This window comes from Priestia sp. FSL H7-0729 (assembly GCF_038005685.1).
Classification (GTDB): domain Bacteria; phylum Bacillota; class Bacilli; order Paenibacillales; family Paenibacillaceae; genus Paenibacillus.
This window is the reverse complement of sequence record NZ_JBBOTQ010000008.1, coordinates 173,015-288,357: the sequence shown is the minus strand read 5'-3', so window position 1 is coordinate 288,357 and position 115,343 is coordinate 173,015. Positions and strand designations below refer to the sequence as shown.

The 115,343-nt window shown below is 46.7% G+C and carries 97 protein-coding genes, 2 tRNA genes and 1 pseudogene (2 of these 100 running past the window's edge); 67 read left to right on the top strand and 33 right to left on the bottom strand.

Going from position 1 to position 115,343, the window contains the following annotated elements:
- From polA to MHH93_RS19280, 5 genes are all read left to right on the top strand, one after another.
- Positions 1–668, top strand: the final stretch of a protein-coding gene (gene polA / locus MHH93_RS19300) for a DNA polymerase I (RefSeq protein ID WP_500055326.1). The gene continues 1,987 nt to the left of window position 1, outside the view; 668 of the gene's 2,655 nt are visible here — the last part of the coding sequence; the start codon falls outside the window, past its left edge; it ends in the stop codon at positions 666–668.
- A 118-nt stretch (positions 669–786) separates the two neighbouring features.
- The gene (gene mutM, locus MHH93_RS19295) at positions 787–1,623 is read left to right on the top strand and encodes a DNA-formamidopyrimidine glycosylase (protein ID WP_192132532.1); all 837 of its coding nucleotides are present in this window, start codon (positions 787–789) and stop codon (positions 1,621–1,623) included.
- Positions 1,624–1,755: 132 nt separating this feature from the next.
- A complete protein-coding gene (locus MHH93_RS19290) occupies positions 1,756–2,529 on the top strand; it encodes a manganese efflux pump (RefSeq protein ID WP_500055325.1) in 774 nt (257 codons plus the stop codon).
- Between the two features lie 9 nt (positions 2,530–2,538).
- Positions 2,539–3,135: a dephospho-CoA kinase gene (gene coaE, locus MHH93_RS19285; protein WP_500055324.1), complete on the top strand. Its 597-nt coding sequence runs from the start codon at positions 2,539–2,541 to the stop codon at positions 3,133–3,135.
- Complete coding sequence (locus tag MHH93_RS19280) at positions 3,132–3,695, top strand: lytic transglycosylase domain-containing protein (RefSeq protein ID WP_500055323.1); 564 nt, start codon at positions 3,132–3,134, stop codon at positions 3,693–3,695. Before coaE ends, MHH93_RS19280 begins: the two co-directional genes overlap by 4 nt.
- Before the next feature lie 82 nt (positions 3,696–3,777).
- On the opposite strand, the gene MHH93_RS19275 is transcribed toward MHH93_RS19280, so the two are convergent.
- A complete protein-coding gene (locus tag MHH93_RS19275; RefSeq protein ID WP_017689472.1) occupies positions 3,778–3,999 on the bottom strand; it encodes an alpha/beta-type small acid-soluble spore protein in 222 nt (73 codons plus the stop codon).
- 116 nt (positions 4,000–4,115) lie between these two features.
- Between MHH93_RS19275 and nrdR the strand changes: the two genes are divergently transcribed.
- From nrdR to MHH93_RS19260, 3 genes are all read left to right on the top strand, one after another.
- Positions 4,116–4,583, top strand: coding sequence for a transcriptional regulator NrdR (gene nrdR / locus MHH93_RS19270; protein WP_026081166.1), 468 nt, complete (start codon positions 4,116–4,118; stop codon positions 4,581–4,583).
- 185 nt (positions 4,584–4,768) lie between these two features.
- A tRNA-Ala gene (locus MHH93_RS19265) sits at positions 4,769–4,841 on the top strand.
- A 268-nt stretch (positions 4,842–5,109) separates the two neighbouring features.
- Complete coding sequence (locus tag MHH93_RS19260) at positions 5,110–7,320, top strand: S-layer homology domain-containing protein (RefSeq protein ID WP_500055322.1); 2,211 nt, start codon at positions 5,110–5,112, stop codon at positions 7,318–7,320.
- Positions 7,321–7,441: 121 nt separating this feature from the next.
- On the opposite strand, the gene MHH93_RS19255 is transcribed toward MHH93_RS19260, so the two are convergent.
- Entirely contained in the window at positions 7,442–7,696 is a 255-nt protein-coding gene (locus MHH93_RS19255) for an S-layer homology domain-containing protein (protein ID WP_500055321.1), read from the bottom strand.
- Positions 7,693–11,088 (bottom strand): sugar-binding protein, encoded by a 3,396-nt coding sequence (locus MHH93_RS19250; protein WP_500055320.1) that lies wholly within the window; start codon positions 11,086–11,088, stop codon positions 7,693–7,695. Before MHH93_RS19250 ends, MHH93_RS19255 begins: the two co-directional genes overlap by 4 nt.
- Before the next feature lie 453 nt (positions 11,089–11,541).
- On the opposite strand from MHH93_RS19250, the gene MHH93_RS19245 reads away from it, so the two are divergent.
- Positions 11,542–19,584: an immunoglobulin-like domain-containing protein gene (locus tag MHH93_RS19245; RefSeq protein WP_500055319.1), complete on the top strand. Its 8,043-nt coding sequence runs from the start codon at positions 11,542–11,544 to the stop codon at positions 19,582–19,584.
- A 93-nt stretch (positions 19,585–19,677) separates the two neighbouring features.
- Here the strand turns inward: MHH93_RS19245 and MHH93_RS19240 are convergent, their stop codons facing one another.
- Complete coding sequence (locus MHH93_RS19240; protein WP_500055318.1) at positions 19,678–20,616, bottom strand: FAD:protein FMN transferase; 939 nt, start codon at positions 20,614–20,616, stop codon at positions 19,678–19,680.
- 9 nt (positions 20,617–20,625) lie between these two features.
- Positions 20,626–21,555 (bottom strand): LysR family transcriptional regulator substrate-binding protein, encoded by a 930-nt coding sequence (locus MHH93_RS19235; protein WP_500055317.1) that lies wholly within the window; start codon positions 21,553–21,555, stop codon positions 20,626–20,628.
- Positions 21,556–21,735: 180 nt separating this feature from the next.
- On the opposite strand from MHH93_RS19235, the gene MHH93_RS19230 reads away from it, so the two are divergent.
- The 5 genes from MHH93_RS19230 (at position 21,736) to MHH93_RS19210 (ending at position 28,024) form a co-directional block, all read left to right on the top strand.
- The gene (locus tag MHH93_RS19230; protein ID WP_500055316.1) at positions 21,736–22,350 is read left to right on the top strand and encodes an NADPH-dependent FMN reductase; all 615 of its coding nucleotides are present in this window, start codon (positions 21,736–21,738) and stop codon (positions 22,348–22,350) included.
- A gap of 13 nt (positions 22,351–22,363) precedes the next feature.
- Entirely contained in the window at positions 22,364–24,805 is a 2,442-nt protein-coding gene (locus tag MHH93_RS19225) for a flavocytochrome c (protein ID WP_500055315.1), read from the top strand.
- A gap of 293 nt (positions 24,806–25,098) precedes the next feature.
- The gene (locus tag MHH93_RS19220; RefSeq protein ID WP_500055314.1) at positions 25,099–25,908 is read left to right on the top strand and encodes an alpha/beta hydrolase; all 810 of its coding nucleotides are present in this window, start codon (positions 25,099–25,101) and stop codon (positions 25,906–25,908) included.
- Between the two features lie 47 nt (positions 25,909–25,955).
- Positions 25,956–26,483, top strand: coding sequence for a MarR family winged helix-turn-helix transcriptional regulator (locus MHH93_RS19215; RefSeq protein WP_500055313.1), 528 nt, complete (start codon positions 25,956–25,958; stop codon positions 26,481–26,483).
- Positions 26,484–26,674: 191 nt separating this feature from the next.
- Positions 26,675–28,024 (top strand): FAD-binding oxidoreductase, encoded by a 1,350-nt coding sequence (locus tag MHH93_RS19210; RefSeq protein WP_500055312.1) that lies wholly within the window; start codon positions 26,675–26,677, stop codon positions 28,022–28,024.
- 128 nt (positions 28,025–28,152) lie between these two features.
- Here MHH93_RS19210 and MHH93_RS19205 read toward each other — a convergent pair whose 3' ends face one another.
- From MHH93_RS19205 to MHH93_RS19195, 3 genes are all read right to left on the bottom strand, one after another.
- Complete coding sequence (locus MHH93_RS19205) at positions 28,153–28,449, bottom strand: putative quinol monooxygenase (RefSeq protein ID WP_500055311.1); 297 nt, start codon at positions 28,447–28,449, stop codon at positions 28,153–28,155.
- 98 nt (positions 28,450–28,547) lie between these two features.
- Positions 28,548–29,198 (bottom strand): nitroreductase family protein, encoded by a 651-nt coding sequence (locus MHH93_RS19200; RefSeq protein ID WP_076209073.1) that lies wholly within the window; start codon positions 29,196–29,198, stop codon positions 28,548–28,550.
- 26 nt (positions 29,199–29,224) lie between these two features.
- On the bottom strand, positions 29,225–29,644 hold the full coding sequence (locus tag MHH93_RS19195) for a MarR family winged helix-turn-helix transcriptional regulator (RefSeq protein ID WP_145319488.1): 420 nt from the start codon (positions 29,642–29,644) through the stop codon (positions 29,225–29,227).
- 391 nt (positions 29,645–30,035) lie between these two features.
- Between MHH93_RS19195 and MHH93_RS19190 the strand changes: the two genes are divergently transcribed.
- From MHH93_RS19190 to MHH93_RS19140, 11 genes are all read left to right on the top strand, one after another.
- Positions 30,036–32,090 (top strand): AraC family transcriptional regulator, encoded by a 2,055-nt coding sequence (locus tag MHH93_RS19190; RefSeq protein ID WP_500055310.1) that lies wholly within the window; start codon positions 30,036–30,038, stop codon positions 32,088–32,090.
- Between the two features lie 50 nt (positions 32,091–32,140).
- Positions 32,141–33,742 (top strand): AraC family transcriptional regulator, encoded by a 1,602-nt coding sequence (locus MHH93_RS19185; RefSeq protein WP_500055309.1) that lies wholly within the window; start codon positions 32,141–32,143, stop codon positions 33,740–33,742.
- Between the two features lie 108 nt (positions 33,743–33,850).
- Positions 33,851–34,834, top strand: a complete 984-nt coding sequence (locus MHH93_RS19180; RefSeq protein WP_500055308.1) for an ABC transporter substrate-binding protein — start codon at positions 33,851–33,853, stop codon at positions 34,832–34,834.
- On the top strand, positions 34,835–35,647 hold the full coding sequence (locus MHH93_RS19175; RefSeq protein ID WP_500055307.1) for a hypothetical protein: 813 nt from the start codon (positions 34,835–34,837) through the stop codon (positions 35,645–35,647).
- The gene (locus tag MHH93_RS19170; RefSeq protein WP_500055306.1) at positions 35,580–36,023 is read left to right on the top strand and encodes a hypothetical protein; all 444 of its coding nucleotides are present in this window, start codon (positions 35,580–35,582) and stop codon (positions 36,021–36,023) included. The genes MHH93_RS19175 and MHH93_RS19170 overlap by 68 nt, the downstream gene beginning before the upstream one ends.
- Positions 36,024–36,196: 173 nt before the next feature.
- Complete coding sequence (locus MHH93_RS19165; protein WP_062833578.1) at positions 36,197–36,718, top strand: TetR/AcrR family transcriptional regulator; 522 nt, start codon at positions 36,197–36,199, stop codon at positions 36,716–36,718.
- Positions 36,719–36,837: 119 nt separating this feature from the next.
- Positions 36,838–37,791, top strand: coding sequence for an SDR family NAD(P)-dependent oxidoreductase (locus tag MHH93_RS19160; RefSeq protein ID WP_500055305.1), 954 nt, complete (start codon positions 36,838–36,840; stop codon positions 37,789–37,791).
- Between the two features lie 351 nt (positions 37,792–38,142).
- Positions 38,143–46,863: a beta strand repeat-containing protein gene (locus MHH93_RS19155; RefSeq protein ID WP_500055304.1), complete on the top strand. Its 8,721-nt coding sequence runs from the start codon at positions 38,143–38,145 to the stop codon at positions 46,861–46,863.
- A gap of 113 nt (positions 46,864–46,976) precedes the next feature.
- Positions 46,977–47,216 carry a DUF896 domain-containing protein gene (locus MHH93_RS19150; RefSeq protein WP_047842338.1) on the top strand — a complete coding sequence of 80 codons (240 nt, stop codon included), beginning with the start codon at positions 46,977–46,979 and terminating at the stop codon, positions 47,214–47,216.
- A gap of 334 nt (positions 47,217–47,550) precedes the next feature.
- Positions 47,551–48,978: an NAD(P)-binding domain-containing protein gene (locus MHH93_RS19145; protein WP_500055303.1), complete on the top strand. Its 1,428-nt coding sequence runs from the start codon at positions 47,551–47,553 to the stop codon at positions 48,976–48,978.
- Between the two features lie 138 nt (positions 48,979–49,116).
- Positions 49,117–49,602, top strand: coding sequence for a hypothetical protein (locus MHH93_RS19140; protein WP_062833582.1), 486 nt, complete (start codon positions 49,117–49,119; stop codon positions 49,600–49,602).
- Positions 49,603–49,740: 138 nt separating this feature from the next.
- Here MHH93_RS19140 and MHH93_RS19135 read toward each other — a convergent pair whose 3' ends face one another.
- Entirely contained in the window at positions 49,741–50,448 is a 708-nt protein-coding gene (locus MHH93_RS19135; RefSeq protein ID WP_500055302.1) for a G1 family glutamic endopeptidase, read from the bottom strand.
- Between the two features lie 189 nt (positions 50,449–50,637).
- On the opposite strand from MHH93_RS19135, the gene MHH93_RS19130 reads away from it, so the two are divergent.
- From MHH93_RS19130 to MHH93_RS19115, 4 genes are all read left to right on the top strand, one after another.
- Entirely contained in the window at positions 50,638–51,384 is a 747-nt protein-coding gene (locus tag MHH93_RS19130) for a DeoR/GlpR family DNA-binding transcription regulator (RefSeq protein WP_315936522.1), read from the top strand.
- Between the two features lie 2 nt (positions 51,385–51,386).
- Positions 51,387–52,298: a 1-phosphofructokinase gene (gene pfkB / locus MHH93_RS19125; protein WP_500055301.1), complete on the top strand. Its 912-nt coding sequence runs from the start codon at positions 51,387–51,389 to the stop codon at positions 52,296–52,298.
- Between the two features lie 86 nt (positions 52,299–52,384).
- On the top strand, positions 52,385–54,352 hold the full coding sequence (locus tag MHH93_RS19120) for a PTS fructose transporter subunit IIABC (RefSeq protein WP_500055300.1): 1,968 nt from the start codon (positions 52,385–52,387) through the stop codon (positions 54,350–54,352).
- A 193-nt stretch (positions 54,353–54,545) separates the two neighbouring features.
- Positions 54,546–55,334 (top strand): class I SAM-dependent methyltransferase, encoded by a 789-nt coding sequence (locus tag MHH93_RS19115; RefSeq protein WP_500055299.1) that lies wholly within the window; start codon positions 54,546–54,548, stop codon positions 55,332–55,334.
- A gap of 105 nt (positions 55,335–55,439) precedes the next feature.
- Here MHH93_RS19115 and MHH93_RS19110 read toward each other — a convergent pair whose 3' ends face one another.
- The 3 genes from MHH93_RS19110 to MHH93_RS19100 all read right to left on the bottom strand — a co-directional run bounded on the left by MHH93_RS19110 (position 55,440) and on the right by MHH93_RS19100 (position 58,797).
- Entirely contained in the window at positions 55,440–56,579 is a 1,140-nt protein-coding gene (locus MHH93_RS19110) for a zinc-dependent alcohol dehydrogenase (RefSeq protein ID WP_500055298.1), read from the bottom strand.
- Positions 56,580–56,657: 78 nt separating this feature from the next.
- Positions 56,658–57,821 (bottom strand): oxalate decarboxylase family bicupin, encoded by a 1,164-nt coding sequence (locus MHH93_RS19105; protein WP_500055297.1) that lies wholly within the window; start codon positions 57,819–57,821, stop codon positions 56,658–56,660.
- Between the two features lie 97 nt (positions 57,822–57,918).
- Positions 57,919–58,797, bottom strand: coding sequence for an SDR family NAD(P)-dependent oxidoreductase (locus MHH93_RS19100; RefSeq protein ID WP_500055296.1), 879 nt, complete (start codon positions 58,795–58,797; stop codon positions 57,919–57,921).
- A gap of 169 nt (positions 58,798–58,966) precedes the next feature.
- On the opposite strand from MHH93_RS19100, the gene MHH93_RS19095 reads away from it, so the two are divergent.
- From MHH93_RS19095 to MHH93_RS19080, 4 genes are all read left to right on the top strand, one after another.
- Complete coding sequence (locus MHH93_RS19095) at positions 58,967–59,401, top strand: MerR family transcriptional regulator (protein ID WP_500055295.1); 435 nt, start codon at positions 58,967–58,969, stop codon at positions 59,399–59,401.
- A gap of 33 nt (positions 59,402–59,434) precedes the next feature.
- Positions 59,435–60,337: a LysR family transcriptional regulator gene (locus tag MHH93_RS19090; protein ID WP_500055294.1), complete on the top strand. Its 903-nt coding sequence runs from the start codon at positions 59,435–59,437 to the stop codon at positions 60,335–60,337.
- Between the two features lie 163 nt (positions 60,338–60,500).
- Positions 60,501–61,256: a spermidine synthase gene (locus tag MHH93_RS19085; protein WP_500055293.1), complete on the top strand. Its 756-nt coding sequence runs from the start codon at positions 60,501–60,503 to the stop codon at positions 61,254–61,256.
- Between the two features lie 146 nt (positions 61,257–61,402).
- Entirely contained in the window at positions 61,403–63,046 is a 1,644-nt protein-coding gene (locus tag MHH93_RS19080; protein WP_500055292.1) for a sensor domain-containing diguanylate cyclase, read from the top strand.
- 46 nt (positions 63,047–63,092) lie between these two features.
- On the opposite strand, the gene MHH93_RS19075 is transcribed toward MHH93_RS19080, so the two are convergent.
- Positions 63,093–63,455 (bottom strand): winged helix-turn-helix transcriptional regulator, encoded by a 363-nt coding sequence (locus MHH93_RS19075; protein WP_440388037.1) that lies wholly within the window; start codon positions 63,453–63,455, stop codon positions 63,093–63,095.
- A gap of 238 nt (positions 63,456–63,693) precedes the next feature.
- Positions 63,694–64,686, bottom strand: a complete 993-nt coding sequence (locus tag MHH93_RS19070) for a Gfo/Idh/MocA family protein (RefSeq protein ID WP_500055291.1) — start codon at positions 64,684–64,686, stop codon at positions 63,694–63,696.
- A 221-nt stretch (positions 64,687–64,907) separates the two neighbouring features.
- On the opposite strand from MHH93_RS19070, the gene MHH93_RS19065 reads away from it, so the two are divergent.
- A tRNA-Leu gene (locus tag MHH93_RS19065) sits at positions 64,908–64,992 on the top strand.
- Positions 64,993–65,092: 100 nt separating this feature from the next.
- Here the strand turns inward: MHH93_RS19065 and MHH93_RS19060 are convergent.
- The gene (locus tag MHH93_RS19060) at positions 65,093–65,278 is read right to left on the bottom strand and encodes a hypothetical protein (RefSeq protein ID WP_500055290.1); all 186 of its coding nucleotides are present in this window, start codon (positions 65,276–65,278) and stop codon (positions 65,093–65,095) included.
- 159 nt (positions 65,279–65,437) lie between these two features.
- On the opposite strand from MHH93_RS19060, the gene MHH93_RS19055 reads away from it, so the two are divergent.
- A complete protein-coding gene (locus MHH93_RS19055; RefSeq protein WP_500055289.1) occupies positions 65,438–66,586 on the top strand; it encodes a sn-glycerol-1-phosphate dehydrogenase in 1,149 nt (382 codons plus the stop codon).
- Between the two features lie 227 nt (positions 66,587–66,813).
- On the opposite strand, the gene MHH93_RS19050 is transcribed toward MHH93_RS19055, so the two are convergent.
- Positions 66,814–67,410: a helix-turn-helix domain-containing protein gene (locus MHH93_RS19050; RefSeq protein WP_017689431.1), complete on the bottom strand. Its 597-nt coding sequence runs from the start codon at positions 67,408–67,410 to the stop codon at positions 66,814–66,816.
- 437 nt (positions 67,411–67,847) lie between these two features.
- Here MHH93_RS19050 and MHH93_RS19045 point away from each other — a divergent pair.
- The 10 genes and pseudogenes from MHH93_RS19045 to MHH93_RS19000 form a co-directional block, all read left to right on the top strand.
- Positions 67,848–68,240 (top strand): annotated as a pseudogene (locus MHH93_RS19045) (phage holin family protein); the annotation flags it as partial.
- Positions 68,241–68,522: 282 nt separating this feature from the next.
- Entirely contained in the window at positions 68,523–68,810 is a 288-nt protein-coding gene (locus tag MHH93_RS19040; RefSeq protein WP_264929710.1) for a Dabb family protein, read from the top strand.
- 172 nt (positions 68,811–68,982) lie between these two features.
- Complete coding sequence (locus MHH93_RS19035; protein ID WP_500055287.1) at positions 68,983–69,444, top strand: DUF86 domain-containing protein; 462 nt, start codon at positions 68,983–68,985, stop codon at positions 69,442–69,444.
- A gap of 10 nt (positions 69,445–69,454) precedes the next feature.
- Positions 69,455–70,369: a DUF4261 domain-containing protein gene (locus tag MHH93_RS19030; protein ID WP_500055286.1), complete on the top strand. Its 915-nt coding sequence runs from the start codon at positions 69,455–69,457 to the stop codon at positions 70,367–70,369.
- Positions 70,370–70,555: 186 nt separating this feature from the next.
- Positions 70,556–70,933: a YtxH domain-containing protein gene (locus MHH93_RS19025; protein ID WP_500055285.1), complete on the top strand. Its 378-nt coding sequence runs from the start codon at positions 70,556–70,558 to the stop codon at positions 70,931–70,933.
- A 220-nt stretch (positions 70,934–71,153) separates the two neighbouring features.
- The gene (gene racE, locus MHH93_RS19020; protein WP_500055284.1) at positions 71,154–71,963 is read left to right on the top strand and encodes a glutamate racemase; all 810 of its coding nucleotides are present in this window, start codon (positions 71,154–71,156) and stop codon (positions 71,961–71,963) included.
- A 228-nt stretch (positions 71,964–72,191) separates the two neighbouring features.
- The gene (locus MHH93_RS19015; protein ID WP_500055283.1) at positions 72,192–73,400 is read left to right on the top strand and encodes a M14 family zinc carboxypeptidase; all 1,209 of its coding nucleotides are present in this window, start codon (positions 72,192–72,194) and stop codon (positions 73,398–73,400) included.
- Positions 73,401–73,604: 204 nt separating this feature from the next.
- A complete protein-coding gene (locus tag MHH93_RS19010; RefSeq protein ID WP_017689423.1) occupies positions 73,605–73,862 on the top strand; it encodes a hypothetical protein in 258 nt (85 codons plus the stop codon).
- A 141-nt stretch (positions 73,863–74,003) separates the two neighbouring features.
- Positions 74,004–74,306, top strand: a complete 303-nt coding sequence (locus tag MHH93_RS19005) for a heme biosynthesis protein HemY (RefSeq protein ID WP_036670085.1) — start codon at positions 74,004–74,006, stop codon at positions 74,304–74,306.
- Between the two features lie 21 nt (positions 74,307–74,327).
- The gene (locus MHH93_RS19000; protein WP_091032287.1) at positions 74,328–74,549 is read left to right on the top strand and encodes a YuzB family protein; all 222 of its coding nucleotides are present in this window, start codon (positions 74,328–74,330) and stop codon (positions 74,547–74,549) included.
- A gap of 109 nt (positions 74,550–74,658) precedes the next feature.
- On the opposite strand, the gene MHH93_RS18995 is transcribed toward MHH93_RS19000, so the two are convergent.
- Positions 74,659–75,057 (bottom strand): hypothetical protein, encoded by a 399-nt coding sequence (locus MHH93_RS18995; protein WP_500055282.1) that lies wholly within the window; start codon positions 75,055–75,057, stop codon positions 74,659–74,661.
- A 149-nt stretch (positions 75,058–75,206) separates the two neighbouring features.
- Between MHH93_RS18995 and MHH93_RS18990 the strand changes: the two genes are divergently transcribed.
- Together MHH93_RS18990 and MHH93_RS18985 are read left to right on the top strand one after the other, a co-directional pair.
- Positions 75,207–75,488: a hypothetical protein gene (locus MHH93_RS18990; RefSeq protein ID WP_076209046.1), complete on the top strand. Its 282-nt coding sequence runs from the start codon at positions 75,207–75,209 to the stop codon at positions 75,486–75,488.
- Between the two features lie 175 nt (positions 75,489–75,663).
- Entirely contained in the window at positions 75,664–76,494 is an 831-nt protein-coding gene (locus MHH93_RS18985) for an aldo/keto reductase (RefSeq protein WP_076249922.1), read from the top strand.
- Between the two features lie 332 nt (positions 76,495–76,826).
- On the opposite strand, the gene MHH93_RS18980 is transcribed toward MHH93_RS18985, so the two are convergent.
- The 4 genes from MHH93_RS18980 to MHH93_RS18965 form a co-directional block, all read right to left on the bottom strand.
- Positions 76,827–77,552 carry a DsbA family oxidoreductase gene (locus tag MHH93_RS18980; protein ID WP_500055281.1) on the bottom strand — a complete coding sequence of 242 codons (726 nt, stop codon included), beginning with the start codon at positions 77,550–77,552 and terminating at the stop codon, positions 76,827–76,829.
- A gap of 82 nt (positions 77,553–77,634) precedes the next feature.
- Positions 77,635–78,063, bottom strand: a complete 429-nt coding sequence (locus MHH93_RS18975; protein ID WP_500055280.1) for a cytidine deaminase — start codon at positions 78,061–78,063, stop codon at positions 77,635–77,637.
- 86 nt (positions 78,064–78,149) lie between these two features.
- Positions 78,150–80,150, bottom strand: a complete 2,001-nt coding sequence (locus MHH93_RS18970; protein WP_500055279.1) for an LTA synthase family protein — start codon at positions 80,148–80,150, stop codon at positions 78,150–78,152.
- Between the two features lie 179 nt (positions 80,151–80,329).
- On the bottom strand, positions 80,330–81,484 hold the full coding sequence (locus MHH93_RS18965; protein WP_091017560.1) for a THUMP domain-containing class I SAM-dependent RNA methyltransferase: 1,155 nt from the start codon (positions 81,482–81,484) through the stop codon (positions 80,330–80,332).
- Positions 81,485–81,722: 238 nt separating this feature from the next.
- On the opposite strand from MHH93_RS18965, the gene MHH93_RS18960 reads away from it, so the two are divergent.
- Positions 81,723–82,355 carry an O-methyltransferase gene (locus MHH93_RS18960; RefSeq protein WP_500055278.1) on the top strand — a complete coding sequence of 211 codons (633 nt, stop codon included), beginning with the start codon at positions 81,723–81,725 and terminating at the stop codon, positions 82,353–82,355.
- Between the two features lie 244 nt (positions 82,356–82,599).
- Here the strand turns inward: MHH93_RS18960 and MHH93_RS18955 are convergent, their stop codons facing one another.
- Positions 82,600–83,811: an asparaginase gene (locus MHH93_RS18955; RefSeq protein ID WP_500055277.1), complete on the bottom strand. Its 1,212-nt coding sequence runs from the start codon at positions 83,809–83,811 to the stop codon at positions 82,600–82,602.
- 486 nt (positions 83,812–84,297) lie between these two features.
- Here MHH93_RS18955 and MHH93_RS18950 point away from each other — a divergent pair, with 486 nt between their 5' ends.
- Positions 84,298–85,500, top strand: coding sequence for a cytochrome P450 (locus MHH93_RS18950; RefSeq protein ID WP_500055276.1), 1,203 nt, complete (start codon positions 84,298–84,300; stop codon positions 85,498–85,500).
- A gap of 116 nt (positions 85,501–85,616) precedes the next feature.
- Here the strand turns inward: MHH93_RS18950 and MHH93_RS18945 are convergent, their stop codons facing one another.
- A complete protein-coding gene (locus MHH93_RS18945; RefSeq protein ID WP_500055275.1) occupies positions 85,617–86,828 on the bottom strand; it encodes an MFS transporter in 1,212 nt (403 codons plus the stop codon).
- 204 nt (positions 86,829–87,032) lie between these two features.
- Between MHH93_RS18945 and hemE the strand changes: the two genes are divergently transcribed.
- The 6 genes from hemE to MHH93_RS18915 all read left to right on the top strand — a co-directional run bounded on the left by hemE (position 87,033) and on the right by MHH93_RS18915 (position 93,514).
- A complete protein-coding gene (gene hemE, locus MHH93_RS18940; RefSeq protein WP_500055274.1) occupies positions 87,033–88,097 on the top strand; it encodes a uroporphyrinogen decarboxylase in 1,065 nt (354 codons plus the stop codon).
- On the top strand, positions 88,090–89,040 hold the full coding sequence (gene hemH / locus MHH93_RS18935; protein ID WP_500055273.1) for a ferrochelatase: 951 nt from the start codon (positions 88,090–88,092) through the stop codon (positions 89,038–89,040). The genes hemE and hemH overlap by 8 nt, the downstream gene beginning before the upstream one ends.
- Positions 89,040–90,464, top strand: a complete 1,425-nt coding sequence (hemY, locus tag MHH93_RS18930; protein WP_500055272.1) for a protoporphyrinogen oxidase — start codon at positions 89,040–89,042, stop codon at positions 90,462–90,464. The genes hemH and hemY overlap by 1 nt, the downstream gene beginning before the upstream one ends.
- Before the next feature lie 181 nt (positions 90,465–90,645).
- On the top strand, positions 90,646–92,058 hold the full coding sequence (locus tag MHH93_RS18925) for a CapA family protein (RefSeq protein WP_500055271.1): 1,413 nt from the start codon (positions 90,646–90,648) through the stop codon (positions 92,056–92,058).
- Positions 92,059–92,082: 24 nt separating this feature from the next.
- Positions 92,083–92,835: a glycerophosphodiester phosphodiesterase gene (locus tag MHH93_RS18920; protein ID WP_500055270.1), complete on the top strand. Its 753-nt coding sequence runs from the start codon at positions 92,083–92,085 to the stop codon at positions 92,833–92,835.
- A gap of 46 nt (positions 92,836–92,881) precedes the next feature.
- Positions 92,882–93,514, top strand: coding sequence for a fumarylacetoacetate hydrolase family protein (locus tag MHH93_RS18915; RefSeq protein WP_500055269.1), 633 nt, complete (start codon positions 92,882–92,884; stop codon positions 93,512–93,514).
- 125 nt (positions 93,515–93,639) lie between these two features.
- Here the strand turns inward: MHH93_RS18915 and MHH93_RS18910 are convergent, their stop codons facing one another.
- On the bottom strand, positions 93,640–94,047 hold the full coding sequence (locus MHH93_RS18910) for a hypothetical protein (protein WP_500055268.1): 408 nt from the start codon (positions 94,045–94,047) through the stop codon (positions 93,640–93,642).
- 387 nt (positions 94,048–94,434) lie between these two features.
- Between MHH93_RS18910 and MHH93_RS18905 the strand changes: the two genes are divergently transcribed.
- The 9 genes from MHH93_RS18905 to MHH93_RS18865 all read left to right on the top strand — a co-directional run bounded on the left by MHH93_RS18905 (position 94,435) and on the right by MHH93_RS18865 (position 103,875).
- Positions 94,435–94,992 (top strand): MarR family winged helix-turn-helix transcriptional regulator, encoded by a 558-nt coding sequence (locus MHH93_RS18905; RefSeq protein ID WP_500055267.1) that lies wholly within the window; start codon positions 94,435–94,437, stop codon positions 94,990–94,992.
- 59 nt (positions 94,993–95,051) lie between these two features.
- Positions 95,052–96,500, top strand: coding sequence for an aryl-sulfate sulfotransferase (locus MHH93_RS18900; protein ID WP_500055266.1), 1,449 nt, complete (start codon positions 95,052–95,054; stop codon positions 96,498–96,500).
- Between the two features lie 11 nt (positions 96,501–96,511).
- Positions 96,512–97,561 carry an ABC transporter substrate-binding protein gene (locus tag MHH93_RS18895; RefSeq protein WP_500055265.1) on the top strand — a complete coding sequence of 350 codons (1,050 nt, stop codon included), beginning with the start codon at positions 96,512–96,514 and terminating at the stop codon, positions 97,559–97,561.
- Between the two features lie 25 nt (positions 97,562–97,586).
- On the top strand, positions 97,587–98,363 hold the full coding sequence (locus MHH93_RS18890; protein ID WP_500055264.1) for an ABC transporter ATP-binding protein: 777 nt from the start codon (positions 97,587–97,589) through the stop codon (positions 98,361–98,363).
- 17 nt (positions 98,364–98,380) lie between these two features.
- Complete coding sequence (locus MHH93_RS18885) at positions 98,381–99,154, top strand: ABC transporter permease (RefSeq protein WP_500055263.1); 774 nt, start codon at positions 98,381–98,383, stop codon at positions 99,152–99,154.
- A 227-nt stretch (positions 99,155–99,381) separates the two neighbouring features.
- Complete coding sequence (locus tag MHH93_RS18880; RefSeq protein WP_500055262.1) at positions 99,382–100,191, top strand: DUF92 domain-containing protein; 810 nt, start codon at positions 99,382–99,384, stop codon at positions 100,189–100,191.
- 12 nt (positions 100,192–100,203) lie between these two features.
- Complete coding sequence (locus tag MHH93_RS18875) at positions 100,204–100,782, top strand: TetR/AcrR family transcriptional regulator (RefSeq protein WP_440388072.1); 579 nt, start codon at positions 100,204–100,206, stop codon at positions 100,780–100,782.
- Between the two features lie 59 nt (positions 100,783–100,841).
- Positions 100,842–102,773, top strand: a complete 1,932-nt coding sequence (locus tag MHH93_RS18870) for an ABC-F family ATP-binding cassette domain-containing protein (RefSeq protein ID WP_500055261.1) — start codon at positions 100,842–100,844, stop codon at positions 102,771–102,773.
- Positions 102,774–102,936: 163 nt separating this feature from the next.
- Complete coding sequence (locus MHH93_RS18865; RefSeq protein ID WP_500055260.1) at positions 102,937–103,875, top strand: hypothetical protein; 939 nt, start codon at positions 102,937–102,939, stop codon at positions 103,873–103,875.
- Between the two features lie 117 nt (positions 103,876–103,992).
- On the opposite strand, the gene MHH93_RS18860 is transcribed toward MHH93_RS18865, so the two are convergent.
- The 5 genes from MHH93_RS18860 to MHH93_RS18840 all read right to left on the bottom strand — a co-directional run bounded on the left by MHH93_RS18860 (position 103,993) and on the right by MHH93_RS18840 (position 108,085).
- The gene (locus tag MHH93_RS18860; RefSeq protein ID WP_500055259.1) at positions 103,993–105,033 is read right to left on the bottom strand and encodes a M42 family metallopeptidase; all 1,041 of its coding nucleotides are present in this window, start codon (positions 105,031–105,033) and stop codon (positions 103,993–103,995) included.
- A gap of 112 nt (positions 105,034–105,145) precedes the next feature.
- A complete protein-coding gene (locus MHH93_RS18855; RefSeq protein WP_500055258.1) occupies positions 105,146–105,526 on the bottom strand; it encodes a LapA family protein in 381 nt (126 codons plus the stop codon).
- 131 nt (positions 105,527–105,657) lie between these two features.
- On the bottom strand, positions 105,658–107,448 hold the full coding sequence (gene pepF / locus MHH93_RS18850; RefSeq protein ID WP_500055257.1) for an oligoendopeptidase F: 1,791 nt from the start codon (positions 107,446–107,448) through the stop codon (positions 105,658–105,660).
- Between the two features lie 214 nt (positions 107,449–107,662).
- Positions 107,663–107,848: a hypothetical protein gene (locus MHH93_RS18845; RefSeq protein WP_036609669.1), complete on the bottom strand. Its 186-nt coding sequence runs from the start codon at positions 107,846–107,848 to the stop codon at positions 107,663–107,665.
- Positions 107,849–107,851: 3 nt separating this feature from the next.
- Positions 107,852–108,085, bottom strand: coding sequence for a hypothetical protein (locus tag MHH93_RS18840; RefSeq protein ID WP_017689395.1), 234 nt, complete (start codon positions 108,083–108,085; stop codon positions 107,852–107,854).
- A 162-nt stretch (positions 108,086–108,247) separates the two neighbouring features.
- Here MHH93_RS18840 and MHH93_RS18835 point away from each other — a divergent pair, with 162 nt between their 5' ends.
- The gene (locus MHH93_RS18835) at positions 108,248–108,445 is read left to right on the top strand and encodes a cold shock domain-containing protein (RefSeq protein WP_017689394.1); all 198 of its coding nucleotides are present in this window, start codon (positions 108,248–108,250) and stop codon (positions 108,443–108,445) included.
- Between the two features lie 154 nt (positions 108,446–108,599).
- Here MHH93_RS18835 and MHH93_RS18830 read toward each other — a convergent pair whose 3' ends face one another.
- Positions 108,600–109,772 carry an MFS transporter gene (locus MHH93_RS18830; protein ID WP_500055256.1) on the bottom strand — a complete coding sequence of 391 codons (1,173 nt, stop codon included), beginning with the start codon at positions 109,770–109,772 and terminating at the stop codon, positions 108,600–108,602.
- 40 nt (positions 109,773–109,812) lie between these two features.
- Positions 109,813–111,153, bottom strand: a complete 1,341-nt coding sequence (locus MHH93_RS18825; protein ID WP_500055255.1) for a polysaccharide biosynthesis protein — start codon at positions 111,151–111,153, stop codon at positions 109,813–109,815.
- Positions 111,154–111,332: 179 nt separating this feature from the next.
- Here MHH93_RS18825 and MHH93_RS18820 point away from each other — a divergent pair, with 179 nt between their 5' ends.
- Positions 111,333–112,412, top strand: coding sequence for a tetraprenyl-beta-curcumene synthase family protein (locus MHH93_RS18820; RefSeq protein WP_175623655.1), 1,080 nt, complete (start codon positions 111,333–111,335; stop codon positions 112,410–112,412).
- A gap of 53 nt (positions 112,413–112,465) precedes the next feature.
- Entirely contained in the window at positions 112,466–113,437 is a 972-nt protein-coding gene (pfkA, locus tag MHH93_RS18815) for a 6-phosphofructokinase (RefSeq protein WP_076292040.1), read from the top strand.
- Between the two features lie 86 nt (positions 113,438–113,523).
- On the opposite strand, the gene MHH93_RS18810 is transcribed toward pfkA, so the two are convergent.
- Positions 113,524–114,876, bottom strand: coding sequence for an MATE family efflux transporter (locus MHH93_RS18810; RefSeq protein ID WP_500055348.1), 1,353 nt, complete (start codon positions 114,874–114,876; stop codon positions 113,524–113,526).
- Positions 114,877–115,078: 202 nt separating this feature from the next.
- On the bottom strand, positions 115,079–115,343 hold the final stretch of the coding sequence (locus tag MHH93_RS18805) for a putative glycoside hydrolase (protein ID WP_500055254.1). It continues 917 nt past the right edge of the window; only the last 265 of its 1,182 coding nucleotides appear in the window; the start codon falls outside the window, past its right edge; its stop codon occupies positions 115,079–115,081.

Genomic DNA, 115,343 nt, shown 5'->3' with positions numbered 1-115,343 from the left:
CCCAGATTGAACTGCGTGTTCTGGCACATATTTCGGACGATGAGCGCTTGAAGGAAGCATTTGTCAACGATATGGATATTCATACAAAGACCGCTTCGGATGTATTTGGCGTGAAGCCTGAAGATGTGGATGGGGATATGCGTCGTTCCGCCAAGGCAGTTAACTTTGGTATCGTGTATGGAATAAGTGATTATGGCTTATCACAGAACTTGCATATTACTCGTAAAGAGGCTGCGCAGTTCATTGATCAGTATTTTGAAGTATTCCAGGGTGTGCGCCGATATATGGATGACATAGTGAAAGAAGCTCGCCAGGATGGATACGTTAAAACGTTGCTTGAGCGACGTCGTTACCTGCCAGAGATTAATGCCAGCAACTTCAATCTGCGCTCCTTCGCAGAGCGTACAGCGATGAATACCCCTATCCAGGGAACGGCGGCAGATATCATTAAGCTAGCCATGGTACAGATGGATGAAGCGCTGCGGGAACGCGAGTTGAAGAGTCGTATGTTGCTTCAGGTGCACGATGAACTTGTATTCGAAGTACCTGCCGATGAATTGGAACTGATGAAAGAACTCGTGCCTGCTGTCATGGAAAAAGCTTTGGAACTGTCGGTTCCGCTGAAAGCCGAAGTCAGCTTTGGTGATAACTGGTACGAAGCGAAATAAATCAAGCGCCGCGCGGTTTTTCCGGTATTTTACATTAGTCCCTTCCATGTTTTCAATATAAGAAAAGGGTCCCGCTAAGCGTCATCTTCCGTTATAATATAGGGGAGGTGAGAACATCATGCCGGAATTACCGGAAGTCGAAACAGTCAGAAGAACATTGAATCAACTTATTGTGGGCAAAACGATTGATCATGTTACCGTTAGCTTGCCGCGGATTATTCAGCGGCCGGACGATATAGATGCATTTGCACTGGAACTCGCGGGACATACCGTCATTGGGGTGGAGCGTCGAGGCAAGTTTTTGCGTATTTTGCTGGACGGGCTGGTGCTTGTCTCCCATCTGCGGATGGAAGGAAGGTACGGTGTGTACGAGCAGCATGAAGATGTGGAGAAACATACCCATGTGATCTTCCATTTTAATGATGGTACGGAATTACGCTATAAGGACGTGCGTCAGTTCGGTACGATGCATCTGTTTAATGCAGGTGAGGAACTGGTGTCCAAACCTTTGCTGAAGCTTGGACTGGAGCCGCTTGATCCAGCCTTTACGGTAACTGCATTCCGTGAGGCGGTTGGCAAGCGTACAACCAAAATCAAGGCTGTACTTTTAAATCAGGCATATGTGGTTGGTATCGGGAATATTTATGTGGACGAGGCTCTATTTCGCGCTGGCATCCATCCCGAGACCATCGCCAAGACATTGACCGAAGCTCAGTTAACGGTGCTCCATGAAGCGATTGTGGCTACGTTGCAAGATGCAGTGAATGCAGGAGGATCTTCCATCAAGTCCTATGTGAATGGACAGGGTGAGATGGGAATGTTCCAGCATCAATTGAAAATCTATGGACGCAAATCAGAGCCTTGTGCAACATGTGGTACCTTAATCGAAAAAACGGTGGTAGGTGGCCGTGGTACGCATTTTTGTCCGAACTGTCAGCGGCTGAACATGAACTGAATGAACGAAATGATGAAATCATAGCACCCTTGGATTCCTCCCTCCATATACTGATATGGCAGAAATAAGCGGGCGTATACCCATACTGGCATCTTCAGTTGGCACGAGTACCGCACAGAGGAGGAGTCCGGGGTGCTGCATCATTTTATTTCATTGCTGGCGCTTGCTTTGGCGCTTAGTTTAGATGGTTTTGGAGTCGGGATTACATATGGGTTACGGAGGACTAAGATTCCCCTGTTATCTATCGCTGTTATTTCGATCTGTTCGGGATTGGTTATTGCCTTGTCGATGCAAGTAGGTGTGTTGTTGTCCCATGTGGTGTCACCGGATATCGCTTCGATCGTGGGAGCCGTCATATTGATAGGTATTGGTGCATGGTCACTGTTGCAACTTATTCGAAAGCAAGGCAAAGAACAGCTGGAAACAGACACTAGATCGGGTGAGGGAACAGAAACAAAGGTAACTGGTGTTGGTGAAACACAAGAGACACTGACGGATGCAAGAGGCCGGAATCAGGTGCTTGCCCTGGATCTGGAGCAGTCGGCTTCAGGTGGGTCGCTGGAACGCATGGTATTTACACTGGAGCTGCGTAAGCTGGGTGTTGTCATTCAGATCCTTCGCAGTCCCTCCAAGGCAGATATGGATAACTCGGGAAGTATATCTGCTCAGGAAGCGATGTGGCTGGGTATTGCCCTGTCTCTGGATGCGTTTGGAGCAGGTTTGGGCGCGGCACTTCTGGGATTCCCTACACTATGGACAGCACTCATTATTGCACTGTTTAGTGGGGCATTTCTGTCACTCGGCATGAAGGTTGGTCTACGATTCTCAGCGCTGCGCTGGATGCGAAGACTGTCTGTATTGCCAGCACTATTGTTAATGATTATGGGAATAATGAAGCTGTTATGAGGTGAAACGATGAATATAGGCTTAACCGGCGGGATCGCGACAGGCAAAAGCAGTGTTTCCGCCTATCTCGCCAGTAAGGGAGCGTTGCTCATCGATGCAGACGTTATTGCCCGGGAAGTTATGATGCCCGGGCATCCCGTGTTGGCCGCCGCTGTTAAGCGGTTCGGACAAGCCATACTGAATGAAGATGGAACACTGGATCGGAAAAAGCTTGGAAGTATTGTTTTTGAACAACCAGAAGAACGAAAGGCATTGGAGGCTATTACACATCCGGCGATCCGTAGAGAGATGCGTGAACGGGCTGCTGCATACGCGTTGCAACATCCGGATAAACTTGTGGTATCTGATATTCCATTGCTCTACGAGTCGGGTCTGGAAGACGGTTTTGAGGAAGTCATGGTTGTCTATGTACCGAGAGCGGTTCAACGCGATCGCTTGATGAATCGGGATGGAATGACTGCAGAACAGGCTGAGGCCCGGATGGATGTACAGATGGATATTGAGCGCAAAAAGCAGCTGGCAGACATTGTAATCGACAACAGTGGTTTATGGACTGAGACGGAGCAGCAAATTGACTCATATCTACAGCGTAAGGGTTTGTTATGAGAATATTACGCAAGAAACGAGTACTGCTGTTGATGTTTGTGTCCTTTGTATTGGTGTTATTTCTGAATACAAACTGGATGGCATGGTTCTATCCCATACATTATAAGGACGAGATTCGTGTCCAATCTCAGAGCTATGAGGTTGATCCGTTTCTGATTGCTTCGATCATTAAGGTGGAGACCAATTTCAAGACAAGCAAGGAATCCAAACGCGGTGCAATCGGGCTCATGCAACTGATGCCAGACACGGCCAACTGGATACTTGAACAAGCCAAAATTCCCGACACTTCGCTGGAAGAATTGAAGCACGAGCCTGAACGCAATATTCAGTTAGGTACATGGTATCTGCGTAATCTGTCTGATCAATTCGAGGGCAATGAAGTGGTCATGATTGCTGCCTATAATGCAGGTCCAGGCAAGGTAAACAGCTGGCTCCGAGATGGTGTATGGGATGGTTCATTCGATACGGTGAAAGATATTCCGTTTGGTGAGACGCGTCACTATGTACAAAGGGTCATTTACTATTATAATCAGTATGTAAAGATCTATAATACGTTCTAAGTATATAAGTAGAAGCACAGAGCAGGCCGGTTGTTCACCGGCCGCTCCATGCTCCTCTGTGTAGCGTATTACGATGCAGATATTATTGGTATTGACCTGCCAATTGCTGTTCTGCAATTGTTACCAGACGCTTCGTGATGTATCCACCGATCGAACCGTTCTCGTAAGAAGTCATGTTACCTTGGTATCCGTCTTGTGGGATGCTGATTCCGAGTTCTTGAGCAACTTCATATTTCATTTGCTCGAGTGCTGCGGAAGCTTTAGTTACCACCAGGTTGTTGGAGTTACCGTTGCTTTGTGCCATTGCTGTTCACCTCCTCGTGAGTTGGTAAAAGTATTATGTCTCGGCAATGCATTTTTCATTACAAAATCAAGACAGGGAATATGTGGTAAAAAGTAAAACGTGGGAAGTGATCTGATTTGAAGTGTCCTTATTGCGGTTATATGGGTACCAAAGTACTTGATTCGCGTCCGGCCAACGAAGCGAAATCCATTCGTCGTCGCCGTGAGTGTGAGCAGTGTGCCCGAAGATTCACAACGTTTGAGATGATTGAAGAGACTCCATTGATTGTCATCAAGAAAGATGGCAGCCGGGAAGAGTTTAGCCGGGACAAGATTCTTCGCGGGCTTATTCGTGCCTGTGAGAAACGTCCAGTCTCTGTTGAGACGCTCGAGATGATGGTATCTGAAGTCGAGAAATCTCTGCGTAATACAGCTGATGCTGAAGTGGAGAGCCGCCAGATTGGTGAGCTATTGATGGAACAGTTGTTTCCAGTCGATGAAGTGGCTTATGTCCGTTTCGCGTCGGTATATCGCCAGTTCAAAGATATCAATATGTTCATGAAAGAACTGAAATCCCTGTTATCCAAAGACAATCTGGAGGATTAGTGAAGTGGGGAAAGGGAGAAGAGCAGTCTGGAGTTCCAGTCCGTGTGTACAAGAGAAATGAGTTGTTCTTCTCCAATCACTTAGGACCATGAAAAAGGGATTGACAGTGAAAGCTGGATTTTATATGATATAGAAGTCGCCTGCGGAACGTAGCAGTGCTGGACAAGTTATCTATTTCATATCCCGGGGCCTTAGCTCAGCTGGGAGAGCGCATCGCTGGCAGCGATGAGGTCAGGGGTTCGATCCCCCTAGGCTCCATACCTTAAGAACGCCGTCACGTTATGTAATGGCGTTCTTTGTTGTGTTAACGAACCACGATGACCTTTAAACACTTGAACCTATTCGAAGATGAGGTACGGAGATACTAATATTCTTTTTTAAATTCTTAAAGTTAAGCTAGAATTAAGACAGAGTTAAGTTGAGTAATAAGGTGGTATCCAATACACTTCTCGTGTGAGCATTTTCGACATATAATGCCAACAAAAAAAGGATACCAATCAATTTAACGATGAGGGGAAATTAACACATGAGATGGTTTTCTGTAGGAGTGCAGAAGTTATTCATCTGCCTAATTATTTTGGCTGTGAGTATGGGAGGAGGTTGGACTTTCTCGAACATTCAGAAAGCGAGTGCAGCGACCTCCGGAGAGTGGGGGTATTCCGTTAATGGGGATGGCACAGCGACAATTACGGGGTTTACAGGCAATGAATTGGTAGTTGATATTCCTCGTATGTTAGATACACACGAAGTGACCCACATCGGACGTGAAGTTTTTAAAAACAAACAATTAACCAGTGTTACCATCCCCGATAGCGTGACCCACATCGGATCCAATGCATTTTACAAAAATCAATTCACAAGTGTGACCATACCGGATAGTGTCATTAGTATCGGGTCAAATGCGTTTGCGGATAACCGATTAACCCATGTGACCATACCCGAAAGTGTTACCACTATTGACTATTTAGCTTTTAGCTACAACAAATTAACCAGCATCACCATTCCAAGTCAAGTTACTTATATTGGACAAATGGCCTTTATGAAAAACGAATTAGAGAACGTAATTTTTGAAGGGAGATCCTTGGTGATCGCCTCTGATTGGTTTTTGGATAACGATCATTTAGCTAAAATTACTGGCTATGAAAATGCGGAACAGTTTGTGAATTCGAACAACAGCGATCCGAATAACCCAATTCAATTGACTTATGAAAAAATGATTAACGTCCGCTTTAATCCAGATGGTGCAGTCTGGACGAATGCTCCAACCACAGAATTAACAGGTACCTCATACATTCCTGCGGTGAAAAGTTACAAATGGACAAAGACGACTGTCGAACAAGATGCCAACGATTGGACCCTGTTTGATGGAACCGTTCAGATTCCCACACCGTTAGATGAAGGTACGTGGTATTTACATGTTCAGACCATAGAAGATAACGGTAATCAAACGTTCTATCATTCGAATGCTTTCCATATAGAACGAAAACTGCCCGTTATTCAACTAAACGTCAGTTCAACTGCTCCTACGAATCAGCAAGTATTAATTACGATTGAGGTTTCTGATGAGGATAGCGGGATTGCGTTACAGAAATGGGCAGAGGGAAGTCATGATAACTCCTATTTCGTTGCTGGTGGTACAGCGTTTAGCGGCAACAGTTTCAGTGTTGCGGAGAACGGAACCTACACCGTCTATGTGAAAGATGCTGCCGGAAATGAAATGGTGAAACAAGTTGAAGTAACATGGATTGATCGTAATAAACCTGCAATAACTCTAGTTGGTAATTCCATTGTAGAGATAAATAGCGGAACCGGGTTTGTCGATCCTGGAGTGAGAGCCTTCGATGAGTATGATGGAGATATAAGCTCGAAAGTGACAAGATCAGGTGCTTCAATAGATACCAGTAAACCAGGAGTCTATACGATTCATTATGACGTAAACGATCGAGCTGGAAATGCGGCTGAGCGGGTAACCAGAACGGTGAAGATTATAGAATTGGCGCCTTCAAACGGAGGATCTACACCGTCGCCAGCTCCATCAACACCGGCACCTTCACCACCACCAACATCGCCGAGTCCACCTACTTCTGTTCCGCCAACAACATCAACGGCAGAGCCGACAGCCAAACCTTTTTATAATGAAAAGGTTAACATCGATGTTATCAAGGTTTTGGTAGAGGAAGCCAATTCAGTACCTGCTATAACATTCAAGGATGTTACCGTAGATGAACCTCATGTGAAAGCAATCGAATTAGCGACTAAACTGGGAATCATTAAGGGGTATAAGGATGGTTCATTCCATGCCAACGCTACAGTCAGCAGAGCAGAATTTGCAACGATGTTAGTAAAAGCACTGGGCTTAACATCAGGAGGGAATACCAGCTTTCGGGATACCAGTGGTCACTGGGCGGGACAGGCAATTGCTACATTAAAAGCAAGTGGTATTATCAACGGGTACTTGGATGGAACATTCAGACCAAATCAATCTATTTCCAGAGCAGAAATCGTAGCTATGCTCTCAAAGGTAATGAACATTACCTTAGAGAAAAATGCTACATATACGGATGTTTCTGGCAATTGGGCAGAGGCTGAGATTGATACGTTATCCGATATGGGTATCATACAAGGTGGAACGGATGGTTCATTCAAACCAAATGCGAATGCTACAAGATCTGAGTCGCTGCTCATGATTTTACGTATGCTCAATGCGAGTCTAGGTTTCTCATTAGATATAGAGTAGTTATTTCCTTGAGTTATACATTGATAGGCATTGTCAAAAAAAAGTGCAGATTGAAAACAAGAAGACCCTTCCGGCTGGATATTGTCCAGCCGGAAGGGTCTTCATTTATCTGTATACGCTTTCAGTTAGCCAGATATTCAACGAATCTTACAAAGATCGTGGCTACTTCGGCGCGGGTGGCGGTGGCTTTGGGAGCAAAAAAGTTGCCCGGTTTGCCTAATACAATGCCGTTGCCTTGCAGCGCCTGAACGGATTCCAACGCCCAGGAGCTGATCTCACTCTCGTCCGTGAAGGATTTAGAGTGGCTTTCAGGTATCTCATAGCCCTTGTACTTCATGTAGTTGTACAGTATCACCAGCATCTGCTCGCGTGTCATCGGTGAATTGGGTCAAACAGGTCTGCGTTTGTACCGTTGACTATGCCTTTCTCGGCCGCCCACTCGACTGCCGCTGTGTGCCATTGTCCGTCTGTCACGTCGCTAAAGCGGGAACTCGTGTAGCTGGAAAGGTTTACGTTCTCAAGATTGGCTAGTACTTGCACGAACATTGCACGCGTCATTGCGGTGCCTGGTGAGAACGTCGTTGACGTCGTGCCGTTGAAGAGATCGTATGTGTAGGCGAAATTTATATCGTTGTAGAACCAGTCGTCCATGTTGGCATCCGTGAAAGGATTGCCTGAGATCGCGAGGAAGGCCAGTGGGGTGGCGACATTGAATGCCAGTTCCGTACCCTCACGGATGTTCAGCGACATGCCGTTGTCTAAGCCGACCCTTGCGCCGCTTGGTCCTACCACAACCGCTCCGCTGCTCCGTATCTTTGATCCCCCGTGAATATGCACTTGATTACCGTTTGGCAGGTTCACATGCGCTTCTTTGCCGCCTATTGTGACCGTACCGTCGCTCGCGATCGTCGAGCCGCCCAAAATGGTCACTGTGCTGATGCTGCCGGGTAGTATCACTTCGGCGCTCTTGTCTACTGGAATAGTTACCTTCCCGTTTGAGTCTATCGATGTGCCTTCGGGTACCTTGATCTCCGTCCCGCCCTTAGTTGTAATCGTGCCGCCGCCGGGCAGGGTGGTGTTGCCATTTTTGTCTGTGATTGCGGGCTTATCCTTCGGTGTATTCACTGTGTAGGTCGACTTCGAGGGTCCGGTTCCAGGGTCTGTCCCGATGCCTGTATTGTCGGTGTTGTTGCTTGAATTATCGACGTTGCTTGAATTATCGACGTTGCTTGTATTACCGGTGTTGCCCGTATTGCCGCCAGAATCAGGTACAGTGGGAGTCGTCGTCTTCATCGGTGTCGCCGTAGCACTGATCTCCGCGCCGTCTCCCTTCGCGTTCACCGCAACGATCCTGAAGCTGTAGCTTTGGCCGTTTGTCAGGTTGTTGAAGGTATACTTAGTCTCCGCCGCATCCAATGCAATCGGTGTTACATTGCCATACCATACCTTGTAGCCCAATATCGCGCTGCCACCATCGTCAGCAGGAGCAGTCCAGCTCAATGTGACCTGTCCGTCACCCGCTGTCGCTTTGAAGCCACTCGGTGCACCAGGCACGGCCGGTTTTCTCTGCGCGAACATCCAATCAAAGACGTCAGTGTAATCATTGTTCCAAGCCGGCAAGTTAGAGGACTGTGCCGTAGGTGCTATGCTCCAAGTTCCCATAGTGATCTGGTTATAAAGAACAGCTGCTTCAACTTCATGCGCTATATAATCAGCCAGAACAGGTGTGTTGGCCGGATTCGGCCTCAGATTCGGCTGATCAAACTGATTGTAGGGCCACGTAAGTGCCTCATTACTCTCAAAGCGCGAAGCCCTCGCGTTGACCATTTTTGGCATATTGTTATTGATGAAGTTATTGAGGTTAGTCTGGTAACCACCAACATTATGAGCATTTAAAAACATCCAATAGGCCAGGTTGTTGTGAGCGTCATTGTCCTTAGCGTTCGGTGAACCGCTTACCGGGGCCATAGGTGCGGCGGCAGCGAAGAAGCCAGGGTAGCTGTTAACTAAGTTGTTCGTATACTGGCCGCCCCAGGAGAAGCCTGCTGCGTAAACACGGTTAGGATCTACTTCACCGCTAGCAATCAGGGCGTCTATGACCGTCTTCACATTTTCTGTGGAGGGAACAGATACGCCATTATAGGAAAGATTCAGTACATGGCTGGCGTACTTATCGGGATTTTGTTCCATCTTTTTCATTAAAGCGACGGAGCCGTTGGCGGATTTCATGGCCGCTTTTTGGTCTGTCACAGCGTTTGTGCCGCCGCGTGACATGCCGTGGGTATAGACATACAGCGGCAATCCGTTCATCACGTTACCGTCTTCATCCTTGTGAAGGTAGAGCGAACGATTGACCGAATTGTCCGTGAATGTTGTAAATTTATCAAGGATTGGATTCACAACTTTTTCCTGTTCAAAAACTACATTGTGAAGCGAATTCCCTTCTGTCAGTACGATTTCGCCCTTTTGAACAAGGGTGTAGACCTGCCTAGTCGAGTTACTGCTGCCATCCAGCGTTGTACTGCCGCCGCTCTCTGAATAAAACTCAGACTCAACAACGATGTAACGACCGCTCGCCAGTCCGTCCTGATAATCTGGTGAATGGCTAATCGGCCCGACATAGCCGCGTACCTTTGGCTCGTCATTAGCGTAAACCCTTGTGATTTTGCGTGGTCCTTCAAAGGTCACTGCTTCGCCGTTCAGGGTCGTGTTCCTGGCCGATAAGGCAAATAAGTCCGGATTAAGCGCGGAGCCTAACGCCGACTTCCCCTCGCCTAAATCAATGATAACAGCCGTTGTGTACTCGCCACTGGCAAAGTTGTCATTCCATACAATAAAGGGAAGTATCCCCGCGTCTGGATCGTTTTTGAATGTCACATGAATGGTATGATCAGCCTCAATATTTGTAAAGGTATAAGTGCTAGCAGGTAGAGTCACAGTCTCGCCGTCTACCATTACGGTATCCACAATTTTGCCGTAATCGGGGGTAAACATAATTTCTTTGTTAGAGCCCCGATCTACTCTCAGAACATCCCCGGGTGGGTTCGACATGATTGAGCCGCCCGGTCCGGCAGTGGCGGTAATTGATAATCTGGTGTCTAATTCATTGGCTGGGATGAGCTGAAGGCTGTCTGTAAATGAATCAGAGCTAGTATAAGCTGCGTCTGGAACTCCAAAAGAGGAAACGACTTCATAGCGGTCACCGCCGTTTTCTGTCGAGTTATTGATATAGACCTCAAAGGTAAGGTTCCCCTCCTGTAAGGTCAGGGTTCTTTTGGGTATTCTCATTTCCACAATGTATCCGGTTTCCGTAATCTGGGTCCACGCAGTCCTGCCTGGAGCGGCCTGCCCTGAAAACACACCCGTCGAGCTGACACGCCATTGGTTTGAGCCGCCGGTTCCGGAACCCACATAAAACTCCAGGCTGTCGTATCGGTGATCTGCGCCAGCTCCCTGATATAGATTACTGTCATTCACAACTACGTGGGCATACAGGTAGTCATGATCCCAAAGGATTCTTGCTGTGCCCGTGGCATGGGGTCTGGGGTCGGTAGGCACCGTGCTTTTGTTGATGTGATGCTCCATGGTTTGGTCCCAGAGGGGATCATTTGACCCGAGTTCTGGCGTTCCAAACATGGCGGTGGGTGTTTCATTCGCTTCTGCGTTCTCGATGTTGTCAGTGGCGGCAGCATAGCTGGTAGGCATTAGTGACGCCACCATGACGCAGCAACATAGGAACGCGAGCATTCTGCTAAATCGTTTTGGCATAAATGAAATCCTCCTTATTTTTTCGATCCGGTTTGCCCACGGCTTATCGGCATCGTATTTGGACACGTTGTCAAGTTGACAACGTGTCCAAATATATATATTAAGTTTATCAGGGGTTAAATCCTTTAATTTACAAATAAACCATACGTATACATACAGAACGGCAGAGATACCATTTTATTATTTTGATAATCTTGTACGCATCTGCGCATGTAGATTTCTTCATATGAATGGTGTTGCAGTCTGCATTCATTTCAAATTGCAATAAAAAAGTCCACGTTATTAACATGATAGTACATTGAATTGAAATCGTTGAAGACGTAATATGAGAAGAAATGTAAGCGCATTCATTTTTTTGGGGGGGAATCTCTATCTCTTTGAGCGAGGTGGTCTTGGTTTAAAGGTGAGCGATGGGTTGTATGCATCTGAATATTAAACGAAGGGGAGAATGCTATGCGAAAGCGGATTTCAATCATAATGTTAGCTTTACTTTTGACCTTCAGTAGCTGTTTGGATCTTGTTCTGCCATTTAACAATCAAGCTTCAGCGGACCCCATAACAGTAACGATGTTGGCACATTATCCATTGCTTGAGGATGTGCAGGATACATCCGGTCATGGCAAACATGGAACGGCTATAGGCAACATTACGTATGCTGATGGTCTTACTTTACCTGGCGGAACAGATAGTACTACGAACTACGTGCAGCTTCCTACTGGATTGTTTGATCATCAAGAAAATACAACGATTTCTGTATGGATCAAGAGTAACACGGGGAGCGGGAACTACTCCGCATTATTCTACGGTACGCCAGCAGCTGAAAATAAATTGCCAACGAATTACTGGATGTTTAATCCATCGAATCCAAGTGGTGATTATAAGTCCGTATTTACGGATCGCAATAATATTGACCAGCCTTGGACGACAGAGGTAGGAGTATCAGGCACTTCTACGTCACAGTACGAAGGTCAATGGGTTCATTATACGACGGTCATTACAGAACGCTCTATTACAGGTTACATTAACGGTGTAAGTATCGGCACGGCCGCGAAAGAGAAAACAACAGCAAGTTTTGGTACGGATTTGCAAGCTTACATCGGTCGCTCCAATTATCTAGGGGATGCTACTTTTGCAGGTAGTTTTCAAGATTTAAGAATTTACGGAGAGGCATTAAGTAGTGAATATATCGCTGAAGTATATGAACAATCATTTAATGAAAAGCAAGTGCAACAAGGCAAATTAGAGCTAACGTTAGGTGATGTATCTGCCGTGACAGAATCTCTTGAACTTCCTTCTGCCAATAAGTATGGCGCATGGATATCATGGACTTCCAGTGATGAAAGTGCGATTAGTGCAACTGGGGAAGTGACTTTACGAGAAATGGAGCAACAAGTGACGTTAACTGCAACCATTTCTTTAGGTGGAAGCCAGACAACGAAGGAGTTCGTGGTTACCTTACTACCTAAAGGTGATACTGTGGAGCAGATTGCCGTTAAGGAGGTTTCGCTTAATGAGTCTACACTTCGTTTATCCGTGGGGAACAGCGAGACATTAGTGGCTACGATCTCACCTTCAAATGCAACCAATAAAAGAGTCATCTGGACATCTAGTGATTCCAGTGTAGTGGTTGTCAATTCAACGGGTAAAGTTACAGCGGTTAGTGAGGGTAATGCCACAATTATGGTACAGACTGAAGATGGAGAGTTTACAGCTACATCAGCCGTTACCGTTAAGGGAAAATCACTCAAAGATGATCTTATTCTTCATTACAACATGAAAATGACCGAAGAAGTAGACGGCCAACTTGTAATAAAGGATGTTGCCAACAAGGCAGTTACATTTGATGGAATATTTAAAAATCCAAACCATGGACAATTCATTTCAAATAGTGAAGTTGGTTTTATTTCCTTCAATGGTGGAAGTTCTACATCGAATAGCGGATATGTTGAGATCCCTAAGGGCTCCAATGGACTAGATTTATTACAAGGTCTGAATGAAATAACCGTATCTTCCATCGTGAACTGGACGAATGATGGTACGAATCGCTGGATTTTCGGTCTGGGTACGGTGTTAACACCGGAAACGAATAAATATTTTTTTGTAACCCCACGTCACGGTAGTGGATCAGGTAATATGATCGCTACAGGTATCTCCAAAAATGGCTGGCCGAACGAAGCATTAGTTACAGGTAGCGCAAACTCCAACCTGATCGGTGGACAGTGGAAGCATGTAACGGTGTCTTTCTCCGAAGCCAGCAACAAGATGATATTATTCGTGGATGGAGTTAAGGTTGCTTCAGGTAATACGAAGGGACTAAAGCTGTCAGATATTATTAATCCAGATGCTACGTTCACTGGTTTTATCGGCAAGTCCATCTTCGCGAACGATCCATACCTTCAAGGTAGCGTGGCTGATTTCCAAGTATATGATCGTGCGTTGACGGAGCAGGAAATGGGCGAGTTATATCAACAAGAAGCAGCAACTCACATCTCCAAAATACGTCAGCTTACTGTTGATGATGCAGCGAATCAACTTCGCATAGATCGTTACTTAGACGAAGCAGATCAGAGTGCTGACAAGATAACGAAAAACCTTACCTTACCGACAATCGGTAAAAACGGCGTAAACATCACTTGGAGTTCCAGTCATCCTACGGTCATTTCTAACAGTGGTACTGTACAACGTCCTGCTGTTCAAGCAGGTAATGTTCAGGCAGAGCTTACGGCTACTTTAACGTATCAAGGCGTATCTAGAGCGGCTGTATTCCCGGTTACGATCTTGAAGCAATTCGATGATCAGCAGAAGGTTGATCTGGACGCTGAACAATTAGAGATCTACAATGCGGACAATGTTAAAGGGAACTTACGTCTTGTCACTACAGGTGAACAAGGCTCCACCATTACATGGACATCCAGCAGGCCGGCGGTTGTTAAAGGAACGGCTGAAGCGGCTGGTAACGCTACACAATTAGGCTGGGTGAGCCGTCAAACTACGGATATACCCGTTACGTTAATCGCTACTGTTACGAATGGTACAGCTTCGAAAGAGCTAACGTTTAACGTTTCAATTAAAAAAGCAGCTGCGCCAGTAAAGCCTAATGCGTACTTCTTTGCGTACTTTACAGGTGAATATGAGGGTGGTGAAGAGATCTCCTTCGCTACAGCGGAAGATCCATTGTTCTGGAAAGCGCTGAATAATGGGAAGTCGATCCTGCAATCGAATATGGGGGAAAAGGGACTTCGTGATCCATTCGTTATTCGGTCAGCAGAAGGTGATAAATTCTATATGCTGGCAACCGATTTGAAAATGGGCGAAAGTACAAATTTTGACCAGGCTCAAATTACGGGTAGTCATTACATGATGGTTTGGGAGTCAGAGGATCTCGTGAACTGGAGCGAGCAGCGAATGATCAAGGTTGCTCCCAAGACGGGAGGAAATACGTGGGCGCCAGAAGCGATCTATGATCCGGTAACTGGAGAGTATATTGTATTCTGGGCATCATCGATGAAAAACACAGAGACATATGGTGATTATAACGGAAGGCCTGAAGGTCAGTACAATGTGATGTACTACTCAACAACAAGAGACTTTTACACTTTTTCAGAGCCAAAGGTCATGATTGATGAGTCACTTCCAACCATTGATACAACGTTTATTGAGCATAATCAGATGTTGTACCGATTCACCAAATCAGAAGTGAATACCAAAGTGTATGTGGAGAAAGCACCAAATTTCTACTATGACAAGGATGGTATTGCTGCAAATGGCCTTCAATACGACGCAGTTGCGGGTACACGTGATCATAAACTTGGCTTGATCGGAAAAAATGGAAACAATGAAGGACAAACGATATTTAAGGATATTCATGAGGACAAATGGTATCTGTTCCTTGATTCATGGCCATATCATGTACGATATACAACAGATTTGGACAGTAGCACGCAATATATAAACAATGTGTTAAGTAGTGATCAATATGCACTTCCGCCGGGACCACGACACGGGACGGTAATTCCAATTTCACGTGCGGAGTATGATGCTTTGCAAGAGAAGTATGCATGGAAAGGTCCAGCACCATCAGCAGACCCGGTTGTACATTACTCATTTGATGCAAATACAGTGAATGGTACAACGTTGAATGACATTTCTGGTAATGGCCATCACGCAACACTCGTAGGTGGAGCAACGGTTAATGAAGAGGATCGTATCGGTAAAACGGGTGGTGCACTAGAGCTTAATGGATCAACAGGATATGTGAAGCTGCCAGATCACTTGATTCAATCCTTGAATCTGGAAAAGGCTACGTTCTCAACATGGATTCAAATGGATAAAAATCAAGCCAATCAAAGGATATTTGATTTTGCTTCCGAAACAGGCAGACAGGTTAATCGCAACACCATGTATTTGAGTACACAAGGGGATACAGGTAGTCTGGAGTTTGCTGTCGTAACCCCTTTTACAGAGAAATTTAGCAATGACAGCACAAAACTCGGATCAGATTATAAATATGCAGTGAGAAATGCTGGACTATTACCAACGAAGACATGGCAGCATGTTGCCATTACAATGGATGGATTTGATGCCGTATTGTATGTGAATGGTCAAGAGGTTAAGCGTAGCTCGACATTTAACGTGGAGCCGAGAATGTTACTGGAAACAACGATGAATTATATTGGTAAATCGAGAAACAGCTCTCATAGTCTATTTGATGGTAAATTGGATGATTTCCGTATTTATAATCGTGCATTATCCGTTGAAGAGATTGCAACTTTAGCTAATGAAGACGTTACTCCTCCAGTAGAGCAGCCATCTGGGGCAGAACTCATTCTCCACTACGATATGAATGATATCGAGGGTGCGAAGGTTATTGATCAGACAGGAAACTTTAACGGAAAATGGATGAATCTGTCTAAAGCAGAGTGGATTCGTACACAAGATGCGGGTGTACTAAGCTTCACTGGGGGCACAACTAACTCCTATGTAGAGCTGCCACAAGGAGTTCTCGATGGATTAACGGATATCACCGTTTCATCCATTGTGAACTGGAGCGGTAAAAACGCTGCGGAGTGGTTATATGCATTAGGAAGACCGAACAATAATACGCACTATACGTATTTCACACCACGTTATAATGCTAATGGTCTAGCCCGGTTGGGTATCGCGACGAATGCCTGGAATAATGAGTCTTCAGCTTCGACCACGGGCTTAAATAATAATGAATGGAAAGTCGTTACGACGGTTGTTTCAGGCACGGATGGTACACTAACACTTTATATTGATGGTGTTGCTGTTGCATCAGGATCAACGAATGGTATGACGTTAGAACAAATAAAAAATATCTCAGGCAGTAGTGGAACCATTGGGAAGTCATTCTATACAGCTGATCCATACTTCGGCGGGTTGATTGCAGACTTCCAAATCTATGATGGTGCGATGACTGCTGCGGATATTACATCACTTAAGGCTCAGGCAGATCAGAAGATTGCTTTGCTGGAGGGCATGCTTGTATCGGCTGCGACAGAGAAATTAACGATTGATGATCTCCTTGCCTCGAATACATCCAAAGATGAGATTATAAGCAATGTAACCTTGCCAACATCAGGTGCGTATGGCACAACAATAAGCTGGACTTCGGATAAGGGGAATGTAATCTCAACTACAGGTGCCGTAACTAGACCAGCTAACGCAACGGGCGATCAAGTTGTAACCCTAACAGCGGAATTTACAGATGGTACAGAGACCGTTAACAAAACCTTTACGTTGATGGTTAAGGCATTGCCGAGCGATGCCGCTTCTGTAGATGAAGCAAAAGCAGCGCTAGTCGTTCATAACATTACGGATGTGAGAGGTCATATATCATTACCGGCATCCGGGTTATATGGAACAACGATTACTTGGGCTTCTGCTCAACCAAACGTCGTTTCAGTGACTGGTGAAGTACAACGTCCGTCGCACGGTAGTGGAGATATAGACGTGAAGCTTACAGCTAGGATTACTTTAAATTCAGCATCCACTACAAAGGAATTTATGGCGAAGGTCAAGGAACGGCCTGCTGCTGAAAATTATGCGGGATACTTCTTCACCTATTTCACTGGAGAAGGTACTTCAACAGGCGAGCAAGTTCACTTTGCACTAAGTAACGGTAATGATCCGTTGAACTGGCGAGAATTGAATAATGGTAAACCTGTATTGACCTCTACCTTAGGGGAGAAGGGAGTACGTGATCCATTCATTATCCGTTCGCCTGAAGGTGACAAGTTCTACATGATCGCTACGGATCTGAAAATTAACGGCAATGGTGACTGGGGCAAAGCGCAAACATGGGGCAGTCGTTCCATTATGGTGTGGGAATCGAATGATCTGGTCAACTGGACAGATCAACGCATGGTAGAGGTTGCACCGGAAGAAGCGGGTAATACATGGGCACCAGAAATTATGTACGATAAAACAACGGGTGAATATATCGTATTTTGGGCATCAAGAATGTTCGATGATGCATCCCATACAGGCAGTGCATATCAAAAAATGATGTATAGCAAGACAAGAGATTTCTATACGTTTACTGAACCGCAAGTATATTTGGATTATGGATATTCCATCATTGACACCACGATGATTGAACACGATGGAAAAGTGTATCGTTTTACGAAGGATGAACGAGACAACGGAGCTGCTGCTCCATTTGGCAAGATGATTTTTCAGGAGATGGGTGACTCGATCTTAGATCCAGCCTTCAAGTTGATTAATCAAGGTGTGGGTAACATGAAATGGGTTGAGGGTCCAACGATCTTCAAATCAAATACAGAAGAAAAATGGTATTTATTCGTAGATGAGTTTGGTGGAAGGGGGTATGTTCCATTCGAGACCACCAATCTGGCATCAGGTGACTGGACATTATCTTCTAACTATAACTTACCCGCTAGTCCGCGTCACGGAACGGTAATTCCCATTACACAGCGTGAGTATGATGCACTTAGTGGGAAGAACGTACCTGTTAGCGGAATTAGCTTGGACCAAACGACGTTGTCCATCGTAGAAGGTCAATCAGGGCAATTGACAGCTACCGTATTACCAGGTAATGCAACGAAAAAAGCAGTAACATGGAGCTCCAGCAACCGAGCTGTAGCCACTGTAAGTACGACAGGTCAAGTAACAGCTGTGGCAGCAGGAACAGCAAGCATTACCGTAACTACAGTAGACGGTGGGTTTTCATCCAGCGCTGCAGTAACAGTAACACCACTGATTGATGGGACACCAGAAGCACCAAGCAGTGGTGATGGAAATGGTGGCGGTAATATCCCTGCACCTGCAGTACCGCAAGCTACAGGTGGAAGTGAGCCAGTGGTTATGGACAACGGTCAAATAAACATTAAGCCAGTCACAAGTGAGAGAGGTGCTTCTAACGTGAAGTTAAGTGCAGATACGGTGAAGCGTGCGCTTGATCTAACAACAGGCGGTAAGCTACAGGTGCGAGTCGAAGGTGATCAAAGCTGGAACGGGCTAACGATTGAGCTAGCAGTAGATGTGCGCTTAACAAATGGAATGTCTACGGTAGATCGCATCGAGATCAACACAGGCTCTGCAGTTGTAACCGTGGCAACCGAAATGCTTGGAACAGGAACAAGCGCAGGGAAAACCTTAGGATTGTCGATTAAGAAATTAACAGCTAATCAATTGTCAGCTAGTGCACAAGCTGGGCTAACCGATGCGGTCGTATACGATATCGAGTTAACGCTTGATGGTAAGAAGCTTACAGCGTTTGATGGTAGAAATGATCTCGTGATTGCATTGCCATACACCTTAAAAGCTGCCGAAAATCCAAACAATGTCATCGTATACGATGTGAAGGACAACGGAGAGCTACGAGTGGTGACGAATGGTAAATACAATGCAGTGACAGGAAAAGTAGAGTTCAAGCCAACGTATGCAAGCAAGTATACGGTAGCTTATGTTGCAACGAGCTTTAAGGATGTGACCCAAGACTGGGCGAAGGATGCGATCTCGGGATTGGGAGCAAGAGGCATTGTGAAGGGTGTAGGCGACGGCGAGTTTAATCCGAAGGGTCAAGTGACGAGAGCAGAATTCATCACCATGCTGATGAAAATGTTGGAGCTATCGGATGAGAGCGCAACGACAAGTTTTAGTGATGTGAAGCAAGGAGAATGGTACCATGGAAATATCGCAACCGCGCAGAAACTGGGGATTGTGAACGGGAAACCAGATGGAACATTCGGAGTTCATGAGAACATTACGCGAGAAGATATGGCCGTTATGGTATACAAGGCGATCCAAAGGAAGCAACTAGCGTTACCAAGTGGTGAAACTACTGCTTTTAAGGATGAAGCAAGCATCGCAAACTATGCAAAGCAAGCGGTAGAGACAATACGGGGAGCAGGCATCATAAACGGTGTAGGTAACGATGAGTTTGCACCGAAGAAGAATGCCAGCCGTGCAGAAGCAGCAGTGATGATCTATAAACTGTTGGGTCTGATGTAGACACGTAAGGAATAACAAAGCGAAAAACGTTACCACTTCTTGTGGTAGCGTTTTTTTTGCATACCTTTACCTAGCGTCAACAATCTCATCATTTTACCCTGATATCGGATGGATTCTTCCCCTAAGATTGTCGGTGTAGGCCAGGTCACCCTCAGTAGTAATGACGGCAGCCTCGATATGTTTCATTTGATTCACTTTATTAATAATGGAAAGCGCATCTAACCCGAATAATTCTGTTGTATAGATGTCACAGTCCAGCGATCTGTCCGCAATAATCGTTAACGAAGCAATGTTACTTTCGATGGGATATCCTGTTTTACTACTGAATATATGATGGTACTGCGTTCCTTCCTTCTCTAAAACTCGCTCATATATGCCGGAGGTAACGACGGATTGTTCCCTGATGCTAACGAGTGCAGCTGCATTGCCTCGGGGTAAAAAGGGGTGCTGTATTCCCACGTTCCAGTGACTAGACCCTGAAGGTGAATCGCCATGAACGAGAACATTTCCGCCCATATCAACCATAGCTGAGCCAGCTCCATTTTCTTTTAAAAAAGCCATGACTTGATCAGCAAAATAACCTTTGGCGATAGCTCCAAGGTCGATCTCCATGCCTTTTTTTAATAAATGCACGGTTTGCTGCTCATCATTAAGCTGTATATGTACAGGATTCAAGAGCTCCAGAACCTTCTTAATCTCTGTATCTTCTGGTACTTGTGCCTCGCGGAACCCAATTCTCCACAATTTAATCAAAGGGCCTATCGCAATATTCAAAAAAGAATCTTCGTTCATACTGTGTTCTTTGCCTATTTTGATGAGATCATACAGATCCTTGTCTACTTTGAGCGGATGTGATGCGGCTTCTTTTTTTAGCATGGCAAGCTGTGAGTGATCACTGTTGGCACTAAAGACTTTCTCATAACGGACAAGCATATTCACGGCTTCCTCGGCAAGCTTTTCAGCATCTGTCCCCTCGATATAGAGGGATATGTTAGTTCCCATAAGAGGGATCGTTTTCGTAAAAGTGTTCATGATATCCTCCTACACTGCACATTGTTGTCCATGATTCAGAAAAGTATGGATAAGGTCATGATCAACGCTAGTCAGCTTTCGTTCTCCATGATGAGCTATAAAATAATCCAAACTGATCTTATCGATCGGAAGGGGATAGATGTTGTATTCCGAGGCGCGCTCCTCGATATGCACACTTTCAGGTACAATGGTCACGCCCATATTATGTTTTGCAAGGTTTAATACCGTGCGGATCTCATTACTTTCCATTACGATGTTGGGTTGTATCTTGTACACACTAAGTAATTGATCAATCTGTTTCCGGATTGCAGAGCCTTTGGATGTCAGAATGAGTTTTTGATTCAAAATGGTACTGATATCAAAAGTTCCCTCCGGAATCACTGCAATATCCTCCTGATATAATTCACAGCAACGCGGAATAACAGCTCGGTAACTGTGCCTGCCCCAGCTAACGGCGTTCAAGTTTGGGAATATACTATTCGAATTTTGACCAATCCAGAAGTCCAACTCATTATTTTGGAGGCGTTTCTCGTTTTTCTCCGGTAGATCCTCAACAAGGTTTATTGTACAGGCAGGATGAAGATCCAAAAAAGAAGGTAAAAAAAGGGGTGTTAAATAAGAACCAAGGCTGGCAAGAATCCCGATTCGTAACACCTTATTGCCGGCATCCGATACATAGGAGATCTCCCTAAGAAGCTTGGCGTAGCTGTTTTCGAGTGAAGTTAAATACTGATAATATATTTTTCCTTGCTCGGTTAATCGATATGGTAGCTTGTTACGACTGATCAGCTCACAGTTCAACTGACTTTCGACTTTTTGGATCACCTTCGTGAGGTAGGGCTGAGAAATGTAAAGAGATTGGGCAGCCCTGTTATAGTTACTGTATTTCAAGAGGCTGTCGATGTAACATAAGATATCCTGCGATTCTAGTTTAGACATGTCCCTCACCCTTTGTGAAAAAAATAACAAACTTTAAATTTGAGCTGATTATAACAAATTGGTTATCAAACTGCAATGAATAACTATTAGATCAATCTTCCATTCATATGTTAGAGTTATGCCGAAAGAACGAGTCTGACATGTACGAATATCATTTCGAATAACAGAAGGGGGATTACGATGAATTATTTAGCTATTGTGGGCACGAATTCGGATGTATCAACGAACCGCATGCTGCTTCAATTTATGCAAAAGCATTTCTCGAGCGAGGCGAAGATTGATTTATACGAAATCAAGGATTTGCCTGCATTTATTGAAAAAGATGACATAGAGGAAGCCAATGTGGATATCCCTGATAAGGTGAAAGACCTATCCGATCGAATTGCCGGAGCCCATGGCGTGATTATCGCCACCCCGGAATATGATCATGCCATCCCTGCCGTTCTGAAAAGTGCGCTGGAATGGATTAGTTATACGACGCAATCCTTGATTAATAAACCTGTTCTAATCGTTGGTGCTTCACACGGTTCACTTGGTTCTTCCAGAGCGCAAGCGCATCTTAAACAAATTCTGGATTCGCCTGAGCTGGGTGCGAGAATGATGCCTAGCAGTGAGTTTCTTCTGGGAAAATCTCAGAGTGCATTTGATACCGGCGGTAAACTTATTAATGCTGCGAAAGTAGCGGAGCTGGAAGAAATCTTCAGCGAGTTTGTTTTGTTTACGGAGATCACCACGGAACTGCTGTCCAAAAGGACGTTGAAGAGAAAAACGAAAAAATTTTCCTGGCAAGAGTAGGGGGCTAATCATAATGAAAATCATAGCGATCGTGGGTACAAATGCTAAGAAATCGTACAATCGGAAGCTGCTCCAATTCATGAAAGGACATTTTGAATCCAGAGCAACCATTGAAATCCTTGAAATTACAGATGTTCCGATGTTTAATCAATCCGATAACCAAACGAACAGTGAAATCATACAAACGTTTAATGAAAAAATTAGTGCAAGTGATGGTGTCATTATTGCGACTCCCGAATATAACCATTCCATTCCTTCATCGCTTAAAAGCATTCTTGAATGGTTGAGCTTTGAAATCCATCCGCTGGCTGGCAAACCCGTGATGATCATAGGTGCGTCACAGGGAACACAAGGTTCTTCGCGTGCACAGCTACATCTTCGTCAGATCCTGGATGCACCAGGTGTTGAAGCTAATGTGATGCCAGGATATGAGTTTTTGCTTGGCAGTGCACATCAAGCATTTGACGAATCAGGTAATCTGAACAGTGAAGGAACAATTGATTTCCTGGAGGTATGTTTCCTGCGATTCCTTCGTTTTGCGAAAATCTCTAATCAGCTTAATGAAGAAGAGGAGTTCACCTATAAACCGGGTGTATATGAGGTTAATGCCATAGGTCATAGTGGAAATCTTCCGATGAAAGTATCCTTTAGTGAAAATCGAATCGAGAGTATCGATATCGATGCCAAGGGGGAAACCGAAGGGATCGCCGATGTTGTTTTTGTAAGAATTCCGAATAAAATCATCGAGGGACAGACGCTCAATGTGGATGCACTCTCAGGTGCTTCTGAAACCAGTAACGCTGTCATAGGCGGTGTAGCCAAGGCGGTTAAGCTTGCCGGAGTTAACCCGGACATTCTGAAAAGACGTGCAAAACCTGCCAGTAGCCAGTCGAAGGACGACGAAGAGTACACTTGTGATGTGGTCGTTGTAGGTGGCGGTGGTGCAGGACTCAGCGCTGCTGCTACGGCTTTACAACAGGGAGCGAGTGCAATTGTTCTTGAAAAATATCCTGCAGTTGGGGGGAACACGATCCGTTCAGGTGGTCCTGTCAATGCAGCAGATCCAATGTGGCAACAACAGTTTAGTGAGAACCCAGGAGAAAGACAGACGATTGAGAATCTATTAAGTACCGATGAGAGCTTGATTCATCCGGAATATATTGATGATTTCCATGCACTACAAGAAGAGTTCGCAGCGTATCAGGACAAGTTCGGAACAGAAAAAGCGTATCTATTCGACTCCCCATTGCTGCACAGAATGCAAACGTATTTCGGGGGGAAACGTACCGACCTGAATGGCAACATGATCTATGGACAATACGATCTGGTCAAAGTACTTACAGACCGTGCCTTGGAAAGTGTGACGTGGCTGGAGGAGATCGGTGTTGAATATGATAAGAGCATCGTATTTGCTCCGGTTGGAGCCTTATGGCGCCGTGGTCATAAACCTGTCAAAAGTTATGGATCTGCCTTTATCATTGCACTGAGCAAATATGTAGAAGAGAATTCCGGTAAAATTATTACAGATAGTCCGGTCAAACAACTGATTATCGAAGATGGGAAAATCGCAGGTGTTATCGCAACGGGTGTCAATGGTCAGAAGATCACTGTTCATGCCAAAGCGGTTGTGCTTGCCAGCGGCGGTTTTGGTGCAAATACACAGATGCTCAAGGAATATAACACCTACTGGAGTCATATTGAGGATGATATCAAAACAACGAATTCTTACGCGATGACAGGTGATGGAATATCGCTCGGCAAGAGCGCAGGAGCCGCACTGACTGGCATGGGCTTCACTCAAATGATGCCTGTAGCGGACCCGGAAACGGGCGAACTCTTCAGTGGACTACAAGTTCCTCCTGAAAACTTTGTGATTGTTAACAAAAAGGGAGAACGGTTCGTTAACGAATTCTCTGGCCGAGATGTCTTAACCAAAGCGGCTATTGAGCAAGGAAGTTTATTTTACCTCATCGCTGATGATGAGATTAAGAAAACCGCAGCGAACACGAGCCAGGAAAAGATAGATCGCCAAGTCGAAGCCGGTACTCTGTTTAGAGCGGATACGATCGAAGAGCTGGCAATAAAAATCAAGATGGACCCTGAAACTCTTAGAACTACGGTTGATAAGTATAACTCTTATGTGGATGCGGGCTTTGATCCGGAGTTCCATAAGGATACGTTTAGTTTAAAAGTCGAGAAGGCTCCATTTTACGCTACGCCTAGAAAACCTGCGGTTCATCATACAATGGGTGGTATCAAGATCGACACCCAAACCCGTGTTTTAGATGAAAACGGTCAGCCGATTGCACATTTGTATGCCGCTGGTGAAGTAGCAGGAGGTATACATGCAGGTAACCGTTTGGGTGGTAATGCTTTGACAGATATCTTTACGTTTGGACGTATCGCTGGTAAAACGGCTGTTGATGAGATGAATGATGCAGAGAATATAAAATAAGAAATATAGATCATTCATGACCATGTAAAGCTGTAAATCTAAATAACCCGGTAAACACAAGGATATCCTAGTGTTTGTCGGGTTATTTCTAATTCAAAGAATGTGTTTTTGGGAACTAATCTGAAAGCGCTTCATTTTTTGTGTAGACAAGAGAACATACCAGATGATATATTGTTTCTGTAAGAAACAATATTATTTTTATTGAGAACTATATTATACGTGTCCATGGTAGGGGCGGAGGTAATGATCTCTGGGAACTTAAGCTTGGACACCACCAAAAGGACGGGGAAACGATGACTAAAATTGAAACAACAATCAAATCCTTTGACGGTACACAGCTTTATTTCAGCAAGGATACAGTTGAAAATGCAAAAGCCTCTGTCGTTATTGTACACGGACTCGCTGAGCATGCAGGGCGCTACGATTATGTGACAGAAAAGCTGAGCCAGCGTGGGTTTAACGTATATCGGTTTGACCATCGCGGTCATGCCAGATCCGAAGGACAGCGTACGTTCTACAGTGATTTCCACCAGATTATAGAGGATGTCAACGTTGTGGTAGAGACTGCGTTGCAAGAGAGTGGCGATCTTCCGCTTTTTGTCATCGGACATAGCATGGGCGGCTTCGCAACCTCGTCCTTTGGAACGAAATATCCAGGCAAGGTCAAAGGCATCGTATTATCCGGAGCGCTCACTCGTTACAATACAAAAGTTGCGGGAGAATTGCCGATGGATCTGCCTACAGGCACGTATTTCCCGAATGAGCTGGGCAATGGCGTATGCAGTGATCCCGATGTTGTATCCGCTTACGCAAATGACCCACTAGTTGAAAAGCAAATCTCTGTAGATTTGTTTAACAGTCTGGGAAATGGCATAACATGGCTGAAGGAGAACGCTGAGCAGTTTATAGATCCCGTTCTTGTTCTGCATGGGGCGAATGACGGGCTGGTCAGCGAACAGGATTCTCGTGATTTTTACGGAGATATCGCTTCAACCGATAAAACACTCAAAATCTATGCTCATCTGATGCATGAGATATTTAATGAAACGACTCGTGATGATGTTATTGAAGAAGCAATTACATGGATTGAAAAACGAATCTGATTTCAGTAGAGTAAGAGAGAGAATCTGAATGATGAAAGGGATTACCCATGAAATTAGATTGGATGGGCGACCATCGGGAACTGATTGAAAAAATTATCAAATACGGCAATGCGTACTCGAATACCTATAAGTTGCAGCGAAGTTATGGTACAGACATGATGTTCTCGGCTTCACAGATTCAGACGCTGGAATACATTCTGGAAGCCGAGGACAAGGAAGAGAAGATGACGGAAATGGCCGCACGCCTGGGCGTAAGCCGCAGTACATTTTCCAAGAACGTGAAGAATCTGACGGAAAAAGGTTTGCTCGAAAAATTCCATCTAAGCGGTAACCGCAAAGATATTTACGTCAAACCTTCGGCAAAAGGGCGCGAAGTATATGGCAAGTATACCGAATTTGTGCGGGAGCTTTGCTTTGATGAGATTTTCAAGTATGCAGATCAGATTTCAGATGTGGACAAACAAAACTTTATTCGCATTATGGATATGTTTGCCGATGTACTCGTCTGGTATGGTGAAAAGGAACAGGAAGCTCGTAAATTAATCAGAATTGATTCCGATTTGGGCAGCGACTAGTTTCGAGATAAAAGGGATTTTCCTCAAGGCTGTTCTGTGGCCGGAAAGGAAAATTCCTTTTTGCTTGCTCTGAGACACGAACCTTGAAATTAAGGCGCCAGCCCATTCCCTCCGCGAATGTCCGTCATACAGTATAAAGTGCTTGATGCACCAGAGGCTGTGGGACAATTATTCAGCAGGGAGTGGGATGTGTGAAATCATCAACAAAGCTTACCGGACGGGTTATTTATAAAGGAGATCCGGGATATGAAGCGGCACGCAAGAACTGGGACCCGCATACCGACAGATTTCCTAAAGTATTTGTTTTTGCCCAAAAGACGAAAGATGTCTCCAACGCTATCCGTTGGGCTCGTGAGAATGATGTGCCGATCCGGCCGCGGAGCGGCAGACACGCGCTTGAAGTGAACCTTTCACAGGTGAATGGCGGTATCGTGATTGACGTAAGTGATCTGAATTCCATCAAGCTTGATAAAAAAAATGGAACGGTTGTTGTTGGAACAGGAAACCGCGTGGGAAGAATTGCGAATACCCTTGCCAAGCAAGGTTTCATAGCTCCTTTTGGTGATAGCCCTACTGTAGGGATCGGTGGAATTACATTAGGTGGGGGTATTGGTCCTCTCCAACGTACCATTGGTCTCATCAGTGATAACCTGCTTGAGGTAGAGATGGTGGACGCCAAAGGAAAAGTGATTCGGGCCAATAAAAATCGCAATGCAGATCTCTTTTGGGCCTCGCGAGGAGGGGGCGGTGGTAACTTCGGAGTATACACTCGTTACAAATTCAAAGTGCGCCGTGCTCCAGCGAAGGCGACTGTATTTAAAATCACCTGGCCATGGGCTCAATTCGAAAAGGTGCTCAAAGTATGGCAGAAGTGGGCTCCCTCTGTTGATACGAGATTGGGCAGCGAGTTGTCCATCGGACCGAAAAAGGGTGGTAACGTTATGATGGAGGGACTGTTCTTAGGCTCTAAAACAGAGGCCCTCCGATTATTGCAGCCAATGACTAGTGTCGGCACGCCGACGAGTTCCATCGTTCGTTTGTTACCTTACACAGAAGTTGTGAAGTTCTTATTACAACCTGATCCGACCGAGACTCAACGGTATAGCAACCAGTTCTCGTCCGGTTTTGGACAGAAACCATTCCCTGACAAAGCCATCAAATCGATGCGCGCATTTTTGGAGAACTTGGAAGAGGGGCCAGGCGGGTTCTATTTCCTCAACTGGGGCGGAGCGGTAAGTCGCAAATCACCTAGATCAACCGCGTTCTTCTGGCGGAAAGAGAAGTTCTATGTAGAATGGACCAGTACGTGGATCAAACCATCCCATGCTGCTAAAAATATCGCACTCGCTCGTAATACTCGCAAGAAATTGCAACCATACATTGTCGGTTCCTATATCAACGTTCCAGACCAAGGAATCAAAAATTCCGGTCCAGTGTACTATGGAGCCAACTATGCGAGACTGCGGAGAGTCAAAGCCAAGTATGATCCGAAAAATGTGTTTAACAATCCGCAAAGTATCACTCCCGCCCGGATCGTGTAGGCGAGCACCAAGTAATTGTGGATCTGAAGCGAGCGCATTTTCAAAAAGGAAACGAAGAAGCTGCCCTCGGTCATATGACCAAGAGCAGCTTCTTCACATACTAGATACGCATGCCAGCTGTTCTGCTATTATGCTTTAACTTGTTCTCCAGCAAATACTTCAACGTTCATAGGAGCGGCCATAAATGCAGCTGCTTGTTGAACAAAAGCTTGGAAATGCGTGCTTGTGTTATGGGATGCTGTAGCAGCTTCATCTTTCCACAGCTCGATCATCGTGTATTGTTGTTCGTGTTCAGTACTTTTTGCCAGGTCATAGCTGATGTTGCCTTCTTCTTGACGTGTTGCAGCGATCAGTTCTTTCGCAGCTGCGAGGAATGCTTGTTCTTGGTCCGGTTTAATTTGCAAATGAGCGTGAATGATAATCATAATGTGTAACCTCCATATTGTGTTTGTTTGGAATGTGTTAAGAATGTATGCTTATTGACCAATATAACCGTAACTTACAGGGAAAGACGTTCCTGTTATTATGCCCAAGTTGTGATGGTTTCTACTGGCAGACGATAAGAAGGGTGACCCTCTTTCGCTGATTTACCAATAGAGATCAACATCACGGGTTGGTAACGCTCTTTGTCCATGCCGAATGCTTCTGCAATTTGATCTTTCTCATAACCACCGATGGGGTTGGTGTCATAACCATGAGCACGTGCAGCAAGCATCAATTGCATGGAAGCTAGGCCAGCATCGATCAGGTTAACGTCACGAAGATCGGAAGCAGCCATCTTTTCGTAATAAGGCATTACAGTTTTGAGCTGCATATCCTTAATGTCTTGTGGCATGTAACCAAGTTCAACAGCTTTACCAAAAATCTCATCCATATATTCAACGTTGTTCATATCAATGAATACGCCAATAACAGCGGCAGAAGTCAAAACCTGATTTTGATTGAATCTTGCAAGAGGCGCAAGCTTTTCTTTGCCTTCAGCTGTATCTACAACCAGAAAACGCCAAGGTTGCAAATTGATCGAAGATGGTGCTCGGGAAGCTTCTGACAGAATTTCAGTCATTTCTTCACGACTGATTTTTACTTCAGGATCGTATAGCTTAACAGAACGACGACCGTAGGTAATTTCGTTAAAATCATTTGTTTTTTGGAATTTGCTTTGAATTGTACTCATGAATGAATCTCTCCTCTATATATAGGTTAAAAATTGTTCTGCATACGTTCGAGGAAATCAGCGAGCGCTTGAACCTCGTCTTCACTGAAATCCTGCAAAATCTGATTGATAAAATTGGTCTTCTCAGCTTTGTAGCCTTCAATCTGCTTCCGACCGTGGTCCGTCAGACGAACAAAAGTTACCCGATTATCTTCGGGGTTCTTACGTCTTGTAACCATTAGGTCTGCCTCAAGTTGCTTCAGGTGACGTGTAATGGCAGCACTATCTATATTGATCATTTTCTGAAGCATAGACTGGTTAATCTCATCAACCTGATCGAGCTCATGCAGAATCTCAAACCGTGAAGAACTAATGCCAGTACAGCGTTCGAACTTGGGACTGATTTTGTTGCCCAGCACGTTCAGCAGGTTGATAATCTGTTCTTCTTTGGAAACAATACGTGTCATGACTAGACCTCCCGGGTGAATCTGAATCATGAACAACGGCGTATGTTAACCAATAATGAAAGTTGCAGTTTACAATGCCATTGTCTAATGATTATTTGGATGCTCTCGATCATTGATGTATCAATATTTGATGCCTCAATCATTGATGGCTCAATTAATATATCATGGCTTTTAACATTTTGCAACAGGTTCTGAAGAAAAGATGGTGTACCATTTTATCCCGGTGCATAAGCATGTCGTCTGTATAGGATGTCCATCTGCATGAGTTTATATCAATGGGTAGAGTTATTGAGAATTATTATCAATTGATCTATAATAAGAAGACATGACATATCGAGCGAACGTAACAGGCAGCTGTTCATACAACAGCTGAGAAGGTAAGAAGGTGTGTATGGATCGGAGGGTAAGTACTGAAGATATGAATTTGAATGATCACATCAAGCTTTGGAATCATGTTTTTGTCAAAATACTGGATGTACGTCAAAACGCTTTGCATCCTGGCGAGAAGCTGAAGACTTATCAACTACCAGCGAGTGCCTATCTATACATCATCGACGGAAGTGCGCGGATACGTATGGATCAAAACAGTTATATCGTAGATGGATTCCACGTTATTCATGGCGGAAAGCAAGCATACTTAAACATGGAGACGGATTCGGGTGTGGCGTATTATATGATTTTGTACAAAGCCATTCTTGCATTGCCCTGCGGTATGGAGATTCATCATCTAATGGATCATGAACGTCCGTTCCAGGACCAATACGCACTTGTGCCCACCCATCCGCTGGACATGTATCAATGTATGGAGGAATTGAAGCGGGAGTGGGAACAGCCCACCAAACTCGCTAAGCTGCATGCCAAAACTCTATTTCATCAATGGGTATATTCTTTGTTGGAAGACATACATAGACAATCCATTCAACCATGGAAACCGGACACGGTCACACAGGCTATTGATTATATCAATGCTCATCTGCACGAACCCATAGCTCTTAATGTAATGGCAGAAGCATTGGAATGCAGCGTGGGGCACTTGTCCAGATTGTTCAAACAAAAGTTGAACATCAGTCCCATCCAGTATCTAGTACAGATCCGAATGGAGAGGGCTGCACATCTTCTGGTGCACACAGGTGCTACGTTGCAACAGATTGCAGAACAAGTTGGTTATCCAGATGCACATTCACTAAGTCGCAGTTTCAAAAAAATCAAAGGACTATCTCCAATTGGCTACAAAAAAGCTCTAAGCCAACGGTTAAATAAGCCTAAAAAGGCATTGGTAATGAATCAAAAGCAAGATTTGCCCAGTGTGATGCAAGAAAATGCCCTTCATCCACTACATCCCTCTTTATATAATGATATTGATTATCAATATCAATTTTACAAGAATGTTGGAGGGGAATTACTGATGCAAGGAAAATTCAGAATGACAGCTGTAAGCATGTTGCTGTGTCTTACTCTATTACTCGCGGCCTGTTCCAGTCCCGCACCGTCTGCAAGTGGTACGCAAACAGAGACTAACGCGGCTACTACACAATCGGGTAACCAGGCAACGGACCTCGGGAAATCGACTGCACAGTTGGAGACGCGGACCGTCTCTACAATGAGGGGAGATGTGGTAATTCCGGCCAATCCGCAGCGTGTTGCTTCAGATCAATATATGGGGTACCTGCTGAAACTGGGCATTGTACCGGTTGGTGTAAGAACATTTATGCTGAACGAAGGATGGATTGAAAAGTCTGGCATTGCTGCCGATGTTATAGCGGGTATTGAGGATTTGGGAGGAGAGTTCCCAATGAATCTGGAGAAGTTAGTGTCACTTGAGCCGGATCTTATTATCGGTTCCATTGATAAAAATATTGAGGATTACGAAAAAATTGCAACGACTGTCTTTTTACCTTATTGGGAAGGCGATAAAACGTCTGGCCCACTGGAAAAGCTGCGCCGGATTGCTGGTGTTTTTGGAAAAGAAAAGGAAGCAGAACAATGGATCACGACATATGAAGAGAATATCGAAGAGACTAAGAAGCAGATTGATGGTGTAATTAAAGAAGGCGAGACCGTATCTATCATACAAATAGGGTACAAAGCGTTGTATGTACTTGGTGCAGAAGGCGGAAATTATGGTAGTTCCACGATCTATGAGATGCTGGAACTGCCTCCAACTCAGCAAGCACTCGATATGAAGGATGGATTCGAGACAGTTTCCCTTGAAGTGCTGCCTGAGTATATGGGAGATCATATCTTCCTATATGGTTCGGGTAGTGAGGACGCCAAAGAGATCCTGAACAGTGAGGTGTGGAAACGTCTGCCTGCTGTGCAGAAAGGACAAGTCTACGCCTATGGTTCCTTGGATGGCTCAGAGGATGAATTCGTTATGGAAGATCCGTATTCACTGGAATTGCAGCTGGATAGTATAAAAAAATTATTATTGAAAACTGAAAAATAGAATTTAATCCGTTCATTAGAGAATCGGTTCGAACAAGGAAGGATGTCAGCATGGAAGAAAATGATTGGAACACACGACTGGAGAAACTATATTTCACTGCTGTCCACATTTGCCATTACACCAGCAATCCGGGAGCCGTCCAGCGCAGGATCTGGAAGCGGTTCGCCATTTGTAGAGTTCTCGCTGGCAAGGGATCTTTGTCTATGGATAACATTGTACATACGGTGTCTCAAGACGAGTGGTTTTTGTTGAAGCCGGGAATGCATGTGGAGTTTCACACAGATATGGAAGCCCCCGTCCGATATCAGATCATTTTATTTTCCTGTGTGACACTTACCCGGAGCCGGAATGCTTGGCATAGCGATGCAGTTGATTTTCCTGTGACGGGCAAGCTTAATGTTCCTTCCAATACACGTGATATTCAGGAGATGATGGATACCCTGGTGAGTGGAAAACACTCGTTTACGAGTCTGGAAAAGACGCGCAGGAAACATCTTTTGCATCAGTTGTTGATTCAGTTAATGATGCACGTGAATGAAGCAGCTCCCCCTGTAGCGGGGATGGATTTGGCACTCGAATATATGACGCATCAGTATATGAAAGACATTCGAGTCGATCAGATGGCCCGCATGGCAGGGCTAAGTGTGAATCATTTTATAAGAACGTTCAAACGACAAATAAATATGACTCCGATCGAATACATCCTGAAACAACGTATGGCGAAGGCCAAGCAGCTGTTGTTTTCTTCAGATAAAATCAAGGAAATTGCGGAGCAAGTGGGTTATAGGGATGAGCACTATTTCAGCAGAGTTTTCAAGAAAAATGAAGGTGTCGCCCCGACATTGTATATGAAAAATAAAGTGAGTCGCATTGCCACATTGTATTACGGGTTGGATGACTACGTGATAACGCTTGGTATGACGCCAGTGTCCGCACTATCTTATGGTCAGAGAGTGGCTCGCCATGTTGCTGTTCCTGCGCTTCACGAGCACAGCCATCAGGGACTTGTCTTGGACAGCTTCAATCAGAATTATGACGAGTTGAGGCGAGTCCAGCCGGATCTGATCATTACAAGTGATCGTTTGCAGCCGAATGAATCCCTGCATCATATCGCACCCACCGCTATGCTGGAGCATACCAACCATTTTGGCGAAAGACTGCTGTATATGGCAGACATTATGGGCCGTACCGAAAAGGCTGTACAGTGGATTGAACAGCATGCTGACCTGAGTCTGGTGCTTCGAAAACGAATGCAATCGAGATGGGGGAAGCAGAGTGCCATGTTCATCCGGGTGACCTCTCATTTCTACCGAATGTATGGTTTGAATAACCAGACAGGAGCCCTGTTATATGATGATTTAGGTTTCCAATTGCCTAGCCATTTTCCGAAACAACAGTGGGCTGTGGAGACGAAAGTTAGCAATTTGCAGTTATATGACGCGGATCATGTGTTCGTAATGGTCGATCCTACAGAAGAGGCGCGCGCTCAACTACGGCAATTGCAGCAGTCTAGTGAATGGTTGGCATTAAAGGCTGTTCAAGAAGGCCATGTCTATAATGCAGGAGACATTTTCTTCAAGACGCTGGGTCCAACCGGACGCATGTGGGCTATGCGATATGTAGCAGAGCAGCTTGGTGTTACTGTACGGTGATATTGTGCAAGTGAAGAGCGTGGAATAATCCATGGCAAGCTTGTTTGCTTTTCCCTACTATAATGATAATGATTATTATTATTAAATAGTAGAGGGGATTTACTACAAATGGTAAGACAGAGAGCAGCAACGATGATACTGTTGGCCTTGCTTGTATTCGTACTGGCGGCATGTGGCAAGACATCGGAAGAAAATGAAGCAACGCCTGAGCAGCAGGATACCCCTGTGGAAGAGAGTGGTACACAAACGATCGAGCATCTTAAAGGAACAGCGGTTGTACCGCAAAAGATAGAGCGTATGGTTGTGTTGTCCGCGGCTTACATCGATCACATGTTAACGATTGGTGAGAAACCAGCAGGCGTTAATGTAGAAGTTCGTTACGGCGGAGATTATCTGCCTTATCTTGCAGATCAGCTTGCTGATGTGCCAACGGTAGGGTCGGCAGATAGTCCTAATCTGGAAGCTATTCTTCAGATCAATCCCGATGTCATCGTTATTGAGAGTCGGACTGCTGAGAGTTCATATGAGCAGTTGGAGAAAATCGCTCCTACGATTGTACTTGGTACCGAATGGTTGGATTATGCTGATGATGACGCAACCTATTGGACACAGGATCTGTTGACCATAGCCGGGTTGTTCCACAAGGTCGACCTGGCCAAGGAGAAAATCGCTGAGGTGGAACAACAGACGGAACAACTAAAAGCGAAGATCGAACAATTGGATCAGAAAAAGCTGGCTTACTTGCGTGTAAGAGAGAAGACCTTGCAAATTTATGCGGAAAAAGGGCATCCAACTAACACACTCTTGTATCATGATCTTGGATTTGTGCCCACTGCTGTGACGCCTGCCGAACAACGTGAGGACCTGTCCATGGAGAAAATCGCGGATATCGATGCCAATTTCGTCGTTCTTGAGGTTGATCCGAATGCCGATGAGTATTTAAACAACATCAACGCCAGCTCACTCTGGAAGGCAGTACCGGCTGTTGGTACAGATCAGGTCTATACGACAGACTCGTTCTGGCTGTTTAAGGGCTGGGGGGTAATCGGTCGCAGCGAGATTATTAACGAAGTTGAAGATATGATTCAATAGATGGAACGTTATCCAGGGTATAACCATTCAGAGATGTCGGCAACATTACAGCATTTTTTTGTGACGACGATCCGAGCAAACTGCGATGATTTCAAGTATGCTTTCCGTGTGAAGGATCTGCTGGATGAAGAGAAACGAGATTCGATATTACGTGAACAGGCTATGCAGCAAGGGCTTCAACTGGACGGTAAAGGGAGTGTGGCCGTCGGTACACTTTTTGCCAAGCGCTATTCGGTGCTGGTGATGGCCGTAATCTCTGCATTCAGTCTATACGACATTCCACTTAGCATTGCAGACGATGATGTGCGATTTGAATTGAATGGAGCAGGTGGCATGCGATATGAGACCCGGCTGGAGAGAATCTCTCTGGTTGGTGAAGAATTTGTTCAGCGCAGGTCAGAGAGTATCTTGCTCAAGAAGAAAATGCTGCTACATCTGGAACCTGTTCTGCGAGCGGTAGCTGACGGTACAGGAGCGAGTTATAACGTCATGTGGACTCTGGTTGCGCATAATGTTCAACAATTGTATGTACGTATGGTCAATGATCAAAGAATATGGAAGACGGATCAACGGCTTGCACAGATCCAGGAAGATCAATGCATATGGCTCGATGAAGAAAATGAAAATGCATTTACTTTTGCCATCGAGCTGAATCGTTTTGATCACCCTGAGTGGCAAGGAACGCCGCTCTTGATACGCCGATATTGTTGTTTGGCTTATCAGGTTGGAGACGGCAGTCATACACATGGTTATTGCAACAGTTGTCCGAAGCTGGATTCGGAATCCCGATTGCGCAATCTTCTACAGCAGTGAACTGACACTTTTGTACCGCATCGTCCGAATCTGTTTCAGACGATCCATGTTCTCTTCGAAACTGGGACCATTTCCGTTCACTCAAAATGAAATTCATAGCCGGTCCATTCCCGTGGATCATGATGTTGCAGAATTCTTCCAAGGAATCCTGCTGAACATCGACATGTTCCACAACCTGCAGCGGCTTGAGCCAGCGTCTGCGGGTTTGTTGGTTTTGGACGGGAAAGTTACTGCCTGGTGTACTGACGAGCAATTCCTGACGAACGATGATGGCACCAGGAAACGGCTGAATCTGGTTCAGTTCGCTCGTGAGAGGGTGCAGCCAGACATGGACTCATTCATATTTCGCAAGGATTCGTCCTTGCATTCAACCTGACGGGTGAACAGCAGTTATTTCATCAGTCGTTTCAGGCAAACGTATGGCTATAATCCGAGTAAGCTCAAGGGTTAAATGAAGTGTCACTTTATTGCGTTTTGCGTTGATTACATGAATCAGATATACTTCAGGTTATTGATCAATTCATAACTGTGCGTTGGAAGGGGAAAATGATGGCTAAAGATACAGCAGCGTCGGTTAATCGGCGAAATGATATTATCTCTGCGGCAATCGATGTGTTCGCGGAAATTGGCTATTATCGTGCGACAACAGCCCAAGTGGCTGAACGGGCACAGATCTCACAGCCGTATATCTTTCGTTTTTTCAAAACCAAAGAAGCTTTATTATTAACTGCAATTGAGGTCTCATGGACACGGGTGATTGATTCGTTTCGAATTGTGGTGGAGACGGCGACGCCAGATCAGTTGGAGAATGATCTCATTGAGGCCTACGATAAGATTCTGGAATCGCACAAGAGCGAAATTTTGCTTCAGATGCAGGCACAGACGATCCGGGAAGAAGTCATTCGTCAGGCCATGCAAAAAGGCATTAGTGATGTACGAAGCATGGTGCTTGAAGCTTTCACCGTTGCAGGTATTGCTGAACCGCTGAAAAGAACCATGATTTTCTTAGCGATCGGGATGTTGTGTAATTTATCTACTGCACTGGATATGCCTGAGCTGAAGGACCGATAGAGAGGGATGGGAATTCCCTTTTTGAATTTTAGTTATTGATCAATCACTAATTATGGATTATATTGTTTTCATGTAAGTAATTGATCAATAACTAAATAGATGAAAGAGGTCGATCTACGATGAAAAGAGCTATTGTGATTGGAGCCACAGGTGGAACAGGTGCAGCGATTACGGAGGAATTGATCAAACGAGGCATTTCTACGATTGCTTTTGGGCGCTCCCATCAAAAACTGGAGCAACTTGCGGTAAAGTTGGGATCTCCAGATCACCTGCAAATCGTAGTGGGAGATGCATTTCGGTCGGATGATATTATCGCTGCTTCCCAGGAAACGGATGTCATGTTTCATTGTGCGAATGTCCCGTATAACGAAATGGAGAGCAGGCTGATTCCGTTGGGCGAATCCGTGATGGTGGCGGCAGAACACTTGGGGCTAAACGTGGTTGTAATAGACGGAATCTACCCTTATGGTAGAAGGCAAATGAGCGAGGTAACGGAAGAACACCCGAAACAGCCACATACCCGCAAAGGCAAGACACGACTTGCCTATGAACAAATGTTATTTAGCACAAGATGGAGCAGAGCTCAGGTGATGATCGTTCGTTTGCCGGACTATTATGGCCCATCGGCTAATCAGGCTTCCTATCTGGGTTCAACGCTTGAAGCGATAGCGAAAGGCAGGATGGCTTTTTTTATCGGAAATATGAAGGTTCCCAGAGAGTACATCTATTTACCGGATGCTGCGGTTATGGTAGTGGAGCTGGCAAGCAGGGAGACGACGTATGGAGAGAACTGGAACATTCCTGGATCGGGGATCATTTCGGGTTATGAGATTGTGCGTATGGCACAGAAGGCTGCGGGGATAAGAAAACCTGTGATGGCGTTAGGAAAATTGGGATTGTCGTTGATTGGACGGGGTGTACCCGTTATGAAAGAAATTGTAGAGATGTTATATCTGACCGAGGAACCCCTGATCTTGAGCAGACAGAAATATGAGGAACAGATTGGTCCAGTTGTGGCAACATCTTTTGCAGACGGAATTGCGTTGACGATTAAGGAGTTACAGGGTGAGTAGAGGGGAATATATTTTTTAAAGAAAAGTAATTGATTGATCACTAATTATGGTGGTTTCATAGGCATATTGATTAGGGGGCGCACAAAGCTAGTCCCGGGCATAGAGTGTACTATTGTAAAATGCGGAGATTTGACGTGGTGTACAAGGAGGGGGGATTTTCTTGTGAGCGGTATGTCCAAAAAGAAACGCAAAATTTCCTCAATCAGCACAGTTAAACGGAAAGCAAAAAAATTAAAAAAGCACGCTATCCCAAAGAAGAAGAGTAAATCTTGTAAGAAAAACAGATGTTCGTGCAAAAAAAAGAAAAGCCACAGGATTCCTTTCCTTCGCGGCCCACGGGGTTATCGAGGAATGCGAGGATACACCGGAACAACAGGGGCAACTGGAGCAACCGGAGACCCTGGGTCTCCAGGCAAAAGGGGAGCAATCGGTCTCACAGGACGGACTGGAGTAACTGGAGTAACTGGAGTTACGGGTGTTACGGGTTCAACTGGAATCACGGGCAGCACTGGAATAACTGGGGTCACAGGTTCCATTGGAGTTACCGGACTGATGGGCAACACAGGTGTGACTGGAACTACCGGATTTACAGGTCCAACCGGTTCAATGGGTGAGGCAGGAGTAACTGGTTCTACTGGAAGTACAGGAGTTACAGGATTTACAGGTGCAACTGGCACCGGATTGACTGGAGTCACAGGAACAACCGGCGCAACTGGAATTACCGGATTTGGTGTTACAGGCGTGACCGGTGTTACAGGAAATACTGGTATAACCGGCTTTACAGGTCCAACTGGAGTTACTGGATTAGCTGGGGCCACCGGGTTCACTGGAGCAACTGGTCCAACTGGGATTGGTGTGATGGGACTAACTGGAACTACTGGTGAAACAGGAAGAACGGGATCAACAGGACCGACTGGTATAACCGGTATTACTGGATTCACAGGGATCACGGGAGCAACAGGAGCAACAGGAGCAACTGGTGTCACTGGCGAGACGGGGCTAACAGGTCCGACTGGATTAACAGGTATAACGGGAAGTACTGGCCAAACAGGAACCACAGGAATTACGGGTACAACAGGAACGACTGGTGCGACGGGGGTAACAGGTTCTACTGGAACAACAGGTATCACTGGACTGATTGGCGCCACTGGTATTACTGGTGAGACGGGTGTAACAGGCGTAACAGGTACGACAGGTGTAACGGGACCAACCGGGGCGACCGGATCTACGGGAGTTACTGGCGTTACGGGCAACACAGGTGTGACTGGATTTACTGGAATTACTGGTGCTACCGGAATTACTGGTGATACAGGGTTAACAGGACCCGCTGGCACAACTGGAGTCACCGGCGCTACAGGAACAACAGGAGTCGCAGGTACGACTGGAGCAACAGGAAGCACAGGTACAACCGGAGTTACTGGCGTAACCGGCACAACTGGCGTAACTGGTGTCACAGGGGAAATGGGTCTAACAGGTGTGACAGGAGCCACCGGCGAAACAGGATCGATAGGGGCAACTGGCGTTACAGGTATCACTGGTGTGACGGGAGCTACTGGAAGTACTGGTACTTCAGGGAATACAGGCGCAACTGGTATTACTGGATTCACAGGTGTTACAGGGGTAACCGGTCTAACTGGAGAAACTGGAACCACGGGAGTTACTGGCGTAACGGGTACTACAGGTGCGACCGGTATTACAGGGGAGACGGGTCTAACAGGAAACACAGGTACGACTGGTGTTACAGGAACCACCGGGGGTACTGGATCAACGGGAAGTACTGGTATTACAGGTGCAATCGGAGCAACTGGTGCCACTGGAGAAGCGGGGCTAACAGGGGCTACAGGAACGACAGGTGTGACGGGAACGACTGGGGCTACAGGCGAAACTGGAACTACAGGTACGACCGGCCCAACTGGTGAGACAGGTTTGACTGGATCTACTGGAGAAACAGGTACGACCGGAGTTACAGGTACGATAGGAGCAACGGGAAGTACGGGTACGACTGGTGTGACAGGAACCACTGGGGAGACCGGGTCTACGGGAACTACGGGAGTTACAGGCGTTAAGGGTAATACGGGTGTAACCGGAGCTACTGGATTTACTGGTGAGATGGGGTTAACAGGAGTCACAGGACCAACTGGTGTCACCGGCACGACTGGCTTAACTGGAACAACAGGCATCACCGGACTGACTGGAGCAACTGGTATTACTGGAGAAACAGGTACGACTGGAACCACTGGAAGTACAGGTGTTACTGGAGCAGCCGGTGCCACTGGCACAACTGGTGTATCAGGGGTTTCAGGAGTAACGGGAAATACGGGTGCCACAGGAATTACTGGCATCACAGGCACTACGGGAACAGCCGGAGTAAACGGAGAGACGGGAGTAACTGGAATCACAGGTGTGACCGGAGCTACTGGTGTCACTGGAGAGACGGGTCTAACAGGTATTACGGGTGAGACTGGGGTTACAGGAAGCACGGGTACTTCTGGAATAACAGGCACTACGGGGGCAACTGGATTAACTGGTGAGACGGGAGCGACTGGAAATACTGGTCTAACGGGACCCATCGGTGTAACCGGCACGACAGGATTGACTGGCGTTACGGGTACCACAGGTGTGACCGGAGCCACAGGAACTACTGGTGTCACAGGAGAAACAGGAGTCACAGGTATAACGGGCACCACGGGAGTTACTGGAGTAACGGGCCTAACAGGGGGCACAGGCGTTACTGGTGCTACGGGAATTACTGGAACGACAGGTACTACTGGCATCACTGGGGCAACAGGAAGCACTGGAATAACAGGTATTACTGGTGAAACAGGACCAACAGGTACAGCCGGTTTAACTGGCGTTACGGGAATCACTGGTGTGACCGGAACTACTGGAAGTACAGGTGCTACAGGAACTGGAACTACAGGAGCGACGGGAAATACGGGAACAACCGGCATTACGGGGCCCACCGGAGCTACTGGTTCAACTGGAGAAACAGGAGCAACAGGTGTAACCGGGGCCACCGGCGCAACAGGACCAACCGGCACGACTGGCCTAACTGGAGTTACGGGTATCACGGGTACCACAGGCATTACCGGACTGACTGGCGCCACTGGCGTAACTGGTGTCACAGGGGAAACGGGTCTAACAGGAACTATTGGCCCAACTGGTGTTACAGGATTTACTGGAGTAACAGGACCCACGGGCATCACAGGCGTGACTGGTGCTACAGGAAGTACTGGTGAACCAGGAGTTACCGGCACGACTGGTCTAACGGGATCCACCGGGGTCACAGGCACAACCGGAGTCACTGGCGAAACAGGACCAACCGGTACAACAGGTATTACTGGATTTACCGGCCCAACGGGAAGTACGGGTACAACCGGTGCGACTGGTGTGACAGGACCGACTGGTTTAACTGGCGTTACGGGAACAACAGGAGTCACAGGTATGACTGGAGCAACAGGAAGCACGGGTACAACCGGAGTTACTGGTGTAACTGGTGTCACAGGGGAAACGGGTCTAACCGGTATCACAGGTGCGACTGGACTGACTGGTGTTACGGGAACTACGGGCATCACCGGACCGACTGGTGTAACTGGTTTTACAGGTGCTACAGGAGCAAACGGTCTAACGGGTATTTCTGGTGAAACAGGCGCCACCGGTACTACTGGTCAAACTGGTGAGACGGGAGTAACTGGATTCACTGGGGTGTCAGGTACTACAGGATTTACCGGAACGACGGGATCAACTGGTGCCACTGGCATAACCGGAACTACGGGTATCACAGGTGTGACTGGAACAACCGGAGCTACTGGCGTAACGGGCACAACTGGCATTACAGGAGAAACAGGTGTAACAGGAATCACTGGTCCAACTGGTGTAACGGGATTAAGTGGAGCAACAGGAACCACTGGTAGTACAGGAGAGACGGGGGTAACAGGCGATACAGGTACGACAGGTGTAACGGGGCCAACCGGTACGACTGGCATAACCGGAGTCACAGGTACTACTGGAGTTACAGGAGAAACAGGGAGTACTGGTTCCACAGGAATAACTGGTGCCACAGGAGTTACCGGTATCACCGGAACGACAGGTATTACGGGGACGACTGGTGATACTGGAATAACTGGCGTAACTGGATTTACAGGTGCTACAGGGGCAACTGGTTCAACGGGTATTACTGGTGAAACAGGACCAACCGGCACAACTGGCCAAACTGGTGAGACGGGAGTAACTGGATTCACTGGGGTTACAGGTACTACAGGATTTACTGGCACGACGGGATCAACCGGTGCCACTGGCACAACCGGCCAGACTGGCTTAACTGGACTTACGGGTACAACAGGTGCGATTGGAGCTACTGGAGTTACAGGGGCAACTGGTTCAACGGGTATTACTGGTGAAACAGGAATAACCGGCACGACCGGCGTAACTGGGGTTACAGGTACTACAGGATTTACCGGCACGACGGGAGCAACCGGTGCCACTGGAGAGACGGGGGTAACAGGCGATACAGGTACGACAGGTGTAACGGGGCCAACCGGTACGACTGGCATAACCGGAGTCACAGGTACTACTGGAGTTACAGGAGAAACAGGGAGTACTGGTTCCACAGGAATAACTGGTGCCACAGGAGTTACCGGTATCACCGGAACGACAGGTATTACGGGGACGACTGGTGATACTGGAATAACTGGCGTAACTGGATTTACAGGTGCTACAGGGGCAACTGGTTCAACGGGTATTACTGGTGAAACAGGACCAACCGGCACAACTGGCCAAACTGGTGAGACGGGAGTAACTGGATTCACTGGGGTTACAGGTACTACAGGATTTACTGGCACGACGGGATCAACCGGTGCCACTGGCACAACCGGCCAGACTGGCTTAACTGGACTTACGGGTACAACAGGTGCGATTGGAGCTACTGGAGTTACAGGGGCAACTGGTTCAACGGGTATTACTGGTGAAACAGGAATAACCGGCACGACCGGCGTAACTGGGGTTACAGGTACTACAGGATTTACCGGCACGACGGGAGCAACCGGTGCCACTGGAGAGGCGGGTGTAACAGGCGCGACCGGTGCGACAGGTGTAACGGGACCAACCGGGGTTACTGGCGTAACGGGATCAACCGGTGCGACTGGTATTACTGGCGTAACTGGAGCTACTGGAATTACAGGTGTCACCGGGACTACTGGCCAAACTGGTGAGACGGGAGTAACTGGATTCACTGGGGTTACAGGTACTACAGGATTTACCGGCACGGCAGGACCAACTGGTGTTACGGGTGTAACAGGAAGCACGGGACCCACTGGAGTTACTGGCGTTACGGGTACAACTGGCATTACAGGGGAAACAGGTCTAACAGGGATTACTGGTCCAACTGGTGATACGGGATTAACTGGAGCCACGGGCATTACAGGAGAGACGGGTGTAACAGGCGTTACCGGCACAACAGGACCAACCGGAGCCACTGGTGTGACTGGCATAACTGGAGTCACAGGAGCAACGGGAAGTACGGGTACAACCGGCATTACGGGGGGAACGGGTCTAACGGGAGTCACTGGTGCGACTGGACTAACTGGCGCCACTGGTGAGACGGGTCTAACAGGATTTACTGGTCCAACTGGTGTAACGGGATTAAGTGGAGCAACAGGAACCACTGGTAGTACAGGAGAGACGGGTGTAACAGGCGTTACCGGCACGACAGGACCAACCGGAGCCACTGGTGCGACTGGCATAACTGGAGTCACAGGAGCAACGGGGAGTACGGGTTCCACAGGAATAACTGGCGTAACCGGGCCGACTGGTGCTACTGGAATTACTGGTCCAACTGGTGTGACAGGATCAACCGGAGTTACGGGAGTAACTGGACTTACTGGAGTCACTGGGGAGACGGGTCTAACCGGGATCACAGGTGCGACTGGGATTACTGGCGTAACCGGATTTACAGGAGAAACAGGAATAACCGGCACGACCGGCGTAACTGGCATTACGGGTGTGACTGGAGCTACTGGAATTACAGGCGCCACCGGCACAACTGGCCAAACTGGTGAGACAGGTGTAACCGGCGTTACTGGTACGACAGGTGTAACGGGACCAACTGGTGCCACTGGCATAACCGGCACGGCAGGACCAACCGGTGCGACTGGTATTACTGGCGTAACTGGATTTACAGGTGCTACAGGGGTAACCGGTCCAATGGGTATTACTGGTGAAACAGGACCAACCGGCACGACCGGCGTAACTGGAATTACGGGTGTGGCTGGAGCTACTGGAATTACAGGTGCCACCGGCACAACTGGCCAAACTGGTGAGACGGGTCTAACAGGGGTCACAGGTACGACTGGTGTTACGGGACCGGCCGGTGCTACTGGAGCAACGGGACCGACGGGAGTTACTGGCGTAACCGGCGCTACCGGTACGACAGGTTTAACGGGACCAACCGGAGTTACTGGCGTAACAGGTACGACTGGATTAACAGGAGTCACAGGGGAAACGGGTCTAACAGGGGTCACAGGAACGACTGGTGCGACAGGACTCACCGGTGGTACTGGAGCAACGGGAACCACGGGAGTTGCTGGCGTAACTGGCGCGACTGGAATTACGGGCGTGACTGGAGCTACTGGAGAGACGGGTGTAACAGGCACTACCGGTACGACAGGTGTAACGGGAGCAACCGGTGCCACTGGCATAACCGGTACGACTGGCGTAACTGGTGCTACGGGTACTACAGGTGCGACCGGAGCGACTGGGGTCACGGGTACGACAGGAGCCACGGGAAGTACGGGGACTACGGGAGTTACTGGTATAACCGGTACAACTGGCATAACCGGTACAACTGGTGTAACTGGGGTCACGGGGGAAACGGGTCTAACAGGAACTACTGGCGCGACCGGTGCTACAGGAAGTATTGGTGAAACAGGAGTTACCGGAACGACTGGTCTAACGGGACCCACCGGGGTCACAGGCACAACTGGAGTCACTGGCGTGACCGGAGCCATAGGGACTACTGGCGTCACAGGAGAAACGGGTCTAACAGGGGTAACAGGTACGACTGGTTTGACAGGACTCACCGGTGTGACTGGAGCCACGGGAACCACGGGAGTTGCTGGCGTAACTGGCGTGACTGGAGCTACTGGAGAGACGGGTGTAACAGGCGCTACCGGTACGACAGGTGTAACGGGAGCAACCGGTGCCACTGGCATAACCGGTACGACTGGCGTAACTGGTGTTACGGGTACTACAGGTGCGGCCGGAGCCACTGGGGTCACGGGAAGTACGGGGACTACGGGAGTTACTGGCGTAACGGGCACAACTGGGATCACAGGGGAAACGGGTCTAACAGGGGTCACAGGTACGACTGGTGTGACAGGACTCACCGGTGTGACTGGAGCCACGGGAACCACGGGAGTTGCTGGCGTAACTGGAGCGACTGGAGCAGCAGGAAGCACTGGACCAACCGGAGCTACTGGCGTAACGGGCACAACTGGCATCACAGGGGAAACAGGTCTAACAGGAATCACTGGGCCAACTGGTGTAACGGGACCAACTGGTGCCACTGGTGTCACAGGGGAAACGGGTCTAACAGGGGTCACCGGAACGACTGGTGCGACAGGACTCACCGGTGGTACTGGAGCCACGGGAACCACGGGAGTTGCTGGAGTAACTGGCGCGACTGGAGCTACTGGAGAGACGGGGGTAACAGGCGCTACCGGTACGACAGGTGTAACGGGAGCAACCGGTGCCACTGGCATAACCGGGACGACTGGCTTAACTGGTGTTACCGGTACAACAGGAGCTACTGGAGCCACTGGGGTCACGGGGACTACGGGAGTTACCGGTATAACCGGAACTACGGGTGTAACAGGAGCCACAGGCACAACAGGCACAACAGGCATAACCGGCACGACAGGTACAACGGGTACGACTGGAGCAACAGGCGTCACCGGGGAGACGGGGTTAACTGGAATTACAGGCACGACTGGCCCAACTGGTATTACCGGAACCACGGGTATTGCTGGCGCGACCGGAGCAACTGGGGCTACAGGGGTCACAGGTGTATCAGGAGCCACAGGCACAACAGGAGTTACGGGCACTAACGGACTTACTGGAGCAACAGGTACCACAGGAACAACCGGAGTTGCAGGAGCGACTGGTCTTACAGGAGCCACAGGAAGTACGGGTTCAGCAGGAGTTACAGGTATAACAGGCGCGACCGGAGCAACTGGAGAAACAGGAATAACAGGAGCTGCAGGACTAACTGGTGTAACTGGGACTACAGGAACTACAGGAACTACAGGTGCAACGGGCACCACCGGAAGTACCGGCACAACAGGAGTTACAGGAACAACCGGCATCACGGGTGCGACTGGATCTACAGGTGCAACTGGAACAGCCGGGAGTACAGGTGCAACCGGCCCGACTGGACCAACTGGTGCTAACGGACTTACAGGAGCTACCGGCATAACTGGTGTAACTAGTGCAACCGGAGCTACGGGTGCCACTGGAGCAACAGGCATAACAGGAACTACAGGTGCGACTGGGGCAACGGGGCTGACAGGAGCTACGGGCCCAACCGGGCCCAACTTTGCAACACAAGGATTCTCGGCCTTCCTGGCGACACTTTCGACAGCAACGAGCGCACAGTTAACCAACTGGACGACAACGAGTCCTTATTACGGTAATGCCAACTTCAATGCAACAACAGGAAATTACACGGTCCCGGTGTCAGGAAGATATTCCATTGTGGCGACGATCAATTATGCAACGACCGCAGCGATCGCCCTATCACTGGGTGCTGGAGTTAACCCAGCCTTTCTAGTCCAAAGGACATCACCGACAGTTACAACTCTGGTTAGTGGTTTATTGCCCGTACTCAATATAGCCGTTACACTACTAACACTGCGGGCAGTACTGGGAAGCGGTGCAGTTACTTTGGCGGTAGAAGTGGCATTGAATGCGGGAGATGTAATTGGACTGTTCTATGCCGCAAACGGGCTGACGATTACGTTGAATCTGGGCAGTGGTGCTACGAATGGCATCGTGTGGTCTGTGCACGAGATCACCTAAAAACTTCTTAACGGATTGCGCGCCTATGGACAAATTCGTGAAGTTGTAATAAGTTAGTTTGAAGATATTCGAAATATCTTTCGAGAATTGGACTAACAAGTGAGGTGGATTGCATGATTCCTATTTTGGGACGCATCAATGAATTAAGTCGAAAACAACGCAGCAGCGTCGGCTTGACGAAAGCAGAAAAAAGTGAGCAGCAGGAGCTTAGAAAACAATATTTACAGGCTATTCGAGGTCAGGTGCTGACAACCATGTTGGCAGTATCCGTTGTGGACCCACTGGGTCATGATGTGACCCCTGAGAAATTAACCAATGAAAAATTGCAGCGCCGTGAACAAGCCGGCCAATAGCATTCCTTTAATAAGACAGACCAAGGTTACATCTTGGTCTGTCTTTTTTATTTTCTGCAAAAGCACCCGTCTAGAAGGAAGCGCACAAGAGGGTGAAGGTACCGTCCAGTTAGCTTCGTGCAGATTAACAAGCATGTCAGTTATTTTTAGTTTTGATGACAATAAAGCTGCCGCGAACTTCAATTCATCCCCGATAACTCATATAATAACGCTAATATATTTCAGAAATACAAGGTGGAATCATAATTATTCCAATATAACTGACAACAAACTCACATCAAAAATAATCAAAAAAAAATAGTTCATATATGTATCTCGAAAGGGTTGATGAATCATGAGCCTGGAAGCTTTGAATGAACGTGTGAAGACTGATCTGGATTATTTGTCATTTGGTGGCGCGAACTGGGTACGTCCAAGAGAACATGCGGATGGTCATGTCTATGATGTCGTCATTGTGGGTGGAGGCCAGAGTGGATTAGGGGCGGCATTTGGGCTGCTTCGTGAACGAATCTCCAATATTGTGGTCATTGACGAGAACACATCGGGGCTTGAAGGACCTTGGGAGACTTATGCGCGTATGGTCACTTTGCGTACACCCAAGCATCTGACTTCCATCGATCTGGGTATCCCCTCGTTAACCTTTCGCTCATGGTGGGAAGCACAGGTTGGGCCCGAAGGTTGGGAAGAGGTAGACAAGATCCCGCGTGGAGACTGGATGAATTACTTGCGCTGGTATCGGGAAGTATTGAATCTGCCTGTGCTTAATGAGGTGAAATTGACACTGGTTGAGCCAACAGAGAACGGCATACATCGGCTTCATGTGAACAAGGCAGGAACTCAGATGGATGTCATACTTGCTCGTAAAGTAGTGTTTGCTACGGGAATACAAGGGGGAGGAGAGTGGCATGTACCTTCCATGATTGCCGATAGATTACCTCGGGAGCTATATGCCCATACGTCTGAAGCGATTGATTTTGAACGGTTAAAAGGTAAACGGGTTGCAGTGCTTGGCGGCGGAGCTTCTGCTTTTGATAATGCCAGTTATGCGCTTGCCACTGGTGTGGCGGAAGCTCATGTATTTGTACGGCGGGAACAGCTGCCTAGTGTTAATCCTATTCGTCAGATGGAACAATCCGGTATGATCGAGCGATACCACGCTCTTCCGGTTGCTGATAAATATGAAGTGATCTCTCATTTCTTCAAATTCAATCAACCGCCAACCAACGATACGTTTAATCGTGCGGCGGCCTGGCCTGGATTCAAATTGCATTTGAACTCGCCTTGGCTCAGTGTAGAAGCAACAGACCAAGGCACAGTTGTGTATACCGCACAGGGAGCATATGAGTTTGATTTTCTGATTATTAGCACAGGTCTTCTCAGTGATCCGGCACTCCGGCCTGAACTCAGACTTGTAGAGTCGCATATCGCACGTTGGGAGGACTGTTATCAGGCTCCGTCAGAGCATTGTAATGCATTGTTAGACGCACATCCATACCTGAGTTCAGGGTTTGCGATGACTAGCAGAAGTGAGCAGGGTAAGGAACAGCTGCATGGACTGTTCGTATTCAATTACTCTGCACTTGCCAGCTGTGGTCTGTCCGCATCGGCCATATCGGGGACCAAGAGTGCGGTGCCGAAACTGGTCTCTGCCATAGCGGATCAGTTGTTCCTTGATGATCGGGAGGTTATTTTGCAACAATTCTATGCGTATGAAGAACAGGAATTTACGGCTACGTGGGCGAAAACGGGTGCCCTTGGCTGATTAAATGCACTCTATAATATGGTGAACGTGTGGCATCTGATGCTGCACGTTTTTTTGTTTTTCACATGATGAAGGTTACACTTGCCTACAATTTGTTGTAAAATGTCGGTTGGAACATGTTAAAGGCAGGGATAATAGATGAATGAAATGAACTATGAACAATTTAGAGCCCATTTGAAGAAAGCGTCACGTAAACGAAATGTACCTTTGATTAAGATCGTTGCATTTCAAGAGAAATACATGAAGATTGAAGAAGTGCAATATTTTGATGTGGAACAAAATCATATGAGTGTTCAGGCTTGCAATACGTTGTGGATGCATCTGGAGAATAAATCTTTCCGTAATATGGTGTCCCAACATTTGCAGTTTTATAGAGACATGGAGAACCTGGGTCGGCATTCCTTTGAGAATCTGATCAAAGAACTATATGATACGTCTGTTCCTGTGCTGCTCGACTACAATCCCGCTCATTATTACACCTCGGGGCAGTTAGCTGAGATTCTGGTCATGGACGAGGAAAGGCTGATTGAACAATTGGAGATGGGCCGCTTCAAGGGGGCTTTTATTAATGAGGATGGCAAATGGCTTAAACCCAAACCGGATGCAATGGTTGTAGAGTCATAAACGCCATGAAGTTTCCATGAAAAGAAAAATCCTGCAAACCCGCGCATCAAGCGCTGGAGGCTGCAGGATTTTTAATGGAGATACGAAGGCCGTGAAACACCAACGTTAAGCCACGAATTAAGAAACTTCGTTCAATCATTAAATACTCAAGTATTGCGACGAACCCGTAAAGCGACGAACTGTAAATCCATCTTTGCACCGATTAGGATTACCAGGGACCGAGACGATACCTCGTCCTTGAACCATGATCCCTTTTTGAGAGGTACGAAAAGTAGGAGAGCATCCGTTCAGACGGCACATGTTGAAGGTTACAGGAGTAAGCCTTGCCATGGAGGCAATGGAGCTTCCAACAGTGGGTGCTTCAACAATCCATTCCGCAGAGGACTGCGGACCCGAATAGTACTGAATGGTGCGGAAGGTCCAGCCTAGAGTTAGATTAGAAACAGTGATGCACCAGGTTTTGCGAGTTAACTTGGAGATGACTGCCCGAATGCGATGACCAGGAGAAACGGGATGTGGAATAATGGTCTCCGCGTCAGGCAGGATCTCCCACCAGGCATAATAGCTGGGCTTGCCTTGAAACCAGTCGTGACCTGTTCCGGTCTGAATGAGACTGCTATTCTCAAAGCCATCAATTCCAATCCATGCGGATGAATATGCGTTACGTGTACTAGGTAGAACATAGGGGACAGTCCATTCAGCTGAGATGCGGCGGTATTGGTTCTGTGTTCCTTTACGAGCATAACCACTCCAGTTGGATGAGATCCATCCAAAGCGAGGATTGGAAACTTTCTTTTTCTGATGCAGGACACAAGGTTTTCGCCGTTTATGTGGATGATCTGTCATCAGGTCACATCCTTCGATAAAATAGGGACTAGATTATCAGATGCATGTTCAGGAGTCTGGGGAAGGGACAATTGGACAAGAAAATAAGTCGAAAGATGCGGGTTTTTGAATGTTTTTAAATTATTTTGAATGATAATGGTTGTTTTTTGAGGGATTTATGATACTATAGAAGCAGTTGGAGGAATGAAGATGCTGACTGAAGAACGATATGCTGCAATAATAGAGCGCTTACATTTACAGGGAATTGTGAAGTTACAAGAGCTTGTTGATGTGCTAGGTGCTTCTGAATCAACGATTAGACGTGATTTGATTGACCTAGAGAGTCGTCAGATGCTCAAACGCATTCATGGCGGTGCCGCACTGGTGAACGAAAAAACGCTGGAACCGGGCATGGAAGAAAAAACGTTCAAAAACATTCAACAAAAAACAATGATCGCTCGTTTGGCTGCACAGGAGATCGAAAATGGTGAATGCATCTATCTGGATGCGGGAACGACAACGTTAGCCATGATTCCCTTTATTGAAGCTAAGGACGTAACGGTTGTTACCAATGGACTTTCACATGTTGAAGCTTTGGTAAGCAAGCGTATTCGCAGTTATTTGCTTGGAGGTATGATGAAAATTCATACGAAAGCAGTCATTGGCAGTATCGCATTACAGAACATGGATAATTTTCGTTTTGATAAATGTTTTCTTGGAAGCAACGGAGTTGATCCCGAAATGGGGTATACAACACCGGATCCGGAGGAAGCCTTGATTAAAAGGCGTGCACATCAATTGTCGGGAAAATCTTATGTGCTGGCTGATTCCAGCAAAATAGGGGAAATTACTTTTGCCAAATTGTTCGATTTGGAGGAGGCCGATTTGATTACCGAGCAGATGCCAGAACACTGGCGGCCTGGAATCGCCCAGAAAACTAAAATAATTGAGGGATAACAATGATATATACGATAACACTTAACCCGTCCATTGATTACATCGTGGAAGTCGATGAGCTGAAGCTTGGTGGATTGAATCGAATGAATCGGGATTTGAAGCTTCCGGGCGGCAAAGGCATTAATGTCTCTCGCATACTGAATCAACTTGGAGCAGATAACACAGCTATTGGTTTCCTTGGTGGATTCACCGGACGTTTCATTAATGACAAGTTGCAAGAAGATAACATTCTCACAGACTTTGTTACGATTGCAGACGATACTCGCATTAATATCAAGCTGAAGCATGGAGAAGAGACCGAGATTAATGGTCTTGGACCTGTAATAAGTGCCGAAGAGGCAGAGCAGTTGCTTCACAAATTGTCTTCGTTGGAAAAAGGAGATATTGTCATTCTCTCCGGAAGTGTACCGCCTTCACTTGGAACGGATTTTTATGATCGCCTCATTAAAGTATGCAAGCAAACGGGAGCCGAATTTGTAATTGATACAACTGGCCCTGCATTAATGGAAGCTCTTGAACATGCACCCTTGCTGGTGAAACCAAATCATCATGAACTGGCCGAACTGTTTGGTGTAACCATTGAGACTCGTGAGGAACTCGTGTTGTACGGCCGCAAGTTGCTGGAAGCAGGTGCGAAACATGTATTGATCTCCATGGCAGGCGAGGGCGCACTGTTCATTACTCAAGCGGAAGTTCATCATGCAAGTGTGCCAAAAGGTACTGTGAGAAACTCGGTTGGTGCCGGAGACTCCATGATTGGCGGATTCGTAGGAACCTATGTACAGAGTGGTGATCTGCTGGAAGCCTTCCGTACAGGGGTTGCATCTGGAAGCGCGACTGCGTTCTCGGATGATCTGGCAACACGTGAATTGATTGATGAATTGCGCAATCAAGTAAACATTACGACGATCTAGTCTAACGGCGATATAGAAGGTTTTTATTGTAAACGTAATGAGGCCTGCACATCGCAGGCCGATAGAACTTAAGGGAGTGTACCAAGATGAGAATAACTGACTTGATGATCCAGGAAACAATGATCATGGACCTGCAAGCCACAACCAAAGATGAGGCTATTGATGAACTAATTGCAAGCCTGAACCGAAGCGGACGTATTAATGATCCTGTTCTGTTCAAGGAAATGATCTATAAAAGAGAAGCTGAATCCAGCACGGGGATCGGTGGCGGAATTGCGATGCCACATGCGAAGACAACAGCGGTAAATGAACCAACGGTTGTATTTGCGAAGAGTAGAAAAGGACTTGACTTTGAAGCATTGGACGATCAACCAGCTCATGTGTTCTTCATGATTGCGGCTCCAGAAGGCGCAGGTAATACCCATCTGCGTACGCTTGCAGCTCTTTCCAGGTTGTTGATTGATAGCGATTTCATCTCACAATTAATGAGTACAGATACTCCTGCAGAAGTGAGTGCATTGTTTGATGCCAAACAGGCAGAAGCAGCTGAGAAGGAAGCAGCCAAAGAGAAAGCAAAAGCTGAAAAAGCAGCGAATGCCGCATCAGGCTCCACTGGCAGTCAGCAGCAGAATACTTCTGGTGTGATCGTAGGTAATGCCAATTCGGAAGATTTTGTTGTCGCGGTGACTGCCTGTCCAACAGGGATAGCGCATACGTTTATGGCTGAAGATGCACTTAAAAAGAAAGCTCAGGAGATGGGCATCAATATCCGTGTAGAAACAAATGGTTCCGAAGGAGCACAGAATGTTCTGACGGCTGACGAGATCGCTCGTGCCAAAGGGGTTATCGTTGCCGCAGACAAAAATGTGGAGATGGCACGTTTTGATGGCAAACCGGTACTGCAAAGACCGGTGAGCGATGGAATTCGTAAATCCGAAGAGCTGATTCGCAAGGCGGTTAACGGCGATGCACCGATTTATCGCAGTCAAGGCGGTAATACCAAGGAAGAGGGCGCAAGCGCGGGCAAGATCAGTGTAGGTAGCAAAATCTATAAAGATCTGATGAACGGTATCTCACATATGCTTCCATTTGTTGTAGGTGGCGGTATCCTGCTTGCGATCTCCTTCTTGTTCGAACAGCTTGCTAGCCCTGAAAATCCGATTGTGCAACTGCTTCAAACGATCGGTGGCGGAACAGGTGCGTTCCACTTCCTGATTCCGGTACTTGCCGGATTTATCGCGATGAGTATCGGTGATCGCCCAGCCCTGATGCCTGGTATGGTCGGTGGATTGATGGCGGTTAACTCAAACGCCGGTTTTCTTGGTGGTCTGGCTGCCGGTTTCCTGGCTGGTTATGTAGTCATTGGTCTTCGTAGAGCATTTAAAGGTTTGCCAAAAGCAATTGATGGCTTGAAACCAATCTTGCTGTACCCTGTATTCGGTTTGTTGATCGTGGGTGCCATCAGTTTCTATGTTTTCGATCCAATCTTTGGTTCACTGAACACTTGGCTTGTAGATGCACTTGGTAATCTGGGAACAGGGAATAAAGTATTACTTGGCTTGTTACTTGGTGGCATGATGGCCATTGATATGGGTGGACCGTTTAACAAAGCAGCATACACGTTCGCCATTGGTGTATTCACATCCAGTGGTAATACAGACGGTGCATGGATGGCAGCGGTTATGGCAGGTGGTATGGCACCTCCTCTGGCGATTGCCCTGGCAACAACGTTCTTCAAATCCAAATTTACGGAGCAAGAACGCAAGTCTGGCCTGACCAACTATGTTCTTGGATTGTCTTTCATTACAGAAGGTGCAATTCCATTTGCAGCAGCTGACCCACTTCGTGTATTGACATCATGCATCATTGGTTCTGCTGTTGCTGGCGGACTGACACAATTGTGGAGCATTAATGTACCAGCTCCGCACGGCGGGATCTTTGTTGCAGCACTGGCGAACCACGCGTTATTGTTCCTGCTCGCTGTTGCGATTGGTGCTGTGATCTCCGGTCTGATTCTGGGTCTGTGGAAGAAGTCATCAACGCTCGTGAAGTAACAGATTTAAGTAACATCTCCTGGGTGAATTCACTTGGGGGATGTTTTTTTATTTCAGCTTTTTCGTCAGGAAGGGGAAAGTTGCCTCGGATTTGTGTAAAATGCTTATTTAGCATTCCTATGAAAATGTGGTAAAATGAAATATATTATGAAACATAGTTTTGTCTGATGAAACTTATGCAGGAGGAATTTGAATGTCTGATGTAATCAAAAGTCAGGTGCAGAAGCAGTTTGCGAAAAATGCAGGAAAATATGTAACGAGTGCGGGGCATGCACAAGGTGAGGATCTCGCGTTGCTGGTAGCTTCTTCTCAAGCCACTCCCGATATGAATGTGCTGGACATCGCCACTGGAGGAGGGCATGTCGCCAACTCTTTGGCTCCTCTTGTTCAGCGGGTGACTGCCCTGGATTTAACGAAGGAGATGCTGCAGGCAGCTGAACAATTTATCCAGGGGAATGGACACCATAATGTAGATTTTGTAGCAGGAGATGCAGAGAAGCTGCCATTTGACGATGATTCCTTTGACCTTGTGACTTGCCGAATTGCAGCTCATCATTTTCCAGACGTTTCTGCGTTTGTTCATGAGGCACTACGAGTGCTGAAAATTGGCGGCAGATTGTTATTGATCGACAACGTGGCACCTGAACGAGATGAGCATGACCAGTTTTACAATGAAGTGGAGAAGTGCCGAGATGCAAGCCATGTTCGAGCGTGGCGCAAAACGGAATGGATTCAAATGCTGGAGTATGCAGGCTTCCGAATGGAAATGATGGTATCCTTCCAGAAGTGCTTTAACTTTGATGAATGGTGTAACCGTGCAGCGTTGCCTGAGCGGGAGAGAGAGGAGCTTGAAGCGAGTATGCTAAGTGCCCCTTCTGTCATCCGGAAATTTTTTAATTTTGAGGTATCGGAGCACGGGAAACTCGTCAGCTTCCAAGGAGAAAGTATGTATTTTCAAGCGATTAAACCGGCTCATGTCTGAATAGATAAACCAATTCATCTAGATAAAATCAAAACAAGCAGAGTACCTTGAACAGGTAGATCTGCTTGTTTTTGTTGGCATATATATAATCATCAAAGCGACGGTTCAGGGTTTTAGTATAACCTTGGTACATTCGTCTTCATGATCGTTGAAAATGCGATACGCATCGCTTGCATTCTCCAGTGGAATTCGATGGGAGATGATCTCGGTTGGATCAAATTCACCAGCTGTGATTTTACGGAATAACTCAGGCATGTAATGTATAACAGGGGCTTGTCCCATTTTGAGATTGATATTACGTTCAAACAGATTGCCTAATGGAAACATGTTGTAGGAAGAACCATATACACCTGTAAGTTGAAGTGTACCGAATTTGCGAATGGCCTTCATGCCAATCTCGATGGCACTCAGGGAACCGCCATGCAATTTGAGCTTCTGTCCAATGTCCTCCAGCGTGCTTTTTTTGCCATCCATCCCTACACAGTCGATAACAACGTCGGTCCCGCCTTGTGTAATCTCACGAATGTGCTCACCCATATCATCGTAATCTTCAAAATTAAAGATTTCTGCATCGTTTAGGCGTTTGGCTTTTTCCAGTCGATAAGGCAGGCGATCCACAGCAATAACGCGTTTGGCACCTTTCATCCAGGCGAACTTCTGTGTCATCAGCCCAATGGGGCCGCTGCCGAGTACCGTGACTGTATCTCCCGGTTTAACTCCGGCATTCTCAACGCTCCAGTAAGCGGTTGGAAGAACATCGGACAGGAACAATAAAGCTTCATCTTCCAGTTCGCAGGATTCTGGAATTACAAATGGAGTGAAGTTCCCGTAGGGAACGCGCAATAATTCTGCCTGACCTCCAGGGTGATTTCCGTAGCGTTCGGTGAACCCAAAATAACCACCTGTATGAATATCCGGATTGCCATTGGAATTATCACACTGGCTCTCCATGTCATGATTACAATAGAAGCATTCACCACAAGCGATGTTAAAAGGCAGGACCACGCGGTCCCCCTTCTTCACACGTGTCACTTCCGGACCTACTTCTTCTACAATGCCCATCGGTTCATGACCGATAACGTAATCTTTGGCAGCAGGCAGAGCACCCTGATAGATATGCAAATCGGAACCACATATGGCTGTGGAAGTAATACGAACGATAATATCATCCTTCTGTTGCAGTACGGGATCTTCAACCTCTTTGACTTGAATATCCTTCATTCCCTGAAACGTAACGGCTCTCATCTTCATATTCCTCCTTGTATAGTGGGATTCTCTTACAATTACCCCTTTTCAGCGCAAATGATAGAGATACATACTAAATTAGACCACAGGCCATTTTACTTTACGCAAGGCATCGAGCAACTCAGGCGGTGCATTCAGGTTGTCACGGACCAGATTCTGAGGGGTTAACGCCATCCACTGATTCAGCGATACATCCTCGAATCGATCACTTCGGAATATTTCCAAAAACCATAACGTATCTGTGCCGGTATTCTGTATATAATGACCCATTGCTACAGGAACATACCCGACATCTCCAGCCCGATAATCAAATGTACGAGCAATGCCATTACCGCCAAAGACGGTCATTCTTCCTTGTCCTGTCAGATAGTATTGCCATTCATCTGCATTGGGATGCCAGTGCAGTTCACGCATGGCGCCGGGTCGAATCTCAACGAGTGCGGCTGCAACGGTAGTTGAGATGGGGAAGTTGGTGGAATCGACAATCCGCACGCTTCCTCCAGGTGTAATGAGTGGTTCTTGGGCCAGTAATCGGTGTTTGAATGTGAGAGGAACGGTACCATATGGAGATTGAACTTCCTGGCTCTCGATGGAACCCGGTACAGTATCTTGAAAAATGTATACCTGTTCCTTCGGCATGGATTGAAAAGCGGATTCGGGCACGCCGAAATTGACAGACAATACCTCGGGTGGCGTATGGGCAAACCAATCGGATATGGATAACGTATTCAGATCGGAGAAGGACCCGTCATCAAACACAAGCAGAAATTCACAACCGTCCTCCAGTCCTTGAATGGAATGGGGCAGACCTTTGGGGAAAAACCAGAGATCGCCAGGCCCGACATCCGCAATAAAATTACGTCCGTTCTGATCTACCGAAGTGATTCTTGCCGTTCCCCAGATCATGTAGGCCCACTCGGATTGTTGATGCCAGTGCAATTCCCGTACACCTCCGGGTGTCAGGCTCATGTTCACACCAGCCAGTGTGGTGGCAACAGGGAGATCCCGTACGGTGATTTCACGTGACCAACCCCCATGGTTCAATTGCATATGGGTATCGGAAAAAGACATTCTCAGATTGGGCAATAACCCGTTATCGGTTGCTGGGGGTACCAGCATATCAGGGTTCTGTAGATCTCTCATTACATCTCGTGGCCCCAGATCAGGTCCGCCGGCGCCATCACTGCGAATGGGTTGCGGGATGATCATTGGCTTTTCGTTTGGTTGCTGTCCTTTGGTCATGACGTAATCCCTCCAGAATCAGTAGCATGTCATACGCGATATTGTATCGTTATGTTTACACCTATGAATCAGGGCTTGGATAATATGTCTCTCATGATTAGACCGGATTAGATGGGTGCTTTCCAGACTGCGTTTTACGAAAACGTTGCTCGTAGATCTCGTTTACACGATGGAGAACGGCATGGCCTTGCTCTGTGAAACGAAGCGCTGACGGTTTATTTTTCACCAGAAATGTACCGGATTCATGTTTGGTGGGTGATAGGGCCGCGCTGTAGAGCAATGAAGCGCCGTGACTTGGATGGGGAAAGAACCATTTCATAATAGGTTTGATATAGAAGGGCAGACCGGAAGTTTTGTTGCCCCGTAGCGTATTATTTCCACCGGGATCTACGCTTAGTAGTTGTATGCCATCCGCATTGGCAGATTTGGCAACCTCGCGTGTCCATAGAGATAAGCCTAGTTTTGAAATGGCATACGGACCAAACAGCTTTTTGAATTCAGCTGGACGTTCCAAGATGTTCAGATCAAATTGTTTGACCATTTTGAACGCGGTAGTGGAAGTATTGATGACTGTCTTCATCTGTCCTTTGAGCAATAGCTCAACCAATTCCATGTAGATGATATACGGGACTACCGTCTGAAGTTCGAAGTGTAGTTCATGCCCCTGTTCAGAGAAACGAAGGTCGGAAGCGCTGCCTCCGGCATTATTAAACAAGACATCGATTGAATCGGTATCGGATTTGATCTGATTCAGTGCAGTTCTCAGACTGTCATAATTGGTCAGATTAGCCTGAACCCAACGAAGCTCTCCAGAACGTAAGGCGTTCTGAATATCGGTATCCTCGGATGGGAAAGCCGAACGGTTGAGACCGATTACCTGCCATCCTTCAGCCAGTAACTTGCGTGTCAGTTCGAGACCAATTCCTGACGTTGAGCCTGTGATGAGAGCGGTGCGAAGCTGATTTTGATTATTCATATATACCTCCAGAAGAATGGGATTACAGAACGAATCTGTATGTTGCGCTCATTCTATAACTTGGAGTCGACTCCAAGTCAAGGGGGAGATGAAAGAGTGGATCATGCTTGACTTGGAGTCAGCTCCAAGTTGTAATATGGAGAGAGATGAATACGGAGGAGGGCTGCAGATGAGGCAGAATGAAGTGTTCTCCATCAAAGAAACGTCAGAACAGGCGGGATTATCGGAAGATACAATTCGGTATTATGAGAAGATTGGACTGCTTCCCCGAGCTGAACGCAAGGCCAATCGCCATCGGGTATACCGCCCGGAGGATATTCATACGATGAGGTTGATCACTTGCCTGAAAAAAACGGGAATGTCTCTGGAAGAGATGAAGCCGTATTTGCACATGTCCCTGGAATCGGATCTCGCAGATTTCCCGGAGGAGCGGGAAATGCTGGTGATTTATCGGAAAAAAGTTGAAGCGCAGATTGCTTCGCTACAGCAGGTGGTAGATTTTATCGACGAGAAGTTGCATAAACGAAGTATGTTTCCAGATGAATGTCCTATTACCGGGGAGAACCAGATGTCTGTATTTGAAAAAAAGAACGTATTCTCTTGATGGACCATTGATATTGAAAAGAGGAAATCTACCTTGACCCTACAACAATTAAAATATGTGATTGAAGTTGCCACACGTGGCTCCATGAATGAAGCAGCCAAACGCCTGTTTATCTCGCAACCCAGCCTGTCGAATGCCATCCGGGATCTCGAGCAGGAGTTGCGAATTACTATTTTTGAACGCACCAATAAGGGCATATCGCTGTCCAAAGAAGGCGTTGAGTTTCTAAGCTATGCACGTCAGGTGGTAGAACAAGCTGACCTGCTGGAGAATCGTTATCTGAACGCCAAGCCATCCCCGCAGCATTTCTCTGTATCGACACAACACTATGCTTTCGCGGTAAATGCTTTTGTTCGTCTGGTACAGCAGTATGGTCAGGATGAATATGAGTTGGCGCTTCGGGAGACAAAGACCTACGAGATTATTCAGGATGTGAAAAGCCTTCGTAGTGAAATTGGCATCCTGTATTTGAACGAATTCAATGCTAAGGTAATTAACAAATTGTTAAAAGATGCAGGTCTGGTCTTCACAAGTTTGTTCACAGCCAAGCCTCATATCTTTATCAGTGTGAAGAACCCGCTGGCGAAGCAAGAGTCGGTTGCGATTGAGCAGCTGCAGGATTATCCGTATCTGTCATTTGATCAGGGAGAGTATAATTCCTTTCATTTTTCCGAAGAGATCCTGAGTACGTTATCTCACCCTAAAAGCATACAGGTCAACGACCGCGCAACATTGTTTAACCTGTTGATTGGTCTGAATGGTTATACAATCTCTACAGGCGTACTTAGCGCTGATCTGAACGGAAACGAGATTATTCCTGTACCGCTGGAATGTGAGGAAACCATTAATGTGGGCTGGATAAGTCACAAGAGTACTTCTCTCTCCAATCTGGGCGTAGCATATGTCCAGGCTCTGCATGAGGCCATAGGGTCTTAATCGTGTTGACAGGTTCATCAGAAAACCGTTTCCGGTATGATCGGAAACGGTTTTTTCTTGTTCTGCTGTTATCACTCAAGTACAGGGTGGTATGTTGTCATCGCGTGTAATAGAATGAGGGTATATGTCGAATAGGTGTGTAAGCACGAAGGGAGAACGGTTAGTGAGAGTTCTGTATCGGAATAAAAGTGAACAGCATGAGCTGACGGTATATGATACCCAAAAGCTTTATGGAGAGAAGGGACGATTTCGTGTATTAGAGTTCTCCAACGCAGCTGTGCAGGGCGCAATGGACCTGGATGAGCCTGCCCGGATGGTGTTGGAGTACCCAAGAGCTATGGTACATTTAATGGAACAGAATGACCCTGAATTCGATAAGGTATTTGTAGTGGGACATGGGATTGGCACATTGCCAACCTACTTGTCTAATCGTCAGGTAAAGGTGGCTGAACTGGACGCAGAGGTTGCCGAGTTGAGCCGAACCCTATTTGGGTATGAGGGAAGTCCTGTGCTTATTGGAGATGGTCGTGAATTATTAGGACAGGAACCTGCAGGGATATATGATTATATTATTGTTGATGCGTTTACGGCAACGGGTACACCGGAACAATTTATATCCAGTGATTTTTTTGCCCTGGTCAAGGACAAGCTGGACTCGGGTGGAGCTGTGCTTCTTAATGTGTTTGGGCGTGCTGGTAACGATCGGCTCGTAAGTGCCATCTACACAACACTTCAGGCGCAGTTTGCTTATACACGTGCATTCGCATTGCCAACAGATACAGCGGGTGAAGTTCAAAATCGTATTTTAATGGGCAGTCATCATCCCATCAAATTTCAGATTCGCGACATGGCGGGGTTTGTTGAACAGGAGCCGGAAGAAGGATATATCATCGTTGATCCAGGTCACCCTGAACAGTGATTTTTCCAGGGAAAGTAAAATGTCATTAAATCGTCAATCTTACGATGTAATTGTTAAGATTTATGAAACTCTTTATTTGATCTTAACAACTTTCGTATAAGATAGAGAGAATATGCTTTTTCATGAAAATCCGGGGGAAGTAAATAATGATTGCACAGATCAAAAGATCCAAATTACGAAGAAAAATTAAAAACATCAAGAGAATCAAGAAATTTAAAAACATCAAGAAAATCAGTCTTACGGCTTTGCTAGGTGGCTTGGTCACCATTTCAGTTTTAATGACATTGACCCTCATGGTCATCTCATCTTATACATCTCAGAAGCAGTCACTCATTGATAACACTCTATCGCTAAACTATGCAAGCGCTGTGCAAATGAGCCAAGCCCTGGATTCGCTTTTTAATTCCATGCAGGAGAGCTTGAAATATGCAGCCAAATATTTCCCCGATATGGATTACTCCAACACTAATGAATTGAATTCCACATTGGATTTGGTTCGCAATAGCAGCAATTTTTTTAATTCCGTTGCTTTAGTAGATAAAGAGGGAGTAGTGCGGTCTACCTCACCTTACTCACAGGCTAGCGTAGGCCACCATGTTAGTTCCAATGCAGCAAAAGAAGCGGTTAAATTGAGGGCTTCATATATATCGGAAGCGTACCAGACACCCCGAACCAAACGCAGAATTGTATTTGTCAGTGAACCGATCTTTGATTCGGCAGGGACGTACCAAGGAACACTTGGTGGAAATATCTTTTTGCAGGAAAATAATATATTGAGTCTTTCTTTTGGCAGTCAGCTCAAGACAAGCAACGGTTCCTATTTTTTTATTGTGGATAAAAAGGGCACTTTATTATTTCACCCAAACACCAACCGAATTGGTGAAAATGTCAGTAAAAATGAAGTAGTGCAGAAGCTGCTAGTAAACAAGGACGGTAAAGAACAATACAAAAACCTGGCAGGTGTGGATTCACTTGCAGGTTATTACAAAGTTCCATCAACAGGCTGGGGCGTCGTAATTGTGTCTCCAACCCAAACGGTGTACGATCAGTTGAATCATCATATCCGTATGTTGTTGCTGTACACTTCAGTGCCTTTTCTGATCCTGACCCTTATTGTCGTTCGGGTTGCGCGCAAGCTGGCCAGTCCTTTTGCTATGTTGGCTGATTTAGTGAATCAGGTCGATAAGGGACAAGTGGATCTGCCAGTGATGAAGCCCCACTGGAATAGAGAGGCAGACCTTCTCACAAGGGCCGTAGTTGGCGCACTGGCGAACTTTAGGAAACAGACAAACCAGCTTGTCTATGATGCCAGAACAGATGTTTTAACAGGTATGAACAATCGCAGAACCTTCGAAGAGGTCATTCAGGAATGGATTCAGGATGAGGCGCCATTCTCCATCATTGTTCTGGATATTGACCGCTTCAAATCCATTAATGATACATTCGGGCATCATGCAGGAGATGAGGTGCTGAAACATATTGCCAATATCATTCAATTGTCTGTTCGACCAGAAGATGTCTGCGCCAGGTTTGGTGGAGAGGAGTTTGTAGTGTTGCTAAGGAACTCCGAATCCAACGTGGCTTTTGAGACTGCTGAACGTATCCGAATAACAGTCGAAGAAAGTGTATTGCCTATAGATCGTTCCGTTACCATCTCGGCTGGAATTGCTGAATATCCGAAGCACTCCACAACATCCACAGAACTGTTTCACTTGGCGGATAATGCCTTGTATCAAGCGAAGGAAGAGGGACGTAATCGTACGGTTACGATCCAGACAGTTATTAAATAAGAAAAGAAGCTGATCCCTGGGAACAAGGGACAGCTTCTTTTGTTTTCTATACCTCTTGTGAAGATCTGGCTAGAACCTCATTGGTATACGTTTCTCCCCAATCTCTCATGCTGAAGATGATTGGCCGTAATGTTTCGCCAAATGGTGTGAGAGAATACTCCACTTTAGGTGGGATCTGGGGGTATATTTCACGATGAACAATTCCGCTGCCTTCCAACTCTCGAAGTTGCAGGGTGAGCATACGCTGGGTGATTTCAGGAAACAATTTGCGGAGCTCGTTGAATCTCAAAGGACCGGAGAATAAATGATACAGAATGGCGCCTTTCCATTTGCCACCGATCACACTAAGGGTAACTTCCACGGAACAACCGTATGGCGCGGGACATGGCTTGATTGCGTCTTTTTTCATTATAAGTGCACCTCCACTTTACGGTGATTTTCTATAGTATCTATTTGGATGGTTACATTACATAAAGTACGTATTGTTCATGAAAGAGCATATCACTTATTATGCAGATTATAAACCCTAATCCGGGGCGCAGGCATATGTGATGATGTCTATAAGAAAAAAAGAGCCCCAGTTTCGTCTTGCGAAATGGAGGCCCCATGGGATGCATCTATAAATGATAAAATATTGAGTAAATACGCTACTTCAGTGACGATAGAATGGAGTCACATAGAGCCATCGTTGCAATATTATCCTTGGCGCTGGAAAACGGCACTGTCTGATTCTGGCAACACGTAATGAAATGTACCATTTCACCAACGAACCCGCGTAGATAAAGGTCGCGATAAGCTCCTGACATGGGAGAACCGGAAGGTGTGTATACGGTATCTTGCTCCTCGAGAGATTTCCAGGGAAGGCTGGTCGAGCTTCGGGATTGATGAACAGTAAGTGTGTTGATCTCTTCAGCTGACGCAAATCCATTATCGAAGGTGACGAGTACACTTTCACTCTCCCGTGACCACGCACTCATGCCGGTAAAATATGCACTGCCAACGACGTTATTCTCAAATACGAGGGAAATGCTTTGATTAATGTGTTCCCCGTCCTTTACGGTTGTGCCTGAGACTCGTATCGCTTCTCCGAATAGGAAACGCATCAGATCGACCATATGAATGGCAGCGAGCTTCATGAATTGTTCCTCATCCTTGCAAAATGGGGTACTGTCTACAGCGAATTTCATCTGGAATGAACGCACCTTACCTAGCGAACGACTCTCAATGAGTTCCTTCAGTTTCATATATACCGGAGCATAACGTTTCATAAAACCGACCATCACAACGACGCCAGCCTGCTCGGCAGCATCTGCTACAGTAGAGGCTTCAGCTGCGTTCCATCCGAGCGGCTTATCCACGTATACATTCTTGCCAGCCCGAATGCATTCAAGAACAAGAGTGGTCTGATCTGTAGGCTGGGCCACCACAACGACTCCGTCACAAGTTTCCTGCTGAAACATAAGCTGAGTGTTGTCGTACGCTTTTCCGTTGCTGCCAAATCGCAGCAGAGCAGCTTCAGAGCGTTCCATACTGCGAGTGGCGATGGCCTGGATCTGCGCTCCGGCTTCAACCACAGAAGGATATATATTCGTAGTGGCATGAAACCCGGCACCGATAAAGCATAAATGGGTTGTCTTCATAGTGGATCTCTCCTTCATTGTATTAATCGTATATGTGATTTATTTGTTAAGGCATACGATAGGGAGTTAGATCTTAATAAAAAAGGACATATGTCCTTTTTCTGAATGGATAAAAAGAAGTTGCATTTTTATTTTGGAGCATGTATACTCTGAATTACGGTAAAACAAGGAATTGCTTTTCCGGAACGCTTTTCATCGATGGATGAGGAGATACATATTATGCGGTCGTGGCGGAATTGGCAGACGCGCACGGTTCAGGTCCGTGTGGGCTAACCCCCCGTGGAGGTTCGAGTCCTCTCGACCGCATCTAACCAAAGAAAGGTTCGTGAGTTGCTCTAGGGCAATTCACGAACCTTTCTTTATTTGTGCATGTTTAGTGTGAATCCGGTAGTTTGCTGCTGGCTTTCTAATGTTGCCGCTGGTGCAGAATGACTGCCGTGATGATCCCGGCAATCGCTCCTGCTATCCCGAACAGTGTAACACTGGCAATCACTTCAACCGACTGGAGACGAAACAAAAAAGCGATACCACTGCCAAAGGTGGTCCCGGCGAGAAATCCAAGCGAAATTCCTAATTCTTTGGTTAATTTCATTGCTTCACCTACTTGGGAATGTGAGAACTGGATTTGCAAATATTGGGTATAGGAAGTAAAGTGTGATCAGGAAAATCATCACATTTTATTTCCTTTTTTTATCTTGTGGTTTTACCCCGTTAATTATGCATGATATCTCATATGGGAGGGTAAGAACGAATGAATATGAACGAACGAATCGCAGCATGGAATGAGGAAGCACAGCAGTGCGCTTGCGGTCATCAACACCGAGTGGTCGATATGCTCATTCATCTGGAAGCTGGAGCCATTCAGAGGTTACCGGGTTATTTGTCTGAACAAGGTTACCATCAGGTGACGGTTGTTTATGATCAACATACGTTTCGGGCGGCCGGATCTGATGTTCTGAACAGTATTCGAGATGCGGGGGTGCATGCGGATGAGATCACGCTACCGGAGAATCGATCGGGTGATATTATTGCGGATGAAGCAGCTATTGTGCAGGTCATGTTGGGTGTGAAACTGGAAAGTCAGGCTGTAATTGCGGTCGGCTCAGGTACCATTCATGATCTGGTGAGATTTGTATGTTCCAAAATGAACAAGCCCTTTCTGTCGATACCGACAGCGGCTTCGGTGGATGGGTTTACCTCTGCAGGAGCACCCTTAATTGTAAGCGGCATCAAACAGACATTTCAGGCTGTTCCGCCCGAGGCCATCTTTGCGGATATGGATATCCTGGAGCAAGCTCCCCAAGAGATGACGGCTGCTGGATTCGGAGATATGCTTGGCAAATTTACTTCCCTTGCAGACTGGATTGTTTCTCGTGAGCTGGGAGGAGAACCGTTCTGTCCGGTCGCTTATCGAATGACAGAAGAAGCGCTGAATTCCTGCATTGATCATGTACAAGCTATTGCGGAGGGGCGAGCAGAGGGAGTAGCTGTATTAATGGACGCATTAATTGTTTCCGGCATCTCCATGCTTATCATTGACCATTCCCGTCCGGCATCCGGAGGTGAGCATCATCTGTCCCATATCTTGGAGATGGATCTGATGCAAGCGGGAGAAAGACCGGTGCTGCATGGTGCCAAAGTAGGCGTAGCTTGTGCATTACTTACAGTAAAATATAAAGAACTTGCACAGACATCAGATGAAGCGGTGTTCGGAATTTATAACCAATTACCGGAGGCTGCTCAGCTCATCGCATGGTTGGAGCAAGTGGGCGGACCTGTGACTACGGAACAACTCGGAGTAACCCCGGAGATGGTGGAACATGCGTTTACCACCGCGCATACACTTCGTCCTCGATATACCGGATTGAAATACATCAATGAAGTGTTAAACACGAGGTAAAGGTGAGTTTTAAGGAAGTTCGATCTCCAAGATTGTGTTAACTTAGCTTCTAGAGCGCTAAAATGGCCTTGATTGGGATTAGAAAGCAGAGAAGGGTATTTCACCTGACGTTGTTGACGGAAGAGCCAGGAGGCTGTTTCAAGGTCGGGAGAGAAGAGGGATAGTTTCATTTTAAAAAGGCTCTGGCCTCCTGAGAGGAGATCAGAGCCTTTTGGCTGTTCGCTTATTTAGTTGTTGCGACGATCTTTCAAGATGACATCTGCGAACAAAATAGTTTTCGGGATGCGGAAAAATTGCTCCGCTTGTTCCTGGAACGCAGCGGAAGGCAGTGTTCCCTGATGCAGCCATTTGCGGAAAGTGCCGGGATGAACCCCGATCCAGTGGCTGACATCTGTCACCGACAAATCATGGACCATACACAAGCCTGTCAAAATACGGTTACTAACCGGAGAGCGGGTCACCGTACGCTTCATGAAGCGAGACGACTCGGGTTGACATATGACAGGGCTATTACGCACAACTTCCTCATTAAAGAGAATGTGGCGGGGGTAGCCGAGTAATTGGCATGTCTTGTCCAAATTGGTACTGCCGGGTATCCGTCCTTCATATACCCACGCACTGACACTGCGTGAAGAGATGGAGAGGTCTTCTGCAAGCTGGGACAACTTGATGTCATTGGCCATCAGCACGGCAAGAAGAACACGATTGCGGATTTGACAGCGTGTCGGTTTTCGGAATCGTTTAACACGGACGCCTTTTCCCAAGTATTTACGGTTGATCAGAGACCACGCCTGGATGGAATGTTGTTCTGGTTGATTAGGCATATTTCCTCCGATTTTTTTAACCAAATACTACAATAAACAACGGGGTACTTTCAAGTGCCGAGTTTACCTGTTTCAAATGCGTCAATGCGTCAATTCCTGATAAAGAGGGAACTACGAACTAGACCATACGCAATTCACATCCTAGTATATTCCTAGATTACAATGTTTCACTAAAAATGAGGGGGCAAAATGAGCAGGAATAAAGATAATATAGTTCTAATTACTCATTGGTAGGTCTAAAGAACTTTTATCTGTTTTTTGTTGATATGATGCGGTTTATTTCCCTGAATTCCCCAAAAAATAATGAATATGCTTCGCCATGTTCGGTCGAAGGTGTGCACAAATCTGAAAGATAAATCCGCAAGTTCAGCATGACATGTGACCTGTCAAATCTCTTACTTTTACATATATTGTAGGGTACTCAAGTGAAGGGAGAGGTGAGGAACGTGAGTCTGTCTGTGAATACCTTTGCTGCCGTCTCGGGAGCAATTGTTACGTTTGCTTTTGGTGGATGGGATCAATTGCTGAGCCTGCTTGCGGTCGCGATGGCTGTGGATTATATAACAGGTTTGGCAGCAGCAGTTAGAACAGGTACCGGGTTGAATAGCAACATTGGCTTCTGGGGGCTTGCTCGCAAAGGGCTCATGCTGACCGTTGTCTTGCTTGCTCACCGAATTGACCTGATCATGGGAACCGATATTATCAAGGGAGGGGCTATTTACTTCTACCTGGTCAATGAACTGATCTCGATAACTGAAAACTATGCGAGAATTGGTCTTCCGTTGCCAGGAAAACTCAGACAGGCTATCGCGGTGTTGAAGAAACAGGAAGATCAGGAGTATTTGCCAGATCGGGAATGGTCGATTCCACAAAGTAAGGATAGCCTTCAACAGCAGACTGAAACAGGACAAACTTCGCAGGATGAATCCGCGAAACAGGTGGATGATGGTTCCCGTGAGAAATCCGAACCGAAAAAAGATGGTTCGGATTAGTTTTTCTTTTCAAGAGAACGTTTCCAAGTATCCTTTCGTAATAGAGAACGTTATGATATATTTTGGATACATGATAAATCATTTATTTCTATTATTATATTAAACGAGGTGCTTGCCCAGATGATAAAACATATTGTCCTGTTCAAAATGAAAGATCGCTCAGCAGAAAGTATTGAAGCTGCCGCCCAGGTGCTTCGCAATCTGGATGGTAAAATTGATGTTCTGGTTTCACTTGAAATCGGGATTGATGTGCTTCGCTCGGAAAGATCGTTCGACATCTCACTCACAGCGGAGTTTGCGTCACTGGAGGATCTTCAGGCGTATCAGGTACACCCGCTCCATCAGGAAGTTATCAAGTACATGAATGAAGTCAGAGAACAGTCGATTGCAGTGGACTACGAAATCTGATCTGTATTCAAACTACGTTGAGATAAAGGGGACTCTGCATGAGCGATTTAAGAGACGTTATGGAATTTCTTTATATTTTTGTTGTGTTTCTAATCGCTTGTCCTGTGATGATATTCTGGCTTAAGCGAAGAGGGAAACGGAACCGATAACTCACTGAACGGGAAGTGAACGAATGTATTATGTGAACAGAGAACAGATTGCCCGCAGGCTTGCAGCTGTACCGGAAGTAGCTGAAGGGCTTCGCCGGGCAGCACAGGCTTGGGATGGCAGTCTCTTGCTGGGGATGGTACAGGAACGGTGTCTTCATCTGGCAATTGAGATTGTTACCGATGTGGGAAGTTATCTGATTGATGGCTTCATCATGAGAGATGCGAGCAGCTACGATGATATTATTCAGATTAATTATGAAGAAAAGGTTTTTGACCATTCAACCTATGAGATCTTGCGTCAGCTTGTCACGTTACGCAAACCACTGGTGCAGGATTATTACAGTTGGGAACGGTCTGAGCTTCATCCGCTTAGCGTAGAGTTGCCGAGTATACTTGAACATTTTACTACACAGGTTAGCGCCTACGTGGAAACAGAACTAGGTCCTTTCAATACGGCACAAGCCGAGGGACAGCGTAAGGAATGAGGGAAATCGCATGACAAATGAATCAAAAGAATTTAATGAAGTAAATACTGAAAGTAAAGAACCAAATGAAACACCTTCCGGATTCCATCCGGTGTATATGGTTGAACTCTTGTTCCGGGAACGTCCGGAGGTTGATCGCTTGCGTGTGCAGGAAGCGATGATTCGCCATACCGGACAAGTCCGACTGGATGTGAAACAAGAGAGTGGAGAGCAAGCGCATGAGATGCTGGTGTTCTATCATCTGGACCATAAGGTATCCTTTCAGGAAGGGGATATCCCTGCTCAGACCTGCATGCTTCCTGTGAATGAAATTGCAGATCGTGCACGGTTTGGCGGGGCTATGCAACAAGCATGGCATTGGCCAGAAGTGGGACAAGTTGTAGAGGCTTCGCGTTACTCCATCCGGATACATGATATGTTCACGGCTGCCATGCCTCGTAAACAGCGTTTGGAGCTGTTTCAGAAAACTGTACTGGCAATCATGGAGAGTTTGACCTGTGATGCGCTGTATTGGTATGGCAGTGATAAGCTGGTTGAACCGGAAGCATATGCGCAAGCTCAGGAACGCGAGGAACATCTGTATGCAGCTATGAACGTTCGTATGTATCAGGCGGGAGGTACGGAGGAACAGCGTGGATTGGTCATGGATACCGTAGGTTTATCTGCGTTGGGTGTACCCGATGTACAGTGCCATTTTGTTGGTCTTGATCCCGATACGGTAGCTCAGACCTTGCTAGGTGCAGCGTATTACATATTTGATCAGGGGGATGTTCTGCAGGATGGTCAGACACTGGGTTCTTCGGGTGGACGTCGCTGGCGTTGTGAACATCAGGCGGCATTGATTGCACCTGGACGATATGTCATTGATTTGGACCCGGGGGATGAGCATGCAGCGGCTGATCTTGAGCCGGCTCGCCAGAATTGAGTTTAAGCCAAGACACATTGTATTCGTTTATAAAGAGCGCTCAGATTATTTTTAACATCTGGAGTGTCAAGTCAAGCCTGTGCTGCTTATAATGCATCAACAGAGTAGGCATTCGCCCGGATGGCTGAGCGACAGAACGTTGCTTCTGATCCGGTACTTAAACCATAGTAAAGGGAGAGATGTGACGTGAAGGATTCTAACAAAAGCTTGTTGTGGGGAGCTCTTATTGGCTCGGTGGTAGGTTCTGTAACGGCATTATTGCTGGCACCGAAATCAGGACGTGAACTTCGTCAGGATATTACAGAAGGTGCTCGTCAGGTATCGGAGAAAGGTCAGGAGCTGGCTGGTATCGTGGGAGAACAAAGTTCACAGATCGTATCCAAAGTTAAAGAGACCGCAGATGTCGTGATTCAGGATATTCAATCCTGGCGCAACTGCGCTGAAGGCAAAGAAATTCGCATTTCAGCAGCTATTGTTGATAACGATAGTGATAAAGCAGTGGATGAATCCGGAATTGACATCGTAGCGAAGCTTCCTACGGATGAGTCCAAGGACGGCAACTAAGCAAAGCTTGAGATGAGCAGGCTTTCCTCTATATTGGAGGAGAGCCTGCTTTGTTGCGTGTCCACACATAGATGACGTAGCGCGGATTTAATTTGAACCCCGCGATGAAATCGGGTAAGATGTAGGTACCTTTTTGCCGGAATGTTCATACGGTAGGAAGAAAGCTCTGGGAAACAAACGTTTTGAGAATTAATTCAATGAAGAAGGAAGCGGTGTGTTCGTGCAGCAAGCAATCGCTATATTAGACTCCGGTGTGGGGGGATTGACCGTCGCCAAGGAAGTGATGCGTCAGCTCCCGCGGGAAAAGATCATTTATTTTGGGGATACTGCCCGGACACCGTACGGACCCCGTTCGTCCGAACAAGTAAAACAATTTACGGAACAAATCGTTGATTTCTTGATCCAATTCGATCCGAAGGTTATCGTTATCGCCTGTAACACAGCAACAGCAGCAGCGTTGGAGTATATCCGATCCAAGGTAAATATGCCTGTCATTGGTGTTATACATCCGGGTGCGCGGGCAGCAATCACAGCGACACGTACAGGACGTATTGGTGTGATTGGTACCACGGGGACCATAAGTAGTGGGGCTTATACAACAGCACTCAAGCAGTTGTCCCCCTATATTGATGTGGTCAGTCAGGCTTGTCCGGCGCTGGTGCCGTTGGTGGAACAAGGTGAATTTCGTTCCCAGCACACGACACATACGGTGGAGCAATCATTGGGCGAGATCAAACAACAGCCAATAGATTGTCTCATTCTGGGTTGTACGCATTATCCCTTTCTCATGGACACCATTCAGGAAGTTATGGGACAGGAAGTGAAGTTGATCAGTTCGGCAGATGAAACGGCCCGTGAAATTAGTACGATTTTATATGATAAACGAAAACTGGCCAGTGGGGATGAGACCCCGGTGCATCAATTTTTCTGCACTGGCGACCCTCGCATGTTCCAAGATATCACCCGTCGATGGTTGGGGGAACAGATCTCCAAGACGCCTGTTGTCTGGCAGGTTACGCAATTATCCTAGTTATACTCCAAATATCCATGAATAAGACTTTTAATTCATTTATTTTGGTTGTGAACTATCCCGGAACTGTGAAGTTTCGGGATTTTTTGTCGTGATTTTGGATCAACAGGTGATGAATATGATTCATGTCACATGACGGACAACCGGACCTGCATACATATGTTACATACACAAAGTTGTTAAGAACCGGACAGGAGACCTGTCTTTTCCTGTGGAAAGGAGAGCAACATGGAACTGCAATGGATTATCGTTCAGCGGGGAGATACGCTGCCGCGAATTGCGTCAGCATACCATATGACAAGGGAGTTGCTTGCTGCACTGAACCCGGAAGCGGCCTCCCAGCCTTACTTGCTGGCAGGTCAGATGCTGCGGATTGTACCCGGGACAGGTCGCAGATACGCTGTACCGCCTGGAGAAACTGTAGGGGAGATTGCAGGGAGATTTGGCTTGGACGAAGAGGACTTGCGCCAGGCCAATCCCGAAATTACGAACATAACCGACTGGGTTGGTCGCTGTATTCATATTCCGGCCATGAATGGAAAAACTATTGTGAAGATTCAGGGAGAGTATGGATATCGAGAATTAATCAAGGATATAGACAAGCTGGAGCATCAGTACCCCTTTATTGAGACGGGGTCCATTGGAACAAGTGTCATGGGGAAATCGTTGCCTTATTTACGTATCGGGCAAGGGCCGCGACACATCCATGTTAACGCTTCTGTTCATGCCAATGAGTGGCTGACATCAGCAGTTCTGATGAAATTTATCGAAGAGTATGCCGAGACGTATAGTACACATGGGACATGGCATCAATACCAGACAGAACGCTGGATGCAAGAGACGTCACTCTGGGCAGTGCCGATGGTTAATCCGGACGGGGTCGAACTGGTTCAGGAAGGTGTGGTCAATCAGCACCCACATGCACGGCAGTTGTTAGGCTGGAATGCAGGCAGAGCAAACTTCACCCATTGGAAGGCTAACATCAGGGGAGTCGATCTGAATGATCAATTTCCCGCCCATTGGGATGAAGAAGCGGCGAGAAGAGGCGTGACCTCGCCAGGTCCCCGGGATTATGCAGGAACAGGGCCTCTGACAGAACCGGAGGCACAGGCGCTAGCGCAATGGACGCAGCAGCACACATTCGCTGCGGTCGTGTCCCTGCATAGTCAGGGACAGGAAATCTATTGGAACTATCGTGATCTGGAACCCAGGGAGAGTGCACCGCTGTCGCGCAGACTTGCCAAAGCATCGGGTTACAAAGCAGTGAAGCTTGGTGGAAGTGATGCCGGATACAAAGACTGGTTTATCCAAGCTTTTGGTAAACCTGGCTTCACAGTGGAAGTGGGACTGGGTGTTAATCCGCTTCCCGTAGAACAGTTTAATGATATCTGTATCGAAGTCGGCATGTTGCTGGCTGAACTGTTATCCAATGGGTAATGCGGTTAAGGCTTGGTGATGAAGCTGTGAAACTTATCAGTAGATCATTCGTATAACAGGAACGGACGCTACGAGCGACGTTCCGTTTTTATTTTTTATACATCGCATTCTACATCATTCGTTCCGGATAGTTTTCGAACGGGTAATGATGGATGTGCCGTTAGGCGACATATATGATTATTATGATTATACGGAGGGATTCGCATGAAGTGGAGAAGACTACTATCGTTCAAACGATGGACACAAGTTTTCAAAAGGCTCCCCCGGCTGCTCCGGGCTCCGCAGATTCCTTTGGGAGAAAAGCTGTTGTTTATTATTCCGGCGTTGTTGTACTGGGTGCTTCCTGACGTGATGCCGTTTATGCCCATCGATGATATCGGGGTTACTTTAATTCTGATGAACTGGTTTGTAAGCCGTGCAGAACGTAAATATCCTGTGCTTCAGGAGGGCGCACCTTCATAATTTGCAGCCCATGGATCATTTTAACATTGAATTCGCATCAATGTTATTGCGAAGAGCGGTAACTTTCTTTACAATAGATGCTGTAGTTTAAGAATGCTGAAATTGTTGAAACCTGCAATTACAATATAGGAGATGAAGAGAATGAACTGCAAAATTACGCGTAATGCTGCTAAAGTATTGAAGCTTGAATTGGACAAGCCGGAGAACGAAGGAAAAAAACTGCGCGTTGTCATCACACATGCACATGGTGACCATGCTCACTACGGGCTTGATCTCGACACACCCAAAGAAAATGATACAGTTGTATCTACCGATAAGGAGATTGATGTCATTCTCGCGAATGATCAGCCTTTGTTGAACGGTGTTAAAATTGACTATCTCTACTTCCCTGAAGAGGGATTCGTTATTACGAATCCGTCCCAAGGCAATCACGGCGACCACTAAGGGCGCGAAGAAGGGGAACTCATGGCTAACGATATCCGCGTATGCGAAAAGTGTAATCATGTTCGACTGAAATCGATTGTGCCCAAGCTGCAAAAAATGGCTCCAGATACGGAGATCAAGATTGGGTGCAAATCCTATTGCGGTCCTTGCGCGAAACGTGCATTTGTCTTTATTAATGGTCGGTATATCAGTGCGCCGACAGAAGAAGAAGTGCTCGTCAAAGTTGCAAAGTTCGTTAAGTAAAGGATATAAGGGTTTAACAAGGTGGATGGAGAGAACTGTCCCGCACACCGGAAAGGAGAGGCAATGTGCCTCTCCTTTTTTGTGTTTGAATCGCAGTGAGAGAAATGTATTACTCTAAAGCGCCTTTGATCATTTGAGTAATCTGGAAGGAATCTTCTCGAATTTCAATGGCAATCACGGTTGTATCCTTTTTGAGAAAATGTACATGTCCCAGTCGTTCTTCCTCTAATTCCACCCAACCTGTATCCGCTAACTTCTGAAAGTAATCCATTGGCGGGTAGAGTCCTTGTTCGCCCCCAATATGTTTCAGCTCATACTTAACACCTTCTTTAAAGGTGGGATGATCGGAATAGGCTATGTTTTCCAAAAGATTTGCATTGGATGGAACCGGGATATCGGGGTTAATGGATGATCCAGTGTAACCTGTAATCTCATATGTAGCTGGAGCACAGCCTTGTATCCAAATGAGCAGGGGCAACATGCAGAGTGTCAGTACTATTTTCTTCAAATGAATTCCTCCCATTCAGCATGATTACCTAATAAACGTGGCTAAATCGATTAAAGTTACGATAAAAACACAAAAGAAGAATAAGGAAGGCTTGTGTTATCCATCCTATAGGGGTAACAGGAACATGATAATCCCAAGGAGGAATACTCATGCCGAAGCGTTATGATTCCAGTTTGCAAGCCGATACCACCGTATCTCAGGCGCAAAATGCGGTGAACAAGCTTCATTATGCTGTATCTCAGGCCATGTCTCATCCGACGGCACAAACGATTGTACAGGCGGAACGTCGTCTGGCACATACGGAGCAGGCGATGCGTCAAGCAGAGCTTTCGCTCGGAGGACAAGGTGTTGAGTTGGCAGAAGAGATGTTCATCGAGGAGAAGAGAAGATTGAATTCAATCCAGAGTCAGCACGGTCAAGGGAATTTATAACGTTCCTGTCACAACAGAACCCGCAGAGCAGCAATGCTTTGCGGGTTTTTCTTGTCCTTTTGCAATGACTCCCAATGCACGGGTCTGGTTCGACAATGTGTCGAATGGTCGCTTAAAATTCTGTGAGAAGGTTAATAGAACAAGAGCAGGTAAAATTCCATACGGGAGGTACCGAATGACAAAACATATTACAGATTGTACGATTCTGAACAACGGAGTAACGATGCCATGGCTAGGATTTGGAACATATAAAGCAAAAGGTAAAGAAGTGCAACAGGCGGTCGAGACGGCTTTGGAGGTTGGATATCGCAGTATTGATACCGCGTCCATCTATGGCAATGAAGAAGAAGTGGGACAAGCTATTGCAAGCAGTGGTGTTGCCCGTAACGAACTGTTTGTAACGACCAAGCTCTGGAATGAGGATCAGGGATTTGATTCAACGTTGAGAGCATTTGAAGCCAGTCAGAAGGCACTTGGACTGAATGTGATTGATCTTTACTTAATTCACTGGCCTGGCAGAGACCAGTATAAGGAGACGTGGAGAGCGTTCGAACGTCTATATAGCGAAGGAAGCATCCGCGCAATCGGTGTGAGTAATTTCCAAGTACACCATTTGCAAGATATCATAGATGAAGGTGGCACGGTACCAGCAGTGAATCAGGTGGAATTGCATCCGGGTCTGATTCAACAAGAACTTCAGGATTTCTGCGGAGCGCAGGGAATTCAGCTGGAGGCTTGGAGCCCGATCATGAAAGGCAAGCTAAACCAAGAGTCGACTCTCAAAGCGCTGGCCCAGAAATATGGGAAAACGCCGGCACAGATTATTCTGCGCTGGGATATCCAGAATCAGATCGTTACGATTCCGAAGTCGGTTACTCCGGAGCGTATTCGTGAGAATGCGGACATCTTTGACTTTGAATTGACACCGGATGAGTTGAAACAGATTGATGCGCTGGATTCGGATAAACGGACGGGTCCACATCCGGATCAACTGTTTTGGGATTAAGTGGGTGGCGCTAATTGAATATACATGTTTGATGAACTGCTTGTGGTTGTTCCGGTTACGGATCGTTCTTTCGATCGCTGTTGTCTCCAATTTTTTTTGATTCCTCTTTTCAGAGGAAAAAATTTGACGACAGCTTATGCTTCCGATGTAGCTTTCTTGCAGAAAGCTTTCAGGCGAACGCTTCGCTTCTTCAGAATCGATTCCGTTCCCTCCAAAGTAACTGTTCATCAAACACGAAAATATACAATGAGCTAAGTTGTGCATAGTATAAACAAAAGCAGCAGGATCAGGGAATATTCCCTGATCCTGCTGCTTTGTGCGTGTGAATTGGCTTAATTTTTTTTCGGCACTGCGCATCCGTCATCTGTGCAGACGCCATTGCCGTCAGCTTCGGTTGTGTTGGACTCAACCATGGTGAATGGGGAACGCTCGTCCCAAGCTTTCTGAATGGCATCCAGGAATACCTCGTCTGGCTGAGCGCCAGATACAGCGAACTTGCGGTCGAATACGAAGAACGGTACACCGCGGATGCCCATTTGTTCGCCTTCCGCTTGGTCAGCGCGGACATTGTCGGTGAATTGATCACTGGACAGCACTGCCGTAGCTGCCTCTCGATCCAAGCCGACTTCCTCTGCTAACTGAGCCAACACTTCAGGATCGCCAGAGTGTTTTCCTTCAATAAATACAGCCTGGAATATGCGCTCACTCAGTTCAAGCGCTTTGCCTTGTGTGTCCGCCCAGTGTGTCAATCGGTGAGCGGAGAAGGAGTTCGTAGGAATCATGGCATCGATATTGTATTCCAATCCTGCTGTGCGAGCATTGGCATTCATCTGGGCATTCATGCCTTGGGCCTGTTCCACGCTCATATTATATTTGGCAGCAAGATATTCCGTATTGGTTTTGCCTGGGTTCAATGCAGCGTTTGGATCAAGCTCAAAGCTTTTGAATTGCAGCTTTACTTCATCACGGTGTGGAAACTGTTGCAATACATTCTCCAGGCGGCGTTTGCCGATATAACAGAATGGGCACAGGAAATCTGACCATATCTCAATATTCATGATGTTAAAACCTCCATTATCCTTTTAGTTGAAACTAATATAGTTACAATTATAAAGCCACTTTCTATAATTCGCAAGAAGATTACGATTTATCCCGAAATGCCTTGGACCAATGATAAGGCTGGATCTCATCCAGTCTCTTGAAGACCAGTCGACTTGCAGGATCGTATACGGCAGCTTTAACTTCTTCGCCCCAGTAAAACAATCGTTCCTGGCATACGCCGCAAGGTGTAAGGACCTTGAATTCTGAATGCTCATCATCACGAGCAATACAGAGGGAGTGGGTGACGCGCTCGTTCAATTTGTGGGCTTCCAGATAAGCTCCTGTTTCCATACACAGATGGGTGGCATCGTTGATGACCTCTGGTGCTACACTAATCAGCAGGGAGCCAGCTTCGGTATAGACGGCACCTGCACCGCCCCAACCCTGAGGATAACGTTGCTTTACAAATTTTGCGGCTGCATCGAACAATTTCTGTTCAATATCGAGTGGTTCAGTGTGAGATGTCATGTAATAAAAGTTCCCCTTTTTGAAATCCAATTCAATTCATTTCATTTCATTTTGTGTATTTGTTTAGCTTGTCATTCCAATTTTGCTCATTGCAATGCTGCTGTTGAATTGTCTTCCTCTCGAAAGCGCTGAATCAAATCATAGGTAATCACCGTGTCCGATACGTGTAAACGTCTGCTTGCTTCATCATGAGCGGGACGGCAAGCGTTAATATCTGTTTTGTCACGTGTGGACAGGTCATAACAAGCGCCGCTCTCGTAGATATAATCATCCGATGGAATATAGAATACAGAACCATCCGAGAATGCGCCATTACGCAGCACAACCGTACGTGCAGACCCGTCATATACGTCGTTACCCATATGATAATAGGACTGGTCAGGCACGCCGAGCAGATGCAGCACGGAAGGCGTGATGTCCAGTTGTCCCGAAGGTTCGTCGATGGTTCCAACGGCTGCTCCATCCGGTAAATGCACCAGCAGGGGAACCTCGTTCATGATCTGTGCCATATCCAGGTCGTTCAACGAGCGTCCGAGAAACTGCTCGTATTGCGATTGTTCTTTGATTGAGTTGTCATGGTCCCCGTAAAACATGAAAATGGTATTTTCCCATAGTCCTCGACTTTTCAGATCCTCCACCATCTTGCCCAGTGCCGAATCCACGTAATGTACGGATTGCAGATAGTCACCAAACATGGTTCCCTGAAACTCGCCTACATCCAGTTGTTGTTTCTCTTTCGGCAATGCATACGGATGGTGACTACTGAGTGTAATGAGGAATGAATAGAATGGTTCAGTAACCTCACTGCTCATTTTCTCAACGGATTGACGGAAAAAGGATTTATCAGACAGGGACCAGCCAAGCGGGTCATCCTGTGCAAAATCATTTTTGCTATAAAACTTGTCGTACTTCATGTTCTGATACATTGTATACCGATTCCAGAAGCCGCTCTCATAAGCGTGAAATACGTTGGTGCTATACCCGTTATCCTTCAGAATGGAAGGGAGGGAATCATACGTATGGTCTGCATATCGCACAAATGCTGAACCGACCGGCAGTGGATGAAGGGAAATGTTTGCTCCAAAATCGGCATCTGACGTTCTGCCCTGACCTGTCTGGTGGTAAAAGTGACTGTAATACTGACTTTCTTTCATCAGTTCATTAAAATGGGGTGTGATCTCCTGACCGCCACTGCTCTGGCCAATCATGAAGTTCATAAAGGCCTCACCCTGGACAATGATGACATTGCTGTCTTTATATTTGCCGAACAATGCATCCTTCTGAGGGGCGCCTCCTTGCCTTTCAGCGAAGAACGCCTTTGCTTGCTCTACATCAGCAGGTTCAGCTTCTGGCCCGGAGCCGATGTTGTCTTTGGCGTAGTTGTACAGGTCATAACCGTGAAAAGCGAGCAGTCCGGTCACGTTGTACATGGATACATTCCACCAGTTGTTATCGAACAGGCCCTTGGCCCATGTTTTGCTGTAAAAATAAATCGGGCCAACGGCGAGTCCCAGCCCTAGCACAAGGGCAATGCTGCCAGCAGTAAGCCGGCGGCGCATCTGCCCCTTGCGATCGTTGAACGAATAACTTCCATAACCTTGAACCGATGCACTGGAGTGCTTTGAACGGTAATGTCTGCTGAACAGTACAATCGCTGCGAAAGGTATGACGACAAGCCAATCGGCAAAGAACCAGAAATCGCTTGGGAAGATCAATGTAGCGATGCTGTCCCCCAATGCGTCAACTTGTCTTGCTTGCAACAGTACCGGGATGGTCAAGAAATCTTGGAAATAGCGATAATACACCATATCGGCGTAGATTAGTGCGGTAAGCAGCAGGTTAAGCACGACCAGAGATACGATCATGCCTCTGCGAGGCAGCCACCAGGTCCAGAAGGACAGGAGGAGCAATGATCCAATAGCAATGACTTTATCCAGCAGTCCCATCGTAATGTTATAGGCGTGAAGATTGTGATGGAGCCACATGAGTTTGAGCAGCATAAGCACAAGAAAAATGAGATATAAGGTTAGTGGATGATTCAGAAGCCCGCGTGACATGGAGCTGCGCGTAGGCCGAGTGACAACCATATGTATGTCCCCCTTGCTTTCGTTGTTTTGTTATCGGAATGTAAAATAGGGCTCCATTCATTATAGCGTGGCCTCAAGGGTTTTCAACTATGCCTCGGGGAGAATTCATATGAACAGAATAGCGCACGAAAAAAAGCGCCCCGGCCATGGATGGCAGAAGCACTTTATATTTGGAGCCATTATGAAGATTGTGGTGTTTTATTTCTTGGAGGCAGTGGGCCCAAATACTGATAGTACTGGGTTTCAATTCGTCCATTGAACAATTTGCGACGCTTGTCTGCCTTATGACCGAAATACTCTTCAAAGGCTTTGGTTGACGTGATTGCAAAAAAGGACCATGTTGGCATGTCGAGATAACTGCGCCCTAATGAGCGGAGCAACTTCTGAACTTCTTTTTCTTCACTCAAACGTTCACCATATGGAGGGTTGGTAATGATAACACCATATTCGCCTTGTGGTCTTGCACGATGCGCGGGCAGAACGCTGACTTCAATGTCTTTGGCGAAACCTGCACTCTTGATTGCAGCCTGAGCTACTTCAATCGCTTCCGGATCAATGTCGCTGCCTGAAATCTGTAACGGGATATCATCACGCACAGCATCAAATGCTTCTTCACGTGCTTGTTCCCATAATTCTTCTGGAATGACAGCCCAGTCCTCTGAGTTGAAGGTCCGGCGAAGTCCTGGTGCAATGTTCCAGCCGATCATGGCGGCCTCGATCAGCATTGTGCCTGATCCGCAACATGGATCATAGAAGGGACGAGATACATTCCAGCGACTGAGCTGAATCAGAGCGGCTGCAAGTGTTTCTTTAAGTGGCGCTTCGGTGACGAGTTTACGATAACCCCGTTTGTGCAAGCCTGGTCCGGTCGTATCCAATGTAAGCAGGGCGCGATCGTTCAGCAAAATAACTTCAATCACATAACGAGACCCATCTTCGGGGAACCACTCCGTATCATAGGTTAACTTCAGTTTCTCTACGATTGCTTTCTTCACGATCCCTTGTGATGCAGGCACACTGCTTAACTGGGATTTTTGAGAGCGACCTTCTACAGGGAATTCGCCGTCGGCTGGAATCCACTCCTCCCATGGAAGTGCTTTGGTGCCTTCAAACAATTCATCAAAAGTCGTGGCAGGGAACTCACCCATTTTCACCAATACGCGGTCCGAACTTCTTAGCCACAGATTACAACGACAGATATCAATATAATCTCCTGTAAAGAAAACCCGTCCATTGTCGATCGTAACATCTTCATACCCCAGTTGCTTCAGTTCCCGGGCGACAACAGCCTCGAGTCCCATCGCCGAGGTTGCAATCAATTGCAATTGAGCCATGTGATTCATTTCAACTCCATTTCAAGCTGGAGAAGGATATCCTTCTCTCTGCTGTATAGTAACGGTGCGGCCTTGCCGCTTTCCGTGAAAAAACTTACAATGAGAAATGCGGTGAACGTATGCGTTCCTCTTTCGAAGTGATGCAACAGTCAACCGCCTGTGTTGATAACAAACATTTATTATAGAACATTGGCATCCATATGGAAAGCAGTCCAAGTGTCCAAGGAGGATTTTAGTGGTGAATCTGACCCCTGATGAATATGTAAATCAATTATTTCAAGAGGATGACCTTTTGCTGAAAGTGAAAGAGGCCATCCGTTCGAACGGTATGCCGGAAGTTTCGGTGGCTGCTGCGTATGGACGATTGCTCACGTTTCTAGCCAAGACATCCAAAGCAGAAGCTGCGCTCGAAATCGGCGTGCTGGGCGGTTACAGTGGGATCTGCATTGCACGCGGATTGCGTGAGAATGGAACCCTGACTTCGCTGGAACTGAAAGAGGAATATGCGGCAATGGCGCGTGGACATCTGGAAGAAGGCGGCTTTGGCGAAAAGGTGGAGTACCGGATTGGCCCGGCGGCAGACAGTCTGGAGCAATTGGAAAAGGAAGGACGTACATTCGATTTCTTCTTTATTGACGCAGATAAGGAGAATTATCCGGTATATCTTGACTATGCGATTAAGCTGGCCCGGCCAGGTGCGGTCATTGTAGGTGATAATTGTTTCCTGCGTGGGCGTACGCTGAATCCGGACAAGCTGGGACCGGCTGTGCTTGCTGTTCGTCGCTTCAATGAACAGATGGCGAGTGACCCGCGCCTGGTGACGACGATGTTGCCGGACTACGATGGGCTGGTACTTGCCTGGGTGAAGTGAAAGTGAGATTTTCCTAAAGATATAACTCCGATGAGACACGATCTCACGCTTCTATGTTTGTGAGGAGATCGTGATCGGATTTTTTTTAGCAGTTTTTAATATTGCCCGTTTATATTCCGCTCATTGCAATCCTGGTTTTTTTGATTTTTTGAGCATACAAAGAAAGAGATGACAACATTTTGAAGGACAGAAAATGTGTCGTCTCTTTCTTTGTGCTTACATATATCGTTGCGGTAGTTCTTTCTTATACTTCAGGTGTTCCGTACGTTTCGAACCATTTTTTGATGGTGTCAAAATCATCACTGAAGGACAAGCCCAGCATTAATAATACACGAGCTTGTTGTGGACTCAAGTTGTCGCCTGCAATGATGCCTTTGCCGCCGCCGTAGACACTTCCTGAACCCGTCCGAGTGGTGGTGACAAAGATAACACCTTCTTCAATGGCTTTGGTACGGGCTTGTCCCATCGCTCTGGAGATGCCGCCAGCTCCGGTACCGGAAGTCACGATGCCTTTGGCACCGCTGTTCACGAATCCTTCAATGGCTCCGCCGCCAGCTTCCTGATAAGAGATCGCTATTTCAACTTTGGCTAGATCAGCTTTTGTGATCTTACTTAGATCAAATACGGGCTTCGCTGTGCCTTCAGGTTTCAACGCACGTGCAGGAGCGCGATAGATTCGAATGTTTTCTTCATCAATATATCCTACAGCGCCGAGCATTGGGGTTTCAAAGGTATCTGTCCGATAATCATTCGTCTTGGTTACGCCACGAGCAAGCTGAATCGTGTCATTCAACATGAGTACTGTCCCGAAGGACGTGGTGCGACCACTGCCTGCAAGCTTGATTGCGTTGTACAGATTGGCTTGAGCGTCAGAACCGATGACCGTCCATGGTCGCATGGAACCTGTGATCACGACCGGTTTGTCACTCTGAACCGTCATATCGAGGAAATAGGCGATTTCCTCCATTGTGTCTGTACCTGTGGTAACGACAACACTGTCATACATTGAAAGCGCTTTGTCTACCGTCTGCGACAAGTCATAGAGGTCGGCCATGCTATAGGAACCTGAACCTGAGTTTCCGAATTGGAGTGTGCTAACATCAGCAATCTTCTGTTTATCTGGTAAGGCATCTACCATCTCTCCGATGGGAAGCGTACCTGCCTTATAATTCTGGAAGCTGGTGGCATCCTCGGATTGTCCGGCAATCGTTCCGCCAGTCCCGATTACCAATACATTAGGAAGTGCAGATTGTTTGGAAGAGTCGGGTATTGCAGGAATGGATGTATTGCGAGCCGGAGTGGTAGTTGTTGTTTGAACAGCACCTGTTGTGCCTTTCACCTCTACCGTAGCTGCGTGTGCAGCGTAGGTACCAATAGGTGACAATGTGATGGTTAGTGCTGTTAAAGCTGCGGTACTCCATACGGCCCAGGGACGAAGATTGGATGTTCTACTCATGAATAGCACTCTCCTTCAAGTAAGTGTGATGTTAAGTTTGTTAAGAAGAATATGTATACCATTTCAAATTGATTGTATTTCATGTTAAGTAATATGACAAATAAAGATAATGATAGAGTAATCGGTTACATTCATCGATAATTAGAGTAAAGTGGTTGTTTATAAGGAATTATGAAAGATTATTCATTTTAATTGAGAGAGGAAATAGCTAAGTTTAGTAGTTTTGAAGAAGATAAATCCTCTTTAATGTTAATTAAAATAACATAATGAGTCTTTTGTCCTGATAAAACAAAGTTTTTTGATAAAAGAATGTCGAATCGGGACGTATATCAGAAGTGGGTAACAGAAGGAGAGGGTGATAGCAGCACATATTAGGTAATGGGGCTCAATTACGGTCTAAATATTGGTTTCGTTATAGAGTTATGCTTATAATAGGGATGATCAACATATGTAAATAAATATATAATATTGATTGGAGGAAAAACGATGAAACAGGCACCGAGAAAGTATGCGAATTACATTCCGATTCGGGAACTGGAGACTTTGGAAGAGAGGTTATCTCCCTTCAAGGTGTATGCAGAACTTCGTGATAATACTCCAGTCCGATATGATGAGCATCGAGAATGTTGGGATGTTTTCGGTTATGAAGATGTGAAGTACGTTCTGAAAAATCCGAAACTGTTCTCTTCTGCACGTGATCGTGCCAATACGAGCATGTTGACAACAGACCCTCCCAAACACAAACAGCTACGTGATCTGGTGAACCAGGCGTTTACACCCAAGGCAATCGAAGCCCTGGCTCCGCGTATTCAGGAGATCACAGATGAGTTAATTGCTCCACACCTGTCAGAAGGACATATGGAACTTATTGATGACCTTGCAACCCCATTGCCCGTCATTGTGATTGCAGAATTAATTGGAGTCCCTGCGGAGGATCGACAAAAGTTCAAAGATTGGTCTGATGTGTTGGTGAAAGGCGCACGTGATGATAGTGAGCAGGCTTTTCAAGAGTTATTGGAAGAGAAAAAAAGAAATATGCAGGAGTTGCATATCTATTTCACTGGCATTATGGAAGAACGTCGGCTGCAGCCGAAGGATGATCTGATCTCGTTACTGCTTGCTGCGGAGATTGATGGTCAGAAATTGACTGCAGATGAAGTGGTAGGCTTCTGTATTCTCTTGCTTGCTGCTGGCAATGAAACAACAACCAACCTGATTACCAATGCGGTTCGTATATTGTCTGAACAACCCGAGCTACAACAGGAGTTGCGCGAACATCCTGAACGGATTATTTCTGCAATTGAAGAGACACTGCGATATTATCCGCCAATTGTTGCTATTGGGCGGGTCGCGAAGGAAACTGTAGAGTTGAATGGTCAGACGATTCAAGCTGGAGAGCAGGTGATTTCCTGGGTAGGAGCAGCCAATCGGGATGGTGCCCAATTCGAACAACCGGAAGATTTCATCTCTGATCGCAAGCCGAACAGACATATGGGATTTGGATTTGGCATTCATTTTTGTCTGGGTGCACCGCTTGCTCGTTTGGAGGCAAGGGTCGTTCTTCATACATTGCTTCATCACATGGAGCACATCCAGCTTGTGCCAGGGACAGCTCTGCAACCGATACAAAGTGCTTTTGTGTTTGGGGTGAAGCATTATCCGATACAATTCAATCTAATAAATAAATAAGAAAATAATGAAAAACACATGAATGAAAAAAAGCCGCTTTCAGGCCAATTAGGCGCTGGAAGCGGCTTTTTTTAGATGGAACGGTGATATGGACTCGTTAAGAGATGGATAGGGAATCAGGATTCCCGAACTGAAGCAGGTTTGTTGTACAATTTGAATCTTACCCAGACCATATTAAGCAGGAGCAGTCCGCCAGAGACGATAAACAGACCTTCGATCCCGATGAATCCTGCCATAAAACCTCCAATGATTGCTCCAAGCATGTTGCCTAACGCAAGGGTGCTCGTATTAAAACTGAATGCACGGCTAATCATGCTATCTGCTGTATAGGAACGGATCAAGGCATTAACGCTTGGAAGCAGGCCACCCATAAACACGCCCATCATGAATCGGACAATAATGAGCTGCCACACGGTCTGAACAAATGCCTGCGGGATTAGCATGAGTCCGGTTCCTATGAGGGAGAACGTCAGCACCTTGTGAGGACCAATTCGGTCACTCAGCTTCCCGAGAATCGGAGACATGGCCATATTGGATAGTCCCGTAACTGCACCGACAAGACCTGCCCAGAAGGCCACATTTACATCCGAAGCATGCAATTTCTGCACATACAGCGGCAAGAGTGACATGGGGCTAATCATTGCAAACTGCAACAGGAACGTCACAGCAAACAGTGCGGGCAATTGAGGTGACTTGTTCAATTCCTTCAGACCGGACAATACGGATTGTGCCGGCAGTTTGGCTGCTTCTTGACGGTCGAATTTCTCTCTCACCAGGAACATGGCGAGCATGGAAGCGACGAAGATCAGTCCACCTGTAATGTAGAAAATGGGGCGGAAGCCTACCGCATCAGCTAGCAAGCCACCAATAAGCGGACCTAGGATCGTGCCGGCAACCTGCCCGGACTGACTGATTCCCATGGCGAAACCCATGCGGTCCTTCGGTGTGGTACCCGATATCAGTGCAACAGCCGCAGGATTGAAACCGGAGATTGTACCGTTAAGCAAACGCAATAAGAGAAGCTGCCAGGGATTCTGTGCCAGACCCATAAGGGCAATTACGATGGCCATCCCGAATCCCGAACGAAGAAGCATCACTTTACGACCATACTTGTCCGATAACTTACCCCACAGCGGTTGAAACAAAAATGAGGTGAGGAAATTGGCTGCAAAAATAAATCCCGCCCAAATGCCAATTTCATGTTCGCCAACAACGCCAAGATCTCTTGCGAGATAAAGAGACAAAAATGGGGTAATCATGGTCATGCCCGAATTGACCAAGAATTGTCCGAACCAAAGCACAATGAGGTTTACTTTCCACGTTTTCAAAGTGCTTTCACTTCCTTTCAAAGATATTTCTGTAATTCTCTAAAAAAATCGATTCTTTCATTATAACACAATTGGCATATGGGGGATGGGTGTAAGGAATGTCATAGTATTGTCACGTAGAACGCATCCGCATATGGTTGTTACGGCTGTTTAAAAAGGGCATAATGGTAATTATGAGTCCAAAAACTATTGGAGGCTTCTTACATGAGCTATAATGATCGACTGATTCGGGCAAGTTTCAAGCAACAGGTAGACCGTGTTCCGGTATGGTACATGCGTCAAGCTGGACGTTACGACCCTGAATATCGCAAAATTAAAGAAAAGTACTCCTTGCTAGAAATCTGCAAACAACCCGAGCTGGCGGCTGAAGTTACACTCATGCCGGTACGCAAACTTGGTGTAGATGCGGCTATTTTGTATTCCGATATTATGAATCCGGTTGCCTCATTGGGCATTGATTTTGACATTGTTAAAAATATTGGACCGGTAATCGATAATCCTATTCGTTCAGCTGCAGATGTGGATCGGCTGCGCCCCATCGACGTAGAAGGGGATCTGTCACATATCCTGGAGACCATTCGAATTCTGGATAAGGAGCTTGACGTACCTCTGATTACGTTTGCGGGTGCACCTTTCACGATTGCGAGTTATCTGATCGAAGGCCGACCTTCGAAAGGTTATATCCGCACCAAAACGATGATGTACAGCGAGCCTGAAGTGTGGCATAAGCTGATGCAGAAGCTTGGCGATATGGTTATTACATATGTCCGTGCGCATATAGCGAATGGCGGTAAGGCATTCCAGTTATTTGACAGCTGGGTTGGAGCGCTTTCTCCTAAAGACTTCAGAACATATGTGTTGCCTACGATTACCCGTATCTTTACCGAATTATCGGATTTGAATGTACCGAAGATTTATTTCCCTGGTGTTGCATCCGGTGAGTTGCTACCAGCATTGCATAATCTGCAAGCCGATGTGATTGGGCTGGACTGGAGAGTATCCATCTCGGAAGGCCGTCAACGTCTTGGCGGCAAATTTGCAGTACAGGGTAATCTGGACCCTTATTTGCTGACTGCACCGATGGAATTGATTAAGGAACAAGCCAAAGTGATTATTGACGAAGGAATCAAGGAGCCGGGATATATTTTCAATCTGGGACACGGACTATTCCCAGAAGCATCTCTTGATAAGCTCAGAGAACTGACGGCTTATATTCATGAATATTCTGCTGAAGCAATGAAGACTGGGGTGACGGTAACTAATGACTAATACTGTAGGTGTACTGGTGATGTCGTATGGCACACCAGAAAATATGGAGAGTGTTGAAGCATATTACACACATATCCGCAGGGGGCGTCCACCTGAACCGGAGCAACTGAAAGAACTGAAAGATCGTTATGAAGCCATTGTTGGCGGTGTTTTCCCACTTCGAGAGAACACGGACAATCAGGTCAAGGCCCTTCAGGAGACGTTAAACCGTGATGAGCGTGGCGCTAATGTGGAATTCCGTTGTTATCAAGGACTGAAGCATGCCTATCCGTTTATTGAAGACGGCGTGGAACAGATGGCGAAGGATGGAATTCAGACAGCGATTGGAATTGTACTGGCTCCTCATTTCTCTACGATGAGTGTCGGCAGTTACATCAAACGTGCGCGTGAAAAAGCAGAAGAACTGGGCGTTCATATGTCCTTTATCGAGAGTTATCATCTGCATCCGAAGTTAATTCAGGCGTTGTCCACACGTGTCAGTGCCAAGTTGGATGCGTTTGAGGAAGCTGGAGCAAAACGTGGGGATGTGAAGGTGTTGTTCAGTGCTCACAGCCTGCCGGCACGTATTGTGGAGATGGGTGATCCATACCCGCAACAATTGCTGGAGACTTCCGAAGTGATTGCTTCACGTGTAGGAATAACCAATTGGCAATTTACGTGGCAAAGTGCCGGACGAACAGCTGAGCCTTGGCTCGGACCGGACATTCTGGATACGTTACAGGAACTTTCGCGTGAACAGGTAGAGGATGTGCTTGTTGCACCAATCGGGTTTGTCTCGGATCATCTCGAAGTGCTCTATGATCTCGATATTGAGGCCAAATCGATTGCCAAAGAGATCGATATGCGCCTGATGCGTATTGATTCTCTCAATAGCGATCCTCTATACATGGAGACGTTAAGCGACGTTATTATAAGCCAATGGCAGCAAGGGTCGGATGAGTAATGGGTGATAAGAAACGCCGTGTTGTTGTCGTCGGCGGTGGCCTCACTGGCCTCAGCGCGGCATTTTATATCCGCAAGCATTACCGGGAAGCGGGCGTTGAACCTGTGATCACTGTGGTCGAGAAAAGCTCGTCCATGGGAGGCATGATTGAGACACTGCACCGGGATGGATTTGTAATTGAAAAAGGACCTGATTCTTTCCTGGCTCGCAAAACAGCCATGATTGACCTGGCTAAAGAATTGGAGATTGATCATGAACTGGTCAGTCAGAATCCGGAGTCGAAGAAAACGTATATCATGCAACGGGGCAAGCTTCATCCTATGCCAGCAGGACTTGTCCTCGGTATCCCTACAGAATTAAGGCCGTTCCTGAGAAGTGGGCTGGTCTCTCCGGCAGGCAAACTGCGGGCGTTGATGGATTTTGTCATCCCGCCGCGTCGTACAACAGAGGATGAATCGCTCGGTTATATGATTGAACGCCGTCTTGGAACAGAAGTGCTGGAGAACTTGACAGAACCACTACTCGCGGGAATCTATGCAGGTGATATGCGGTGTTTGAGCCTTCAGGCCACCTTCCCGCAGTTCGGAGAAGTAGAGCGCGATTATGGCAGTTTGATTCGGGGAATGATGACAGGTCGCAAACCGACTGAGACGCATACTGGAACGAAGCGAAGTGCCTTTTTGAATTTCCGCCAGGGACTGCAAAGTCTTGTTCATGCACTCGTCCATGAGTTGCAGGATGTGGATCAACGTTTGAACACCGCGGTGAAGTCACTGCAACGTCTTAATGGAGCACAGACCAGATACCATGTTGAGCTGGAGAATGGTGAAATGCTTGAAGCGGATGATGTAGTGGTTACAGTGCCAACGTATGTCGCATCGGATCTGTTGAAACCTCACGTAGACACGGCGGCACTGGATGCGATTAACTATGTATCTGTAGCTAATGTAGTGCTCGCTTTTGAGAAAAAAGAGGTGGAGCATGTATTCGACGGGTCGGGTTTCCTTGTTCCGCGGAAAGAGGGTCGGAATATCACGGCCTGCACGTGGACATCAACGAAATGGCTGCATACCAGCCCGGATGATAAAGTACTGCTCCGCTGTTATGTGGGTCGCTCCGGTGACGAACAGAACGTTGAGCTTCCGGATGACGCCCTGACGGATCTGGTTCTCAAGGATCTGAGAGAGACGATGGGTATCGAAGCAGTGCCGATCTTCTCCGAGATTACAAGGCTTCGTAAATCCATGCCGCAGTATCCGGTAGGACACCTCCAGCATATTGCCGCCCTTCGTGAGGAGCTTGGCAACAAGTTACCGGGTGTGCACATTGCAGGTGCAGGTTATGAGGGCGTAGGCTTGCCGGATTGTATCAGACAAGCGAAGGAAATGTCTATCTTGGCAACACAGGAGCTTGCAGCAGATTAAGTACAGCAAGAGAGCTGTCTCACCGTAGAATTATCTACTGGAGAGATAGCTTTTTTCATATGTAGATCTAGAAGCTATCCGAGGTAATTCTCTTTCAATTGATACAGTTCGAAGGAAAGATGGAAATCCAGAATATGCCTGATATAATGGTATGTATGGCTGTGAAGAAGAGGAGTTGCTTATGTATCCCCCAAGATCAGATCGAAGTGTAGAAAGAAAAAAAAGAAAGCGCACCCGCGATAGAATCATCTGGACAGTTAATGTTGTATTAGTCATTACAATTGGTCTGGTGGGCATTTTTTATGTTATTAACACACGTCAGCAACAGGCAGACCAGCCGGTCAAGCAAAAAATGGTTGATCAGGACCAGCCTTCCATTGGAGACGATGCCAAAGGCGGGGATAAAGTAAGTTCTCCAGACCTGGAGTCCGATGAGACTCCGGAAGAAGAACCTAAAGCGACGGATGAAGAAACAACCGCAGGTGCAGATAAGCCATCTGCCGTAGCGAAACCTGATACTTCAGGCAATACCAATAATGGGAAAGCCGAATCCGGCACGAAAAAACCTGCTACAGATCCGACACCGTCCGGCACCAAGGGAAATGCAGGTGTGGATATCGAATCAGGGACGTCGAAACCTTCCAATTCAGCGAAGGATGTCACCATTAATTTTGTGGGCGATATTCAATTTTCGGGCAAAGTTGCTGAACTGCTGGATAAGAACGGTTATGATTATCCCTTTGCCAAACTCGGCAGATTATTCAAGGATGATGATCTTACCATCGGCAACTTGGAGACTCCGATAACCCAAGGTGGTACGGGTGCAGCTGACAAAACATATGTATACAAATCTTCGCCCAAAGTATTGGCGGCAATGGCCTCTGCGGGTTTTGATGCTGTCAATTTGGCTAACAATCATATTCTGGATCAGGGTGTAGAGGGTCTGGTAGATACGTTAACCTATCTCAAGGAATATGGCATAGCTCACACCGGGGCTGGTATGAACAGGGATGAAGCCTATGCACCGGCGTATCTGGAACGCAAAGGCATGAAGATTGCATTACTTGGGTTCTCCCGCGTTGTACCGGAAACGAGTTGGAAGGCTGAGAGTAATCGGGCTGGCGTGGCTGAAGCCTATGATTCCACAGGAGCAGTCAAAGCGATCCAGGAGGCTCGTAAGAAGGCTGATCTGGTGATCGTGGTTGCACACTGGGGAGAGGAACGTGTAAGTACTCCGAACAGTGATCAGACCCGATTGGCTCATGAATTTGTAGATGCTGGCGCGGATCTGGTCATAGGTGGTCATCCTCATGTGTTGCAAGGGTTGGAGTACTATAAGGGGAAGTGGATTGCATACAGTACGGGAAATTTCATTTTCTCCAGATCAACAACCGAAGAGACATGGAAAACGGCGGTATTTCAGGCACGCTGTAGTCCTGATGCCGATTGCAGTATGAAAGTTATCCCTTATGAAGCGGCGCTTGGTCAGGCCATTCCGATGATCGATGAGGCAAACAAACTGCTATTGCAACAGATGGCAAAGCTCTCGCCAGGCATTCGTTATGATGGAAATGGAGTCGCTTCGCCTAATTAATTACCTTGTTGAGGAGGGAATCGAATGAACAACCTTTGTGTAGCGCACCGTGGATTTTCTTCTATTGCACCTGAGAATACGATGGCTGCATTCCTGATGGCCATGGAACGGCCTGAGGTTCAGTGGATGGAGCTGGATGTGCAGTTGTCGCGTGATGGTGTGCCAGTAATCATTCATGATTTTACAGTGGATCGCACGACGAATGGCAAGGGTCTGGTTCGGGAAACCGATTGGGCTGATCTGCAGCGTCTGGATGCCGGAGCATGGAAAAACAAGTCGTACAAAGGCGAACGGATTCCGGCGCTTAGTGAATTATTAGATCGCTCGTGCGGCAGAGTACGTTTGAACATTGAACTGAAAACGCAGGGTGATATGTATCCGGGTCTGCCTGCGGCGGTTATACATGAAGTGAGAAAAAGACATATGCAAAATGATGTAGTGATCACCTCATTTGAACCAGCCGCTCTGATCGAAGTGAAGAAACTTGCACCGGAGTTCCAGACGGGGCTTATTATCGATGCACGACCAGGAGATCTGTTAACTGCCCTACAGCAGATGAATTGTACATTTCTCTCGATTGGATACACCAATGTAGACAGATCCTTAATGAACGAGATGCGGAGTGCAGGCATTCGGGTGATGGCTTGGACAGTAGATGACAAGACCATTATGAAGAAACTGGCGGCTGTTGATCCCGAACTCATGTTATGTACGAATCGTCCTGACGTATGGGAACTGGCATTTCAGGAGACGAGCAGCCGATTCTTCAGACCTTAATTTACACTATATACACTAATGAACCGATAAAGGTGGTAATATCCCCATGTTGACTAACATTCGCAACGTATACTGTGTAGGACGCAATTATAAACTTCATGCCGAAGAATTGGGCAACGCGGTTCCGGATGAACCAATGATCTTCATGAAACCTTCTCATGCAGTCGTGCCGCTGAATGGTGAAACGCTTGAATTGCCTGCTACCAAGGGTGAAGTTCACTATGAAGCTGAATTGGTCATGCAAATCGGTCGCAGTTATGAGCCAGGTATGACGGTTGATGAGCTGGTGGATGCGTATGCATTTGGTATTGATTTTACGTTACGTGACGTACAGTCCGTAATTAAGAAAAAGGGCCATCCGTGGATGGCGGCCAAAGGATTCAAAAATTCGGCTCCGGTTACTGCATTTCAGGCGTTCCCTGGTGCGGTAGCATTACTGGAGAAAGATTTTACATTGACCAAAAACGGTGAGGAAGTCCAGCGTGGTAACATTCGTAACATGATTTTCAGTTTACAGGATATTGTGGATTATGTAGGTCACCATTACGGCCTGGGGCCGGGAGATGTCATTTTTACAGGAACACCCGAAGGTGTTGGACCAACACAAGCAGGAGATGTGCTCGAACTGGCATGGGACGGCGAATCCTTGGGTGCCTGCACGATTGGGGCAGCGCAATAAGGATTACACATCATACCTGCTTGAGAAGAAATAGGGTACAAGAAAGGGGCGTGCACACGCTCCTTTTTGCCATGTTATTCATAGCAATTTCATATTTTTATCGTACGGATCGGATAGTTTGCTAATTACGTCAGGCTGTAAGCTGTATTGGCGCTCTGCGTGACCAACTCTTCCAGTTCGGCTTGGTATGCAGCGTGTTGCTTCGAGCTGATACTTCCACTTGCGAGTCGCTCATCCAACTGCTCTCTGAGCTGTCTTACTTGCATAGCGATCACCTCATCCAAATTCCCCTTGTTTTCCTCCGTAATCGTTCTCAGTGATTTACCGTTGTACAGCTCCTGATACAGATTTGCTTCTGAAGGCTGATTTAGAGCGCGGAGCAGTTCGTCACTGCTTCCCTCACGAGTATCCAGGTCAACGATGGACCATTTGGCAGTAGGTATGGGAGAGATGGCAGATTGGCCCCATGCGGTTCCGGCAAAGGACATGGTGACAATCATGGTGCCTATAATAATGACTCTTTTCATGTTCATATGCATAATCCTCATTTCTGTAGTTGAGTACGAACTGAATCGTAGCTTGTCGTAGATGTATTTGGTGATGAATCGATCTGAGAATAGTGTAAACGGAGAACCTGAAGTGAAACTTAAAACAGGATAAGTAATTTCAAACCGGCGGGTAATGACTGTAAAAGTAGATCTATATTTCAATTCTTACTTGACAGGTTGGGTTAATTGGTTATATGATGATCTCAATTATTTTAATACTCATTAAATGAACAGTGAACTAATTTGAATTGAAAAATAAATCGAGCTGATTGGACCCACCAAAGGCTCCCGGGACTACTCCTCTAAGGAATGTCCTCGGGGGCCTTTTTTCGTATCTTTATTGAAGTTTCAAACGATCAGGGAGGTTATGAAATGAGTGATAGGGACTGGGAAGCGTTGGAGCGGACGGACTGGTTTTTCCGCAAAATGGTCAGACGATTCGTCAAAGAGCGGGATCGCATCTCTGTAGAAGGCATCAGCCTGCCAGGCATGCTTATCCTGCACAAAATCATTCGTGAGGGAGAACAGCGGCTTGGAGATCTGGCAGAACAGTTGGACTTTACATCGGGTGCCATTACAGCTCTGACCGATAAGTTGGAGAAAAAAGGACTCACCATCCGCAGACGAAAGGAAGACGACCGCCGGACGGTTCTACTGGACATCACATCAAGCGGACGGGAGATGTATGCGAGAAACAGCAACATCGGTGCCCGATGTATCACGCTTCTGTTTGAAGGTTTTACGGCGGAGGAACTGGAGCAGCAAAGTCAATTCTACGAGCGGGTGGTAGCGAATCTGGAGGGATTCTCAGACACGGTGCTGGAATTGGCGGAGAACAACGGGATACAAGAACAGGAGCGCACCTCCGCAAGTGACCTTGAGCAGAAGCAGCGGGACAATACCGTGAAGAGTAACTATCTCAGTTATTGAGGTTGGGTCAAGTTAATGACATTTGATATACCACATACATTCTAAGGGAGAGATGAGCAATGGGACACTCAACAATATATCCAACTGGAGCGACGCTATACAATCCGGATAAGGCTTGGAGCGGTTATACCGTCTATCAGGCAGGTGAGGAAGGCGTAGTGTTGATCGATATGAATGGCAAGGAGGTTCACCTGTGGAAAGGGTTGTTAGGATTCCCGGCCAAAATATTGCCTGGTGGCTACGTGCTGGGCAGCACGGGTCGTAGAGATCCGAAGTTTGGTATTCAGGATAATGTCGATCTGGTTCAGGTAGATTGGGACGGTAACATTGTATGGAAATACAATAGCTACGAACATATTGAAGATCCGGGGTATGAGCCACTATGGTATGCCCGCCAGCATCATGATTATCAGCGTGAGGGTAATCCGGTAGGGTACTATGCACCTGGGCTTGCACCGAAGACGAAGAGTGGCAAAACACTTATTCTAGCTCACAAAAATGTGAGTAACCCGCACATTTCCGATAAGCCATTGCTTGATGACGCCATTATTGAAGTGGATTGGGAGGGGAAGGTACTTTGGGAATGGCTCCCTAACGAGCACTTTGAAGAATTAGGTTTTGATGAAGCTGCTCGTAATGTTCTGTTCCGTGATCCGAATACACGTTCTTTCGGTCATCTGGGTGGTGGTGTCGGTGACTGGCTACATATTAACTCTGCTTCTTATGTTGGACCCAATCGCTTCTATGAAGACGGAGACGAACGGTTCCACCCCGACAATATTATCTGGGATGCAAGAGAGGCCAATATAATCGCTATTACAGACAGGCAGAGCGGAAAAATCGTATGGAGACTGGGTCCCGACTATACTTCAACTGAAGCGAAGCACATTGGCACAATTATCGGGCAGCATCATGCACATATCATTCCTCAGGGCCTTCCTGGAGAAGGGAACTTGCTTGTATTCGACAATGGCGGTTGGGCAGGTTACGGCCTTCCGAATCCGGCTTCCCCATTTGGATTAAAACATGCGATTCGGGATCACTCGCGTGTGCTGGAGATTAACCCGGTCACCCTGGATATTGTCTGGCAGTATACATCGGCAGAAGCTGGATTTTCTGTCCCAACGGATTCCTATAAATTTTATAGTCCATACATCAGTTCCGCCCAGCGTTTACCTAATGGCAACACCTTGATAACCGAAGGTTCCAATGGCAGATTGTTCGAAGTGACAGCCGAGCATGAGTTGGTCTGGGAATATGTCTCCCCTTACAACGACCGGCGGAATACCAATATGGTTTATCGCTCGTATCGAGTTCCATATCAGTGGGTTCCGCAGCTGGAGAAGCCGCAGGAGGTTCCCATTGAAGCTATTGATGTTTCGACCTATAGGGTGCCGGGAGCAGCAACCAAAGGATCTGCATCCATCGTGAGTGTGGAGACAACTCTTCCATTTGTGGAAGGTGCAGCCTGTGTGGCAACGTCGGATGAAGGCAAGTCTGGTGGTTAGGCGTCAAGAACATGACTAGATCGAATGGGGTGTATATTGTGAGAAAACCATCCATAATTACCGGCGTATTGATATTATTCCTGGCTACGGCACTCCTATTATCCGGATGCAGTTCAAACGCAGCCGGATCCAAAGACGCTACTGGCAAAAATGCCGATAATGTAAAAATTCGGATTGCAGATACAAGTACCAACCCAACGTTCAGGGTAGCCATCGCCAAAGGTTTCTTTGAGAAACGGGGCATTGATGCCGAGAGTATTACATTTGGCTCACCAGCTGAAGGTGTAAATGCACTATTTATCAAACAGGTAGATATCGCGTATGGGGCAGATTTCCCCGTATTGAATGCACTAGCTAAAGGAGAATATTCAGTCATCGCTTCCGCAGGCCAGGCTACGGATGAAGCGGCAGCTGCATGGAAGCTATATGCAAGGGAGGATATTCAGAGTGGAGCGGATTTGAAAGGTAAGAAAGTGAGCTTCATTCGAGGTACATTTATTCCGTATCTATGGGATGAATATTTGAAAGATCAGGGACTGGCGCTGAGTGATGTGACGCAAATTGGTCAAGGGGCTTTTGATGAGTCCTACATTGCACTGAAACAGGGAGACCTTGATGCCACTTGGGTCATAGGTTCCGCGTTAACCGATAAATTCGATGCACTCGAAGGGGTACATCAGCTGACGGATATGTCCCAGACCCCTATACGCCTTGGTATGGGACTGATATCGAGTAATGAATTTATCCAGGCGAACCCCGACAAGATAAGTGACTTCCTTGCTGCACTTGATGAGGCGTCTACGTATGCCCAAGCGCATCCTGAAGAAGTAGCGGATTTGATGTATCAAGAGACCAAACAGCCTAAAGATGCCACGTTAAAAGACCTTCCGATCAATCCATGGGAAGTTGGATTTACGCAGGCCGCTTATGATAGTTTGGCAGGTCAGAAGCAATATATGGTGGACACCGGAATCATTGAACAGGATTTTGATCTCGACACCAAACTCAATCTGACCTCTCTCCAGCAGGCTCTGCCGGAAAAAGTGACATATAGCAAATAATTCATTCAAATGGGAGGTGTTTGTGATGTCCTTACCTGCAACTCAGCATACCATTCATATTGAACAGCTTCGGAAAACGTATCATGCCCCGACCAATGGGGATGTGCATTATATCATCAAGGATGTCGATCTGGTTATAAGGGGAGGAGAGTTTTTTGTCCTGCTGGGTCCCAGCGGGTGCGGGAAGTCAACGCTGCTGAACATGATTGCGGGTTTCATCTCCAAGTCGGGCGGACAGCTCAGGGTGGATAACAAGGAGATTGACAGACCGGGCAGGGATCGGGCGATGGTATTCCAGCAGGCGGATTCTTCTCTCTTTCCATGGTTAACCGTGAGGGAGAATGTTGAATTCGGGCTTCGAATGTCCAAGGTGCCTAAGACACAACGGCGTGAGATCTCTGATCGTTACATTCAGCTTGTTGGGCTGAGTGCTCATGAAGGGAAGTTTCCGAAAGAACTCTCGGGTGGCATGAAGCAGCGGGTTCAGTTGGCTCGGGTGCTTGCGAATGACTCGTCGATCTTGCTGATGGATGAGCCATTCGGTGCACTGGACGCGATGACGAGGCGAACGATGCAAAAGGAACTGGTGAATATTTGGAAAGAAACCCATAAGACCGTTATCTTTGTCACTCACGATATTCAGGAGGCTTTATTGCTTGGTGAGCGCATAGGCATTATGTCCGTAGGGCCGTCTTCGAATATAACAGATATCTACCACAACACCTTACCTTACCCGAGGAACATCGCCTCAACTGAGTTCAACACCTTGTATGACCGAATTCAAGGCCACTTTGAAGAATAACTGAGGTGATATGTGAGATGAAATGGTTGGAAAAAAAATCGGTGTCTATCCCGCTTCTATGGGTTACGGTCATCTTGATCTGGCAGCTTGGTGCCCTCATCTATGGGCCTGACGTAATCCCTGGTCCCTGGGACACGATCCTGGGAGCGCGTGAACTGATTGCTGACGGTACCCTGATGCAGTATATCGGAATCAGCTTCACGCGTGTACTGGCAGGGTGGGTACTCGGAAGCATCATTGCTATTCCAGTGGGACTAATTATTGGCAAGGTGCATATCATCCGGCTGTTCGCCGAGCCCTTCCTTAACTTTATACGTTTTATCCCACCGATCGCCTTTATTACTTTATTCCTGGTATGGTTCGGTATTGGAGAGCAATCCAAGATTGCACTCATCATGTACGCAACTTTCTTCATTGTTGTGCTAAACACTTTGACAGGTGTACTCTCCGTTGAAGAAGACAAAATCCGGTCGGCACGAAGTATGGGAGCCAATGAACGGCAGATTCTGCTGCATGTGATTGTTCCGGCGACAACCCCGTATATTTTCACAGGTGTGCGTCTGGCAATGGGAACCTCTTATATGGCCATCATCGGGGCGGAGATGATTGCCGCAAATGAGGGAGTTGGTTACCTGATCTGGAATTCAAGACTCTTTTTCCGGACGGACTGGATCTTTGTCGGACTGATTTCCCTGGGTTTTATGGGATTCCTGACGGATCGATTGTTCAACTGGTTTGGTCGCAGGGTACTCTACCGATATGGGGTCATTGGCGGAGCGAAGCGGGTCTGAATGAAATCATAGCACGCCGAAGTACAGACGTTGCTTGAAAAGGGGAGTTATCTTGTTGTAACGTATGATCAATAACCTGTTTTGGCACTTCTACACGAGGCCAGAACAGGTTTTTTGTGTGCTGGCCTCAGGAGTTTCGGCATTGGCATCAAACCGTGGTATAATTGAATTTCAAAAATACAATTAACGTCATGCGGGCTGTACATATGCTGCATGCAGGAGACATTATGGATTGGATTATTGGCGCCATATGCGCTTCTATGGTGGCAGGTGCTGCCTATGCGAAAAAGTCGCTAACCCTGTCTGGCTGCTTGGCAGCAATTATGATGGGAACGATATACTACGGAGCGGGTAACCTGTTCTGGTTTGGCACGTTATTGTTGTTCTTCATTACTTCAACATTGCTCTCCAGGTTTCGCAAAGATCGGAAGCAGGAGCTGGAGAAATCCTATGCCAAATCAGGAAATCGGGATGCCGGTCAAGTGATGGCTAACGGTGGGATGGGCATGTTCTTGTGTCTGGGATATTGGATATTCCCACATCCGGCGTGGATATATGCTTTCATTGGTGTCATGGCTACCGTAACATCGGATACATGGGCAACCGAAATCGGGAGTCTCAGTCGCAAGCCGCCGCGCTCTGTTCTCACCTGGAAAGTACTTACACCAGGTGCTTCAGGAGGTGTCTCACTACTCGGCACCGTGGCTGCAGCCGCAGGCGGGGCTCTGATTGGTGCGGGAGCATTTTTGTTTTCGTGGATCGCCGGGATTGAAGGGCTTGGTCTGTTTAGTTGGACTTTTGTCGGCCTTGTAGGTGGTTTGGCAGGTGCTTTTGCCGATTCCTATCTGGGCGCAACGGTGCAGAAGATGTATCGTTGTACTGTATGTGGCCGTGAAGTTGAGGTACATGAACATTGCGGGCATCCGACAGTTCGGGCTCGTGGCTGGGCATGGATGAGCAACGACCTGGTTAACGTGCTTAGTTCGGTTATCGGAGGATGCGTGGCGATAGGTTTAGGTAACATTTTGGCGTTGTAAGGGGGAGTACATTTGAGCACGGTACATGGAGACAAATCGGAGGCTATTTTGGATGCGGCCTATGGTATTTTTGGCTCGAAAGGTTTTTATGAGACCAAAATGTCGGATATTGCAGACGAGGCCGGCATCGCAAAAGGCACCATTTATTTATATTTCAAAAGCAAAGAACAATTATTTGTTGCAGTGTCCAAGCGGGACTGTAACAGCTTCATCAGTCGTCTTGAATATGCTTTGAACTCGCATGAGAACACAGGTGATAAACTTGGAGCAATAGCCAAGACTCACCTTACGTATTATTATGAGCGCCGCAATCATACCAAACTCTTTTTTATGGCACCCAATAATGATCCGGATCTGATGCAATTCATGAAAGAATTTATGAATCAATATATGAGCATGGTGTGTGAGGTGCTGGAGAGTGCAAGTGTACCTGAGCCGGTCTTGTTGGCCAAATCGTACATTGGGATTCTGGATCGTCTGAAGATGGATATTATGCTTAATCCTGAGTTCAACGAAGAGGATCTGAACAAGCGAATTGCCTTTTCCGCAGCGTTGTTTCTGGACGGGTGTCGGTCCTTTTTGAAAACGTAAATACTTGTGTGGATACGGGGAATATTGAATACTATTTTACAGAGAAGTGGGTACACGCAATGAACATAATGACGGTAGAGCAAATTGCAAAAAGTTATGGCGAGAAAATATTGTTCAAGGACGCTTCGTTCGGTATGGCTGATCAGGACAAAATTGGCGTCGTTGGGGTAAATGGCACCGGTAAATCCACGTTTTTGCGTGTGATTTCCGGAATGGAACCTGCTGATGCGGGCCAGATCTCGATTGGTAATGATGTACGCATTCAGTTCCTGGCGCAGAATCCGGACTTCAATCCGGATAATACGGTACTGCAACAAGTATTTGAAGGTGACAGCATGGAAATGAAAACCGTGCGTGACTATACGGAAACGATGGAATTATTGGAACTGAATTCGTCCGATCCAGCCTTGCAAGAGCGATTGTTACGTCTGAATCAGCAAATGGAGCAGCTTCAGCTCTGGCAGATGGAGAGTGAAGCGAAGAGTATCTTGTCCAAACTGGGTATTCGTCAATTCGATGCACTGATGGGCACACTGTCTGGTGGACAACGCAAAAGGGTAGCACTCGCTGCTGCTCTGATTCACCCGTGCGAACTGCTCATTCTGGATGAGCCGACGAACCATATTGATAATGATTCGGTCGTATGGCTTGAGCAGTACTTGCAGAAGCGCCGCGGCGCACTGCTTATGATTACGCATGATCGGTATTTCCTGGATCGAGTGGCGAATGTCATGCTGGAATTGGATCATGGTCGTTTATTCCGCTATGAAGCCAACTATACACGCTTTCTGGAACTGAAGGAAGAGCGCGAAGAACGGGAAGCCTCTTCCGAACAGAAGCGTAAGAACTTGCTTCGGACGGAGCTTGCGTGGATTCGTCGCGGTGCCAAGGCGCGGACGACGAAACAAAAAGCGAGAATTGATCGCTTTGAACAACTCAAAGACCAACAAGGTATCCAGCGTTCGGGTTCATTGGAAGTATCGGTTGGCTCCACTCGACTGGGGAAAAAGATACTGGAGATTGAACACCTTTCCAAATCCGTCGGTGGTCGCAAACTGATCGATGATCTGAGTTATATTGCTGTACCTGGAGATCGGGTAGGGATTGTCGGACCGAATGGTAGTGGTAAGTCCACGTTGCTTCAGATGATATCTGGCAAGCTGGAACCCGATGCAGGTGTGGTTGACGTCGGTCCTACGGTCAATCTGGGCTACTTCACTCAGGAGCATCAGGAGATGGATGAAACTCTTCGTGTGATTGAGTACATCAAGGAAGTGGCCGAGAATGTGAAAACAGCCGATGGCTCTCTGATTACAGCATCCCAGATGCTGGAGCGGTTCCTGTTTACCCCGGCCTCCCAGTGGACGCCAATCTCCCGTCTGTCCGGTGGTGAGAAGCGTCGTCTGTATCTGCTGCGTGTGCTAATGGCTGCGCCGAATGTATTACTGCTGGATGAGCCGACGAATGATCTGGACATCCAGACACTCGCTGTACTTGAAGACTACCTGGATGATTTCCCCGGTGTTGTCTTTGTGGTATCCCATGATCGCTATTTCCTTGATCGTACTGTGGATAAAGTGCTGTCTTTTGAGGGCAACGGTGCTGTACGTGTACACGTCGGCGACTACAGTGAATATGCAGAATGGATGCTGAAAAATGCACCTGGAGTTACTCAGGAGAGTGACACAGGAGCAGCGAAGACGAAGCAGTCATCGGAGAAAACGACGCCTGCTGTGTCAGCGGCTAAACCGAAGTTGAAATTCAGCTTTAAGGAGCAACGTGAATACGACCAGATTGATGAAAATATTGAGAAAGCTGAAGCTAATCTTGTCCGGATTAACAAAGAGATGGAAGAATCATTTAGTGATTCTGCCCGTCTGCAGGAGTTAATGGCGGAGCAGGTTGAGGCTGAGCGTCATCTGGATGAATTGATGGAACGCTGGACCATTCTGAATGAACTTGCAGAGCAGATTGAACAGAGCAAGTCTTGATTTATAATTAAACATCGCCCTTTCTTCTATAGTGACTTCATGTCGCATTGGAGGAGAGGGCAATTTTTTTGTTAGCGAATTTGCGATTTAATGTGAAACGTTCTTCATATTCATTACGTTGTATAAGTAAAGAATTCCATAGAAGGGAGAGAACACCACACTTATGTATAAAGAAATGAATCAACAGTTGGCAGTGCTCAAGGAAAAGGGGAGAATTTACGAGAAATGGACCAAGCGGCTGGAGAAGCTTCAAACGGAGGAAAGCGAATGGGAAGCAAAGGTAAAACGTCGTCTGGAGCATCTCCAGAAGGAGCAGAAGGATGTTGATCGACTGAACAGTATGACATTGTCAGCATTTTTCTATCAACTGATTGGTAAGAAGACGGAGCGGCTGGAAAAGGAAGAGCTGGAACTGATGGAAAGCAAGGCTGCATACGACACCGCTTGTCGCATGTTACAAGACGTACAGGAGCAGCGAATTCATGTGGAGCATGAGTTGGAGGGCGGGCAGCAGTATCGGTACTGGCAGAGCGACTATAACGCGTTATTGGGGAAGAAGGAAGGTCGTCTGCTGGACCAGGATGCGGAGTTGCAGGACATGGCTGAGAATCGGGAGCATCTGGCAAGTGAACTTCAAGAACTGGATGAAGCTTTCCGGGAGGGCGAATACCTGCTCTATGCCCTTGAACGTGCGGAGAAGGCATTGGCTTCAGCAGGCAACTGGGGCGTATATGACATGATGGGTGGTGGAGTGATCTCCACACATATCAAGCGAGGACGAATGGATGACGCTCAGGTCGCCATCATGGATGCAGGTAAGCGTCTGCGACGTTTTCAGAAGGAGTTGGAGGATGTAGAGATGGCTGTACACGCGGATCTGCAGCTGGGAGGTCTGCTTTCATTCGCAGACTATTTCTTCGATAACCTCTTCGTGGACTGGATGGTTCAGGACAAAATTCGCAAAGCCGAACGTCAGGTGAAGGATGGACTGAGTGCCGTTCGGAAAACCATGCATGTGTTAAGAAATGAAATGCGTGACCATCAGGCAGCGTTTGAGAACTTGGATCGCAAGTATCATGAATATGTGGAACAGGCAGATTAAAAGAAATGACAACAAAGGCCCCTTTCAAGCACACCGAATTGTGTGTTGGAAGGGGCCTTCTGCTTAGACGAACATGTGGATGTCATCCATGATGATTTCGTAGGTAAATGATTCTGCTTACTTGGTTGTAATGTAGGCAGCGAGCAATCGTGCCGTATTCAGGACAGCATCCTTATGCGTACGCTCCATGGAATGTGATGCGTGAACCCCCGGACCGATCAGTGCAGCTCGAATATTGTTTCCTCCGCGTAATGCTGCACTGCCATCTGAACCATACTGGGGATAGATATCCACGACGTAATCCAGCCCACCTTGTTTGGCTAGCTGAATGAGACGACTGGTCATATCGTAGTCATACGGACCGGAAGAATCTTTGGCACATATGGATACATCGGTTTCTTTACAGCTCAGGTCATCGCCCATGGCTCCCATGTCTACTGCAATCATTTCACTGATTTCCGCAGGGATATAGGATGCACCATGTCCGACTTCTTCGTAGTTAGAGATGAGTAGAGAAACGTTATGTAATGGTTTCCAGCCTTCGCGGTGTGCAGACTCAAGGATGCCGAACAAGGCAGCTACGCTGGCTTTGTCGTCCAGATGGCGTGATTTGATATAACCACTCGGCGTGATGACTGCGCGAGCATCGAAGGAGATAAAGTCACCGACAGAGACCCCGAGTTTCAAGACGTCTTCCTTGGAGGAGACGACTTCATCGATTCGAACTTCCATATGGCTCTCCGTCCGTTCAAAGGTACGTGCATCCGGATAGACGTGTACAGACGGATGAAGGGAGAGAATGGTTCCTGTGTATGTCTTTCCATCCCGAGTATGGATGCTGCAGTACTCATTCTCGATACTTTGCATGGAAAATCCACCAACAGAGGTCAGTTTCAATGTTCCATAGGATGTAACCGAGCGTACCATGGCCCCTAGCGTATCCACGTGGGCACTCAAAGCAATCGTCTTGGACGAATCCTGCCCTGGCAATGTAAGCACCGCCCCACCCTTGTTATTCAGCTCACAGGCGATGCCCAGTGATTCAGCTTCCTTGCGGATCATCTCGATAATATGATGTGTGTAACCACTTGGACTTGGAGTGTCCAGTAATTTTTTCAGAAAAGATAGAACGTAAGATTCATCAATTGTATAATTCATTGTGTAAATTCCTCCTTGGAACGTGGGTATGGTGTGAAACAAAATACAGCCTGTCTGGGGGAGTGAATGTGATACTACCATTCCTGACTCGCCAGCAGGCTGATTCTGTAGGTTACAATGTCCCCGTAGGGTTTCCTTTGCGCTGACTCTGGATCGAATCGTTCTCCAATAGGCTGTCCGGTTCAGTTGAATCAAGCGAATCCATCGATTTGAAAGAGTCGAACGAAGTGTTGCTTGTTGCCGAACTTTCCAATTCAGTTACACGCAACTTCAATTGCTTGTTCTCGCGTTGCAGTCGGTATTGGCGAAAGATACCATATGAACCTACAATAATTCCACCGATCAGGGTGCAACCGAGAATTAGCAAAATCAGCGGGATTTGAACCGTATTAAACAACAGGTTCACTTGTACGGAATCTACATTAATTACCGCAAAGATTCCTGTGAGCAGTGCAAAAACAAGACCTGCGATGAGCGCCCATTGCATTTTCATGGTGTTGCCTCCTTGTTGAACAAATGAGAACTAGTATGCATTACCCATATTCGGATATGTTGCATCTTGCATTGATTATAAAATCCCCTGCCCAATCGGGCAAGGGATGCAGGTCACATGGAAAGACAACCTTATTTGGTTAGTTGCTCCATCTGTTCAATCAATTCCTTGAATACACTCATGGCTTCACGAATTGGTTGAGGTGTAGACATATCCACACCTGCTTTTTTCAGAATGTTAATGGAGTAATCACTGCCACCGCTCTTCAGGAAACCGAGATAACGGTCAACAGCTGGTTGGCCTTCTTCCAGGATTTGCTTGGAGAAGCTGGTCGCTGCGGAGAAGCCGGTAGCATATTTGTATACGTAGAAACTGTTATAGAAGTGGGGAATACGAGCCCATTCCATCTCAATATCTTTGTCAACAACCATGTCTTTACCGTGATATTTCACGTTCAGATCATAATAGATCTCGGATAATAATTGTGGTGTTAATGCGTCACCTTGTTCCGCGCGTTCATGAATGATTTTCTCGAATTCAGCAAACATGGTCTGACGGAATACCGTTGTGCGGAATTGGTCCGCATAATAGGTCAACAGATACAATTTTTCCTTTGGATCTGTAGATTTGTTAAGCAGATAATCCATCAGCAATGCTTCGTTGGTTGTGGATGCAACCTCAGCCAGAAAGATGGTGTACTGAGCATCACGATACGGAAGAGTTGTATCCGAGTAATGTGAATGCAGAGCGTGACCCATTTCATGTGCGAGTGTGAACATGCTGTTCAGGTTATCTTTATGATTCAACAGAACATACGGGTGAGTGCCGTATGCGCCCCATGCATAAGCGCCTGAACGTTTATTTTCATTCTCATATATGTCGATCCAGCGGTTATCATATCCGGTCTGCAATGCATCTGCATAGTCCTTGCCGAGTGGTTTCAAACCGTCTTTGACCGTTTGTTTCGCTTCCTCATAGGTAATATCCATTTTGTACTCGTCTACGAGTGGAGCGAACAGATCGTACATGTGCAATTGATCCACACCCAGCAACTTTTTACGCAAGTCCATATAACGGTGCAATAACGGAAGGCTCTCGTGAATGGTGTCTACCAGATTGGTATACACATCCGTTGGGATGTTATCTCCATATAAGGACATTTCCATCACGGAAGGGTACTTCCGAACATTGGCGTAGAACATATTTTTGGTTACATTTGCATTCAGGGCAGCCGCAATCGTATTCTTCTGTTTGGCATAGGTTTCGTATACCGCTTTGAAGGCACGTTCGCGAACTTCACGATTGGGATTCTCGAGGAACTGAATGTAACTGCCATGTGTCAGCTCGACTTCGTTACCGTGTTCGTCCTTGATTCTTGGAAACTTGAGATCGGCGTTATTCAGCATGCTGAAAATGGTCTGTGGTGCTTGTGAAAGGTTGCCTACCTGTGCAAGCAGAGCTTCTTCTGCCTGGCTAAGAACGTGGGCTTTTTCACGTTTCATCTCTTCCAGCGTAAATGTGTACGCAGAGAGTTTTTCATTTTTAATAAAAGCGTCCAACTGATCATCCGGAAGGGAAAGAATCTCCGGTGTTACAAAAGAAAGTGCTTCACCCACCCGTACGCTTAATTTCTGGGCTTTTTGGGACAGGTTTTGATATGTAGGATTCGCTGTGTCTTCATCTTGATGCATGCGTGCGTATACAAAGAGGCGTTCTATTTTGAGACTGATCTCATCTTCAAATTCGAAACAAGATTTGAGTACATCAGGGTTATTCAGTTTGCCTTGAAATTCGGAGGCCTTCTTGGTCAAAGACGATACTTCTTCATATTCCTGATCCCAGGCTTTCTGATCGGCAAATAAATCTTCCAGTTTCCAGCTATGCTCAGCCGGCACCTCGGAACGTTTCAATAATTGACTCATGGAAATCCTCCTTTGATGATCTGATGAATGTGTGGACGAAGCTGCCTTCGTCGCGCTCGCTTGTGCGGAGAGAGACGAAGGAATCAGACTAAGTACCAGTATTGCTGCTAGTGATTTCTGGTATTTCAACGGCCTTCCTCCTTACCATACGAATAATCGCGTATAGTATGACCTAATGCACGTTGAAATATTTGAAAATTACGGTTCCTAGTGATTAGGCTCCCATGTTATAGAGAAAATAAACGATTAAGAAAAAGGCGAAACAAATGAGCAGGGTAGCAATAAGCGCCATTCCCCGTCTCAGCCGATCCGGGATAGAGTTGCGCCCCAGAATAAGCACAATACCAAGGGAAAAGGCAAGGATGATAAAAATGACGACATTGCTTGAGTCAAGCTGCATGGGTTAGACCCCTTTGAAGGCAGCCATCAATTGACGCCATTCATCCTCACGGTTCTCAAAATCTGCTTTTGGGAAACGGCGCTCAGCCCAGTGCATTAAAGCAGGACGGCTAAGGAAAGTATGACACTCTTCGCCCCACTCTTCCGAAATTTCTCGCAGTACGAGATATTTGCCTTGAACTTCTACAGTCATCATATTCCACTTGTCTGTTTTGTATATTTCATGTTTTTTTATCATAGGTAGTCTCCAAACTAACGGTTTTGGTAAAATGATACCGTACCCTACGATTCAAAGCAAATTTTTTCGGCATTTATGGAAAGAAAAATTGCAAAATGGAAGCCCATACAGTATAATAAGGGTATTCGCCATAGATGGCGATATTTTTAGGAGGTTTTTCATTTGAAAGGTACAGTTAAATGGTTTAACGCAGAAAAAGGCTATGGCTTTATTTCAGTTGAAGGCGGCGAGGACGTATTCGTACATTTCTCCGCAATCCAAGGAGACGGCTTCAAAACATTGGAAGAAGGTCAAGCGGTAGAATTCGAAATCACTGATGGAAACCGTGGTCCTCAAGCAGCTAACGTAAACAAACTGTAAGAATTTTTCCGGTTAACGGACTTCTTATACATGATAAATTTATAGCTGAATATTAAGAATCCAAGCACAGTCCCCTGAGGGAGGCTGTGCTTTTTTTGATTCTAATTTTTCGGTGTGAATAACGGTTGAATGCGATGCAAGTTTCCCTGTGTGTTCAGGAGACACGATTGGCCATGCTGGACCATAACTTCAATCCGAAACCGATCAGTGCAGCCAGAGAGAACGTCATAGCGGTGAGATAGAAGGTTTGTCTGCCCGCATGTTCCAGCAGCAGTCCGCCTAACGTTCCACTAAGCAGTCCCGAAGCACTGGACCAGACAATGGTGAACAAAGCCATACCCGTAGCCCTGTAGCCGTCCGGAACCAGGCGAATGATATAACGGACTGCCGTAACGTAGAAAATACCGAAGGTCACACTGTGCATCGTTTGTATCGCAACGACAGCTGCAGGTGTATCAGATATGGACATGAGAAGCAAACGAACGGTATACATCAGTGCAGCAAAAGCAATGAGCGGCAATTCCTTATAACGGTTTCCATACTTGCTGAGCAATAAAAATATGGGGATTTCACTTACAGAAGAGATAAGCAAAGACCAACCGATCAGCCCTTCACTGGCACCCAGCTCTTTCAGCGTGATAGTTAGGAAAGCTTCGTTCATCCGATGTCCCATGGCAAGCAAAAATACACAGCCAAAAAAGGTGAGCACATCTCTGCGTTTCAAAATAGCCCATAACCCCGATAGGTCCATTTTGCTACTAGTTCCCGAAGGTTGATCCTTCAATTGAAAACTGATCAATAGTGTAGTTGCAGCAAGACCAACGCAGACCCAAATCGTCCATGCTGGACCAAAAGATCCAAGGAAATACCCGATACTTAATGCAAAGAAGGCATAACCGATCGATCCGAAGACGCGAATGGAAGTGAAATTACGACCGTACTTGCTGGCTGTTGTAATGGCCATCGTATCGGAGAGAGGATAGACCGGATAATAGAAAAAGTAAAACAGGGTCACGAGAACAAATACCTGACCGAAAGTTGTCGCATTGGCGAGCATGATCCCTGTGATCAATTGACCACCAAGCAGAATGATCATCACTTTGCGTACTGTTTGGTAGCGGTCACTGGCCATGCTCCAGAACATATTGGAGAACACAGAGATGAGGGGACCAATCCCGTAGAGATAACCAATTTCAGCCCGACTGAAGCCCAGATGACTGAAGTAAAGTTGAAAGTAGGATACCACCAGAACGGTGGAACCGAAGATGGTGAACATGAGAGCCCGCAGCCAGTTCTGATCCGGGCGGGCGTTGTGACTTAATTTCATGATGAGAGACTCCAATCCTGTTAACAGTTCAATGATTTTGTTACCCTTTCAGGGTTGATGATTTACCGGTAGGTGGCACGGACATCGTAGGTTCCTTCTGCGTGCGTCGGATAACAAGCCAGACAATGGTAAGTTCAGCGAGCAGGCCAAGGGATTGAGCTACAGCGCCAATCATGCCGTTCCACGCAGGGAAAATACTAACAAGAATAAGCAGCACGATTACCGTGCAGATTGCATTCGCTGTTTGCGAACGAAACATCGTTTTCGTCTGCCCGCGAAGCAGAATGATGCCGTTGCTGAAATCCAGAAAAGGGAAGATCAGCGGAAATAAGACAAACGCACGCAGTGTCCACAGACTTTGTTTCAACAGTTCGCCCTGAACACTCATGACATTTTCAAGTACCCATGGTCCCAAGGGGGTATAGGCAATTGACACCATCATTGCAAACGGAATAAATCCGGTGACAAGTGCGAATTTTCGTACCAGTTTGGCGTCCACAAGGTAGAAATTCAGCACGATCTGATGAATGTATGTAAAGAAGCTTAGCATCAACTGCATCAGACTGCTTGCTATGGCAAAGGAAGAAATGGCCAGTGCGATTCCGGTCGTTTTGCCAAGAACGATATTAATAACAGGTCCTATGAACAGCGCTACAAAGCTGGATAACAGTAACGGCTTATAAAAGCGAAATACGTCTCCCTTACTCTCGACGGGATGATCCTCAAGCTTGGCTGGCATTTTGCGCTTGATGCTGTTTCCCTCCAAAAAGCTGACCAGTGCTTCAATCATCATGCCAGCAGCAAAAATGATAGCGCCTACACGTCCGCTGTCAATGCTGTCCGTGTAGATGAAATAGAGGGATAGGCCGTACATACCCGCTAAACGGAATATCATGCCGATGGTTAACCACTTGGTTCGGTTATTCGTAATGATGATCCCCTGGTAGATGTTGCGGATCACGGAGAAGATGCTCACATACATGAGAATTTCATATACGTCGATGACTTTGTTAAGCAGATCGGGACTTACACCAAACAGGTATTTGAACACCCCGGTACCAACGGGAGAGTATACGATAAGAAAACCGATGAGAAGCACGCAGGCAAGAAATATTTTGGTCACAAACGTGAGGGCCTGAAAGGATAGGCGATCGCGAACCAGTGCGGAACAGGTTTGCCGCAGCAGGGTGGAGGGGCGTTCCGTGAGGGTTAACAAGCTACCGGCGATGGCATAGCTGGAAATAACCGTCTCGGGATGAGCGGAACGTGCTAATGTGCTGTTTATGATGACGTGAGAAATGGTGACGAGAGAGGCGGAAATGCCAAGTGGCACAAAAAAAGAAAATAACCGTCTCCACGAAAGTGATTCACTTGACGACATGTCAACGACTCCTTTGATGGATGAAATATGCCTAGTATATCACAAAGCTTTGGGCGCGGATGCGATTTTTTATGCGGAATATGCGGCAGATCATTTGTACAATTAAGGGGATCATATTATAATAGGAATGGTTAAAAATCGCTCTAATACGTATTCAACCAAGTGGAGGCACATTTATTTTGAGCCAATCAAATCGAAAACGTCATCAATATCCGCGTGGACCGCTGGCATTGATGAGAGGGGTGTACAAATACACCATTCCGGAAACACGGAAGGCACTGAATGGATGGCGTGCTCAAGCTGAGGCGATTCCGAATGAGGAATTGCGTACACAGGCACTTGCCAGTCTGAAGGATAAACAGTTTCACTGTGAAGGCGGAACCGTCTACGCATTAGCTGATTTGCCAAACAGGCACATTCTGATTCCGCTGATCGTTTCATATCAAACTATTAGTGATTATTTGGACAATCTGTGCGACCGCAGCACGTCGATGGACCCGGATGACTTTCGTCTTCTCCATCAATCCATGCTTGATGCGGTAGATCCCGAAGCAATTCCCGTCAATTATTATGCCCTCCGAGAGGAGCAGGATGACGGTGGATATCTGCGGAATCTGGTGACCACATGTCAGGAACTGACCCGTCAGTTACCAGGCTATGCGTCCGCCAAGCCCCAAATTCAGGATCTGGCAGGCCTATACACGGACCTGCAGGTATATAAGCATATCAAGCCGGAACTGAGAGAAACGGCACTGCTCGAATGGTGGTCGGAGCATCGTCATCGCACACCTCAGTTTCGTTGGAACGAATTTGCTGCTGCAACTGGCTCTACACTGGGCGTATTCATGCTGTTTCTGGCTGCGAGTGACGATCAGTTGACTGAAGAGCAAGCGGCCTCGATCCACACGGCCTATTTCCCACATGTATGCGCATTGCACATTATGCTCGATTATTTAATTGATCAGGATGAGGACCGCATCGGGGGAGATCTCAACTTCTGCAACTATTATGAGAATGTGGAGACCATGCTGGACCGAATTGCTTTTATTGTGGAGATGGCTCGCAGTGATGTGCAGAAGATCCCGGGAAGCTCCTTTCACCGGATGATCATCGAAGGACTGATTGCCATTTACCTGTCTGATCCCAAAGTCAGCGAACAACAGGAAGTTCGCGTCGTATCCAAACGTCTGATGAAGAATAGTCCAATGACAAGAATATTTTTCTTCATTTTTAGTCGCTGGATACGGAAAAATATGTAAGTCAGGTGTAATATTGCGGAGCCTGAAGTGAAACTAGAGGAGGAAGAAACATCATGACAGCAGTAAAGAAAATCGCAGTTTTAACGAGCGGTGGTGATTCACAGGGGATGAACGCGGCTGTTCGTGCGGTTGTTCGCAGCGGACTGTTTCACGGTCTGGAAGTATACGGAGTCCAACGTGGATACCAGGGTCTCTTGAATAATGACATTTTCCCAATGGATTTGCGGAGTGTAGGGGATATCATCCAACGTGGGGGAACGGTTCTTCAATCGGCACGTTGCAAGGAGTTCTACACCGCTGAAGGTCAGCAAAAAGGTGCGGACATTCTGCGTGCGCGTGGTATTGACGGTCTGGTTGTTATCGGTGGGGATGGTTCCTACAACGGTGCAAACAAACTGAGCAAGCTCGGCATTAACACAATGGGTTTGCCTGGAACGATTGATAACGACGTTTCTTTCACCGACTACACTATCGGATTCGATACAGCAGTAAGCGTAGTGGTGGATGCCGTGAACAAATTGCGTGATACGATGTCTTCTCACGAGCGTTCTTCCATTGTTGAAGTAATGGGCCGCCACTGCGGAGATATCGCCTTGCATGCAGGACTTGCTTCGGGCGCTGAAACGATTCTTGTTCCGGAAGTTCCGTTTGACATGGACGAAGTGGCAGATCGGATGAAAGCCAACTTTGCACACGGTAAACGTCACAGTATTATCATCGTTGCAGAAGGCGTGGGCAAGGGTGAGGATGTAGCGAAAGAACTGATGGAACGTTGCCCGACGTATGAGCCGCGTGTAACCGTTCTGGGTCACATTCAGCGTGGGGGTACGCCAACACCTTTCGACCGTAACCTGGCTAGCCGTCTGGGCGACTTCGCTGTTCGCAGTCTGATTGCAGGCGAAACAGACAAAGGTTGTGGCATTATCAAGGGTGAACTTACCCTTACAGATATTGATAAAGTGGTTAATACGAAAAAAGATTTCGATATGGAAACATACCAGCTTGCACAACGTTTGTCCCAATAATTCGATTCAAAAACAAAGAGCGCAATCCCGCATGAACGAGGATTGCGCTCTTTTTGTGTTTTCCAAAGTAAGTGAGTGTTCCGATGCTATGCCATACGGAGTGCTGCTTGTTTTTGTACCCGGAAGAGTCTCCAGAGAAGCGCAGTTGCTCCTACAGCAAGGCCGGCAATGAGTCCGATCCAGTATCCGAAGGCACCGAGTGAAGTGTATGTAGCCGTTAGATAACCTACAGGCAAGCCGATAATCCAATAAGCTACGAACGTGATAATTAGAGCTGGATTAACATCTTTGTAGCCACGCAATGCTCCCTGAGTCGGTGTAGCAATGGCATCCGAGATCTGAAAGAAAATGGCGTAGATGAGGAAATGCTGCGTAAGTGCAATGACCTCTCGATCGTTTGAATACACGCCTGCAATCTGTTCGCCGAACACAATCAGCACGATGGCTGTCAGCAGTGAGAGTGCGATGGCTCCACCAATACCCAGCAGACTGTACTGTTTGGCATCTCTCAGACGCCCTGCACCTGCCTCAAAGCCAACAAGGATCGTAAGAGCCATACATATGCTCACAGGAAGCATGTAGAGCGTAGAAGCGAAATTCAGAGCCGCCTGATGGGCAGCGATCGTTGTGGTGTCAAAGCGGCTCATCATTAAGGTCACGGCAGCAAAGATGGATGTTTCAAAGAAAGTCGCGAATCCAATCGGAACCCCGATTTTGAGCAACTCTTTCCACTTGGCTAAGGATACGCGAGTCAATTGACGGAAAATGCCGTATTGGGCAAAAGGTTCAATTCGATGGACAAAAAAGAGACTAATGAGAAAGATGAGCCAGTACGTACAAGCTGTAGCGACCCCAGCACCAACGCCGCCCAATTGTGGGAAGCCCCAACGGCCGAATATCAGCAGATAATTCAGCAAGATATTAACGGGCAGGGAGACCAGTGTAATGAACATGGTCGTTCGCGTCTGGCCTAGAGCATCCATGAAGCTGCGCAGCACGGTATATCCGAAGAGCGGGATAATGCCAAAAGCGAGTGCACACAGAAAATAAAACGCCACTTGGGCAACGTGGGGTTCTAGCGGCATTCCGTTAAGTATAGGGCCAAGTAACAAGGCCCCGGCTCCAATAACGACTAGACTGACAGCAATGCCAAGATATAGCGCCTGTATGACGTTATACCCGATCTGATCATTACGTTTGGACCCTAATAGATGAGATACGACGGGGGTTATGCCAATAAGGATCCCGCTTAGTCCAGTCTGGACTGGCATCCACAGACTTGTGCCGATCGCAACTCCTGCAAGGTCAGCCGGGGAAAACTTGCCTGACATATTCGTATCGAAGAATGACATGGCAGAGAGGGCGATTTGAGTGGTGAAGATGGGCAAAAATATAATCAGGAATTGCTTCACTTTTTGTGAAAAACTTGTTGTGTTCATATTCACTGGCAGTGCCTCGCTATTCTAAAGAGATGTCATCCAAGTGTCATATCTGGACAGCTATTCATTGTAGTGGATTTTGTCTGTTTTGAATAGGGACAGAAGCGGAAGAGAGGCACAATCGAGAAAGGCCAATATAAAAAAACCTCGTTCCGCCTGAAGCGGAGCGAGGTTGGATGAATGCAAAATATGAAAGTGCGGATTACTTATATTGTACACCTGATGTATAACGGTTGGACGCATTCCAGAGCAGATATTCATGAACATCCATGTCTTTCATCGCTCTAATCTGGTCTTCCACTTGCTTCTTGCCATACTTGATGTAATGTCCACTTCCCAGCCAGCTTGCTGTGAAGTCCTGGATCCACGGACGAATGACAGGTTTGAGCTCTTTGGTAGGGTCCAGTTTCTTGTGCGTGTCTTCCATCGAGCCCTTGATGGTGGCGTAAGGATCTTTGTCAGGGTCC

Bases quoted from the DNA above. Each gene is read 5' to 3' on its own strand.
- mutM (WP_192132532.1), top strand. From the start codon at position 787: ATGCCGGAATTACCGGAAGTCGAAACAGTCAGAAGAACATTGAATCAA.
- coaE (WP_500055324.1), top strand. From the start codon at position 2,539: ATGAATATAGGCTTAACCGGCGGGATCGCGACAGGCAAAAGCAGTGTT.
- MHH93_RS19280 (WP_500055323.1), top strand. From the start codon at position 3,132: ATGAGAATATTACGCAAGAAACGAGTACTGCTGTTGATGTTTGTGTCC.
- MHH93_RS19275 (WP_017689472.1), bottom strand. From the start codon at position 3,999: ATGGCACAAAGCAACGGTAACTCCAACAACCTGGTGGTAACTAAAGCT.
- MHH93_RS19260 (WP_500055322.1), top strand. From the start codon at position 5,110: ATGAGATGGTTTTCTGTAGGAGTGCAGAAGTTATTCATCTGCCTAATT.
- MHH93_RS19255 (WP_500055321.1), bottom strand. From the start codon at position 7,696: ATGACACGCGAGCAGATGCTGGTGATACTGTACAACTACATGAAGTAC.
- MHH93_RS19250 (WP_500055320.1), bottom strand. From the start codon at position 11,088: ATGCCAAAACGATTTAGCAGAATGCTCGCGTTCCTATGTTGCTGCGTC.
- MHH93_RS19245 (WP_500055319.1), top strand. From the start codon at position 11,542: ATGCGAAAGCGGATTTCAATCATAATGTTAGCTTTACTTTTGACCTTC.
- MHH93_RS19240 (WP_500055318.1), bottom strand. From the start codon at position 20,616: ATGAACACTTTTACGAAAACGATCCCTCTTATGGGAACTAACATATCC.
- MHH93_RS19235 (WP_500055317.1), bottom strand. From the start codon at position 21,555: ATGTCTAAACTAGAATCGCAGGATATCTTATGTTACATCGACAGCCTC.
- MHH93_RS19230 (WP_500055316.1), top strand. From the start codon at position 21,736: ATGAATTATTTAGCTATTGTGGGCACGAATTCGGATGTATCAACGAAC.
- MHH93_RS19225 (WP_500055315.1), top strand. From the start codon at position 22,364: ATGAAAATCATAGCGATCGTGGGTACAAATGCTAAGAAATCGTACAAT.
- MHH93_RS19220 (WP_500055314.1), top strand. From the start codon at position 25,099: ATGACTAAAATTGAAACAACAATCAAATCCTTTGACGGTACACAGCTT.
- MHH93_RS19215 (WP_500055313.1), top strand. From the start codon at position 25,956: ATGAAATTAGATTGGATGGGCGACCATCGGGAACTGATTGAAAAAATT.
- MHH93_RS19205 (WP_500055311.1), bottom strand. From the start codon at position 28,449: ATGATTATCATTCACGCTCATTTGCAAATTAAACCGGACCAAGAACAA.
- MHH93_RS19200 (WP_076209073.1), bottom strand. From the start codon at position 29,198: ATGAGTACAATTCAAAGCAAATTCCAAAAAACAAATGATTTTAACGAA.
- MHH93_RS19195 (WP_145319488.1), bottom strand. From the start codon at position 29,644: ATGACACGTATTGTTTCCAAAGAAGAACAGATTATCAACCTGCTGAAC.
- MHH93_RS19190 (WP_500055310.1), top strand. From the start codon at position 30,036: ATGGATCGGAGGGTAAGTACTGAAGATATGAATTTGAATGATCACATC.
- MHH93_RS19185 (WP_500055309.1), top strand. From the start codon at position 32,141: ATGGAAGAAAATGATTGGAACACACGACTGGAGAAACTATATTTCACT.
- MHH93_RS19180 (WP_500055308.1), top strand. From the start codon at position 33,851: ATGGTAAGACAGAGAGCAGCAACGATGATACTGTTGGCCTTGCTTGTA.
- MHH93_RS19175 (WP_500055307.1), top strand. From the start codon at position 34,835: ATGGAACGTTATCCAGGGTATAACCATTCAGAGATGTCGGCAACATTA.
- MHH93_RS19170 (WP_500055306.1), top strand. From the start codon at position 35,580: ATGGTTATTGCAACAGTTGTCCGAAGCTGGATTCGGAATCCCGATTGC.
- MHH93_RS19165 (WP_062833578.1), top strand. From the start codon at position 36,197: ATGGCTAAAGATACAGCAGCGTCGGTTAATCGGCGAAATGATATTATC.
- MHH93_RS19160 (WP_500055305.1), top strand. From the start codon at position 36,838: ATGAAAAGAGCTATTGTGATTGGAGCCACAGGTGGAACAGGTGCAGCG.
- MHH93_RS19155 (WP_500055304.1), top strand. From the start codon at position 38,143: ATGCGAGGATACACCGGAACAACAGGGGCAACTGGAGCAACCGGAGAC.
- MHH93_RS19150 (WP_047842338.1), top strand. From the start codon at position 46,977: ATGATTCCTATTTTGGGACGCATCAATGAATTAAGTCGAAAACAACGC.
- MHH93_RS19145 (WP_500055303.1), top strand. From the start codon at position 47,551: ATGAGCCTGGAAGCTTTGAATGAACGTGTGAAGACTGATCTGGATTAT.
- MHH93_RS19140 (WP_062833582.1), top strand. From the start codon at position 49,117: ATGAATGAAATGAACTATGAACAATTTAGAGCCCATTTGAAGAAAGCG.
- MHH93_RS19135 (WP_500055302.1), bottom strand. From the start codon at position 50,448: ATGACAGATCATCCACATAAACGGCGAAAACCTTGTGTCCTGCATCAG.
- MHH93_RS19130 (WP_315936522.1), top strand. From the start codon at position 50,638: ATGCTGACTGAAGAACGATATGCTGCAATAATAGAGCGCTTACATTTA.
- pfkB (WP_500055301.1), top strand. From the start codon at position 51,387: ATGATATATACGATAACACTTAACCCGTCCATTGATTACATCGTGGAA.
- MHH93_RS19120 (WP_500055300.1), top strand. From the start codon at position 52,385: ATGAGAATAACTGACTTGATGATCCAGGAAACAATGATCATGGACCTG.
- MHH93_RS19115 (WP_500055299.1), top strand. From the start codon at position 54,546: ATGTCTGATGTAATCAAAAGTCAGGTGCAGAAGCAGTTTGCGAAAAAT.
- MHH93_RS19110 (WP_500055298.1), bottom strand. From the start codon at position 56,579: ATGAGAGCCGTTACGTTTCAGGGAATGAAGGATATTCAAGTCAAAGAG.
- MHH93_RS19105 (WP_500055297.1), bottom strand. From the start codon at position 57,821: ATGACCAAAGGACAGCAACCAAACGAAAAGCCAATGATCATCCCGCAA.
- MHH93_RS19100 (WP_500055296.1), bottom strand. From the start codon at position 58,797: ATGAATAATCAAAATCAGCTTCGCACCGCTCTCATCACAGGCTCAACG.
- MHH93_RS19095 (WP_500055295.1), top strand. From the start codon at position 58,967: ATGAGGCAGAATGAAGTGTTCTCCATCAAAGAAACGTCAGAACAGGCG.
- MHH93_RS19080 (WP_500055292.1), top strand. From the start codon at position 61,403: ATGATTGCACAGATCAAAAGATCCAAATTACGAAGAAAAATTAAAAAC.
- MHH93_RS19075 (WP_440388037.1), bottom strand. From the start codon at position 63,455: ATGAAAAAAGACGCAATCAAGCCATGTCCCGCGCCATACGGTTGTTCC.
- MHH93_RS19070 (WP_500055291.1), bottom strand. From the start codon at position 64,686: ATGAAGACAACCCATTTATGCTTTATCGGTGCCGGGTTTCATGCCACT.
- MHH93_RS19060 (WP_500055290.1), bottom strand. From the start codon at position 65,278: ATGAAATTAACCAAAGAATTAGGAATTTCGCTTGGATTTCTCGCCGGG.
- MHH93_RS19055 (WP_500055289.1), top strand. From the start codon at position 65,438: ATGAATATGAACGAACGAATCGCAGCATGGAATGAGGAAGCACAGCAG.
- MHH93_RS19050 (WP_017689431.1), bottom strand. From the start codon at position 67,410: ATGCCTAATCAACCAGAACAACATTCCATCCAGGCGTGGTCTCTGATC.
- MHH93_RS19040 (WP_264929710.1), top strand. From the start codon at position 68,523: ATGATAAAACATATTGTCCTGTTCAAAATGAAAGATCGCTCAGCAGAA.
- MHH93_RS19035 (WP_500055287.1), top strand. From the start codon at position 68,983: ATGTATTATGTGAACAGAGAACAGATTGCCCGCAGGCTTGCAGCTGTA.
- MHH93_RS19030 (WP_500055286.1), top strand. From the start codon at position 69,455: ATGACAAATGAATCAAAAGAATTTAATGAAGTAAATACTGAAAGTAAA.
- MHH93_RS19015 (WP_500055283.1), top strand. From the start codon at position 72,192: ATGGAACTGCAATGGATTATCGTTCAGCGGGGAGATACGCTGCCGCGA.
- MHH93_RS19010 (WP_017689423.1), top strand. From the start codon at position 73,605: ATGAAGTGGAGAAGACTACTATCGTTCAAACGATGGACACAAGTTTTC.
- MHH93_RS19005 (WP_036670085.1), top strand. From the start codon at position 74,004: ATGAACTGCAAAATTACGCGTAATGCTGCTAAAGTATTGAAGCTTGAA.
- MHH93_RS19000 (WP_091032287.1), top strand. From the start codon at position 74,328: ATGGCTAACGATATCCGCGTATGCGAAAAGTGTAATCATGTTCGACTG.
- MHH93_RS18990 (WP_076209046.1), top strand. From the start codon at position 75,207: ATGCCGAAGCGTTATGATTCCAGTTTGCAAGCCGATACCACCGTATCT.
- MHH93_RS18985 (WP_076249922.1), top strand. From the start codon at position 75,664: ATGACAAAACATATTACAGATTGTACGATTCTGAACAACGGAGTAACG.
- MHH93_RS18980 (WP_500055281.1), bottom strand. From the start codon at position 77,552: ATGAATATTGAGATATGGTCAGATTTCCTGTGCCCATTCTGTTATATC.
- MHH93_RS18975 (WP_500055280.1), bottom strand. From the start codon at position 78,063: ATGACATCTCACACTGAACCACTCGATATTGAACAGAAATTGTTCGAT.
- MHH93_RS18970 (WP_500055279.1), bottom strand. From the start codon at position 80,150: ATGGTTGTCACTCGGCCTACGCGCAGCTCCATGTCACGCGGGCTTCTG.
- MHH93_RS18965 (WP_091017560.1), bottom strand. From the start codon at position 81,484: ATGGCTCAATTGCAATTGATTGCAACCTCGGCGATGGGACTCGAGGCT.
- MHH93_RS18955 (WP_500055277.1), bottom strand. From the start codon at position 83,811: ATGAGTAGAACATCCAATCTTCGTCCCTGGGCCGTATGGAGTACCGCA.
- MHH93_RS18950 (WP_500055276.1), top strand. From the start codon at position 84,298: ATGAAACAGGCACCGAGAAAGTATGCGAATTACATTCCGATTCGGGAA.
- hemE (WP_500055274.1), top strand. From the start codon at position 87,033: ATGAGCTATAATGATCGACTGATTCGGGCAAGTTTCAAGCAACAGGTA.
- hemH (WP_500055273.1), top strand. From the start codon at position 88,090: ATGACTAATACTGTAGGTGTACTGGTGATGTCGTATGGCACACCAGAA.
- hemY (WP_500055272.1), top strand. From the start codon at position 89,040: ATGGGTGATAAGAAACGCCGTGTTGTTGTCGTCGGCGGTGGCCTCACT.
- MHH93_RS18925 (WP_500055271.1), top strand. From the start codon at position 90,646: ATGTATCCCCCAAGATCAGATCGAAGTGTAGAAAGAAAAAAAAGAAAG.
- MHH93_RS18920 (WP_500055270.1), top strand. From the start codon at position 92,083: ATGAACAACCTTTGTGTAGCGCACCGTGGATTTTCTTCTATTGCACCT.
- MHH93_RS18915 (WP_500055269.1), top strand. From the start codon at position 92,882: ATGTTGACTAACATTCGCAACGTATACTGTGTAGGACGCAATTATAAA.
- MHH93_RS18910 (WP_500055268.1), bottom strand. From the start codon at position 94,047: ATGAACATGAAAAGAGTCATTATTATAGGCACCATGATTGTCACCATG.
- MHH93_RS18905 (WP_500055267.1), top strand. From the start codon at position 94,435: ATGAGTGATAGGGACTGGGAAGCGTTGGAGCGGACGGACTGGTTTTTC.
- MHH93_RS18900 (WP_500055266.1), top strand. From the start codon at position 95,052: ATGGGACACTCAACAATATATCCAACTGGAGCGACGCTATACAATCCG.
- MHH93_RS18895 (WP_500055265.1), top strand. From the start codon at position 96,512: ATGACTAGATCGAATGGGGTGTATATTGTGAGAAAACCATCCATAATT.
- MHH93_RS18890 (WP_500055264.1), top strand. From the start codon at position 97,587: ATGTCCTTACCTGCAACTCAGCATACCATTCATATTGAACAGCTTCGG.
- MHH93_RS18885 (WP_500055263.1), top strand. From the start codon at position 98,381: ATGAAATGGTTGGAAAAAAAATCGGTGTCTATCCCGCTTCTATGGGTT.
- MHH93_RS18880 (WP_500055262.1), top strand. From the start codon at position 99,382: ATGGATTGGATTATTGGCGCCATATGCGCTTCTATGGTGGCAGGTGCT.
- MHH93_RS18870 (WP_500055261.1), top strand. From the start codon at position 100,842: ATGAACATAATGACGGTAGAGCAAATTGCAAAAAGTTATGGCGAGAAA.
- MHH93_RS18865 (WP_500055260.1), top strand. From the start codon at position 102,937: ATGTATAAAGAAATGAATCAACAGTTGGCAGTGCTCAAGGAAAAGGGG.
- MHH93_RS18860 (WP_500055259.1), bottom strand. From the start codon at position 105,033: ATGAATTATACAATTGATGAATCTTACGTTCTATCTTTTCTGAAAAAA.
- MHH93_RS18855 (WP_500055258.1), bottom strand. From the start codon at position 105,526: ATGAAAATGCAATGGGCGCTCATCGCAGGTCTTGTTTTTGCACTGCTC.
- pepF (WP_500055257.1), bottom strand. From the start codon at position 107,448: ATGAGTCAATTATTGAAACGTTCCGAGGTGCCGGCTGAGCATAGCTGG.
- MHH93_RS18845 (WP_036609669.1), bottom strand. From the start codon at position 107,848: ATGCAGCTTGACTCAAGCAATGTCGTCATTTTTATCATCCTTGCCTTT.
- MHH93_RS18840 (WP_017689395.1), bottom strand. From the start codon at position 108,085: ATGATAAAAAAACATGAAATATACAAAACAGACAAGTGGAATATGATG.
- MHH93_RS18830 (WP_500055256.1), bottom strand. From the start codon at position 109,772: ATGAAATTAAGTCACAACGCCCGCCCGGATCAGAACTGGCTGCGGGCT.
- MHH93_RS18825 (WP_500055255.1), bottom strand. From the start codon at position 111,153: ATGTCGTCAAGTGAATCACTTTCGTGGAGACGGTTATTTTCTTTTTTT.
- pfkA (WP_076292040.1), top strand. From the start codon at position 112,466: ATGACAGCAGTAAAGAAAATCGCAGTTTTAACGAGCGGTGGTGATTCA.
- MHH93_RS18810 (WP_500055348.1), bottom strand. From the start codon at position 114,876: ATGAACACAACAAGTTTTTCACAAAAAGTGAAGCAATTCCTGATTATA.